Raw genomic sequence first — 115343 nt, 5'->3', positions numbered from 1 at the left:
TGGCAGATGGTTTCCGCTTTCGATGGTGAAGAAGCCCTGCGTCTGGCCCGCGAAACCCGGCCCGCCCTCATTATTCTGGATGGGATGATGCCGGTGATGGACGGCTTTGCGACGCTAAGGGAACTGCGGCAGGATGCCACCTTTGCGGCCACGCCGGTATTAATGCTCTCCGCCAAGAACCGGGATGCCGATGTCGTCGGCGCACTGGATGATGGGGCGAATGACTATCTTACCAAACCCTTCAGCCCCACAGAGCTGCTGGCCCGGGTGGCCAAGCTGGTGCCGGAGGAGGCCGCTGCATGAAGCTGAAACTTGCGCTCCTGGTCGCATGGGTGATGTCCGTCCAGGTTCTCTGGGGGGGCGTCTATGAGGATGGCCTGGAGGCGAAAAAGGCCGGACGTCACGAGGAAGCAGCGCTCCTGCTGGGACAAGCCACGGCCGCAGCTCCGCAGAATGTAGAAGCCTGGTATCACTACGGCACGGTGCTGGGCTGGCTGAAGCGGCATGAGGAGGCCCGGGTGGCCCTGGGGCGGGGATTGAGCCTGGCCCCGCAGGATTTCGATCTGCGCCTGGGTGAGGCCCGGGTGCTGGCCTGGATGGAGGACTATGCCGGGGCGGACGAGCGGCTGGTGAAGCTGGAGGCGGAGTTCCCGGATAATCTCGATGTGGCCGTGATGCGCAGTCGCGTGGCAGGATGGCGCGGTGATCGGGCGGAAGCGAGGCACCGTTATGAGGCCATTTTGCAAACAGACCCACGCCAGATTGATGCGCTGACGGGGCTGGGAGATCTGGAAGCAGAGGCGCAAAAGACCGATGAGGCGCGCTCCCTTTATGAGCGGGCTCTGCAAGTGGAGGTATCCCCGGATGTACAACGCCGCCTGGACGGGCTGAAATCCCAACCGCGGCAGCGGGTGGATATGGGAATGACAGGCAGCACCTTTACCCAGGGTGAAAGGGATGAATGGTGGAGCATCTATGCCTCGTATGGGCAGAAGGTGCTGGGCTGGGATGCCTGGCTCCGCACGGAGGTGGGGGAGCGTTTTGGCCTGCAGGATGAGACCTGGGAAGTGGGCTTGGGCGGGCAGGTGCTGCCCAGTCTGCAGGCCACCCTTTACGGTGGGGTGACACCGGATGCGGACTTCAGCGCGGACTGGTATGCAGATGCCTCCCTGCGCTGGCGTGTGTTTGACGACCTGGGTTTTCTGGATGAGGGCTGGCTGCTGATTGAGGGCCGCTGGGCGGACTACGCCGTCTCCGGTCTTTTGGTCAGCCGTGTTGGCTGGGAGCAGCGCCTCGCACGCCACTGGACCCTGAATGCACGCTGGCTGCACTTCGCCTATGACAGCGGGCTGAGTGCGGACGGCTGGCTGGCCTTTGTGGCGTGGGAACCGCGGGACCGTCTTCAGTTCCGGCTGGGTGCGGGGAGCGCCGTGGAGTCCCTGACGAATCAGACGCTGAATACAGAACGCGCCATCCCCTCCTGGACGGTCTTTGCCGGAGTAACTGTGCCGTTGACGGAGCGCTGGCAGGTGCGCCTGGATTTCGAACGGGAGGATGTCCAGGACCGCCTGGTGCGGTATGGGCTGGCTGTGGGGCTGACCTGCTTTTTCTGAGTCAATTCGGGTGGCCGCTTATGGAATCAGGACTTTTTATTCTCACTTGTGCCGCCCTGGCTCTGCTGGCGCTGGCTTTGGTCTTGTGGATGGTCTTGCTGGGCTACCGGCTGGTGGACAACCGTCAGCGGGCCCGGCGGGTGGTCATGGCGGATGAATGGCTGCTGAAACTGCTGCCGGTGCTGGAGATGGAGACTTCTGTGACCAGCCTTCCAAAGGTGCGCGGCGGCAATGAGATGGAAGCGGTGCTGAGCCTGCTGCGGGATCTGATGGAGCGCTTTCGCGGACAGTACCGGGATCAGTTGCGGGAGATCCTGGTCCATATTGGGGGCGCTGACTTTGGCCTGCGGCTGCTGCGGCAGAGACACGTCACCTCACGCCTGCGCGGCTGTGCGCTACTGGGCTGGACGGGAGAAAGTCCTGCGGTGAATGCAGCACTGCGGCTGGCTCTGCAGGACGAGGCTAAGGAGGTGCGTATGGAGGCCGCTTATGCGCTGGCTTTGCGAGGTCCCACAGGCCTGGGAGTGAGGGAGGTGCTGGAGTCTCTGGAGGAAAAGGACGCCCTGGCCTCAGACCGTCTGCGGGATGTCGTGCGCATGCTTGCCCCAGGGCGCAGCCAGGAACTGGCACGGCTGCTACCGGGGGCCGCCACCCCAAGGCTGCGCGTGCTGTTGCTGGACGGGCTTTCCGCCGCTGGGGATCTGGCACACTCTGACCTCATCGCCACACAGTTGCAGGATGCCGCCCCAGCGGTGCGGGCCGCCGCAGTGCTGGCATTGGAGCGGCTGGGGGACCCGATGCAAATTTCCAGGGTGGGCCTGCTGGCACAAGATCCCAGTCCTAAAGTGCGCCTGGCCGCTGCGCATTATCTGGTGAGCATGGGGCCGGATACAGAAGCCCTGCAATGGCTGGAAAATCTGGTCCTGGATGAAAATTACGAGGTGAAACGCCAGGCCGTGCATGGACTGGCCAAAGTGGGTGGACGGGCCTGGCAAAGGCTGCGGGACCAGCCGCCTGAGGATTCCCTGGTCCAGGCGCTGATCCGGGAGATCACGTCTCCCCTGCTGCCCATCTCAACCCTGGAGGCAACCGCATGACGGACACGGACTGGACACAATCTATCTGGTTCACTGGCTCCATCTGGGTGGCCGCCACTTTCATCCTGCTTTTACAAACGGTACAGAACAGCATCTACCTGCTTCATTTGTGCCGGGCGGTACCGGAGTTCATGCACTCGCGCAGCCGCGCCTCCCGCCTGCGGGAGTGGTGGCTGCTGAATTCCCAGGCCACCCCGCGCGTCTCCCTGCTGGTTCCGGGCTACAATGAGGAGGCCACCATTGTGGAAAGCCTGCGCTCCATGCTGACTCTGAAGTATCCTGAGTATGAAATCATCGTGGTCAATGACGGGTCCAAGGACAGGACCCTGGCGCGGTTGATTGAAGCTTTCTCTCTGCATCCCGTCCAAAAAACCATTCCTGGACGAGTCTCCTACCAGCCCATCCGGGGCATCTATGCCTGCAAGGAAATCCCCAACCTGCTGGTCGTGGACAAGCAAAATGGCGGCAAGGCCGATGCCCTTAACGCGGCCATGGATCTGTCCGACTGCCCCTATGTCTGTTCCGTGGATGCCGATTCGCTGCTGGATTCGGACGCCCTGCTGCGGGCCGTCCGCCCCTTCATTGATGCGCCAGACACAACGATGGCCGTGGGCGGCACCATCCGTGTGGTGAATGGATGCAGTGTCAAAGCCGGTCAGATCACGGAGGTCCGCCCGCCCCGGCACTGGGTGGAACTTTTTCAAACCGTGGAATACCTTCGCGCTTTCCTGCTCACTCGCATGGCGTGGACTCGCTCCCAGTCCGTGACGATCATCTCCGGTGCCTTCGGTATCTTCCGCACGGAGACGCTGCTAGAGCTGGGAGGCTATGAGCACGGCACCGTGGGCGAGGACATGGAACTGGTGGTGCGCATGCACCGCTGGGCAGGAGAAGCGGGCGTGAAACACGCCGTCTGGCACGTACCGGACCCCGTCTGCTGGACGGAGGCCCCATCCACCCTGGACATCCTGTCCCGCCAGCGCACGCGATGGCAGCGTGGCCTGTGCGATACGCTTTGGCGGCACCGCGACATGCTGTTGCGGCCGAAATATGGTTCGGTAGGCATGGTGGCGCTGCCCTCCTTTGTGCTGTTTGACATCATCAGTCCGCTGCTGGAGCTAGTAGGCCTGCTGCTGGTACCGCTGTGTTATCTGGCAGGCATCTTGAGCCTGGAGTTTTTCATTGCCTATTGCGCGGTAGTCTTCGGCTTTGGCCTCTGCCTGAGCCTCAGCTCCATGATCATCGCGGAGCTTTCCCTCCAGCATCACCGCCGGGTGCGAGATCTGATCTGGCTGGGCATGGGAGCCATCGTTGAAAACTTCGGCTACCGCCAGCTCAACAGCTGGTGGCGGGTGAAGGGTATCTGGCAGTTCCTGCGCAAAAAACAGGGCTGGGGAGACATGCCGCGCCGGGGATTCACCAAGGCTGCGTGAGACCGCCAAAGGAGCCCTCATTGCCCCCTCATGGCGTCTTTTCGCCCAGGTAGTTTAACAAAGCCTCTTCCGGCTCATGCAACAGAAATTCCGGCTGCATGGCGGCGGGCAGCTTCATCTGCCGGGCCACGTCCTGCAGGCTGCGCAGCATCTCGGCCACGGCTTCAGGAGGCTGGCCTTTCAAGGTGGTTCGGGCACCTGGGACAAGGCTTTGACGGACTTCCGCCAGCGTCTGTGCATCTTCGCCTGGTGCCACCGCATCGGCATAAAGAATGACCGCAGTGCCCTGCCCCGGCCATGGTGACACCCATAGACGGCCTGAGGGGGCGGTGCGGAAGGTGCGCAGTTGCACATCGGGAATAGGGCCGCACTCGATGGCCAGGGATACGGGCAGGCGATGCTTCGCGCCCCACTCCAGCCAGGCCGTACCCCAGGCGGCGGCTTCCACCACGTCGCTGCGGTAGTTCATGACGACGATACGGTGGCTGGTGCGGGCCAGTTTTTCCAGCAGGGCTGGACCTTCCTTTTGCTGCAGCAGCCAAAACGGCACCACGGCCTCCACAGGGATCTTCCCGAGGGTGGAGATCTGCTGGTAAAGGCCTGCCCACTGGTGATACCAAGCCTCCGGCTGGAGGCGGAAACCAGGCAGCAGGTAGGGCTCCACATCATACTGCACGGCATCCAGCCCCTGTCCTTTCCACCCGGCCAGAGTCTGGTGGCGGGCGAGCACGGCGGGCAGGGCCTCCGGCAGGATCATATAGGGATCTCCCTCCACTGCGGTGAGATGAAATCCGTCGTTCTGCAGTTGCTTCAAGGACTCCAGGCAGCCCTCTGCTTGCCGGGGCAGGGCGAGCTGGAGGACATGGATGCCTGCTTGTTTCCACAGGGGTTGCAGGCGCATCCATCGGGCGGGATCGGCTGACCAATCCCAGATGCCGAGGCGGCAGGCGGCAGCGGTTTCCTGTCTTTTCCCCGGCTGAGGTGTGGCGATGACGGAGGGGATCTGCACTGCTACAGACTGGTCCGAATGAGAGAGCAAACTCAGGCGCAGCGAGCGGGCCTGCAACCACTTTGCCGGGATCTGCCAAGTGTGGGTGCTGCCCTGCGCGGTGAGGGACAGATCGTCCAGGATGAGTGGATCACCATGGCCTTTCCCGATATCGGCACTCAGCCCCACTTGCACGCTCCCCTGGCCGCTGAGGGTGACGGAAATTTTCCAGGCGGCGCCCTCCGGCCAGCGGGGCAGACGCCACAGTGCGGAACTGTACAGGCCGCCAGGTTTCCTACCCACGGCCATGCTCCATCGGGTGTTGTCCGCCTCGTCCTCAGCCCTGACACGCTCTTCCACGCCAAAGGCTGTCCACTGCATCAGGCGGGCGAGGTTCAGACCAGGGGGCACCGTGAGTGATTGGGCATCCTGCTTCAGCGGCGTCAGCTCTTCCACGACGGGGACGGGAGCAGCGATGTCGCCGATGATTTGCAACCCTGATGCCACACTCTCAACGAGGGACTCAGGATACACCCCGGCCCAGAGGATGGTGCCAGCGGGGATGTCCAGACTGCCGGGGGTGCGGCCGTGACTGACCTCCAGCACCCTCCATACTCCGCTGGGGGTGAGCATGCGCTGCCAGGGGGCCAGTGCAGCCGGCGGGCGCTCCCCAAGGGGCAGTTCCCGCAGGCTTAACTCGTGGGGGGAAGTCTGGCCGGTCATGGCGAGTGGCAGCAGGAAGCCCAGAAAAAACAGTGTCCTTCCCGGGATAAAAACAGCCTGGGGATGTGTAAAGAACATTGGAAATCAGGTCTCGGTCAGCGACGGGAGGGTGGCGGTGAAATCCAGTGCGGCCAACCTGGCCACCAGGGCGGGCAGGGCCTCGTGAAGATCTGCCAGCACGCGGTTGCGCGCCTCCTGGCTGGTGGCCTCAAACTCAGCCACCTGAAACAACTCGGCGATGAAAGAGAAACCCATCGTGCCGCAGGAGCCCCGGGCCCGGTGCGCGGCCTGCCGCCAAGCCGCGTCCGATCCTTCCTGGAGGGCAGTTTTCATTTTTACCAGTGTCTCGGCGACCTGGGTGACCGCCATCTGGACGAGGTCTGCATCCAGCTCGGGCTCTCCGGTGAGGCAACCGCGCAGTTGTGCCTCATTGACCGGGACGGGGTCGGCCATGGTTGGGGAGATGGAGGTTTTCAGGCTGCCGGAGCCATTTGCGGAGGCACTGCCGGTGCGGGGCAGCCAGGTGAAAAGCATCTGCTGCAGGCGGTCCAGTTCTACAGGCTTGGACAGGTAGGCGTTCATCCCGGATTGCAGACATTGCTCCGCATCCCCGCTCATGACATGGGCAGTGACGGCGATGATGGGGATGGGCTTGCGCCCCAGGCTGTGCTCCCACTGGCGGATGGTGCGGGTGGCCTCAAAGCCATCCATCTCCGGCATCTGGCAATCCATCAGTACAAGCACGCCAGCCTCTTCCTGCACCCGGGCGACCGCCTCCAGGCCATCGCTGCAGAGGACAACTTCCATGCCGAGGTGTTCCAGCTGATTGCGTATCACGCGCTGATTGACCGGGTTGTCATCAGCCACAATGAGGCGCGCAGGAGCCAGTTCCAGACGGTCTGGCAGGTGGATGGGGGCTTTTGGCTCAGCCACGCCGGCGAGGCGGTCATATAGCTCCGATGGCCGAAACGGGTAGTTCAGCATTCCTGCGATGGATTCTTGCTTCAACTGATCATCATTCAGTTCCTCCTGATCGGTCATGACAAAGACCGGAACGGATGCCAGCCAGTCACGGCTGCGCAGCCGGCGCAAGGAGTCCAACCAATCCCGGGCCACGCTGGAGCCAATGATCACGGCCTGCACAGGTGGTTCAGCCTCCCAAGGTGACTCCGCAGGCACCTCGTCTATCCGGCCGTAGATGCGCGGATTCAGCCCCCAGGCCGTTGCATGAGTCTGCAGCGCATCTGCCGTCATGGGACGGTTTTCTAAAATGAGCAGCGGCCGGGATTCCAGGGTGCGGGCCACGGTCATGTTATCCACCTCCCCAAACACGGCGGTGAACCAAAAAGTGGCACCGTGGCCGAGGGTGCTTTCCACACTCATCACCCCGTTCATCCGCTGTACCAGTTCACGCGAAACGGCCAGGCCAAGTCCGGTTCCGCCATGCCGCTGGGCCAGCTTCACATCCACCTGGGCAAAGGGCTGGAACAAGCGGTTCTGCACTTCCTTGGCGATGCCTGGGCCCGTATCGCTGACATCGAACCGCAGGCAGACCCGGCCATCCGACTCCACCTCCCGCCGCCGGACCACATGGACAGTGACGCCACCGTGCTCAGTAAACTTAACGCTGTTGGACACCAGATTCAGCAGGATCTGCCGCAGCCGCAGGCGGTCGCCACGCATCTGCAGCGGCACATCGGGAGAGAGATGGGAGGTGAGTTCCAGCCCTTTGCGCGCAGTGGTGGAGGCAAAAAGACTGATGACCTCCTCCACCACTGCGGCGGGGGAAAAAGGCTCGTTGATGAAGGCCATCTCTCCGGCCTGCAACTTCGACAGATCCAGGATGTCATTGATAATGGCCAGCAGGGAGCGGCCTGATGTGCGGATGGTGTCCAGCCCATCGCGCTGTTTGGGCGTGAGGGAGACATCCCGCAACAGCAGATCTGCCGTTCCCAGCACGCCATTCATAGGCGTGCGGATCTCATGACTGACGGAGGCCACAAAGGCGGACGTTGTCTTCACCGCATCCAGGGCGGCATCGCGGGCATCGGCCAGTTTTACCTCATACTGGGCCCGCGCGCGGTTTTCCTGGAAAAGCATGGTCCCCACGGCCAAAAGAACAACCAAACCGCCCGCCACCGTCCAGCCCGCGATATTGCGGAAGGACTTGTTCGCTTCTACAAACCGTGCGGTGCGCAGATTCAGCAGGCGCAACTCCTCGCGGTCCATCTTGGCGATTTGCGTCTCCAGCTCGGCTGATTTTTGAGCACCTAACATGAGCCGCTTGAGCAGGCTCTCCTTATCCAAAGTGGTCACATCCCTGGCATTGGCGCTGAGCGACCGCAGGCGATCCTGCAGGATTATGAGGCATTTTCCGAACTGGGCCGTCTGCTCCGCATTGTCCTGAATCAGGTTTTTAAACTCCTGTACTAGACGGGGGCTGGACTGAATGAGGGCACGAAAATCTGTCTCAAAGCCGGCATTCCGGGTCAGCAAAAAAGCGCGCTGCACGCTCTCCGCATCCCGGGCGAGGTCACGGATCGCCTCGAGCTTTTCCCTTACCTCATGGGTGTGCTGCACTTTTTCATAACTGGCCTCCGCCTGCCGGGACTGTTCCAAAAGCAGGAAACCCATGACCAGCGGGATGATGAGAATGACCCCTGCCGCTGTGGCAAGCCCCCACCAGGATCTGGAACGCACTTGATATGTCACAATTGAGTATAATTACCGTAAACTATAAAATCGCATCTGCCCTTTGCACAAGTTTTACCTTTCACGTCCTGGGGCGAGGATTGCGATTTTTCCTTTGAATCCAAGATTGCCAATTGCCAGCCCAGCAGAACAATGCACGACGATGAAGCACCTGCTGTTAGTCTTTGCCAACACCTTGTCCCTGTCCACCCTCGCTGCCGAACCGGGCCTGCCGGTGGGCAAGTTCCAGCAGCTGGACCAGATGCTGCCCTCCCCCTCGCCCCAGCGTATCGCCTCCGGTGCACCGGGCGCGGCTTACTGGCAGAACCGTGCGGACTATGACATTGACGTGGAGCTGGATGACCAGAAGCAGACCCTCAGTGCCGCGGCCACTGTGACCTATCACAATGCCTCCCCGGACACGCTGGACTACCTGTGGGTGCAGCTGGACCAAAACTACCTCTCCCACAATGCCGACTCCCGCAGCGTGCCTAACACCAAGCGTGGCGTGGACCTGACCAAGTTCAGCTACTATGCCCTGGACCGCCTGCTGGCCTATGAAGAATACGACGGCGAGATGAAAATAAGCCAGCTCGCCGACCTGGAGGGAAAAGACCTGCCGCACTCCATCGTCAAGACCATGCTGCGCATTGACCTGCCGGAGCCGCTGCCACCCGGCGGCAAATTTGGCTTCAAGATCGCCTGGAGTTATCCCATCAATGACTGCGAGCGGATTAATGCCCGCACCGGCTATGAGTTCTTCAAGGAGGACGGCAACTACATCTACACCATCGCCCAGTGGTTTCCGCGCATGGCGGCCTATACAGACTACGGCGGCTGGCTGAACAAGCAGTTCCTCGGCACCGGCGAGTTCACCCTGGAATTTGGCGACTACACTGTCCGGCTGACCGTGCCGGATGACCACATCGTCGCCGCCACCGGGTCCCTGCAGAATGCGGATGAAGTCCTCACCGCCACCCAGCGCGAGCGGCTGCAACAGGCGCAGGGTGAAACCAAAAAGCCCGTCTTCATCGTCACGCCGGAGGAGGCCAAGGCCGCCGAGAAAGGCAAACCCAAGGGCAAAAAGACCTGGGTCTTCCAGGCGGAAAATGTGCGCGACTTCGCCTTCGCCTCCTCCCGCAAATTTGCCTGGGATGCCATGGCCGTGGAGGGCGCCACCCATCCGCCCACGCCTGAGCGCCAGGGCGGCATCGCCGACCGCATGTTCCGCCCGCCGGTAATGGCCATGTCCCTGTATCCCAAGGAGGGCATGCCGCTGTGGGACCGGTACTCCACCCACGCCATCGCGCACACCATCCAGGTGTACTCGAAGTACAGCTTTGCCTATCCGTATCCCGTGGCCTGGTCGGTACACGGCCCGGTAGGCGGCATGGAATACCCGATGATCTGCTTCAACGGCCCGCGCCCGGAAAAGGACGGCACCTATACGGAACGCACCAAGTATGCGCTCATCGGCGTGGTCATCCATGAGGTGGGGCACAACTACTTTCCCATGATCGTCAATTCCGACGAACGCCAGTGGACATGGATGGACGAAGGCCTGAACTCCTTCGTCGAATACCTCACCGAGGAGGAATGGGAGAGCGACTGGAACCACCGCCGCAATGAGCGCGGCATGGTGGACTACATGCGGTCCAAGGAGCGCGTGCCGATCATGACCAACTCCGAATCCATCGCCGACCTGGGCCCCAATGCCTATGGCCAGCCGACCGTGGCTCTGAACATCCTGCGCGAGCACGTCCTGGGCCGCGAGGCCTTTGACCACGCCTTCAAAACGTATTCCAAGCGCTGGATGTTCAAGCGGCCCGCCCCTGCGGATTTCTTCCGCACCATGGAGGACGCCAGCGGCGTGGACCTGGACTGGTTCTGGCGCGGCTGGTTTTACAGTGTGGACCATGTGGACGTCGCCATTGATGAAGTGCGCTGGCTGCAACTGGACAGCCGCGATCCCGCCATCGAAAATCCCAAGAAGAAAAAGGAGAAGGAGGAGCTGCCCAAAACGCTGACCAAAGAGCGCAATGAAGCCCTCCCAAAGCGCGTGGACCGCTTCCCGGAGCTGAAGGATTTTTATGACAGCTTTGATGAAGCCACCGTGCTGCCCAGCGAGAAGAAGAAATACGAATCGCTGCTCAAAGACCTCAAGGAAGCCGAGATAGACCCCGCCCTGCTCAAGACGAAGCATAACTTCTATGTCATCGAGATGAGCAACGTCGGCGGCCTTTTGACCCCGGTCATTTTGAAGATCGAATACACCGACGGCAGCAGCGAGATCCTGAACCTCCCGGCAGAGATCTGGCGCTTCAACACGGAGAAGGCTAACAAACTGTTGTTCACCAAAAAAGAGCTCAAGTCCGTCACCTTCGATCCCCGCCAGGAGCTGGTGGACACCGACGTGGAAAACAACTTCTGGCCCCGCCGTCCCGTCAAGAGCCGCTTCCAGCTCTTCAAGGATGACAAGCCGACGAACCCCATGCGCGAGATGACGAAGCCGAAAAAGGATGACGAGGACAAAGAAGCCAAAGAGGACACGAAGAAGAAAGAGCCCCAAGCCAAGAAGTGACCTGCCGCTCCTCCATGCCCGCGCTCATCCTGGGCCTGCTGCTGCTTGCAGGCCCCGGCCTGCAGGCGCATCCCGTTCATCAGTCGCAGGCGCAGGCGGAGTTCAATCTCGAGACCCGAAAGCTGGAGGTCAGCCTGACCGTCTTCATCAACGACCTGGAGCAGGTCCTCACGAATCATAGCGGCCAGAAGCTCTCCTTTGAAAAAACCGAGGCCGCATTGTTCGATGCGCAGGTGCAAATGTATCTCGCGGAGACGTTTGTGCTGAAGGATGGCACAGGCAACGTGGCCACTATGGAGTGGCTGGGCCGGGAGCTTGAACCGGGCAGTGAAAAAAGCGCCGAGCCGGAGGTGACGCTTTTCTTCGAGCTGTCCCTCCCCCACGGTATCCCCGGCAGCACCCTCCGCCACACCCTCTTCTGCGAAGTCTTCGAAGACCAGTCCAACCTCCTCCGCTTTACCACCGGCACGAAGAAGATCGTCTGGTGCTTTCTGAAGGGTGATGGGGAGAAGCCGTTACCTGCGCCTTAAGGGCGGCCGGCGGAGAAGAATCCAGATAAGGTGGCCTGTCCCCCCGAAGCTGGAGGCAGGAGAAAAAAGCCGTAGGCTTCAGATTCGTTTAACCCATTGGCAGGAAGGATCAGGCCGGAGATGGGGGCTTTACGCTTGTCCACTGCAAAACCTCCGGAGACAAGTCCGGTGGCTGGAGCGAAGGTGAGCTTCACTTTGTTGTCGTTGGGAGTGATGGCAGAGACTTTACTGGCAGTGGTGAGGGCCAGATCAGCGGCAATGGTCCCGGCAAGTCCGCCCTGGGTTAAATTCATCTGTACCGATGGATGGTCAGGATCAGAGCCAAGATCAAGCACGCGGCTGCCCTTTGGCGGTGCCAGATAGACACCTCCAGAGGCACTGACGAGGGTGATGAATCCGTCTGCATAAAGCTTTGCGCTGCTCGCAGGCCGGGTCCATTTCAAGTCACCCGTCACTTCGTTGTCCGCGACGATGTCCTCTGCAAAACCCGTCTCCAAAATCAGGGTGCCGACCAGGCTGCCCTGACCTTTATAGAGCGGAATATAAAGAGGCAGCTGTCCGTCCGGCCAGAGAATGGTTGAGGAGGTGAATTTAGTGCCGTCGGCGAGACGGCTTGTCAGTTTCACCTTGCCAAGCCGGTCCACTTTAATGACGGCAAAACTGACCCCCTGCGGGTAGTCTTCATCGGTGAGGTTATCAGGCTCCAGAAAAAGAGCCGTATTGTAGGAACTGCCCTTCCCTTCAGCAAAGAATGCCGCAGGGAGAGTCTTGCTCCAGACCTGGCGGAAGGCCCCCAGGCCAACGGTCACAGAGCCGTCGCTGAGGGTGCCCGCAATGCTGCCCCGGCCGACGGAGGTGGTGGAGAGATCCAAAACCAGGTTCAGCGTCAGACTGGAGTCAGGAGACTTGCGCGTGATGGTCACCGCTTCAGCAACACCCGTCAATGGATTGAAGCTGCCTTTAATTTTATACTTCTTCTGGCCGATGGTGACCGTGCCTGTGAAGGAGCCGGCCGCAGTGGTTTTGATGACCAGTGAGCCGCCCAGATCTTGTGTGATTTCAGAAACGGGAAGGGTGCCTGAAAACAGACCTGCCAGGGAAAATCCATCACTGATTTTTGAAAACGGATTTTCCACATGCACCATGAGGGTCACCGCAGCCGTCTTGCCTGCTGTTGTGGAGGCGCTTATGCTGACTTTGTAAACGCCTTCTTTGGCAGGCGTTCCATAGATGGTGCCAGGATTTCTGGCGTCCTTGTTTACTTTGCTGCTCAGATTGGCCTTGAGCCCCGGCGGCAGACCTTTCACGGAATAGCTCCGGATCACGGATGCACGGCTCAGCAGCACCTCGTAGTCAGGCATCGGGTTGCCGACATGCAGGTACAGCGGGTGGCTGATCAGGACCGCAGGCGGAGCTGTCTGTGCTGCCGTGATGGACAGAATGTTCCCCGTTTCGTCATACTTGAAAGCAGCCTGCTGGCCTTCAGCAAAATCGGCCAGCGTTACGCGATTGTTCAGATCGTAAGTGTAGGAAGAGGCTGCCTGGGACAAGAGGCCTGGAGCAATGACGAGCAGCAACAGGTATAAGGGCTTGGTATTCATGGCTGTGATCCTTGGTGTTAATTATTCGTCCACGCCGTTGTTAGAGCTCTCCTCGCCTGAGGGAGCGTTGGACTGTGATTCCGGGCGTTCGTCATCTTGTGACTCTTTGATCAGGACGGCCGTTGTTTCGCCAAAGGCCTGGCCAATCGCATCAGAGGTGGCGATGTTGTTGAGTGTGTTCAAGACATGGCCGTCTGGCAGGTTCCAGCGGGCGCCATTGGCCGCCATGTCCACGGCGGAACCCAGGCCAGATCCGATTTTCATGTTCCGGTCCAGTTCCTTCGGGTCTATGTGGCCGCCATTGACCATTGATTTCATGCCAGTCGCGATGGCTCCGGCACCGACACCGAGGATTTTCCCAAAACCGTCTATCTGGTCAAAGGTCGCTCCTGCTTTGCTGTCCTTGGGATCCGCAACGGCTATCACCATGTTGCAGACTCCGAAGGTGGTGCTGTAAATGGCGTTGACAGCGGCAATGCTGGCCAGCGTGCCCGCCACTGGCCCCGTGATGGGTCCCGTAACAACAGCAAGGCCAATTCCGACGCCGGCAAAAGCGATCTGCTTGGCACCCTTGGCGAAGCGTGACCAGTTAATGTCCCAAGTGCCTGCCGGATCTACTGAATTCACCGGATTGCCTGCCGCATAAGCATAAAGATTGACGCCGCCTTCAAAACCTGCCGGGTCTTTTTGCAGGAAGCGGCCAGTGGCTGAGTCATAAAAACGATGGCGCATGTAATACAGGCCCCCGCCTTCATCCATCACACCCAACCCCCCGACAAAGGTGAAAGGGTTGTCATCAATAAAGCCTGGCTGACGAGTGGTGCGGGCACAGTTGCCGAGCGGATCATAAGTGTAGGTGGCCAGCATGTCCCCGGCTGCGTTGGTGAGGCCGGCGACACTCATGAGGCGGCCGGTGAGGTAGTGGCGCAGCCCTGAGGATAAAACCGTGCCTTTAACAGCCGCGATGAGCCCACGGTCTCCCCAGATGTAAGTCACCAGCAGATTGCCCGAACCGTCTGTGGTGAAGAGGAGCCGGTTGCCCGGCCCGTAATGGTAGTGGATGACTTCATCGTCTGTTTCCCGGCGCACTCTCATGCCTGCGCCGTCGTGGAGATAGGTGGCAGCCTCGGTCTCATCGCCAATCTGGCGCTGGATGGAGGCGGGACGGTTTTCGGCAGTGTATGCCGCCTGGAAGGCCCCGCCTGAGACAGAGGTCAGATTACCGTCATCATCGTAACCATAGGATGCCCGTGAGCGGGCCTTGATCCTGCCGCCAATGTCATAGGACAGGGTCGCGGGCTCTGGCAGCAGGGGCGGGCTGCCAAAAACACCTTCATGAGTTTCCTGGATGACGTTGCCCACGGCATCGTATTGCAGCTTCCAGTCGAAGGCTGTTCCTGAAGGCAGGTCATGTTTGATGCCTGTTGGACGGCCGTTGGCATCATAAGTGTAGGCCGTCCTGATGGAGGAGGCCGTGGCGGGCAGCAGGCTCCGGTCAACCTCCGTCAGGTGACCCGCTGCATCATATTGGAAATCCATCTGCAGGGTCTGTCCCGCCATGCTCAAGGTCATCCGGGTGATGTTGCTGCCGGCTTCTTTGATGCCAACGGCTTCGTTTCCGCTCCTGAACGGAGTGGGCACTTTTTGTCGGTTGAAGGTATCATAGACATAGCTGACAACGAGACCGTTGGGATAGCTGATGGTGGCGATGCTGCCAGTGGGCGTATAGGTGCAGGAGGCGGCCTTGCCCCCCGGATAGGTGATGCTTGTCGCCCGGTTACAGGCATCATAGGTCCAGTTCGTTGTGCCCCATCCGTCACTCCGTGAGATGACATTGTTGGCAGCATCAAAGGTGCTGCTGGCCACCTGGGCAAATGCCGCCCCGGGGGCGCTCCCTTTATACTCTTTTTTGACAGCACGCCCGTCTTCATCATAACTCACGCGGATCTGCTCCTTGCGGGCGTTGGTGGTGACCGTGACGCGGCCCAAAACGTCGCGCTCATGAAGGACTTGTTTTTTGAGAGGGTCGGTCATCGAAGTTAACCGGCCGTTGTCATCATAACCAAAAGTGGTTGCCGCCTTGCGCGCATCGGTCAGCTTGACCAGGCTGCCTTCAGCATTGTACTCGCGTGACGTGACACGACCCATGGCATCAGTGACGGATATGGGGCGGCCGTCGGCATCATACTGGGTGGAGCTCACACGGCCGAGCGGATCAATGCTCCGTACAGGCAGGTTCTCAGGGTTGTACTCGGTCTGGGCAAGGTTTCCCAACGGGTCGGTCAGACGTGTGACATAACCGAAATCGTTCCGGACCATGGATGTCTGATGCCCCAGCTCATCGGTAAATGAATTCTGGCCGAAGGCGTCATGACCAAAGACCCTTTTCGGAGCACCTGGAGCAGACGGGTAGCTTATTTCGGTGATCCGGTCATTGGCATCATAAGTGATGTTTTTGGTTCTTCCGGCGCGGTCCGTCATGCTGGTGCAGCGGCTCACGCCGTCATAGCTGTAAGTGGCAGGATGAACGCTGGCGTTGGTTTGACTGACGAGGTCACCATTTGCATTGTACAGGTTCACACTTTGGCCGGAGCGCGCATCAGTCGTTTTCCAGAGGCGGCCGTTGCCATGATACGCAAAGCTCGTGACGTAGTTCAGCGGGCTGCGTGTGCTGGTCAGATTATCCTTGGCGTCATAGGTAAACTGCCAGAGCCGGCCGAGAGCATCCGTGCGGGAAAGGAGGTTTCCATGGCTGTCATAAGCAAACTGCGTTTCATGCCCGAGCGCATCTTCCACTCTGGTTGGATAACCCGCGCTGTTGTACGTGATTTCAGATACATTGCCCAGATCATCCGTGAAGGTTGAGGGCAGTTTCTGCTCGTTGAAGGTGATCTTGTTTTTGGATCCTTTTGGCTGAGTGATGCTGGTGGTGCGGCCATCCTGGCTCTCGAAAACCGTCTCCTGTCCAAGGGCGTCCACGCGCTTCACACCGCTGCCGTCCTTTAAGAGTTCATATTTGATGACCGCGCCTGCACTTGTGGTGACGGTGCTGACGATGAGGTCACCTGCATTGTCCTGATCCGATGTTTTGTCCTCGTAACCTGGACGAGGGCTCCAGGAAAACCGGTTCACGCGCCCGGCGGTGGTCATCTTCTTCAGGAAGCCTGATTCGTCATAGACATAGGCAGCCTGATAACCTGCCATGTCCGTGATCGAAACCAGGTTCTGCCGGGCATCATAACCAAAAGTGATATCGCGGCCGTCGGGTGCTTCGATGCGGATGCAACGCCCGTCCACATTGTAGTGGTAGGAGAGTTCACGCCCGGCCGGATCAGTCACTTTGGTCACCCGTCCGCCATTTGCATCGGTCGCGACATTGATGACGGTCTGATTGCCATTCCGGTCCACGATGCGGGAGAGGAACCACAAGGAGTTTCCAGGCCCGCCGGAGACGGAGTAATGATAGGTCATGCGCGTGGAGCGGGTCACCAGCCGGAAGCCTGCAGCAGCGCCGTAGTAGGTCATCTCGTCGTAATTGCCTTCAGGACTCAGCAGTCTGAGGCTGCCCGAGGTGACCGTGCTGAGATCCTGACCGTCCGGAGTCACAAACTGGAGCGAATTTCCCCCGCCCGTGATCACGCGGACCTCCTGGCCAAAGCTGCCCAGCATGGATTCATACGACGAGCGCCAGTTTTTCCCAAAAGGGCCGATGGTGCTGTCACCATCCTCCGTGGGCCGGCTGGTGTAGTTCAGCCTGAAACTGGTGGCGGCTCCTAATGCCGGCATGTGAAACAAGGTCGCCTCCAGGTGCAGATTTAGAGAGGTCGTATTCACCCGGTATTCCGGAAGAGCTATTTTTTTGGGCGGACTGTCTTCGGCATCAAAAGCGGCATAGGGATGGTCCCAAGGGCCGCCGATACGCGCTTTCATCCAGGCCGGAGAGGCCCAGGCCACGCCCTGGTTTAAGTCGAAATCGCCTCCCACAGCAATGAATCCACGCGGTCCCGCTTTCACACTCCAGATGTCCGGATCACCACCCACCGCCTCCCACAGCTTCACCTCACGGGCATTTTCGGAAGTCCAGATTTTCCCATATTCCGTCACAGCGACGAAAAGCCCGTCGGCGTAATCACAGCCATGTACAAAATTAAAGGAGTTCGTATTTCCATGGCCTGGAGCCGTAACGACAGGGGTCCATTCTGTGGCGTTGGCAGACCAGTACATCCTGCTGTTCCAGAAGTCCGTGATGAGCCACCGGTTGTTCCCATAACAGACATCCCGCGCCCCCTTGCTGGTTGAAACATCCGTCCAGGTCGTACCTGCATCGGTCGAGCGCATGATCCTGTTGGAGCCGCCGCTGATCCAGGTGCCTTTGCCATAGCCGACCGCATACAATCCTGGCCAGTACTGGCTGCCTGAAGGCAGGATGCGCTGCCAGGTGTTGCCGTGGTCAAATGAGCGTGTCATCTGGCCGGAAATGCCACCCACAGCGATGACGGTTCCCGAGGCATCTGCTGACACGGCATGAAGTCCCTGTGAGATGGTATCCCCGCCTGTATCGGTATCCTTGGGGCTCCATTTGCCGCCATCTGAAGAGACCCAGATTTTAGCTCCAGATCCTGTGTCCGGGGCTTTGCATACGGCTACAAACTGGGAGCCGGTAAAACAGACGTCATTAAAATCCCGTTTGTGACCGGCCGATTTTCGCGACCATTTAATGCCGTCTGAGGATGTCGTGATATAGCCTGACTGACCGACAACTACCCATTGTCCGTTGCCATAGGCTGCCCCGCTGAGAAAGATTTTGCCAGGCTTGCCAACATTCAGAGCGGGCCACGTACCCAGGGAGGCGGCATTGACCGTGACCGCTAATATCGAGCACCAAAAAACCGCCGCCAGGCGGTAGAAAAATGAGGTCTTCATGGTTGTGTGAGGAGACTGTCCTCAAGGTGAAAACGCCTCTTCATGAATACCTTTAGCCAATCCGCAATGCGCGCGCTATGTCCCCCAATGGAGACTCAGGAGCCTCAGATTTCCATCTTCAAAGGCTTTGTTTAAGTGAGCAAGAAAACGGGCGGTCACGGCTCACCGTGCCCGCCCAAGACAGCCTTCATTTTTCTTCGCATTCCACAAGCAGCCAGACTCACTGGCCACAGGAGATTTTCGCGGGGAGGTAGCGAATCACACCTTCACCCAGCTTTTTTCCCGGCTGCTTTGCAGGATGGCTTCGCACAGCTTCACCTCATGGTGGCCGTCTTCGGCGGTGGCAAAGAGGGCGGGGGTGGTCTTGCCGCTGGCGATGTGCTCATACACGGCGCGGTAGTGCATCTTGTGGGCGTCGCTGAAGCCTTCGGCGTGGCCGCCGGGGTAGTCGGTGAAGTTGGCGACGTCTTCGAGGAATCCCGGGGTGCCGCGTTGCAAGATTTGGTTAGGCTGGTCGCGACGGCCGTGGGTGATTTCGTTGGGCTGCTGGAGGTCCCATTGCAGGCTGCCTTTGGTGCCGTAGATGCCCAGGGCCAGGCTGCACTTCCAGCCGGCGGCCACCTGGGAGATGCTGGCATTGGCATGCACGCCATCGGCATGGCCATGTTTGGATTTGCCAAACTTGAGCAGCACGCTGCCGAAGTCCTCAGTATCCACTTTATAGGGCACCATGGTTTTGGGATCCACTTTGGCAAAGGTCTGCACCTGGCCTTTGGGGCGAAGCCGGGTTTTGTGAAAGGTCTCGATGTGGGCAAAGACGCTCTGCGCTTTGGCCCCCAGGATGAAGCTGACGGCATCAATCCAGTGTGTGCCGATGTCCCCCACGGCACGCAGCTTGCCGCCCTCGCTGGCCAGGACGCGCCAGTTAAAGTCTGTCTGGTGCAGCAGCCAGTCCTGGAAGAAGTGGCCCTGGACGTGGATGATCTCGCCAATGTCCCCGCGCTCCACCATGGCGCGCATCTGGAGGACGGCAGGGAAGAAGCGGCACATGTAATTGACCGCGAAGACGGGACCCTTTTTCCCGCCTTTCTTGACGGCGGCGACGACCTGGGCGGTCTCCTGGGTGTTCATGCCCAACGGTTTTTCGCAGATGACGTGCTTGCCCATGTCCAGGGCGGAGAGACACTGCTCCACATGCGCCTTGTTGGGGGAGGTGATGTGGACCACGTCCACATTTGGGCTGGCGTACATGGCCTCGTGGTCATAATCCCCATAAACTTCCTCAATGCCCCACTGCTCCGCCGTCTGGCGGGCGCTTTTGGAGGAGGCGCAGATGGCGGTGACCTGGATGCCCAGGCGCTTGAGGGCCTCAATGTGGACCGGGCCGATGAAACCGGTACCGATGATGCCGGCGCGGAGGTGATGGAGGGGTGTCATGGCACGCATGTTGCCCCAGAGGTGGCCCGCCCCGCAAGTGCGCCTTTGTCCGGGGGTGGTTTAAATTTCAGGCCCTGCTCCCCCCAGGAGCAGGCCGGTTTCATAAAACATCCCCTAAAACAAAAAGTCCGTGCTGGACGCGCAGGGCAGTTTATTTGTAATCTTCATTTTTCCGGGACATGCGTCTGTTTTCAAAATTCCTCTGGTTACTTGCCTTTTTGGCCGCCACTTTCTGCTGGATGGTGCTCTTTGAGCATGGATTCAGCGCAAAGGGCTTCAGCCAGGGCGTGAAGGAGGAATGGCAGTCGCTGACCGAACTGGTCACTCCAAAGACGGAGAGCCAGGACCCCAAAGACACTCAAGCCAACCCCCCGAAAAGCAAATAGCACCATGATCGTCACCGCGAGCGAACTGCAGCCGAAGCATCAGAATCTTTGGAAAAGAGGCATGCTCTCCATCGAGCAGAAGAACTGGGAGTATGCTGTGAGCCTGCTGCTGCCCATTGTCAAAGAGGTCCCCTATTTCATGGAAGGCCGCAAGGCCCTGCGCGGGGCCGAAGGGGAAGCGGCCGGCGGCGGCGGCAAGAAATTCAGTTTCGGCTTCAAGGGCACCTCCAAGAAAGACCCTCTGGAAGCCATCGCCGAAATCGAGGAAAACGTCCTTCAGAAGGACCCCTACAACGTCGCCGCCAACCAGCAGATGTATGAGATGGCCATGAAGCTGGGCTTTCCGGACCTGGCCGCCTTTGCCCTGGAAACGATCTGCAAAGGCCAGCCGAACAACACCAAGGTGATGCACACCCTGGCGGACCACTTCATGACCCATGACGAGCCCGGCAAGGCCAGCAAGGTCTATGCGGACATCCTCAAAATTGACCCCAAGGACCTCAATGCCTCCAAAGGCGAAAAGGACGCCGCTGCCCGCAACTCCATCAAGACCCAGGGCTGGGGCACCGGCAACATCAAGGACGCCCAGAAGGACAACAAGGAGTCCAACCTGCTGGAAATGCTGAACAAGCAGGGCCGCACCCAGGAGCAAACCGAATCCCTCCTGGCCCACTTCATCGAGGAGTACAACAAGGACCAGACCAATATCAACAACGTCAAGAGCATGGCCCAGCTCTATGAAGAGCTGGACCAGACGGACAATGCCCTGTCCTTCTATGAATACGCCCTTACCCTGAATCCCGGCGACGTGGCGCTGCAGCGCCGCACGGAGCTGATCCGTGAAAAAGCCCAGGACGTGTACATCCAGCAGATGGCCGCCCACATCGAGGCGTATCCGGATGATCCGGAGATCGAGCTGCGCCGCGCCGAGCTGGCCGAGGTGCGCAAGCAGCGCTCCCAGGGTGCCATCAGCGAATCCAAAGCCCGTGTGGAGCGGAACCCGACCGACAAGGCCCTGCGCTTTGACCTCGGCCAGGCCTACTTCAACGCCGGCCTGTTTACCGAGGCCATTCCGGAGCTCCAGCAGGCCAAGAGCAACCCCAACATCCGCATCAAGGCCATCCTCATGCTGGGCCGCTGCTTTGAGAAGAAGAACATGAACGACCTGGCCTTCAGTGCGCTGAGCGAGGCCGCCAAGGAACTCGTGGTCATGGACAACATGAAAAAAGAGATTCTCTATGAGCTGGCCCTGGTCTCTGAAAAGATGGGCAAGCAGGAGCAGTACCTGGATGCCCTGAAGGAAATCTACAACGCCGATTACGGCTACCGCGACGTGGCCACACGCGTGGAGTCCTCCTACACCTGACATCACCTCGGCCGCTGCCATTCATATCCCTGGTCTGCCCGTCAGCGGACCGGGGATTTTTTTGCCTGCGCGGCGTGATTGCAAACCGGCCCAAACCAGGGCACAAAGTCCTGCCACCCTACCGACATGACGCACCCGTCTCCGAACACCGCCGGCAATCCGCTCTTCCGGCTCGCCTTTTACGGCGTCGCCATCGGCATGGCCCTGGTGCATGTGTTCATCACCTTTCGCGGGCTGAACAGTGCCGCAGGCATGGAACAGGCGCAGATGTCACGCGAGATGGCACGCGGGAATTATTTTCAGACCCAGGTCATCCGCCCTTATGCCTGGGCGCTGCTCAGCCAGGCAGGCAAAGACCCGGCCCCGTCCGCCATGCCGGACATCACCCAGCCGCCGCTGCAACCTCTGCTCTGGGCGCCGGTCTTCAAGCTGCTGCACCGTCATCATTTATACGAGCCTGCCAAAAATGGCTCCATCTATTTGCTGGACCGTGTCATCGCCTGCTTCGGCGTCACGGGCATGCTGCTGACGCTGCTGTGGACGCATGGCGCCGCGCGGAAGCTCTTTGATGACACCATCGCCGCCGTGGCGGTGACCGCCCTGCTGGTGTGTGAGCCCCTGTGGGAGCTGGCCGTGAGCGGCAGCCCGGCGGGCCTGCTGCTACCGCTGATGGCCGCCGCCTTCCGCCTCTTCACCGCCGCAGTCACCGGTGCCCATCAGGGGCAGGGCACAGCCCTTCCGGTGGCTGCCCTGGGCCTGGTAGCTGGATTGATGGTGCTGACACACTGGCTGGCATTGTGGCTGGTCCTGGGACTCATCCTGGCGGTAGCCGTGGCCCTGCCCGGGCGGAAAATGGCGGCAGTCTGCGTGGCCGCGTTCCCCGGCCTGGCCCTGGCCGGCTGGGGCTGGTGGCTCTACCAGGCGTCCGGAGACCCTTTGGGCGGTGCCAAGACACTTTTCCAGACACATCTCCTGCCGCTGGATGCCTCCACCCTTCAGCGCCAGTTTTCCCTGGGCATGCCCTCCGTCCAGGTGGCGGATCTGCTGCGCAAGCTCCTGCTGAACTGGCAGACCCAGGTGGGGGATCTTTTTTCCCATTTCGGTCACGGGCTCCCTGCCCTGTTTTTCCTGGTGGCGCTCCTGCACCGCTTCCGGCGGGCGGAGACCGCTGCGGCACGGCTGGGCCTGGGTCTGGTACTGCTGGCCGTCACCATCGGGATGGGCTTCATCGGCCTGCCGGATGGACAGCAGGATGACAACCAGCTTTACCTCGTGCTAGTTCCCGCGATGACCCTCTTTGGCACCGCCATGCTGGCGGTCCTGTGGGCGCGGCTGGCCCCTTCAGGAAACGGCCTTTGGGCCAGGCACGGCTATGTGTTGGTGGCGCTGGCCATCAGCGCCCTGCCCATGATGAACAGCCTGCCCGCCCAGGTGAAGCTGGGCCTGACCCTGCGCAACCGCATCTATCCCCACTGGCCCCCCTACGTCCCGGACCGCGTTTCACTCGTGCGCAGGCTCGTCACGCCGGAGGAGATCATCTTTTCTGACGCGCCCTGGTTTGTGGCCTGGTATGCGGATACTCCCGCCGTCTGGATCCCGGTGAAAAGAGATGAATATGGTCTCATGAAAGAGCGCGCAATGGCCCACGGAAACCCGGTGGCAGGCTTCGTCATGACCCCCCTCAGCGCCCGGCTCAAATACCTGCACGAGGCCTTTACCGGCCCTTATGGCGAATGGCCCGACCTGCTTTTCCGCGGCCCCATGCTCGCCTTCGACCGCGAGTTTCTCCCCATCGCCGACTTCGAATTCAAAGTGCCCCTGCCCCTGGTGGCCCTTCCCGTCGGTGCCAAGGAAAACCTGAGCCTGCAAATGACATTCTACACGGACCGGCCGAGGACACTGCGGGATTGAGGTGGGATGACCCGCAGGTGCTACGCGCCTTCATAAACACACGTTTGGCATAGAGAGGATCTCACAAAGGGGCTCCAAAATCTGCCCCTTCTTCCTGTTCAATCCGGCATCCGCAATTCAGCAGAAGACATTGGCAGCCGGCGGCGGATGATCAATCACGCAGTTCGGGTTCAAGACCTCACCTGGATTATGCGATCAGAAGTGCAGAATGATGACCCATCCAAATGAAACAGCCGCCAGCGGTGGGCTGGCGGCTGTGACGGTTCATTGACTGCCTGGGTGGTCCAGGTCTCAGGGCAAAGCAGGCGCTGACAGGGGCTCCAGGGTGAAGCGGCCGGAGTAAATCGGCGAGGTTTTGTCCGTGGAGCTCGGATTCAGATCGGCATTGGGCAGCTGCGGCAGGAGGAAGAAGCCTACACCCACCTGCTGTGTGCCACCACCAGAGACGGGCTCGTTGATGATGACGCCTTCAAACTTGACCGAACGCTTGACGTAGTAAGGACGCAGCGGATAGCGGGGGTTGAAGTCCGTCACCACGAAGGAGCCGTTGATCCGTCCCGTCTTCGCCACCGCCTTGACCGTGGTCTTGGCATCGGGGGACTGGGTGTCTTTGGGGACTACGATCTTGCTGTTCTTGGTCACCACCACGTTCACACTTGGATCCTGCGAGGTGAATTCAGCATCCAGGATCTCCACCCGGTAGAAGAAGTCGAGGTCTCCACCGTAGAAGAATTCAATCCGTGCGTTGGGACTGTCAGTGACGGCGGCTTCTGTGAGGCCCAGGATCATGCCATCCGCAGGCGGATCATAGCGGCCGCCCACGGCGACGATGTCCAGAGGCTCCTGCAGCGGGGAGAAGCTGAAGCCGAAGCCGGTTTTGAAGGCGCGGTCCTTCACGCTCGGGCTCGGTGGCCGCACCCAGGTGACGTCGCCGCCAACGGTGTTGTTGGAGTTCTGGGCATCCGCATCATCCTTGTCATCAATGACCAGCTTGCCGTGGACGGAGCCGCCGGTGGCCTTCATTTTCGGATCAATGATGAGGTTGCCTTCGGCATCCACATACCTGCCGATAGACTTGATGCGCTTGTAGAGGTGCTGGTAGAGAGCGATCTCACCGTCCGGACCGATGAAGGTCGAGGAGGTCAGCTTTTCTCCGTCCGCCATCTTGCCGGCGATCTTCAGCTTGCCGTCGGCGGCCACGGTGAAGGTGGCATAACCTGCCCCCAGCGGTGCGATGGCGGAGCCGTCATTGGAGAGCGGAGGAGCGTCCGGGATCAGCGGGCTGTCATCTGCCAGGCCCAGGGCCATGGTATAATAACCCGTGTAGGTGCTGGCAGGCTCCAGTTTGCTGTAGGTCATGCGCCAGCCTTCGCTGATGTCCACCGTGCTGGTTCCATCGGTGATGGTGCCGGAGGCGATGGTGTTGTTCACCGGATCCAGGGTGAATTCCAGTTCCAGCGGCGGTGGCAGCGGCTTGCCTTTGCGCTTGATGAAGACCTTGCCCGTGGCGGCGGCAGGCTCGGTGTCAGTCATGTTCAGCAGACCTTTGATCCCGTAGGTGGCGCCGGCAAACATCAGCTTGCCGCTGAAGGTGGCCTTCGTCGTGACGGTCAGGTCCAGGCGCCCGCCCAGGTTGTCTCCCAGCACGGGGTCACGGTCCACCAGGCCCACCCAGGCACCGGTCACCGTCGGCAGGAGGTCATCCACGGTCAGGATGCCCTCACGGGTTACCTTGCCCAGCTTGTTGGCCAGGGTGATCCGCACACGGTAGCCGCCTGCCTTCGTTGCCGAAGGACGGCCGGAGATCAGACCGGAGAAGGGATCAATGCTCAGGCCGGGAGGCAGGCCGGAGGCAGTGATCTTCTCGGGTGTCTTGGAGCGGTCGTCACGCTCCACCGGCACCTGGAAGCTGTAGTCACGGCCGATGAGGCCGTTAGGGAAGGCCAGTTCGGCAGTAAACTCTGGCGCGGCGGTGAAAACGCGCAGGTCGTATTCAGATCCCGTCACGCTGACACCATCCAGCCCCGTGACCACACAGCGATACAGCCCCTCGTCCCCTGGGGGAACGGCGGTGTAAAGTCCCTGCTGCACGTCTTCAATTTCCATCTCGCTCGTATTGGCGCCGGAGATGCGGGGATCTTCCCCTGGAACGATGGGCACCAGATACTCTTCGATCACAATGGTGTCTCCATTGTCATCGCCTTCACCATCGCCTTCTCCATCGTCTTCACCATCACCTTCTCCAGGGATGACGACTTCGCGGGTCAGGACTTTGTTCCACTGGTAGGTGACGCCCTGGGTCTTCCGGCCCATGGCCACCCTGGCGGTGAATTTGGCAGTGCCGAGAGGGGCCACCGGCAGAATCTGGCTGCCGCTGTCCACCACAACGATTTCAGCCGGGATGAAGGGCTCTTTCGCCGTGCTGATCTTGCCTTCGGAGTTGGACACTTCCACCACGTAAGTTCCGCCGTCGGCGAGGGTCGCCGACTCTATCGAAATAACAGGAGTGCCTGCAAAAGGTAGCACACGGTTATCTTTTCTCCAGGTATAGGTCAGGACTGGCAGTCCGGAAGCCTGCACCCGGATCTCAAACGGGGATCCCGTCAGCACGGTCCGGGGCACCGGCGCAGTCTGGATGGCGGGGAATGGCTCGTTCAATACCAGCGGAACCAGGTTGCTGACCACGCTGTTGACTTCGGAGGTGACCACCACGCTGTAGTTCCCGGCAGCCGCCGCCGTCACATTGGAAATGACAAAGGTCGGGCCGGTGGCTCCATTGATGTTGGCCGTGCCCCTCTTCCATTGGTAGGTGAAGGGACCGTCTCCCACGACAGTGGAACTGAAGGTGACGGTCTGCTTCAGATAGACGTTTTGCGGAGTCTTGGTCACCACCACGCTGGAGATCGGATCCAGCACGTTGAGGAGCGCCGCCCCGCTGGTGACGGTGTCCACAGGGTTGGTGACCTCCACCGAATACAGGGCTTCGTCATCCTCAGAGATGTTTTCCAGCACAAGCTGCTTGTTGGTTTCGCCATCCAGCGGCTGGCCGTTTTTCAGCCACTGATACTCAAAGGGCTCCTGACCGCCGACCGCGATGTCAAAGGTATGGCTGCTGCCAGGGGCCTTGTTCACCTGGGTGGTGTCAAAAAGAATGTCTGGCACGTCATTCACCAGCACCTGCACGGCAAACTCATCCGGGGACAGAGTCGTGCCGCCTTCATTGGTGGCCGCGATGGTATAGACGCCCTTGGTATTGAAGTTCACCGGGAAGGTGTAAATCCGGTTGGTGGCGCCAAAGACCGGGATGCCGTTGAGGATCCACTGGTAGCGGAGCTTGGCAGGATCACCCGTGGTCGTGGCCTGGGCGGTGAGGGTCACCATTGTCCCCGGTTCCAGGGGCTCTGTCTGGCTCTGGTTGGACTGGGGCATCTGGGTGATGACCGGTGCCGGGATGGAGGAGACAGCCACATCGGCCTCCACCACCATCAGAATGCCGTGGGAGTTGAAGTAGCTCACATCCCACAGCAGGTTGCCGCCCAGGGCAAAGAGGATGAGGTCCAGGCCCGGAAGGTTCTCCCCACCGCTGCGCAACTCTGGGCCGACGTTGATGTCGCCGACGAAGCTGGTGGCATTGAACATGCGGATGATGTCGCCTGCCTTCGGGGTGTAGCCGTCGCTGGCCAGGGTGATCTTGGAGCCCGGAGCCCAGTTGATGGTGCCTGTGGCCATGACCATGTCATGCTGGGAGGTGGTGACCAGGTCGCTCAGGCCGCCGGAGAAGGCGTCGGTCAGCACCCCGTTGCGCCAGAAGACATACTGGTCATCGGAGGCGGTCAGCGAGCCAGGATTGTTGTAGGATGCGGTGCGCACCTGCATGAGGGCGTTGGAACCGGTGGAGAAGATGACATTGCCATTCACCACCAGGGTGCCCAGATCTGCACCGGCGGAATCCCCGGCCTGCAGTGTGCCGCCAGACAGGATGGTCAGCCGGCCCTGAACCGTACCGGTGCCGGCGATCGTGGCTCCCGCCATGACACGGGTCATCAGCGTGGCGGCATTCGCTGCGGATGGGAGGGCGCCCGTATCACCCAGGCCGTTGCGGCCCACCTGAAGCACGCCCGCCTGGACGACGGTGGCTCCGGTATAGTCATTGTCCAGGGTCAGGGTGGCCCAGCCATTGCCCGCCTTGGTGATGCTGAGGGCGGCGCTCGGCTGCTGTACATTGGCTCCAGGGGCGAAGAACTGGCTGTTCAGCGTGCCATTGCGGAAGTGGGCATCCCAGACAGCCTCATACGTGACCGGGGTGGTCTGGGTAATCGTCAGTGTGGAAGGCGTGGAAGCCGCGTTTTCGATGATCTCAGTGCTGCCGTTGTTGGAAGACATTGTGCCGGCATCGCCGTAGAAGCCGCCTTCACCTCCCAGCGTGCTCAGATTGCCGATGGTGACATTGCGCCCGCCAGCCTGCAGGATGGAGTTATAATTCATCTTCACATCATTGGCCGCCGTCAGGGCCCGGCTGTGGCCCACCCGCAGGATGGCAGTGGTATCCTGGTTGTAGGCCAGATTGTTGCTGATCGTGATGTCACCGGTCCAGCCGCTGTTGTCTGCATTGAGCACGGCGTAACCATAGTTGCGGCCCTGGGTGAGATTGTTTGGCGTGACATCATCCGTTTGCACCAGGAGGTTGCCGCTGGTGACAGCTCCATCGCGGAAGCTGCCGTTGAAGTTGACGTAAGCCTGCTCTCCGCCGATGGCGTTGCTGACATCGCGCATCAGGAGGATGAGGTTGTCGTTGAGGGTGATGTCCCCGTTGTAATTCACCTGGGTGGAATTGGACGTGGCATCAATGCCGAGGCGCTTGGTCTGGGTGGGGTTGTAAACGACTTCGATGTCATTGTTCACCTCAAAGAGCCAGCCCTGGATGCTGGTATCCGCCAACTGGACCAGGAGTTCTGCTGCGTCCTGGCGCTCCGTACTGCCCAGGATGATGGTCTTGCCGGAAACATAGCCGGTCCCCAGAGCATCCGCCTGGTTGCCGACGATGACCGTCCCCTGCTTGATCTCCAGGCCGCCGGTCCAGTCCGGAATGTTGGAGCGGAATTGGAGCTGGCCCTGACCGTCTTTGATGATGTTCCCGCTGCCGGTAATATAACCAGAATTGTTGCCAAACCGGAGAATGCCGTTGGCGGTGACATCAAAGGTGGTGGTGCCGAGGATCTCCAGGATACCGTTGAGGTTCAGCGGACGGCGGCTGCCCAGGTTGTAAACCGGCAGGTCCAGTGCGATGTTTTCAGCCACATCCTGCAGGCCGCCATAGGTGAAGACGTTGTTGCCTTCAAAGGTGATGAATTCGTCCAGGGTCCAGTCTCCGCCGTTGGCACCGTTTCCGAGGAACATCTGCAGGTTGGTGCCGCTGCGCAGAATGGTGCTGTCCGCTTTGGAGCGGGTGGTGCCCAGCGGGGTGATGTCTCCTGCGTTGCTGGTGCCGTTGTCCGCCATGACGATGAGGGTGCCTTCACGCACGTCCAGCATGCCCTGGAAGGTGGCGTTGTTGCCCGTGAGGGTGAGACTGCCGGCACCCATCTTCACCAGGTCACCCTGGAAAAGGGCCTGGGAGGCGATGGAGGCCTGGGCACCGCTGATGCCGTCGCCAATCATGAGGTTGGCCGTGGGTTTCACAATGTCAATCACACCGCCGCTGCCGTGGAAGGTGATGCCACGGTTGCCCAGGTTGGCCACGTCACCGGTCCAGCGCAGGGTGCCACCATTCAGGATGATGTGACCGTTGGCCGCAGAGGTAGGATTGATGCCGAGCGCATTGACATTAGAGATCTCCAGGACACTGCCGGTCACCACGGTGCTGCCGGTATAGGAATTGTTACCCGTCAGCTTCACCACCCCGGTCGTACCAAACTGCTCAGGCAGCGTGGTCATCGGGCCGGCAATGGTCAGGGAGCCGTTGCCAGTGACGGTGCTGCCCACCGTCAGGGTGCCCTGGCCATAATGATGAATCATGATCTCTGGCGTGGACGTGCTGAGCCGCGTGACCGGCACTGTCGCATTCGCGGCGATCGTCATGGTGATGGTGTTGTTGGCTTCGGAGAAGGATTCAATGTAAGCTCCCACCGGAATGCCGGCACCGGAGATGGGCATGTCCACCGCCAGATCAAATCCGGATGGCACGCCGCGGATCACTGTGCTGCCTGCCTGCGTGCCGCCGACCACGTATTTGAGAGGGCTCGTCCCGTTTCCAGGGGAGCTGATGGTGGCCGGAACCGAAAGGGTCACCTCATTCTCATTGATCTCACTGATGGTCGTTCCCACAGGAATACCATTGCCGGTGATGCGCATGCCCGTTTCCAGAGCGCCAACGTTGGTGACATTGGTCACCAGCCGCGAGCCATTGACCAGCCTGCCGGCGAAGTCCAGCTCAATGAAGGAGGTGATGAAATTGGACAAATTCGTGTATTCAAGGGTCTCAATGGCGTTCAGGGAGATTGTAATCGTCCTGGCACCCGGGTTCAGGTCTGTGATTGAGGTCCCATCTGGAATTCCTACACCGGCGATGGGATCGTTAACAGACAGATTGCCAAAGGCCACAAGCGGCACATTACTGATGATGTTGCTGCCTGCGACGATGCTGCCGCCGAAGGCCCCGCTGTTAAAAGCCGTGAGGTAGCCCCCGGTGATGGACTTGTTGGCACTGCCGGTATTGCTGCTGACCAGGATGCCGCCTGCGATGCCATTGCCTTCCAGCGAAAGGACGCTGTTAGTGCCCAGTGTCACTGCGCTGGCGGCAGCCGTGTCAAAACGGAGTGTGTTGAGAATCAGGCTGTCCACCAGGGTGCCGGTGAATCCGCTGCCCAGTTCAGTGATGTTCCGGCGCTCCGTCCAGCTCGCCAGATCATTTTCTTCATCCGCCGCCTGACGGGTGACGGCGGTCACGCGGCCGGTGCCTGTGGGAGACATGGCAAAGTCCAGCGCCTGGCGGGGCGTGTTGCTGTAGGTGGCCCAGGGGATGATGGTGTCCCGCGTCGCACTCGGGGTGAACTCATTGAAGTTCAGATTGATGATACCGCCGGTGGCTTCTACAAAGTTCAACGAGGAGCCTGATAACCGGGTGATGTTGGAGCGGTTGACGCCGCCACTGACGTTGTTGTTAGTGTTGCCCGCATTCACCGTCATCGTGAAGCCGCCGCGGCCTTCGGCAATGATCTCAGTACCGCTGCCCACGCGCAGGTTCAGCACGCTGTTAGTCGTGCTGGTGGATGCCAGGGCAACGACACTGTTGGCCCCCGGATTGCCCACGGCATGGAGCACACCGCCACCCATGAAGGCATTATTGGCCCCTGTGGATCTGACAAGCGCAACGTTCGCCCCCGCATGGTCCAGGACCAGCTTGCCGCCGGCGATCTCCAGGTTGACAGCGGAAACCGCCGTATTGGTGCTGTTCTTCACAATCACCGTTCCGCGACCTGATTTGGTGATCTGCGGATTGTTGGTGGTCGCGCCCACCGTGCCGCTGGTGACCATCCTCTGGTCAAACTCCACCGTGCCGCCGGCAGCGGCATGCAGACGCACGCCCGCGTTCACGATCGTCAGAGTCCCGGTGTCTGCAGAATTGCCGAAATAAACCGTGCCTGTTTCATTGAGACCGCCGATCCATTTGGCCCCGCCGCCGATGGCCGACCAGGTGGCCATGTTAAAATGCTGCCCGGCCTTGGTGAGGAAGAGGGAGCTTACCCCGGCAGCCGCAGCAGCCCCGGTGCCGGTGGCCGCCCCATAGGTGTTGGAATCCATGATGAATCCCTGCATCGTGCTGCCGCCGCTCAAGCCGAAGCTTTCCGCATTGGCCGCTGTGCTGGAAACGCCGCCGCCAATTTTGGAGATGGCGCTGTTGGTCCAGAAGCCGGTGCCTTCAGGGCTGGTGTCATCCGGGTCATAGGTGATGAGCAGATTTCCCTGGAAGAGAGTCAGGCGGCCCACCGCATTGTACTGCTGCTCCATGATGAAGTTCGTCTCAGATGACCCGCCAGCCAGCCTGACCTGCAACACTTCATTTTCATTGGTGCGAGTTCCGGCCAGAGTCTGCAGAGTGGAGATGGAGTCCGCAATCGGAACCGCATTGCCTTCAGCATCACTCTTGTCTCCAAACTGGCCGCGGAAAATAAAGGTGTTGTTGAAGAACTGGGTGGAGGAAGTCGGCGTGGGAGTTTCGAAGGTGATGGTGCGTGAATCCGTGGCCAGGATGTCCTGGGAAACGGCGCTGCTGCCACCATAAAAATTACCGTTAAAAACGGCGGATGCATCATTGTCCAACCGGACGATGGGCGAGAAGAGGACGTGTCCGGCCTTGTCCACATTATCCACGGTCACATGGGAAAACCAGTTGGTCAGGTCACTGTCCGCCCGCATCACATACTGGTCTGCAGCCAGGGCCTTGATCAGCACGTTTTCATAGGCCGCTGCCGAGCCCACCTGGATGCCGCTGCCGGAGCTGAGGCTGCCATTCCCTTCAATGACGACGCCATTGCCTTCACCGCCTGCACCGAGGGCATGCCGGCCATTGCGCAGGAAGAGAGTGCCATTGCTCACGGTGGTGACACCAGAGTAGGTATTGCGTCCGTCCAGGAACACCGGAGACTGGCCGGTCTTCAGCAGGCCGCCGGAGCCGCTGATGATGGAGCGGATCTCCAGGTTCCCCAGTTGCACGGTTCCATCGTTCGCACGGATGACGGCGTTCTGGTTGTTGATGATGGCTTCACGGCTGCCGAAGTTCAGCGTACCACCGGCGATCAGCGTATCAAACGCCCCGGTGTTGTTAGGTGTCACGGCATTGTTGCCGGTGGTGAAATAGGCGCTGCTGATCATGCCGGAGCTGATGGTCAGGGTGCCATCCACCAGGAGCTGGAGCTGGTGCGCATCCACCAGGCTGGTCAGGGTCGTGGCGCTGTGGTAGGGGACGTTTTCACCCACATTGTTGCCCAGGCTGTCAGACAGCGGGCCAAAGCGCAGGGAGTTGATCGTCATGTTCTGCCGGGCGATGGAGACCATCTCCAGCAGATTCACATTCTGCCCGGAAGCACCGCTGGGAAGGTTGTCCAGGAGGCCGTTGGCAGGCACAAAGTATTCCGAATCATCCAGAGGGCGCAGCACTTTGGTGGCCGGATCATAGGTCATGAAATGGCTGGCGGCGATGGCCTGCTGGATGCGCCCCTGCGCCAGGTAGTCGGAGATGTTGGCGTTGTTATAGCCATGCTCGCGAATGTCTGACAGATATTCATGCGGCATGATGCCGCCCAGGAGGCCGATGACCACCTTCTTGTCCGTCAGTCCCGCACCCAGCCCAGACTGCTGAAGGGTGCCGATGTTTTCCAGCAGCACCTGCACGCTGTCCAGACCGGCATCCGCCGAAAGCAGAGAGCCAAATTTGGAAGTGGAATCCAGATTGTTGAACTGCAGGACGGCCCCCGCGCTGCGGGAGATCTCACCGATGCTCAAGATCATGGAGGTGCTGGTCCCGCTGGTGGGCATGAGCTCAATGGTATTGGTGCCGGAAAGAACATTGATCCTGGCCCCGGCTTCCGTGGCCAGGGACTCGGTGTTGGTTTCCGTGCCGCCGATGATGCGCAGCCAGCCGTGGTCAAAATTGATGCTGGCCGCATTGTTGACACGGTTGTTGTTATTCCCACCGGTTACCTGGCTGGTCAGGTCCAGGCGGTTGGTGTTGTCCAGAACCAGCATGCCGCGGCGCTGGAGGTTGATGGCGGTTGTGCCGGAAACCCGGCCGTTGAGGCCGCTCAGCGTCACGCCCCACTCGGCCCAGCCTTCAGCATCTCCCAGGGTGTTGTAGCTGTTGGTGCCGATGACGACCGTGTTATCCTGCCAGGGCACGGAAACCGCGCCGGAACGCAGGATGTTCATCGCACCCGTGAAGGTGTTGTCCGCCGTCAGGCGCAGTTCATTCAGACCGGTTTTGGTGAATCCACCAACGCCGGTGATCTGCCCGTTGACGACCAGCTTGGACTGGATGTGGCCGGTCAGGTTCCCCTGCTCGGTCACCGTCTGGCGCAGCGTCGCCGCATCAATGTTGAAGATGTTGCGGTCGGCAGCCCCCGTCAGGGTGATGAGGCCGCTGAGATAGGTGCGTGGATTCGGGATGGAGGCGTCCGTGCCCAGCTCGATGTAGTTGGCACCGCCGTTCGCGGCGGCGGTGACGCCGTCCATGGTGATGTTCACACTGTGGGTGGTGCCAAAGGTGCGGTGGAAATTCAGCCTGGAACCGACGTTCGGACCGAGGCCCAGGGTGGCGTTGCTCTGGTCCGCCAGGGTAGGTCCCGCATAGGCGATGCGGATGCCATTGGTGACATTCTGCGCGGTCAGCCCCTGGAAGGCGCGGGTGTTGCCGGCCTCCTGCTCAATGCGGAAGGTGCCTTCTGCGATGACGATGGAATTAAGAGCGGAAGCAAAAGTCGGATCACGGAAAGTCACATTGGCACCGGTGGCGTCATTGAAGGTGGAGTTGCCCACAATGGTCAGGGTTCTGTTGTTTCCGTGAATCACCGCATCCACCTGCTCATAATTGCCAGCCAGCAGATCGCTGGCCGCCACCGTGCTGGTGTTGCGGTTGATGTCGTAACCGGCGACCGTCAGACGGGAGGTGGTGTTAAAGAAACCGCCGCCGCTGATGGTGGCATTGCCATCCATGATGATCGTGGAGACACCGCCCTGGCCATTGCTGGTGCGCAACGCACCTGCCCCGTCGGTGCCGCTGCCGCTGATGCGGACGATTTCACGGAAGGGATCTTCATCGTTGCCGTAGTTCAGAGACTGGCCAAAAAGGTTCAGCGTGGCACCGTCCTGGACGATGGTTTCATTGCCCACGCCCGTCGCCCCCAGGGAGCGGCCGATGGTGTTGGCGATGAGGCGCAGTTCCCCCTCCGCCACGACGACCTGGCCGCGCAGAGTGGGATTTGAGTTCGGGGTGACGACACCGGAGGTGGCAGTGACCGCGCCTTCGACAGCCTCTTCAAACTGGTTGGCGGTGACGTTCATCACCCCGTCCCCCAGTTTAGTAAAGCCATTGGCGCTGCGGATGACGCCGCTCACTGTCAGGATGCGGTCTGCGCCGACGTCAAAGCTGACTTTCTTGTTGGCATCTGTGTTTTCGATGGTGATGACGCCGCTGAGAGTGGTGATCGTTCTGGGCGTGGTTGTCGTGACAGTATCTGTGGTGACCGTCACTTTGGCACCGTCCTGCAAGGTCAGCCGTTTGGTGGAACTTAGAGCTGCAGTCCCGACCATATGGAGGTTCAATGTCCCGCCATCACCAATGACGGCGTTGTTGCGAAGGTTGGCCAGGCCGTTTGAGTTGCTGCGCATGCGCAGGATGCCGCCTTCCACCAGGATGTCTCCGACGAAGTTCGTGTTGGTGGAAGCCAGTGTCACCATGGACTGGTTGGTCGCCGCCAGGTGCAGCAGCCCGCCGCCGTTCATCTGACCAAGGACATTTTCCATGTCCGGATTGGCCACATTGAACCGCAGGGTGGTGCCGGCAGACATGGAAATGTTATTGGCTGTGGCCTGGGCACCGAGGGTGGCGTTCGCCGTGGCAAGGGTGCCGTCTCCCACCTGGATGGTGCCTTCATTAAGGGTCACGCGGCCGGTAAAGGTGTTGGTTTTGTTCAGCACCAGCGTGCCGCCGCCGGTTTTGGTCAGGGCCTGGGCATTGGTGAAATTCACCAATGGCACGTCCAGGATGAGCAGACCGGAACCGTAGTGGTGGATGACAGTGTCCAAATTGATCGTGTTCTGGCCGCGCTGCAGGGAGCCTGCAGCTCCTGTGATGATGACATTGTCAGTCATGTTTTTCGTCACCAGGATACCGCCAGTCATCAGATTCAGCGTGCCGTTCAAGGTCAGGGTGGTGGTGCCGCCATTGTTCGTATTGAAGCGGAGGGTGTTGGCGTAGCTGCCCGCAGCAGCGGAGGTCGAACCGGAGATATTTACGTTGCCAGCGGTCGTGGTAGCGCTGAAGGCAGTGACGTAGTTACCTTCGGCGTAGCCGTTGATAAAAAGATTGGAACCGCTGGCGGCTGTCGTCGCCCAGGTGGTCTGCCCGACGGTGGCGTAGGCACTGTTTAAAGTGCCCGTGCTGGTTCCTGCCAGAATTCCTCCCATGCCTCCTGCGGTAGTGGTGCTCAGGGTATTGGTCCTGGCGATCCCGGACTCATTAAAATCAATGGTCCCGTAACTGTTGACGGCATTGCTGACGGTGCGGGTCAGGGTGCCCATCTGAAGAACTGAAGTGCCGCCCTCACGGATGATCCGGTGAGCCCCGGCATTGAGAGTGGAGGCACTGACGACTTCCGTATGGCTGCCGCCTCTCAAGATGATCGTGCCGCCTGAATAGGCCTCAATGGCGGCCAGACCGCCGACTTTCCGGTCAGGATTCAGACTCAAGGCATTGCCAATGGCGGAGACGGCGCTGAAGCCGAGTTCTAGGGCCTGGCTGTTGGCCAGCTTGGAGCCGTTGGTGCCGCCCGTGGCCGTATCATAGTTCAAGACCAGTCCGCCCCCGGCCACACCAGTGATGCCGGTGTAAGTGTTGGTGCCGTTCATGATGAGCGTGCCCTGGCCGTATTTGACAAAACGACCGCTGCTGCCCAGTGCCCCGGTAATGGGGTTATTGATGGTCAGGGTGGAATCATCAAAGATCCCCACGCGGAAGCTGGGGTTGGTGCCCGATACGCTGACGTTCCCGCTCAGCACGCTGTCACCGCCTGTAACGCCGAGCATGCCATTGGCGTTGGAGTTGATAATATTGTTGGGCACATTAAGACTGCCTTTCAGCAGCAAACCGCCGGAAGCGCTGGTGGCAGCCGTTGCGACGGCCAGAGTGACATTGCCGGTTCCAAGGGCATTGGAATGACTGATGGCCAGGATGCCGTTGCCGACCGTGGTGCCGCCGCTGTAGCCGTTGGCGCTTTTCAGCTCCCACTCACCCGCATCCAGTTTGCTGAGGGAAGTCGTGCCGGACCCGTTGTCATTGATCTGGGGGGCAAAGGTGTTGTTGGAGATGTTGACCCCGCGCAGGACCAGAGTGTGATCCGTATTGGGTGCCAGAAACTCGATGGCTCCGGTATTCGTCCAGTTAATGCTGGGAGCAAAATCACCAAACACCTGACCGTCGGCCCAGAGGGCATTGCTGCCTGCGCCGAGTGTGAAGAGACGGTCGGTGGACTGGGTGCTGGTTCCCTGCCAGCGCAGGCCGCCAGCGATGTTGTCGGAATTCAGAATAAGATTGGAAGCCGCACTGGAGGACATGCCGATACCGCTGGCCGCGCCACCATTGGCCAGGGTGCGCACCATGATGCGGGTGGTGCCCGTGCCTGTGGTGGTGACGGTGGTGGAGCCGGTGTAAGTGTTCAGGTTGGTCAGCACCATGTCCCCGGCGGAGCCGGTCCGGACGATGTTGCCCAAACCAGTAATCAGACCGTTGTAAAACTGGGTGCCCGCCTGCACGCTCAAGGTCGCGCCGTCAACAAGCTCCACCGTGGTGCCATAGGCACCGGTGAGACCGCCGATGGTTTCCGAATTCAGGATCCGCAGAGTCGCGGCGCCAACGGCGGAACCGTCAGAGCCTGCATTGGTCAAGTTGATCACGCCGTTATCAAACACGGCAAACCCACCCGCCAGTTCCAGAGTGCCACGGGCCACCTGGGTCACCCCAACGTATTCATTTCCCGATCCGGCAGAATCCCCCACCAGCCTCCAGCGGCCTGTGCCCTCCTTGAGGATCCCCGCGTTGCTGCCGCTGGTTGGATCGCGGATGATGCCGCTGATGGTATTAGCACCGGTGTTAGTGCCGTCGAGAATCCAGTTACGGTTGCCGTTGGCAGCGGTGGTCAGGTCTCCTTCAATGACAATGACTTTGTTCCCGTTATTGATGAATTCCGCACTGCCTGGGTTTGTGGTGCTGTTAAAGGGCTGATTGAAGGTGATATTGCGGCCAAGGACGGCGGTGCCTTCTTCAGGGTCGTTGAAGAGAATCGTGCCAGTATGCAAGGGTACATTGGCGATGGGGATGTAGGTGTCCAGACCGGTGTAGAGGTCATAACGGCGGGCATCATAGCTGTTGAGGCCCATGATGATGGTGCGGACGGAGGTGAGGTCGCCCATCACGCTGGTGGTGCCGGTGCCGTCTCCAAGGCTGCCTTTGAGCTCCAGGGTCCCAAGCTGGATGGTGATATTGCCGCTGAAATCACTGTTGGGGTTGGTGAAAGTCCAGCTGCCAGGGCCATACATATCATTGGCACCAGCGGCGGTGTTGACGCTAAGATTCAGCCTGCCTGCCCCTTCGGTGATGGCACCGTTGATGGTATTGCCAACCGTCTGACCATGCAGGAAGAGGTTGCGGTTGACGTTGCTGGTGATGCCTCCGTTGAGGATCATTCCGGATCTGCCGTTGCCGGCGATGCGGATGGTGGCGGCGGTGCCGAGAAGGTTGATCTGCCGGTCGGTCGCCTGAGAAGGGCCGCCAATACCGATGTATTCCAGACGGGTTTCTCCGCCTGCTGTTCCGAGATTGATGGCATCGCCACGCCCCAGGGAACTGGTCACGCCTGCATTTTGGAGATTGTTAATGCGGACCGTGGTCAGGGCCGCGCTGCCGATGACCATGTTGTTGGCCATTTCATTGTTCCCAAACATTCCCACCCAGGCGGTGCCGGTGGGGGCGATGGTCAGGGTGCCGTCACCGAGGAAATCGCCGTAGTTGGCGTACACGCCATTGTCATCCATGATGAGGTTGGCACCCGAATTTACCAGGATGGAGCCGCCGCGCTGGGTCAGGATCATGCCCACCGTTTCATTGAATTTAAACTGGATCCGGGCTCCCCTGCCCACATGGAGGTCAGCATCATTCTGAAAGGCCTGGCCAATGAAAACACCGACGCTCTCCGGGTCCTCTTCATCGGGTGGTTGAAATTCAAAGTTGTCACCAACGACGAGCCCCCGTTTAAAATAGGTGGCGCCGCTGAAGGTGTTGACGGCTTTCAGATTGATGATGCCGTCGCTGCTGAAGGTGGTGCTGCCACCGCCGGCCACCACTCCCCAGAGGTCCTGGACATTGGAGGCAACGCGGTTGTTAAAGACCAGGAAGCCGCCGTTGGTGATGTTGAGCCGGTTGAATTCACCGTTCTGGATGCGGTTGCTGATGGTGAGCTTGCCGCCTGCATCGGTCTGCAAAAGGGCGCGCTCAGGGCCGGTGGTGGTGGTGCCGACCGTGATGACGCCAGTGAGATTCACCGAACCGATGCCACCGCGCACGAAGGAGGCAGCAAGGCCGGCAACCTCAGAAGTGGAGAAAGTGTTGAGGGTGATGTTGTTGGCCATCACACCGCTTTTCAAAGTCTGATGGCGCACGCTGCTGACCGCGCCGCCTGCCTGGATGACGAGCTCCCCGGTGCCGATGCTGCCGGTGTAGGTGTCATTGCCGATGCGCAACTGCCCGCCCAGCTCGGGCAGATTCAAGCCAGGATTGAGGGCTCCGCCGACGACCGTCCTGCCGGTGTAATCATTGTCTGCGGTGAGGTAAACGATGCTGGCTCCGCGGGTGACGTACAAATTGCCCGCGCCGGTGATTTTAGAACCAAACACCAGATGGGAGTTGTTCGTGTTGACGATGACATTGCTCTGATTGTCCACGGTGGTGATGGTGGAGCGTCCAACCGAGCCGCCGCTGAAGGTGGCCGGGGCAGCCGAGTCCTGGAGACCGATCTGCAAACTGGTCTTCGCCCCCACAGTGATGGCGTCAATCTGGTTGCCGGTATTGGTGAGGATGAATTTGCCGCCTCTGCCTGCCGAGCCAACCACACCTTCCGTGGTGAGATTCAAAGTGCTGCCGGGCAGGTTGCTGATGCGGCCAGTGATGATCAAAGGAGCCGCCTGATCTGAATCCGGAGCCGCCAGAGTGCTGGACTGGGTCAGGGTGAGCGCACCCCGCAACTCTGACGTGCCATTGACCGATGAAAGCTTGCCGCCTTTGAGCTGGACGGCTTCCGGAGTGATGATGCCGCGCAATTCCAAAGTGCCGAGGGCCGAAACACTGGTCTGTCCGGCCGTGGAGCCCAGGGCGCTCTGACTGCCGACGCCGAGCCTGCCACGGGTGACCTGGGTGGCGCCGGTGTAAGTGCTGTCCGAGCCGGACAGGATCACTTCCCCGGTATTCATCTGCCGAATGCTGCCAGAACCTGTGATGCTGTTAGTCAGCGCCAACGAGCCCGCGCTGCGGTTAAAAACAAGGTAACCGTGGTTGATGACCGCACCGGGGGAATTTCCAAGGTTGCCCATGGTCCCGGGACTGACGACAGAATCGGCCAGCTCGAGAACGCCGCCGAGAATGCTGGTCTGGCCGCTGTAGGTATTGCCGTAGGTCAGTACCAGGGTGCCCTGGCCGGCCTTGGTCAGCCGGGTGGCTCCGGTGTTGTCCACAATGGGGGCGTCAATGGTCAGCTTGCCACGCGCATTGTGCTGATGAATAATGAGTTCGTTGCCCACATTGTAATCAGGACCGCCCTGGCCGCCGGTGATGCCTGCGCCGTCAATGCTGGTGATACGGTTATCGCTGGGGCCGACACTGGGTGTGAGCAGGATGCCGCCCGACTGGATGGTAGTCCGAGCATCCAGAGTGAGGTTCACAGCCGCCGCCTGGTTAAAACGCAGGGAGCCCAGCGAGCCTGAGACAGGCAGGCTGCTGCCCTCGGTACCGGCGTTCAGGGTGGTCACATCCGTGTGCACGCCACTGCCAAAGGCGCTGGAGTAATTGGCCAGACTGGTGATCTGTCCCGTCACCGGATCTCGTGTGGCCCAGCTGACGAGAGGTTTATCCGTCAGGGAGTCCACGGTGTGGTGGGTCATGTAACCGCCCATAATGCCGCTGGCCAGGGCGGCAGTGCCCGTGCTCAGGGTGTTTCCGCGCACCTGCAGCACGCCACCGCCAGCCCCATCGCGGGTGATGTTGGTGAAGTGCAGTTTTACGTCAGGGGAATCCAGAGGGGCGGCCAGCGTGGTGGACCCGACGCCGACCGTGACGTTGGCAACGGTCTGGCCGACTTTTCCGCTGAGGAAAAGGCTGCCGCCATTGAGGGCCAGTGAGCCGGGAACCAAAGAAATGGGCGTATCACCGGAGCCGTAATCCAGATAAAGCGCGGAACCCGAGTTTACCCTCGTTGCGCCTGTGTAGTTCTGCGCGGTCGTGAGGCGGATACTGCCGCCCTGGCCCAGAGTCAGGCCGCCGCCGGAGCCGCTGATGACACCGCTCCAGGCATTGGCGAAGGCACCGCCCGCAGGTCCGGAGGAGAGGGTCAATGCCTGCCCGGATGTGATAATGACCCTGCCATTACCGGAAAGGGAACCCACAATATCAGACTGGACGACTCTCAGCTCGCCATCCCCCATGACGGTCACATGCACCTGGTCCCCCAGTGTGCCAGCGCCCCGGGTCAGCGAGACGGTGCCGCCAAGCAAGTTAAAAGCCCCCCTGTGGGTATCATTGCTGGTACCAGACAGAGTCCACCCGGCGGTGGAACCTCCAGTGTTGCGGGTGGCTGTCACATTGATGGTACCGCGCCCGAGGAAGTTGCCGGCAAAGTCGCCCGACAGATCACTGCCAACGGTATTGATCGTGAGAGTGCCGGTGCCCATGATCACTGTGCGGTCACCCACCAAGTTGCTGGACTGCAGAGAAGAAACGGTCTGGGTGGCGCCATTGAGGTCAAATATCGCAGCCCGGCCGATTCCGCTGCCACCCGCCTGAAGACGGAGAGAAGTAGTGGAAGGCAGATGCCCGTGGCCGCCGCTTTCCAGACTGCCGACGCCGGAACTGGTGCCATAAGCCCCCAGACGGATCATGCTGACCGTGTTATCAGTCGGCGAGGCATTGATGGCGGTGAAACCGCCGTAGGTGTTGTCGCCCAGGAGCTCCAGCACATTGCGCCCTTCTTTGATCAAACTGCCGCCGCCGGCGATGGTGCCGCCATAGCTCATGACCGTGTTAATGCCCAGGCTGCTGATGGTGAAATTTCTTCCGGTTGCCACCCGGACTTCTCCGCCGGTACCGCTGATGTAATTGCCACCCAGTGCACCGAGCACTCCGTTGGCAAAGCTGGTGACGGCCCCGCGTCCGCCACCGGTCAGAGAACTGACCGACTGGGGCGCGGTGACATTGATGTCCAGGACCGCACCGGCCTTGTTGCTCACCATCAGGCTGACCGCAGGGTTCAGACCTTCAGCGCCGGTCACCGCCAGAGTCCCGGATTCCACCCGGATGGTGCCGCGCAGGGAATCTGCATTTTCACTCTGCCAGGTCATGGTGCCCGTGCCTTCCTTGATGAGCCAGGCGTTCGAATCCCCCCGGATGTTTCCACGGAAAAGGGTATCGCTGTTATCTCCGCCGACAGCCAGGGCGGTGCTGGTGGTGCCGCCGGTCAGGTTTACTGTAGCGAGGGTGGCGCTGCTGCCCACGGGATTGGTGGTGCCCAGGGATCCGATGCGCTCAAACAGCTTGTAGGGGTTAAACGCGGTGGTTACCAAAGGGTAGTATGACTCATTGCTGGCGAAGTTCAGAATGGTGGTCTGGTTGTTGGCCATTCTCACCGCTGAATTGTCATCAATCAAATCCTGCATCCAGGTGCGTCCATTGGAAGTCACGCCGCCGGCCTGCAGGATGCCCTGGCTCACCAGGATGTTGCCACGGAGGCTGTTCTCGCCAAAAACCAACGAGAGGCCCTGGGTGTTCTTGGTGTAATCGGTCCTGGCTTCCTCCGTGTCTTCCACCTCATCAACCGCGCCGAAGGTCAGCAGAGAGCCTGTAAAACTGCCTGTAAGGGGAGTGTTGACGAGGATCTGGTCACCACTGAGCACCTGGGTGATGTAGGTGCCATCAGAAACCTGGGCACCGCTGACAGACATGCCAGGGCGCAGCGTGGCCGCCCCATTGGGAGTATCCAGCCGGATCACCCGCGTGCGCCCGTCCGCAGTGGCCGGGATCGTCTGGCCAAAGCCCTGGAGGGACCAGGCCAGATTGCAAAAAATCATTACCAGTGTCACTGGCAGACGCAGCCGATAGCGCAAAGTATGCATCATCTGTTGAGACAGAGATTGCGGCGGGGGAAATTTTTTCATATCAGTGACAGGTAAAAGATGAGATCAGTTGCAGCCTTGGACAGCCCTGGAGGGCAATACCGCAAATAATCTGAAATAAATTTGGTCAATTCGTTGATTCACAGGCTTTTGCAAGCCAGCCTGATCTTCAAAACCCATCGTCAGGCTGCCATCCGAATGCCAAAAATGGCGGAAGGATGACCTGCAAAGGGGGGTTGGAGGCAGGAAGTTCACCGATTTATAGATTATTGACCATGTAATCACAAAGTCATGTCAAACACCAAGCACAAAATTTGGAATTGTGACGATTCTGCCGTTCCTCCAAAAAAAATGCTACTGCCAATCCTGAACTGGCCGCGATGGATCGCAGACTCTGTTTGAATCCCGAGAATCCGGCTCAATGGCAGGGCCCGCAGAATTCTTCATTGTTCATGAACAAGAAAAGCGCGATGCTCGTCGAAACCCTGGTCAATCCACTTCCATGAAGACCATCTACACCGCAGGCAGCATCGCCCTGCTTTCCCTGGCACTCGTCAGTTGTGACCGGCCAGCCCCGCAAAACTCTGCTGCGGCAGATGAGGCGCGGCGGCAGCTGGAGGAAACCCAGGCCGCCTACCAGCAGCAGGCAGCCGACATGCAGGCACGGAGCGAGGAGCTGAAAAAGCAGCTCGATGACCTGCAGCGCAGCATCCAGGAAAAGGAAAACGCGGATCTGCAGGCGCGGCTGGAGGCCATGCAGGCAGAAAATGAGCAGCTCATGGCGGAAGCGGAAGCCGCCCGGCTGAAAAGCGAGGAGCTGCGCGACCAGCTGGCAGCGAACCCGTCCTACCCCGCCCCGGCACCTGCGCCCTACCCCGCCCCGGCACCTGCGCCCTACCCTGAGACGGCACCTTACTACCCTGCCCCGGAACCCGGCGGCCAGGCCTGGATGGAGCCGGAGGCAGACTACTCGATGTTTTACGAGGAACTTGCACCGCATGGCCAGTGGCTGGATGTGGAGGGCTACGGGTATGCCTGGAGGCCGGCGCTGGCCTCGCGCTCCACCTGGCGGCCGTACCTGGACGGGCGGTGGGTGTGGAGCGACCACGGCTGGGCCTGGGATTCACCGGAGCCGTTTGGCTGGGCCTGCTACCATTATGGCCGGTGGGTGCGCATCTCCCGCCATGGCTGGGTGTGGGTGCCGGGCCGGGAGTGGGCGCCGGCGTGGGTCTCCTGGCGGTCCGGGGGGGATGCGGTGGGCTGGGCACCGCTGCCGCCAGAGCGCCGGCGCGGCTACACGAGCATCGGTTATGACTGCGATGTGAACTACGGCCTGTCTCCCAGCAGCTACATTTTTATTGAAGCGGAAAACTTTGGCCGCAGCAGCTATGTGAACATCAGCCTCTCCTTCACCAACGTCACCCGCATCTTTGCCCAGACGGTGAATGTGACCAACATCATCCAGATCAACCAGCAGCAGACGAATTTTTTCGTCAATCGCGGCGGGCCGCGGCGGGACTGGGTGGAGCAGCGTGTGGGGCGGCCCATCCCGGTAGCCCCGGTGCGCATCGCGCGGACGCCGGAGCGGCCCCAGATGAACCGCCCGGAACGGGAGGGCGTGCGCCCGCTCATCGCTGCGCAGCTCCCTCCGAGCCGTAAGGACAGGGACCGCAAGCCCCCGAAGATCGCTGAAAAAATCACCCGTCCTGCCCTGGTGGACGGCTGGGAGGACATCCCGAAAGACCGCCGTCAAAACCTACGGGACACCATCACCCGCCAGGCCCGTGAGCCAAAACCCGCACCAACGCAGCCCGCAGTAGCCACACAGCCTCCTCAGCAGACACCTGAACGGGACCGCCCAAGTGAGCGTGACCGTGTCCCCCAGCCAGGCCCGGACCGCCCGGGACCCGTAGCAATGCCTGAGGTGCGCCCCGGCCTGCCACCCGGCGGGCGTCCTTCCACACCGCCAGACCATGTCGCAGACCGTGACGGTGACGGCACACCCGGCCGCCGCCCGGAAACCATGCCCCCCGGCGGGCGCCCTGAGAGTGGGGAAGCTGAGCCAGCCCGCCCAACGGAGCCACCGGGAGGCAGGCCTACCACACCGCCGGACCGCATGGCAGACCGTGACCGCCGTACCGAAGGGATGCGCCCTGGCAGCCGGAATGAAACCGCCGCACCTGATGAAGTGGCACGCCGTGAACGGGAGGCTGCAGAGGCAAAAAAACGCGAAGATACCGCCAAGCAGGGCGACATGACCAAGCGGGACCGCGCTGCCGCCACGGAAGCCGCCAAGCAGGCCGAAATGAGCCGTGCCCGCGAGGCTGCTGCCGCCCAGCAGCAGGAGATGCTCCGCAAACGGGCCGAGGCCGAGGCCATGCAGAAGCAACTTTTGGAACAACAAAAACGGGGTGAAGATCTGCGCCGCCAGCAGGCCGAAGCCATCAAAACCCAAGCGGCCCAGCAGGCTGAAATGGTCAACCGCCAGCGCGAAACCCAGGCCCAGCAGGCGCGTGAAGCCGCTATGCGCCAGCAAGCTGAAGTGGCCAGCCGCCAGCGCGAAACCCAGGCCCAGCAAGCACGCGAGGCTGCCGCGCGCCAGCAGGCGGAGATGGCCAGCCGCCAGCGTGAAACCCAGGCCCAGCAGGCGCGTGAAGCCGCCATGCGCCAGCAGGCGGAGATGGCCAGCCGCCAGCGTGAAACCCAGGCCCAGCAGGCGCGTGAAGCCGCCATGCGCCAGCAAGCGGAGATGGCCAGCCGCCAGCGTGAGGCCCAGGCCCAGCAAGCACGCGAGGCCGCCGCGCGCCAGCAGGCGGAGATGGCTGAGCGCCAGCGCGAGGCCATGCGGCAGCAGCAGGAATCCTCCCGGCGCGCGGCAGAGGAAGCCCAACGACGGACCCCGCCGCCGCAGCGCAGCCCGCGGGAAGAGCGGAGCCGCCAACGCTGAGCGCAATCTGCGGGCGGATAATCCCAGTCAACCTCTGCTGTCAGTATTGACCTTTGACAGCGACCGTGATAGACCGCCCCTATGCACGGTCGCTTTTTCATTTGTGGAGTCGGGTTAGCTCTGCTGGCCCTGGCTGGCTGCCAGGTGCCTGAAGAATCCGAAACACGCCCCACGGGCCGCAATGTGCTGGATGCCCGCACCCTCCGGCAGGCGAAGTCCGGCGAGGTGGATTTCACCACCCACATCAAGCCTGTGCTGGAGGCCAAATGCGCGGCCTGCCACAACCAGGAGGCGCTGCCCGGGCGCATGAGCCTGGCCAGCCAGGAGGAAGCCCGGCGCAGCGGCGCGCTGCGGGGATTTATCATTCCCGGCCAACCCGAGGCCAGCCCGCTGCTGTCCAGGCTGACCAGTGCCCACGCCCAGGTGCAAGCCATGCCGCCCGTTGGCGAGAGCCTGACTGAGGATGAAGTAGCCCTTATCAAACGCTGGATCTCCCAAGGGGCCCCCTGGCCGGACGGTCCGGCAGGTGAGCTGAAGACAAGTCTTAGTGTGCAAGGAGATTGAAAATCCGCCTTGAAGGAAGGGGATACTGCGTGGCATCTTAACTGCTCCGAACCTTCAGGTTCATCCCCATGCTTCACCCTGCCCCCAAGTCCGCCAAAAGGTCTCTTTCACCTGCCCCCAGCGGAGGTGCTCTTCCCGTCATCATCATCCTTGTCGCGGTGGTCATCAGCGTGGTGATTTTCTTTGTCTTCACCCGGCCGGCCATGGAGGAGAAGCTGGCAGAGCAGCCGCCTGTGAAAAGTGCTGAAACTGCGGAAAGAACGGCGGCAGCTGCCAGTGTGGCAGCGGCACCCAAGCCTGCTCCCGCAGCCCCGCCGCCGCCACCGGCCAAACCCAGTTTCGGCTTCGCCCGGCCTCTGGATGTGGGGAAGGACATGGTGCGCAGCCTGAACATGGGGGATTTTACGCGTGCGGGGGACCTGGCTGCGGCGGCCGACCCGGCGCAGGCGGAGACCGCAGCGGGGATTTTTAAACAGATGATCACGGGCCTCAAGGCCAAGGTGGGCCAGGAGGACCAGGTGGAGCTACTGGGCCTCGTGGAAAACAAGACCCGCATCGCCATCCCGCTGACCCTGCCAGGCATGCAGGAAGCGGTGCGCCTGCAACTGGATCTGGAACGGGATGACAAAATGGGCTGGAAGATCACCCACCTGCAGATTCCCAAGGAGCTCAGCAGCGCGATGGCCGCTGCCCCCCCGCCGACAGCCAAGGAAACGGTGCCGGAAATGAAAACGGCAGACGCTCCGCTGGCCCCGGCACCTGAGATGACGCCGCCACAGACCACGACACCGCCTGCCGCGAAATCTGCCCCCAAGGGCAAGCCTGCTGCAAAAACAGCCACAGCTCCCAAACCCCCGCTTTTTACCGTGGAGAATATGCCGGATGCGCTGAGATTTGGCAGTGATTTTGTACGGGCTCTGCTGAAGCATGACTTCGCGGCCGCCCGCGCATTTGTGGATGAGAAGAAAGTTTCCGCTGAGCGGCTGGCCGGTCTCTGCATCGTCTTTGAAGAAGGTGAATATGAGTTTAAACCAACGAAACCGCTGATCATCACGGTGGCCAATCCGGAAGTCTCGTGGGTCATCGCCCAGGTGCAGTCGCAGAAGCTGCAACAGACCACCGAATTTGGTCTGGAAATGCAGCGCAGCGGCCTGGACCAGCCGTGGAAAGTCGTTGGCATGAACCTGTCAGAAATCCTGAGCTCCTTTGCCTCCTCGGCCGCGAAGCTGGGGGTGCCTTATACGCCCATCGTCAGCAATCCCAAGGGCGGTGAATCCCTGGCGCTGTACTTTGAATACGACCGGGATGAGCTGCACCCGCGTGCGCTGAAGCAGTTGAACATCGTGGCCGGCCTGCTGAAGTCTGACCCGGCCAAGAAGCTGCACATCGCGGGCCATACGGATGCCAAGGGTACGGACCGGTACAATCTGGCGCTGTCCCAGGCGCGGGCGGAATCGGTGAAAAAACAGCTGGCGGAACTGGGCGTGGCGGCGGAGCAGGTGGTGACGACCGGCATGGGCAAGGCGCAGCCGCTGGGGCCGAATGAGAAGGCGGACGGCACGGATGATCCGGAAGGACGCTCCAAGAACCGGCGTGCGGAGATCTACCTGGATTTTTAGTACCCGCTGCGGTTCTGCACGCTTATCTTGAGGCGTTTGCGCCTCCTGCTTTCCCAGTTCCATGCCCGCACGTGCTCCCTGCTCAAGCAGGGTGCCGGATCACGCATCGTCTCCGGATTCATGCTGGTGGCGATGCTGACGGTAGGCTCCAAGGCGGTCTCCTTTTTCAAGGATGCCGCTGTCGCGAGGCAGTTTGGCACCGGGGATGTGCTGGATGCCTTCCTGGTATCCTTTGGGCTGCTGACTTTTCTGGCGGCGCTGTTTGGAGGCGGGTTGCCAGAGTCTTTTCTGCCCGTGTACACGGAGGTGGCGCACCGGAAAACACCCCGGCGCGCGCTGCGCCTGGCGGTGCAAAGCACATGGCTGCACGCTGTCAGCCTGCTCGGTCTGGCGCTGCTGTGCTGGTTAATCGCCCCCCATTTCATCAGTTGGGCCACGCGGGGGTTCAATGACGAAAAGCAGGCGCTGGCCGTGGGGCTGCTGCGCCAGCTTTTGCCGTTCATGGTCTGCTTTGGCATGTGCTACCAGCTCTCCGCGTGGCTGCGAGCTGACAAGCACTTCATTGTGGCCACGACTGCGCCGATGCTCATCCCGCTGACCATCATCGGCGTTCTGATTTATCGGGGTGCGGAGGCATCCGTGGGGGATCTCGTCACGGGCACTGTCCTGGGCTCAATCTTTCAATTGCTGGTGCTGCTGGGCGCACTGGTTTTTCATCTCCCTGGCCGGTGGCGTTTCTGGCGTGCGTGCCTGGCTTTGCGGGAGCCGGCCCTGCTGCGCATCAGCCGCCAGTCTGCCCATTATCTTTTCGCAGGCGGGGTCTTCAGCAGCACGGTGGTGGTGGACCAGACCATGGCGGCCTGGCTGGCCCCGGGCAGCGTGGCCGTGCTTGGCTACACGGAAAAGTTATGCGGCATCATCCTGGCGGTGACGGTGGCCCCCTCCTGCGATGTGCTTTTCCCCTATTTTGCCGACAAGGTGGCGCGGCAGGACTGGGCAGGCGTGAGGCGGCAGCTCATCCTCAGTGCGGCTTCCATCCTGGCCCTGGCGATGCCGGCCGTTTTCCTTTTGTGCTGGCTGGCACCGTGGGTCGTCTCGCTGCTGTTTGAGCGGGGCTCTTTCACAGCGGCAGATACCCAGCGGGTGGCGGAGGTGCTGCGCTATGCGGTCTTCCAGATCCCTTTTTACATTGTCGGCAGCCTGGCGTCGCGGGTCATTGTGGCCATGCAGGCCACCCACTTCATCATCTGGGTGTCCTTTGTCGGGCTGATCGGCAATATCGTGCTCAACTGGGTGCTCATGCGCAGCATGGAGACGGCCGGCATCGCCCTGTCCACAGTGCTGGTGCAGATGACCTCCGCCGTGATCGCCTGCCTGTATGTTTTCAAGCAGATCCGCACCCGGCTCTAAACTAGGCGGTAGAAATGAAGAAGCGCAGACCTTGCGGGCTGCGCTTCATCATCAAAAAAAATCCAGTTTCTGATTACCAGCCATTCGTGCGGTTGTAATCCACCTGGGAGGCAAAGCCGAGCTCAGGGGAGAACTCGGTGTAACCCCACCATGGATCAATCTGCGGCTTGCGGTAATAAGGCGGGCGGTAGGTCAGCTTGTAAGTCGGCAGCGGGAAGGTGGCCATTTCATACACGCCGTAGCCAGCACGCACAGCAGTGCGCTTGAAGCCTTCAATAAAAAAGTCGCTGAAAGCGGCATGAGCACCGTCGGTCTTGACGGTGCGGCTCCAGACGTCAAAGGGCTCCGTCCAGCCATAGAGAATATTGCCAACGCCACGGCTGAGCTTGCGGCTCCAGTTATAGTGGTGTCCGGGAGGGGACTGGATGTCAGCATAAGCGACGCCGCAGAGCGTCATGGCTGAGAGAATGGTAAGGGCGATGCGATTTTTCATGCGGTCAGAATACAGTTATCAAATTTCAAAGCCATCTGGCAAGAAGGATTCTCACTTTTTTCCGGCGCTGCCTTTTTCATTCGGCGGCCCGGGGGATCATGCGTTTATAGATTTTAAAAAACGCCCATTCAGACAGGTAGAGGTAATAAAAAGACGCACAATCCCGCCACGGCCAGAGTTACACTGCATCCTAACCATGAAGCCCCTGCTCACCCAAGACGACCTCGAAGACCAGCTCAGCCTGCCCACCCCGGGCGTGCTGGATACCCTGCGCGCCCTGGACGGCGATGTGATGGTGCTGGGGGCCGGTGGCAAGATGGGACCGACCCTGGCGCGCATGCTGCGACGCGGGTTCGATGCGGTGGGGAAAAAAGACCGGACGGTTTATGCCGTCTCGCGGTTTTCCAATCCGGGAGCGGCGGCGGAGCTGGAGGTACACGGGGTGCGGACGCTGGCCTGCGACCTGCTGGACCGGGCCGATGTGCAGGCCCTGCCGGAGGTGGCCAACGTCATTTTTATGGCCGGGCAGAAATTTGGCACGCACGACTCCCCGGAGCTGACCTGGGTGATGAACACGATCGTGCCCGCCATAGTGGCGGACCGATATGTGGGCTCCAGAATCGTTGTTTTTTCCACGGCCTGCGTGTATCCCCTGATGCCGGTGGCAGGTCCGGGCTCGCGTGAGGAAGACGCCCTGGGGCCGCCGGGGGACTATGCCAACTCCTGTGTGGGCCGGGAGCGCATCTTCACCCACTATGCGAAGGAGACGGGAACGCGGGCGCTGATGTTCCGGCTCAGCTACGCCATTGACCTGCGCTACGGGGTCCTGCATGACGTGGCGCAAAGGGTGGCCCAGGGCCAGCCGGTGGATGTCACCATGGGCCATGCCAACATCATCTGGCAGGGGGATGCGAATGCGCGGGCCATCCAGTGCCTGGAGCGCACCGCCTGCCCCCCGCCCGCGCTCAATGTCACGGGGCTGGAGCGGGTGTCCATCCGCGCAGTGGCGGAGCAGTTTGGCAGCCTGCTGGGGAAACCGGCAGTCATCACCGGCAGCGAGGCTCCCACGGCGTGGCTTTTTGATGCCTCCCGGTCTTACGAGTGGTTCGGCCCGCCAACGGTGACGCTGGAGGAGATGATCCATGCGACGGCCCAATGGGTGCGCCAGGGTGGCGCTTCCCTGGGCAAACCCACCCACTTTGAAACCCGCGATGGAAACTTCTGAACTCCGCTCCCTGCTGCACCAGGGCCTGGCCATCCCGGCGCATCCGCTGGCGCTGAATGCGCAACGCCGGCTGGACGAGCGCCGCCAGCGTGCGCTGACCCGCTATTACCTGGCTGCGGGTGTGGGCGGCTTGGCGGTGGGGGTGCACACCACCCAGTTTGCCATTCGCGATCCGCGCATCGGACTTTTTAAACCCGTCCTGTCCCTGGCGGCGGAAGAGATGGACCGCAGCGGCGGCGGGCCGCTGGTCCGCATCGCCGGCATCTGCGGGCAGACGCCACAGGCCGTGGCGGAGGCGGCCCTGGTCCATGACCTGGGCTACCACGCCGGGCTGCTGAGCCTGGGGGCCATGAGCCAGGCCGGGGAGGAGGAGCTCATCTGCCACTGCCGGGCTGTGGCGGAGGTGGTTCCGGTGGTGGGATTTTACCTCCAGCCCAGTGTCGGCGGACGGGTGCTGCCCTATTCCTTCTGGCGGCGGTTTGCGGAGATTGAAAACGTGGTCGCCATCAAAATGGCTCCCTTTAACCGCTATCAGACCCTGGACGTCATCCGCGCCGTCATGGACGCCGGGCGGGAAGACATCGCCCTCTACACGGGCAATGATGACAACATCGTGGCCGACCTGACCACCCCCTTCCGCCTGGGGGGCCGGGAGCGCCGCATCGTGGGCGGCTTGCTGGGCCACTGGTCCGTCTGGACACGGCAGGCGGTGGAGCTTCTGAAGCGCTGCCAGAGGGAACCCGCCTGCCCGGAACTGCTGGCCCTGGGGACGGAGGTGACGGACAGCAACGCCGCCTTCTTTGATGCGGCCAACGGTTTTCATGGCTGCATCGCCGGGCTGCATGAGGTGCTGCGCCGCCAGGGGCTGCTGGAGGGCCTGTGGTGCCTGGATGAGAATGAAGGTCTCAGCGCCGGCCAGATGCAGGAAATTGACCGGGTGTATGCGGCCTATCCCCATCTCCATGATGATGCGTTTGTCGGGGCCAACCGTGACCATTGGCTGGCGGGCTGACGCCCAAACGGCTGACCAAGGCCCATTTGATGGCCAATAAGGAAGAAATGATGCGGATTCACTCTTTACTCGTGAAACGAATCCAGATTTAATCATCTAATTCGGCGGGGATTTCCCGCCCTGCAGTTCATATCCTTACCTCTCTCCATCTGAGCCATGAAATCTAGCCGATCCCGCATTGCCCTGCTGGCATTCTTCTGCGGCACGTCCCTCCTCCAAGCCGACATCTTGATCCTTAAAAATGGCACCAAGTATGAAGGCAATGTCCTCAGCGAAGGGCCGACCTCCATCCGTATGAAATACCGCCTGACTCCCAAGATCTGGGATGAAAAGGACTTTTCGAGGGATGAAATTCAGGAACTGATCAAGCAGACTCCGCAGGAAGTGGAGCTGATCGAGTTGAAAAAGCTGCTGCCGACGGCGGACCTGCTGCCGGCGGACCGTTATGAGCAGATCATCCAGGACCAGCTCCGCCCCTTCATCAACAAATACGAAGGCACCCCGGAAGCCAAGGAGGCTGAAGCCATCGCCGCCACTCTTCAGGAAGAAAAGAAAAGAGTCTCCAACGGGGAAACCAAGCTGGCGGGCAAATGGCTGAACGCCACCGAGACCCAGGCTGAGGCTTATAACATCGAGGCCTACAAGCTGCTGGTCGAGATGCGTGAACAAAAGGCCAAGGGCAACTGGATCGAATCGCTCCAGGTGTATGACAAATTTCTCAAGAGCCGCCCGCCCTACACTGCCTCCACCTACTATCCCGAGGCTGTGACGGAAGCCATGGAAAGCATGGACAAGCTGGGATCCATCCTGACCAAGATGGCCGGGGAGCAGCCCATCCTGAACAAGCAGCGGGAAGAGGGTCTGCGTAAAATGGAAAAGGATGAGCAGTCCCGCACCCGGGCGGCCATTGACGAGGAAAAGAACAAATGGCGCGCCGAGTCCGAAGCCATGAAACGCAACGGTGTGCGCTGGATCGAGCCTTACAAGTATGACATGAGCAGCATCAGCGTCATGCAGAAGGCCGTCATGGCGGAAAAAGCCCGGCTCGCGCTGGTGAACCTGGACGAGCTCAAAACCCGCAATGAAGCATTCGTGGACGTTTACCGCAAAATCGGTGAAGAAGATTACACGGCAGGTGCCGCCGCCTTTGAGCGGATCCAGGGATTCAGCAACGTCCCTGACTACAAGGAAGTTGTTGCCGACCTCAAGGCCAAGCTGCTGAAGCTGTATGCTGACCTGGTCCGCAAGAGCCAGGCATCCCAGGCGGCGATCAGCGGCTCCTCCGCCATCGGCGGTGCAGCCTCCGCCACGGTGGATGACCGCGTGGCCCGCATCCTGGCCCAGGCCAATGGCGGTGCAGCGCCAGCAACCGGCGCACCCGGTGCGACGGCCCCGGCACCCGGTGCAGCACCTGCCCCAGGCACACCCGGCACGGCGGTCCCGGCACCCGGCGCACCCGCGACCGCCCCCGCCCCTGCGGCCAACCCGCCCGTGCAGCAGCAGCCTGCCCCACAGAGCTACCCGCCGCAGGCCCAGGCACCGGTCCCAGCCTACGTCCCCCCTGTTGAAGAATCCAACACGCAGACCTACATCATGATCGGCATGGGGCTTCTCATCGTTCTTTTTGGTGCCATGGCATTTATGAAGAAGAAAGGCTGATGCTCCGGCACTGCCTATGAATTGACAGCCAGCCGGATCTCTTTGCGGAGATCCGGCTTTTTTTGACCCAAGAACCCGCTCCGGTTTTCCGTAATCTTTTCCCGTTATGACACCTGCCTCCCCTGCCCTCACCACCCGCCGCCGTTTTCTGGCCCAGGCCACCGGCACTCTCTTTGCCGCTCCTTTCATCACCACCGGCATGAAGGCCGCCTCGCCTAACGGCAAGTTGCGTCACGCTTCCTTCGGCGCCTCCGGCATGGCCATGGGGGACATGAAGTCCCTCTCCAACCACCCCATGCTGGAACTGGTGGCCGTGTGCGACGTGGACACCCGCAAATTCGACGAGGTGAAGAAGCGCTGGCCGGAAGTGCGTTTCTACCAGGACTGGAAGGAACTGCTGGAAAAGGAGGCAGCGAACATTGATTCCGTGAACGTCTCCACCCCGGACCACATGCACGGACCCATCGGCCTCAAGGCCATGGAACATGGCAAGCATGTCTATGGGCAGAAGCCTTTGGCGCAAAACTTGTATGAATGCCGCAAGCTGATGCTGAAAGCCCGCGAGACCGGTGTGATGACCCAGATGGGCATCCAGGTCTCCTCCTCCTTCACGGAGCGCATGGCGGTGGACATCATCCAGTCAGGTGCCATCGGAAAAGTGAAAGAGGTGCACACCTTTTCCAACAAGTTCTGGGGCGACATGGACCCCGTGCCGCAAAAGACCGACCAGCTGCCTGCCGAGCTGGACTGGCAGAAGTGGCTGGGGACGGCCACCGACCGGCCCTACATTGAGGGCTATTACCACCCCGGCCAGTGGCGCAAGCGCCGTGACTTTGGCACCGGCACCCTGGGTGACATGGGCTGCCACATGTTCAGCGGCTGGTTCCGCGCACTGAATCTGGCGGCCCCAGTCAGCGTCAAATCCACTGGCCCTGCGCCGCTGAATGCCACCAACTGGGCCATCAATGCCGTCGTGGAATACACCTTCAAAGGCACCGCCCACACCGCGGCGGACACGGTGAAGGTCACCTGGTACGACGGGGATGCCCGTCCGCCGGAGGAAGTGATGTCCATGGCCGTGACGGACCTGGCCAAATTCCCCGGCCAGGGCAGCCTTTACATCGGCACAGACGGTGTCCTCCTGGCCCCTCACCTGACCACGCCCACGCTGCACCCACGGGAGAAATTCACCGGTTTCAAATACCCCAAACTGGAGCCCCGCAACCACTACCTGGAGTTTGTGGACTGCTGCCTCAACGGAGGCGAAAAACCCAGCGCCAATTTCGATTACGCCGGTCCGCTGACCGAGGCCGTCCTCCTGGGCTGCCTGGCCAGCGCCTTCCCCGGCCAGGACATCGCCTGGGACGCCCCCGGTCTGCTGATCCCCGGCAATGAAGCTGCCAACGCCCTGGTCAAGCGCCAGTACCGTCCCGGCACTGAGGTTTAATTGACTTTCAGTTCAATCCAGAAACCTTTCCGCCAGGACCAGGTCCGACGGAAAGGTGATCTTGGGATTCGGCGTGGTGTTTTCCACCACGGTGACCGCCTGCCCGATATGCTGGACGGCGGACACCTCATCCGTGACCAGGGCTCCATCCTGGATCACCGCTTCATAGGCCCGGATGAGCAGATCCCGCTGAAAGACCTGCGGGGTCTCCATGACCCACACACCCGAGCGGTCCAGGGACTCCGTGATCCGGCCCTGCGCATCCGCCCGCTTGATCGTCTCCGTCATGGGCCGGGCACAGGCCACCGCCCCTTTTTCACGGGCCGCCGCAATGCACAGGCTGATCTGGCCCGGCTGGATCAAAGGCCGTGCGCCGTCATGCACCGCGATGATTTCCGTATCCGGCGCACAAGCTTGCAGGCCCGCCCACACGGACAGATGCCGCTCAGCCCCTCCGGCGATGACGGCCCCGAGCTTCGGCAGCTCTTGCCGCCAGGACTCCACCGCCTGCCGCACCTCCTCCCCGCCCACGACAATGATCTCCGCTACCTCCGCACAGGCCTGAAACCGGCCTAACGTACGATGCAGTACAGCGATTCCGGCCAGCGGCGCCAGCAGCTTGTTAAAACCCATCCGGCGGCTGCTCCCGGCGGCGACAATGATGGCAGAAGTCATAAGCCTGAGATCATGACGGCGGCCGGCAGCCACCGCAAGCGGTCGCTGAGAAGATCGGAACGTGATCAGCGTCTGCGACGGTTGATGAGGCAGCCAAGGGAGACGAGGAGAAGGAAGACGCGGGAAGGTTCCGGAATGACGTAGATGAGGTGGAGGGAGCCGTTAGTGGTGAACTGGCTGAGGTCCCAGGCGTAGCCGCTGCCGTAGATGTCCGGCAGGTCCAGCCCCGTGGCCTCCTCGCCATTACCGTAAAGGTAGCCGCCGGAACTGTAGTGGCTGGCAAAGGTGGGGGCGGAGATGAGTCCGGTCCAGTCGAGGAGATTGAAAGTCTGTTCAGCGGTGGGAGTAAAGCCAGGGGCGGTGATGGTGAGGCCGCCATTCAAAAGGAGGCTGGTCTCACTGGTGCCTGTGAAACTGAGGAGATCGGAGATGCCCCCCGGATTAAGCCCCAGGATGATGACGCTTCCAGCCTGGAAATCCAAGGTTCCGTTTCCGGAGATGGGGGAGAACTGCAAGGTGCCGAAGCTGGCGGCATCGGTCCCATCCCCCGCATGAATGATGGCTCCGCTGGCGGCGGTGAAGCTGCTGCCACGGACGGTGCCTGTGCCGGAGAGGGTGCTGCCGTTGGCCACGGTAACGGCTCCGGTTCCAGTGCTGCCGATGCCGGTGAGCTGGAGGATGCCTGCACTGATGGTGGTGCTGCCGGTGTAGGTATTGAGGCCGCTGAGAACCTGGGTGCCTGCGCCAGATTTAACCAGGGCCAGGGTGCCATCCGTGCCGCTGCCGTCACCATTGCGGAGGATGCCGCTGAAGGTCTGGATGCCGGAAGCCACCTGGAGGGTGAGGGTGCTGGTGGCGGCGCTGCCGGATTCATTTTCGACAATGCCTGCGCCGCCGCTGCTGCTAAGGCCGCCGATGGTTTCGCTCTGGTTGTTCAGGCGGAAGGTGCCGGCGGCGGCTCCGCTGCCTGTGAAGCTGGCCACGCTGGTATCGGCAATTTGGTTACTATTGGTTAGACGCAGCACGGCGCTGGCACTGCCGTCGCCGATGTGGATGTCTCCGGCCAGGGCGGTGACGCCGGCGGTCTTGGCCAGATGAAGCTCCCCGGCCAGGATCTGTGATGTGCCGGTGAAGGTGTTTTCTGCCGCACCCGAAAGGGTAAGAATGCCGGTGCCGCTTTTGGTGAGTCCGCCGGAAGTATTGGTCAAAGTGGTGACGGTGCCGATGGCCGCTCCAGTACCGCCGCCGCCGATGAGGGTGATGGTGGGCGCGGCGGTGTATCCGATGCCCGGATTGGTGACGGTGATGCTGAGGATCTGGCCGTAGGTGGCGCTGGTGGGATCCTGGTCCACAGTGGCGGAGGCGGTGGCTCCGCTGCCGCCGCCGCCGGTGATCTCAACATACGGCGCGCCGATATAACCGCTGCCGCCGGAGATCAGCGGGATGGCAGAGACGCCGTCCCCGGTGGGGGTCAAAAGAGCAATGGGGATAGTGATGTTAACTCCGTTGGAATCAATCACCGCCCCGCCGTCAAAGGCCCCGAAAGCACCATTGACGTAAGCGGTGAGGGAGCCAGTTCCTGTGGAGCCGGACACAGTCACAAAATTGGCCTGGCTGACACTCGCACGTAGCAGGCCGCCGTTAAAATTCACATGCCCACGGGTTCCCGAATCATTAGAGTTATAGAGGATGATCTGGTTGGTAATCAGGGTGCCTGCATTCAGGTTCAGGTGGATGGTGCCCAGGGCGGAGGCATTGTTTTGCTGCCCCATGGTGACCAAGAAACCGGCATTGTTAACCGTGCCGCCCGCCACAGTCATGGCTCCCTGGTTGGTGGTGGTGGCATTACCCACCGAGCTACCGCTGCGGAAGCCCAGGGCGATGTAATCCCCCGTTCGACGTACCTCCCCGCCCGTCATCGTGAATTCCCAGCGCTCATTGCGCAGCATGATGTAGTTGGCGGTATTGAGTATGCCTCCGCTGATCTGTATGACCGCTGCTGAGGACGCTGCCGAGCCGTCCCAAGTATCCACCCGCTGCGTAGAAATGGTGCCGCCGGAAAGGAATAACCCTCCGTAGCCATTCTCACCAACCCGGATCCCGGATGAGGTGCTGGTAGTGGTGGTAACAAAATCTCCTCCCGTGACGATGAGGGCCCCGCTCTGGTTGCTGATGGTGCCGACGGAGGCAGTGGTCGTCGAGTAGGAACCTCCGGTTAGGCGCAAGGTGCCAGGGAGAATGGAACCGATGACCGTGTTAAAAGTGCTGGTGCTGACGGTGCCGCCAACTTCCAGCACGCCATTGCTGACATTCATGCCCCCGGCCAAAGTCACCCCTCCGGTGAGCCGAAGGGTGCCAGTGCCTGTTTTGAGCAGGCCTCCAGTTGTGGAGGTGATGTTGGAGGTGATGGTAAGGTCCGCCACGGCATTGCTGCTGTCGGCAATGGCAAAGGTACGGGTGGCCCCGCCAAAATCCAGGGTCCCGCCGGTGATGAGGGCACCCAGAGGCTGGTTGTCATTGTTGACCGTCAGGGTGCTGCTCAGTGTCAGCACGCCATCTGTGCCGATGTCAATGACGCCCTGGCTGGTGGCTGTGGAGGTGGCATTGTAAAAGGTGAGGGCGGGGGCCGTCCAGGTATAACCATTGATACTCAGGGTGGCGGGAACGGTGCTTCCTGCCCCGGCGATGATGACGCTGGAGGTACCGGTAAGCGCGCTGTTCACGCCGAACTGGAGGGTGCCATCGTCAATGGTGGTGACGCCCGTATAAGTGGCGATGCTGCTGAGGATCTGTGTGCCTGCGCCTTGTTTGGTCAAAGAGAGTATGCCGGCCAGACTGCCGTTGCGCAGCAAGCCGCTGAAATTATGGCTGCCCACATTGTTCAGTGTGAGCGTGGCGGCGGTGGCGCTTTGGTTTTCCACCATACCCGCACCACCGGTGCTGATGAGTCCGCCAATGGTCTCGCTCATGCCATTGAGCTGGAAGAGGCCTGCATCGGCATCGGTACCGTTCAGGGTGATCACGCTGGTATCGGCGATCTGGCCCGTGGCGAGCAGCTTCAGCAAAACACTGGTGGTGCCATCCCCCAGGGTGATATTTCCCGCGATGGCCATGACGCCCGCGTCCTTGTTGAGATGCAGCTCGCCAGCCTTGAGGGTGGTGACACCGTTGTAGGTATTGGCCTCGGAGCCGCTGAAGGTGAGGATGCCTGTGCCGGTTTTAGTGATGCCGCCATCCACCGCTGCATCGTCTTCGATGTCGGAATGAGTCATGCCTTTGGCGATATTGATATCGAAGCCGTTAGTATCAAGGGTCCCGCCGCCGTCGCGGACATTGACGGTGGTCAGGGAGGAGGCCAGGGTGACGGTAGTTCCATTGGCCTTCAACGTGCCGCCATTGAAGTTAAAATAGGAGGCCCCCGCGGACCCGCCAATGATGGTGCGGTTGGTGGCCAAGGTGCCTCCATCGAGGTGAAAGGTGCCGGTGCTGGCGGTATTGCCGGCCAGATTGGACCCCAGAAGGATGGTTCCAGTCGTTGTCTGTGTTTCCAGAAGACCTGTGCCTGACAGGGTGACCACACTGGCACCGCTATTGTCCGGATTGGAGTAACCTGCCCCCACACGGAAGACGTTGGTATTACTGGCCAGGATCATGGACCCAGCGGAGATGTTGAGAAAGCCGCTGGCGGTCGCCGCCCCCCGCCCTAAAGCCACTCCGGCAGAAGATGTGCCAATGGTCAAAGTGCCACCCACCACATTGACCGTCGCATTGGTCCCCTCTCCGATCCTGAAGGTGGAGGAGCCCCCGGACATGTAGGCGGTGCCGTAGATATTGGTCACGCTGTTTCCAGAAAAGGCCGTCTGCGCCGTCGGAATAGCGGCGGAGGTCCCCAAAGTGCCATAAATATTCAGCACAGCACCGCCGCTGACCGACAATGACCCGGCCGTGGCATAAAGGGTGCGGGTCATGCTGCCAGTGAGATCCAGCACCCCACCCGAGACGGAAAGAGAGCCCGCATCTACGATCTCAGCACCCAAAGTCAGAGTGCCTGCGTTGCCTTTGGAAAGATTAAAACCGGCCCCTGCAATGGTGCTGCCTGTTTCGATGGTCAGGTCTCCCGCACCGACAAAACTTGTATTTGCCGAGAGGGTCATATCCGCCAAAATGGAAGCGGTGTGGGTGGCCGTGACGGTATTGACCGAGCCGCCCAAGGTCAGCATATGAGCTCCACCGACGATGGAATAACCACTGCTGTTAAACGTCATTCCTGTGACTGCGATGGGACTGCCCAAAGTCACGGTGCCAGCAGTACCACCGAAAATGGCGGCGTGGCTGACGGTATTCTGCCAGGCCTGGAGGGTGCCCGCATTGTTCCAATGCAGGGCGGAGAGATCCCAGATTCCAGTGCCGCCGGTAGCGCCACCTGCGGTGCCGTCCGTATCCCAGGTGAGATTGGCAGCCGGGATGGGAAGGCAGGGGTGCAATATCGTGACCAGCAGCACCGCGCGGACAGCAGCACCTAGGGTCCGCAGGCGGACAGGGGGGGGCAAATTCATGACAAAAGGGGGGGACGCCCTTTGTATCAAAGCATGATCGGGACCCAGCCTAACACGGAATGGCTAAAACATCACGAAGGTACACAATATGAACAGGTTGGAGCGGGTTTCACCGCGTCTCCACCCTGGCCCGGAGGCGGTGCAAGAGGCTGAAGAGGCCGAAGAAGGCACGGTTTAAATACACGCTTTCTGAGCGGCCACGGGCACCGCGCAGGGAGCGCAGACTGCGATCCTGGCGGTTGGCATCGCCCATCAAGTAAATAGCCTGCATGAAGGCGGGATCGGCGAAGTCAAAGCTCTCAGTCTGAAAAGGCCGGGTGAGCAGCTCAATGGACTGGCGGGCGAGGTCCAGGATCTTGCTGCGCTGGGCGGGGCCATCGGCCGGCAGGAGTACGTCCATGTCACGGAGGGCGGTTTCCAGAGCGGCCTCAGAATCCAGCAGGGCCGGGTTTAAAAAGGCGAACTGCTTGGCATGAAACTCCGGGGTGATGGCACGGGTACAGCCGAAATCCAGGACGATGAGCTGGCCTTCCGCCACGAGGAAATTCCCTGGATGGGGGTCGGCATGGAAGAGATACAAGACGTGGATCTGATGCTGGTAAAAATCCCACAACGCCTGGCCGATGCGGTTCCGCTCTTCCTGGGTGGCATCGCCGGCGGCAAAGCGGTCCAGGGTGATGCCCTCCATCCAGTCCATGGTGAGCACGCGGGCGGAGCAGCGGTCGGGATAAAAGGCGGGGAAGCGCAAACCCGGCAGCGCGGCGCAGGCGGTGGCGATCTCCTGGCTGCGCCTCAGCTCAGCCACGTAATCCGTCTCCTCCAGCAGGCGGGTTTCCACCTCCTGGAAATAATGGGCGATGTCCTCCTCCCGCAAACCGAGGATTTGTAGCGCCACCGGTTTGACGACACGGAGGTCGCTGCGCATGGAATCGGCCACGCCTGGATACTGGACTTTCACGGCCAGTTTTTTCCCGGCGCGGGTGGCCTGATGCACCTGGCCGATGGAGGCACCGTGAGCGGCCTGCGGAGTAAAGCTGTCGTAAAGGGATTCCACCGGCTGGCCAAACTCGCGTTCCAAGGTGCGGCGGACCAACGGCCAGGACAGGGGCGGAGCAGAATACTGCGCTTGAGAAAACTGCGCGGAATAGGCCGGGGGCAGCAGGTTGTCATCAATGCTGAGCATCTGCGCCAGCTTCAGCGGCCCGCCTTTAAGACGGCTGAAGGAGGCATAGACATCCCGTGCATTCACCTCATCCAGTTCACGGCGCAGGTCCGCCTGCGAAGACGTGGGACTGACGGCGCGCTGGCCGTAGTATTTGAGGTAGTTCATCCCCACGCGCGCGCCCGTTCCCGCCAGGTCCGCCATGCGGGTGAGCGGGGTGCTGCGGATGCTTTCCTGGGCAGGTTGCTCAGCGGCCATGGTCAGGCGCGGTGCAGGCCTCCCGGTAAAAGAAAGCGCACGAGGTCAAAGCCGGAATCCAGCGCCTGGCGGCCCATGAGGTCAAAGAGCACGGTGACGGATTTTTCAATGAAGGCATCCGTGCGCTCGAATTTGTGACTGTCATCCTTCAGATAAAAAGCCATGACGCTGCGCAGCAGGACCCGCAACACTTTTGGATAGGCTGCCGACAGCGGCCCCCGGGCCATGATCTCTCCCTGGGCGCGCCCATGCATGAGAATGCCCCTGGCAAACTCCTCATAGCGCTCCTCAAGCGCGGCCCACTCACGCACGGGCTGGACTGGCAGTGCATGACCCAGCCGTACCAGGAGCAGGCTTCGGAAATCCATGGAAGCCTCCACAAAAGCAAAGAGGAAGGCCAGCAGCCGCTGCCGGGCGGTGAAACCCTGCCACTCCGGGCCGCTTTCCACCGACTGGATGACGTGCTCCAACCTCGCCAGCCACCACTGCCGCTCCACAGCCTCCAGTGAGGAGAATTCGCTGAAAAACTCCCGCTCCGTGATGCCCAGTCCCTGGCACAGGCGGAAGACGGAAACAGGTGCCCGGCCCTCGGAGCGCAGTTCATGCAGATACGCTTCCTCGATGCGCTGGCGGAGGGGCGGGGTTTCGTGAGAAGGATCGTCCATAACGCCAGAAGATACGCCGCACGCAAAAGGGGCGATGCTTTCGCATCGCCCCCAGGATTGAATATCGAAGTCTGATCTCAGATCACGCGCCGGTGTTGTAGGCGCGGATGGCGAGAACTTTCACTTTACGACCGGTGCCGTCGTCAGTTGGGATTTCGACTTCATCACCCACGACCTTGCCGATGAGCACCTTGGCGATCTCGGAGAGGTAGGAGACGATGTTTTTGTCCAGGTCGCCGTCCCAGGCGCCGAGGATGGTGTAAGTTTCCGTTTCGCCGGAGGTGACATCCTGGAAGTCCACCATGGTGCCGATGCCGATCTTGTCGGTCGCGACGTTGGCGAAGTCGGTGCCGCGGGAGAGGCCGACTTCACGCTCAAGCTGGTCCTTCATGCGGTTGAGCACGGCCTGCTGGTCGCGGGCGGCTTTGTAGCCGCCGTTTTCGCGAAGGTCGCCTTCTTCCTTGGCGATCTGGATTTCGCTCTTGTTGTGCGGGATCTTGACGTTAACGAGTTCGTCAAGCTCGGCTTTTTTCTTCTCCAGGCTGTCCCAGGAGACGATGAGGCGGTTGTCCTCGCGGGACTCGGCGTTTTCAGACATCAAGGCTTCCATTTCAGGACGGGCCTTGATGACGCGGGCCAGGAGGGAACGGCGGGTCAGCTCGTCCAGGACGGAGCTGCTCATGAGACGTTTGGCAAAGTTACGCAGGGACTCGGCATCCGTATCCTGCACCATTTCCTGGACGAGGGTTTTGTCATCCGAGAGCTGGTCGGCCAGGCGGCCGGTGCGCTTGGGTCCGCCCTGGACGTGGTCGTCTTCGCAGGCGTCCAGGATAGCGTTGCCAAGGTCAATGCTGAACACGGACTGGGCCAGGCCTTTGCGCTCTTTGCAGATCCAGATGAGCAGATCAGCGCTGAGGGTGCGGTTACGGACGGATTTCTTGAGGAATTCGGTCAGCACTTCCAGCTCGCCATTGGCATCCAGCACGACGGCGATTTCCGCCACGGCACGGCCGCCGGTGCGGGTAAGGTGGTTGAGGATTTCCGGCACCCAGACGCGCTCCGGGAAGGCCTCCGGGAAGGCGCGGTACATGCGGCCAAGCTGGCTGACGGGCAGACCGCCGATGTTTTCGGCCAGGAGAGGCTTGGCTTCGCAGACGAGGTCTGCCACCTTCATGGAGCCCATGGGGGCGGAAGCGTTTTCGATGGATTCGATGAGTTCATCGCGCGCCAGGAGAAGCTGAAGGCTGTCCTTGAGGTGGAGCTTCCAGGCTTTGCGGACGGTATCGGAAATGTCCTGGAAGACGGGGACAAGCTCGGTGCCGGGATCTTCGAAGAGGTCCAGATCTTTCTGGATGAGGGCGAGGACGCCGAGCTTGCCTTTCAGATCGCGCTTGGCCAGAAAGTTCTGCACCATGACGCCGCCGGGTTTTTCAGCGCTGTCACGCAGGACGAGAGGTTCCGTGCGCTTGGAGGGGACGACGATGTGACGGGCGGTCTTGAGGGTCTTTTTGGCGGATTCCCACCACTTTTTGTATTCACCCTCGGTGACGATGCGGGGCTTCAGCAGGCGCTCCAGATCATCCAGGGACATGGAGCTGCCGGAGGATTTGAGGGCCAGCTCGATGAGTTCGGTGACCTTGGTCTTGGCGAGGTTTTTCAGGCCTTCCAGATCGGACAGGCGGCGTGCCAGCAGGTGCTCCCCCGGAAGGATTTCCAGGGAGGTGATGGCAAAGGACAGCTTCAGGCCGTGGCCGGGCTTGTCTTCAAAATCCAGAATGATGCGGTCCCCCATCAGGTCCCATTGCACCACTTTTCCTACGCCCCAGCTTTTGTGCAGGCAGAAGGTGCCGGGTTCGAGTTTCGATAATTTTTCGCCGTCAGCGGAGGCAAGTTTGCCTGCCGCGACCAAGTTTTGGACCTCAGAATTCATGGGAGGGTGATGCTAGCGCGCTGCGAGAGGGTAGCAAAGGAAACATTTTGCTTATCCTGTTAGGTCCTGTTCTCAAAATGACGAAGTTTGACGGGAAACTTGCCTTTTAGGACAAAATCAGGTGTGTTTTGCTGCATGCGCGCCTTTTCCCTGAGTCTGGTCCTTTTCTGGGTGTCCTGGTCCTCTCCTGCGGCCTCGCCAGCCGAAGCGCCCGTGTATTACGATGAAGCGACGAAACGGTATCTGACGCTGGAGGCGGGAGATTTTGGCAAGACTCGCGTCCTCGTCCGCTTCGCAGGTGACCCAGGGTCCATGAATGTGTGGACGGGCCAGGGAAGCCGCAGTGACAAGGAGATGTTTTTTTCCAGAATGGTGAATGAGGGGGAGGATCCGGGTGTGCAGTTTGTGGCAAAGATCAGCGAATCGAAGATCGAGGTGGATTTCAAGCCCCAGCAAAAGGCTCCGGTGGATGCCGGGATCAATGGCAGCTACCGCCGGGTGAATGACAGCAAGCTGCTGCAACTGGCCAAAAAGGAATTCCAGGCGGCGGATGAGCGGCTGCAAAATTCCCTAAAGGCCGGCACAAGAAGCTGGGACCGTAAAGACCGGCCTGCGCTGGACTTGTGGAAGGAGCAATGGCCTGCGCTGCGGCAGAAGTGGGTGGACCTTTTTTCCAGCCAGCCCTCGGGTGCAGGAAGTGAAAAAGCGTCCGTGACAGATAAAACGGCCAAGGACTGGGTGAATGTGGCGCAGGCCACTGCGCGTGGATACTACTTCGTGGAAACGCTGCCGGACCCCAAAACCGGCCTGGGCTGGGAGGGAGATTATTTTGACCTGGGCGGGGCCCATATCAATCTGCGCCTGGGTCAGGATGGCAAGCTGCGTGCCACCCTGGTGAACTACCGGATGCCCGGAGATGAAGCCGCCACCCTGGAGGCCACTTTTCAGCCAGAGGAGATGCGCGAGGAGAAAAATGGGACTCTGGTGGCCGAGGCCGTGGTCAAGGACGCCGAGGTAAAGGAGGAAGCCCAGCAGGCGCGGGTGCGCCTGACGAAAACAGGCCGTTATCTGCAGGTGGAGACGGAAAATACCCGGCGGTATGCCGGGCGCGGGTGGTTTGATGGCATTTACCGGGGCGCGCCGGTGCCGGTGCCCGCGCCGTGATCTTGCGCGGGCCGCATTTCCAGGCGTATGTCTGGCATGTCCCTTTTTCCCACCGAAGCTGACCGCCTGGCTGAATTCCCCATCGCCCAGGAGAGCATTTTCCTGGCGCATGCCGGGGTGACCATCCTGCCACGCCGGGTCACCAAAGTGATGCAGGACTACCTGGAGGAAAGCTGCCGGCGGATGCAGGAATTCCCGGAAGCCTGGCGGGCGGTGAGTGAGTGCCGGGTGGTGGCCGCGCAGATGCTGGGGGCCAAGGCCAGTGAGATCTCCCTCCTGGGCCCCACCTCCCTGGGGCTGAGCCTGGTGGCCAACGGGCTGGACTGGCAGCCAGGGGATGAAGTGGTGTGCTATCAGGATGATTACCCGGCCAATGTCTATCCCTGGACGGATCTGGCCCGCCATGGCGTGGTGGTGAAACTTTTGAAACCGCAGGCCCCCGGGGCCATCACCCCGGAACTTGTGGAAGCCCTGCTGACACCAAAAACGAAGCTGGTGGCCCTGGCTTCCTGCCACTTTCTCAGTGGCTATCGCATCCAGATTGACGCCATCGGCCAGATGCTGCGGGCACGCGGGGTGCTTTTTTGCCTGGATGCCATTCAGACGCTGGGGGCCTTCGAGACGCGGGTGGACTATGTGGATTTCCTTTCTGCAGACTCTCACAAATGGATGCTGGGGCCGATGGCAGCGGGGGTCGTTTATGTGCGCGAAGAAGTGCAGGAACGCCTGCGGCCCACCCTGCTGGGATCGTGGAACGTGCAGAGTCCGAATTTCATCGCCCAGGAGGAGATCGCCTTTGAGAAGGGTGGCCGACGTTATGAACCGGGGGTTTTAAATGTGGCGGGTATTTTAGGCATGAAGGCCGGGCTGGAGCTGCTTTTAGAAAAGGGTATTCCTGCCGTCAGTGAGCAACTCCTGCGGCTGAAAGCGCGGCTTGTAGAGGGATTGGAACCGCTGGGCTTCCGCTTCCTGGGGCCAACGACCGGGCCAAATGCCTCCGGTATCACCACCACCTGGCGGGAGGACGGGCATTATGGAGCCAGCCTGACGCAGATCTTTGACCATCTGACGGCGCAGAAGATCAGTCCCTCCCTGCGCTATGACCGCGCTGGGAAAGCGTATCTGCGCTTCAGCCCGCATTTTTATAACACGGAGGCGGAGATGGACCGCGTGGTGGCCGCCATTGCCTCCACGCCGGCGGCTTGAGCCTCGCCGGCGGCTTGAGCCTCGCCGGGGGAGGAGCACCCGCCGGGGGAGGAGCACCCGCCGGTAAATCCCCGTGACAAGACGGGGCTGGACACTTCTGGCCATATTCGCATAGCCTAACCGGAAATCTGAAAAAATTCCGCGACATGGCCAAAAAACCTATGCCCTCCAAAGCGGCCGCAAAGAAAGCTGCTGCCAGCATCAAGAAACCGGCCCCTGCGGTGAAATCCAAGCCTGTGGCCGCAAAACCAGCGGTCAAAGCAGCAGCCAAAAAGGGTGCAAAACCAGCGCCAGCGCGACCTGCATCAGCGAAGCCCGCCACCAGACCGGCTGCAAAAGCCGTGTCGAAACCGGCTCCCAAGGCACTCCCCAAGCCCGCCCCAAAGGCCGTGGAGCCGGTGAAAGCTGCGCCTGTTCCAGTGCCTGAGCCGGAAATCGTTCCGGAACCGGTGATCGAAGCGGCAGCCCCGCCCCCACCGCTCTCCACCCTGCCCAAGACCGTCCCGCTGACCGTCAATGTGCAGACCTCACAAGGTCTCGCGGCCAATGGCAACCTCCAGCCGGCCAATTTGCTGGTCATCGTCACCTGCGCAGGCTGGCCCGTGACGGAGCTGGACAAAAACCACTTCACGCTCATGGAGCATTTTGAAGTGCCGGGACAGGCCGCCCCCTTCAGCAACAGCATCACCACTTTCCGCAATGCGGGGACTGGTGCCTACCTGCTGCAGACAAAACCCATCAACGGTGCGCCCTGGCGCACGGGGCATCATTTGGGCCAGCTTTTGGTCTCCAATTCCGAAGATCAGCAGGGGCAGGCCGCCTTCAAGATCATCATCCGCTGAGTCCGGTGGCATTTTTGGGGCGATTTTCTCCTGGCATGAAATAGGCCAGAGAAATTCGAAATCGTCCTTGCAATGTGACCGCGAGTTTTTAATCTTCGCCTGCTTGTGAAATTTTTCACAAGCTCTGATCAGGCACTCCCTGCCAGCTCGCTCCATGAAATATTTTTTCCTCAGCTACCTCTTTGTTGCCGCGATCATCATCGCCGCCTTCGGCACTCGTGGCAGCAAGTCCGAATTGCCGCCCCTCGAAATCTTCCAGGACATGGATCACCAAGCCAAGGTGAAGTACCAGGCCCATAGCGATTTCTTTGCCGATGGCCTTGGCGCACGCCGTCCAGTGAAAGGCACCGTGCCAGTGGGCTTCGAGATCCCCGCCAAGCCTGCCTCCGCCCCGGACTTCAAGCCGCCGCAGTATGGCTTCGCCAACGGTCTTGACTACTACAGCACGGGCAAGATCGGTGACTATTACGGTGACGGCCTGCCGAAGGAAGTGACGCTGAACAAGGCACTGCTGGAGCGCGGCGAGCGCCAATATAACATTTATTGCACCGTTTGCCATGGAGCCTCCGGCAACGGCAAGGGCGTGACGTCCAAATACGGCATCATGACCGCCTTTAATTTCCACCAGCCCGGCAGCACTGATCCTTCAAATCCGGGTGCCTACCGTGCAGACGGAGCCATTTATGATGTGATCGCGAACGGCAAAGGACTGATGGGCCCCTACGGCGGCAGCATCACCGTTCAAGATCGCTGGGCCATCGTGGCCTACATCCGCGCCATGCAGGTGGCGGTGAAGGAAAACAACGTGTCCGTCCAGTAACAGCAGGCATTTCAAGGCATGAGTCACCACGTCACATTCAACGATCTGCCTGCGGGCGGTGAGAAATTCGAAACCGCCAAGGGCAGCAAGCTCATCGGAGCCTTCGGGGCCGCCGGTGCGCTGGGCCTTCTTGGCTCCGCCTATCTGTTTTTTGCCCAGACGGACGTCTTTGCTTACAGCTGGCTCTTCGCCTTCTTCTTTGCCTTCACCTTTGTGTGCGGCGGCTGTTTCTGGATCCTGCTGCACAGTGCCTCCAACTCTGGTTGGGGCGTGGCCATCCGCCGCCTATGGGAGCAGATGGCCAGCATGGCTTTGATCGTCGGTCTCCTTGGTATTCCTCTGTTGATTCCCCAGGTGCAGTCCCCTCTCTATGAGTGGATGAACCATCACCGCGAGGCGAAGGAACTCCTCATCGCCCATGAGCAGGGCGCTGCAGCCCACGCCGCCCCCGCCACCGAAGGTGACGACCACCATGAGATGCACTCGGTGAAGGACGCACTCCATCACATGTCTCTGGAAAACCCGCATCTGCACATCCTGGTTTCCAAATACGGTTATTTGAATGTGGATTTCTGGCAGGCACGTTTCGTCATCTATTTCCTGATCCTCGGTTACATTGCCTACAGGCTGCGCAAAAAGTCCACAGACCAGGATAAGGATGGTGACATCAAGCACACCATTTCCGCCCGTTCCTTCTCCTGCCGCTGGCTGCTCTTCTTTGCCCTGACGGTCACCTTCGCCGCCGTGGACTGGCTGATGACGCTGGACTACTCCTGGTTCTCCACCATGTGGGGCGTTTACATCTTCGCCGGCTGCGCCTGGGCTTCCATGGCCCTGACGATCCTGCTTGTCACCTGGCTCAAAGGCCTTGGTTACCTGAAGCAGGTTGTCACCGAAGAACATTACCACCTGATGGGCAAGCTGCTCTTCGCCTTCACGGTGTTTTGGGCATACATCGCCTTCAGCCAGTATTTCCTCATCTGGTACGCGAATATCACCGAAGAAACACGCTTCTACCTGACCCGTAACACGGAAGGCTGGCGCTGGGTGTCCATCTTCATCGTGGTCGGCCACTTCATCGGCCCTTTCGTCCTTCTTCTCTCCCAGCCGCGCAAAAAGAATCCCGCTGTGATCTCCGTGGTCTGTCTTTGGATTCTGTTCATGCATCTGGTGGACATCTACTGGAACGTCATTCCTGAGCGCGGTCCTTCCCTGGGCCTTGGCTACTGGGTCGCCGGAGCCTGGATCGGAGACATCGTCGCCCTGCTTGCGGTGGTGGGCACTTCCGGTTTCTTCTTTCTGCGCAGCCTTTCCAAATACAGCCTGTATCCCTGCCGTGACCCGCGCCTGCTGGAGTCCGCCAACGTCACCAACTGATTTTCCACTTCATGTCATCAACCGCTACACCTTCGAAAGCCGGAGCCACCTTCCTTTGGGTGCTGGCCGCGTTTGCGAGTTTCGCCGTGCTGTTTTATCTGATCCAGTCACTGTTTGCCACCCAAGGGGCGGAAGATCCGCGCATCCCTGAGCGTCTGGCCAACAAAGAGGAAATCACCAAGGCGCAGAATGAGATCATCGCCAAAATGGGCCTCAACGACAGCAGCAAAAAAGCCGCCATCTTTGCCAAAACCCTGGAAGGACTGAAGGCCAGGCCGGAAGGCGTCAGCACCCAGGTGGTTCCCGGTTCTCCGACTCAATTGCGGCTCGCTGCCGAGCCGGCACCTGCTGCCATTGCCCCTGCTCCTGCAGGCACAGCTGCTCCAGCAGCACCCGCTCCAACTCCTGCCGCTCCGGCAGCCATACCTGCTCCAGCGAACTGATTTTTTGCCCACGGACCCTATGCAGACCACCCCAGCATCCACGGACACCCAGGCCGACAACCTTCGCCGCGCGGCGATCGACAAGTCGGTTAAAGGCCCGGTGCTCTTCCTCTTCCTGAACGGCGCTTTCTGGCTGATGGCTTCGACCATCCTGGGCGTCCTTGCCGCCATCAAGCAGTTTGCCCCGGATTTCCTCGGTGCCTGCAGCGTGCTTCAATACGGACGGCTCCAGCCCACACACATCAATGCCCTCGTTTATGGCTGGGGTGTTCAGGCCGGTCTCGGTGCCATGCTCTGGATCATGGCCCGCCGCTCCGGCCAAGTGCTTCGCACTGGCAAAAGCGTCCTATACGTGGCCGCCATCTTCTGGAACATCGCCGTGACCATCGGCCTGGTCTGCATCCTTCTCGGCAAAAGCACCTCCATGCAGTGGATGGAAATGCCCGCCTTCATCTGGCCGGTATTGCTCATCAGTTTCCTCGCCTTCGCCTGGCCTATGGTGTTCATGTTTGGCCGCGCGTTCCGTCCGGAAGGTTTCATGGTCAGCACCTGGTATATCCTGGCCGCCTGCTTCTGGTTCCCCTGGATCTTCGTCACTGCCAATGTGGCCCTTCATTGCCTCCCCGGCTTGGGTGCGCTCGGTGCTGGCATCAATGCCTGGTATGTGCATACGATGATCCTGCTGTTCTTCGCCCCGGTGGCCATTGGTGCAGCTTACTACTTCATCCCGAAAGTGACCGGCCAGCCTGTCGCGAGCTACCAGCTCTCGCAGATCGGTTTCTGGCTCCTGGCAGTTCTCGGCGGCTGGACGGGCATGCAACATTACATGGGCGGCCCCCTTCCGGCCTGGATGCCTGCGGTTGGCGCTGCTACGGGCGTGCTGCTTCTGATTCCTGTCGGCGTGGTGGGTCTAAACCATCACCTGACCACGCTGGGCAAGCATAACATGGTGGCCTCCAGCCCGACGCTGCGTTTCGTCTTCTTCGGAGCGCTGTTTTATCCTGTCAGCGGTGCCATCCTGGCCCTGATCTCCAATTTCTCCACGGGTGCCACCCTTCAGTTCACTCAGGCCTGGTATGGCTTCCAGATCGTGGCCGTCTATGGTTTCTTTAGCATGACCATCTTTGGGGCCATCTACTACATCGTCCCCCGCCTGACCGGCTGTGAATGGCTTTCCGTCCGCCTCATCCGCAACCACTTCTGGTTCTCCGTCTATGGCATCGGTGCCATTGTCGTGACCAGCCTCGTCGCCGGTATCCAGCAGGGCGGTGACCTTAACTCCCCTGAAATGTGGGACCAGGACTTCATGCAGCTCGCGCTGAACCTCCGCCCTTACATCATCGCCCGCGCCATCGCCTGGGCACTGATCACTTGGTCCAATGTTTGGTTCCTGATCCATCTCATGCTCATGGTGGCCGGACTTGGTCGCCGCAGTTCCGCCCCGACGCTGCTTGAGCATGATCACGAAGAAGCCCTTCCCCACGCCGCCCACGCATGAGCCAGTTCCGCACGTTTATCCTCGCCCTGATTGCCAGCTTCGGTCTTCCCTGGCTCTTCCTCATCATTGTTCCGACGATCCAGTATCAGGCGCTGTCCCCTGTCCCCTATGACAAAGACCGCGATGGTCTGGAAGGCCAGTATCCGCCTGCACCCATCAACCGTCAGGGCCAGCTCGTCTATGCCCGTGAAGGTTGCGTCCAGTGCCACACGCAGATGATCCGCCCCACCCAGCTTGCCCTGGACGGCTGGCGCAGAGGCTGGGGCATGGACCAAGATGCCCGCCCGCCTGCACCCGTCCGCTCCAATACGCTTCTGGATTATCTGGATGAGCCGTATGCTTTCCTCGGCGTGCAGCGCAACGGTCCCGACCTGACCAACTACGGCTGGCGTGCCCCTGAGCGTGCGCGCATCCACCAGATGCTGTATGCTCCCAAGAGCCTGCATGACTGGTCCAACATGCCTTCCTTTGCCCACCTCTACACGGAGCGTCTGGCTCAGGGGCAGACTTCGGAAAAGGCACTGAAGCTGCACAAGAAATTCGCCGTGAAAGAAGGCTACGAAGTGGTGCCTACCCCAGAAGCGGAAGCCCTGGTGGACTACCTGCTCTCCCTGAAAAAAGACTATCCTGTCCCTGGTGATCCAGCCGCCGTCGCTGCCGCCCCTGCCGCAGCTAAACAGTAACCCCGGAACACTCGAGACCCCCGCCCATGAGCGCTCCTTCCTCCTTCCCCAATCCTGACAGCAATGATCTGGACCGCCTGCACGCAGCGGTGAAGCGTGAAAAATCTGACCAGGAACCCGGTCACGAACCTGCTCCCGTCTGGGTCATCTTCCTGTTCATGATCGTCGCCATCATCGCCGGCGGCCAGCTTGGTCCTATGACGGGCGGTTTCAGTTTCAATGTCAGCAATCCTTTCTCCACCGGCAAGCTCGGCGGTGGCGACCCGCGCCCCGGACAAAACGATGGCGGTGCTGAAGCCGATCCCTTCCAGGTGGCCATGAAAAAGGGTGCTAGCGGTTATGCCGTCTGCGGTGGCTGCCATCAGGGTAGCGGCCTGGGTCTTGCTGGCCAGTATCCGCCGCTAGCAGATTCTGAATGGGTCACCGGAGGCACGGAGCGTCTGATCCGCGTGGTGCAGCACGGTCTGGTCGGCCAGGTCACGGTCAAAGGCCAGAACTACAACTTCCCCGGAGGCATGCAGGGCTTCGGTGCCGCGATGTCTGCAGGCGACCTCGCCAACGTGCTGACCTACATCCGCAATACCTGGGGCAACGAAGGCACGATGATCACCAAAGAAATGGTGGAAAAAGTCCGTGCTGACGAGAAACGTGCCACCCAGTGGACGCAGGCCGAGCTTGAGCCTTTCAAGGACAAAAACGTCCCCGGTGACATTCCTGCCGGCCCCGGTGCAACGGCAGCAGCCGCTCCGGCTGCAGCTCCAGCTCCGTAATTGCGATTTTATCTTTCATGTTCTGCAAATGGCAATCTGATTTCAGCAAGGCTCCCCCGGCAGCCTCTGAAGCCACATTGCCCTCTTTTCAGGATTCTCCCACGGTGAGGGTCCGGTCCCGTCTGGAGCCTCGCTTTTTGTCCTCCATTTTGATCGTCACTCCAACGACTTTCACCGTTTCTGACACGTAGTCTTCCCGGTCCCTTTTCATTCAATCTATGAGCGCCGCCGCCACCACCCACGATCACTCCCATGGAGCCGATCATGCGCATGATCACCACGACGAGCCGGGATTCCTCGGCAAGTATATCTTCTCCTGTGACCACAAGGTCATCGGCATCCAGTATGGCCTGAGCGGCCTGCTGTTCCTTCTGCTGGGTTTCTTCCTCATGCTCCTCATGCGCTGGAGCATCGCCTTCCCCGGCGAGACCGTGCCAGGGCTGCTGTTTGTGGAGAGCCTGCCGGTCATCGGACCTTTCTTTCATGACGCCATCGGCCGTTGGGCACCGGGCGGCATCGTGAACGGCGAGTTATACAACATGCTCGGTGCCATGCACGGTACCATCATGGTTTTCCTGGGCATTGTGCCCCTGGGTTTTGCCGGGTTTGTGAACTTCGTCATGCCGCTGCAGATCGGCACGATTGATATGGCCTTCCCGAAACTGAACATGTGGAGCTTCTGGCTCTTCTTCATCAGCGGCGTGATGATGATTGCCAGCTTCTTTGTCGGCACGGGTTCGGTGCAGACAGGCTGGACGATGTATTCCCCCCTGGCCTCCACGACGACTCTCGCAGTGACCAATGTCTGGATGCACGGCCACACCTGGTGGCTCCTGGCCATGGTGTTTAACATTTCCGCATCCCTGCTTGGTTCCGTCAACGTCATCACGACGGTGATCAACCTGCGCGCCAAAGGCATGACCTGGATGCGCATGCCGTTCTTCTGCTGGGCCATGTTCGTGACCAGCTTCCTGCTTCTTCTGGCCTTCCCTCCTCTGGAAGTCGCCGCCCTGCTTCAGCTTGTGGACCGTGTCTTCGGTGCCAGCTTCTTCCTCCCGACCGGCCTCATGGAAGGCGGCCAGCACTTGGACATCTCCGGTGGCGGCTCTCCTTTGCTTTACCAGCACCTTTTCTGGTTCCTGGCCCACCCTGAGGTGTACGTGCTTATTCTTCCGGCCTTCGCCATCCTGGCGGAAGTCATCCCGGCGAACACCCGCCGCCCTCTCTGGGGCTACAAGTCCATGGTGTATGCCGCGCTGACCCTCGGTTTCCTCAGCTTCCTGGTCTGGGCCCACCACATGTATCTGACCGGCATGGGCACGATGATGTCCACCTACTTCCAGATCACCACGGTGCTCATTTCCGTCCCTTCCGTCATCCTTCTGACCGGTCTAATGATCTCCCTTTGGGGCGGCTCCATCCGCTTCACCCCGCAGATGCTTTTCGCATCTGCTTTCCTGCCCATGTTCGGCATCGGCGGTCTGACCGGTCTGCCTCTGGCTTTCACCTTCATTGATCTGGCCCTGCACGATACGTATTACGTCATCGGTCACTTCCATTATGTGGTGGCTCCCGGCACCATCTTTGCCCTCTTTGCCGGCATTTATCACTGGTATCCAAAGATCACCGGCCGCTTCATGAGCGACTTCCTGGGCAAGCTGCACTTCTGGCCTTCCCTGCTCGGCATGAACCTCATCTTTGCCCCGATGTTCATCCAGGGCATGGGCGGCTTCCACCGCCGCTGGTATGACGGTGGCAAATACTTCGAGCAGACCAGCAGTGCCTCCAACTGGGTGACAGAACTCACTTCCTGGACCTTCGGCCTCGTTGGCATGGATGTGCCTAACAACCTCCTGGGCCTGAACGTCCTCATGTCTGTCGGCGCTTTCATCCTCGCCCTCGGCCAGGTGCCATTCATCCTGAACGTCTTCCTCAGCATCAAGGGCGGCCGTAAAGCCAACAGCGACAACCCATGGCACTGCACGACGCTGGAGTGGGCCACGCCAACACCGCCTCCGCACGGCAACTTCACCTTTGAGCCGGTCGTCGTCCGCGGTCCTTATGAATACAGCGTTCCCGCCTGCTCCCAGGACTACCTGCCGCAGTGGGAAACCGAGCCCGGCAAAGCTGCTGTGGCCGCTGCCTCCCCGACTCCTGCCCCGGTTGCTCATCATTGATCCGAGCCCAGCCCTGAGACCCGAAACCTGAGCACCTCCCTTTCGCAATGGACATCCCCTATACCGTCACCGCCCGCCCCGATACGGGCCTCTACAATGCCAAGGTCGGCATCTGGCTCTTCCTCGCCTCCGAGGTGATGCTCTTCGGCGGCCTTTTTTCCTCCTACATCTTCCTGCGTGTGGGGGCGGACTACCACTGGCCGGTTCATGAGCTGGCTGTCGCACCGGGATTCATCAACACCCTGGTGCTCATCTTCTCCTCCGTGACGGTGCTTCTCGCGTGGGCCAACCTGAAACTGCGCAACATCGCCAAGTTCAGGGCTTATCTGGCCATTACCATCCTCTGCGCCCTGGCTTTCATGGGCATCAAGAGCTACGAGTATTACGGCAAGTTCACTCACTACGCAGTCAAGCTGACCGACGGCACCTTCCTCACCGGCCACCTTCCGCAAGGTTATGAAATCACCTTTGGCGAAGCCACTGAGTTCACCCTGACCATCGCTGGCGAAAACAAGGCGATTGATGCCGATCCTGAAGACTACGTCCTCCCTTACATCCAGGGCGAGGCCCCCACCTTCAAACTGGCCTCCGGTGAAGAGCTTTCCCTGAGCGACTTCGGTGCTTTCCGCAAAAAGACAGTGAAAGCTGCTGAAGAAGCCCTTGAGAAAAGGAAACAGGCTCTCCGCGACCAGGGCAAGGACCGGGAAGCCCAGAAGATGAACATCGTGGCTGACACTACGGTCAAGCTCACCGCCAGCCAGCCGGTCACTTTCAAGGTCAAACCATCCAAGCTTCTCGGTTACTCCGCCAGCTCCATCACCTTTGCCGATGGCACCACCGCCACGGGAAAGCTGCTGGATGACAAAATGGTCATTGATGTGGACGGAGTGGACCTCCGCTCCGTGCCCGATGCGGAAAACTCCCTCGCCTGGAGCAGCCAGTATCTGGGTGAAGGCTGGAAACAGGAATTCATCTCCACCCGCGACCACGCCAAGGCTACGTTCAAGAAGGACTATCCGAACCGTGACCCGCTGAAGAGTGCTACCCACCAGAAGGAATCCTTTTTCCTGCATATCAAATCCGCCACACCGCCAGCCGCCCACGCTGAGGGGGAACACAAAGCGGAAGCGGCTGCCGGTCACGCCGAAGATCATGGTGACCATGGCCACCATCCGCAGGTGACCCTTGAGAAAAAAGACATCGCCTTCTTCTCCAACTATACACCGAAACTGAATACCTACTACGCCATCTACTTCACCCTCACGGGTCTGCACGGCCTGCACGTGGTGGCGGGTGCCCTGGTTCTGACCTATTTCCTCCTGTTTGATGGCAAGATGCTCCGCAACGACCCTGAGCGCTTGGCCAACCGTGTCGAAGTCGGCGGCCTCTTCTGGCACTTTGTGGACTTGGTCTGGATCTTCCTGTTCCCGCTGCTTTATCTCCTCTAACCGCCGGTTGTTCCCCTCTCACCTTTTTTCCCTCACCGCATATGGCAGACAGTCACGAAGAAATTCACAAGTCAATTAAGAGGATCAAGATCATCGGCTTGGTGCTGGCCTTTTTCACGATCGTCACGGTATGGCTTTCCACGGTGGAACTGCCCACGCACAGCCTGAACATCCTGGTGGGCATGATCGTGGCCACCTTCAAGGCGGGCTTGGTGGCGCTGATCTTCATGCACTTGAATCACGAGGCCAAGCTGATTTACAAGATCCTCGCTTTCACCGCTGCATTTGCCATCGCGCTGTTCTTTCTGTTCGTATTCTCTGCCAGTGATCCGCTGGTCTTCCCCGGATTTTACGAAAGCAACCAGTAACCCCTTCCCCCCACCGGCCATGTCTCTCAAGCACTTCCACATCGTCTTCCTTTTCTTCGCCATTCTGAGCGATCTTGGGTTCTGGCTGTGGACGCGCATGCTGCCTGAGCAGGCGGCTGCTCTGGGAGTCGCCGGTCTGGGATCCTTCGCCGGCTGGCTGAGCATCGTCATGACGGCCTACCTTGTCTGGTATATCGTAAAAAAGAGCCGCACCATTATTGTTTGACTTCCTTTCCCTTTCCACCGCCATGAACGCCCATCTTTTCCAGCTCGCCTGCGCCACCTGCCGTCCGGACCCGGGCAGTGTCATGGCCCAGGCTCAGGATCTGGCGGTGCTGGTGATGCTAGGCTTTCTGGTCATTGGCATGGGTGCCGTGGGCCTCATTTTCTTTAACTTCGCGCGCAAACAAAGCCGTCTTCCCGCAGACGTGCCTCTTCAATAATCTCCCCCGAATCACTCATGAGCGTCTCTGACATCAATACCTGGATTGGCATCACCGAAAACGCCTCCGAACACGGCGGTCTCCTGGACCACATGCTCGGCTTTGTGCACTGGTTCATGCTGGCCCTCTTCATCGGCTGGTCCATTTTCCTGATCATCGCCTTCACGCGTTTCCGTCAGAGCAAGAACCCCAAAGCCGATTACCATGGCGTGCGCGGCCATGCCTCCACCCACATTGAGATCGGCGTGGTCGTCGTGGAAGCCATCCTCCTCCTCGGTTTCGCCTTCCCCCTCTGGTCCCATCAGGCCGATGACTTCCCGACCAGCCCGGACACCATCAAAATCCGCGCCATGGGCGAAAAATTCCTCTGGAACTTCCAGTATCCCGGCGACGACCTCATGCTCAGCACCTGGGACATGCGCAGCATCGCCCCCACCAACGTCACTGGTCGTGATCTGCTGGACCCGAACGGCAAGGATGACTTCATCAACCCTGGCACCATGAAGCTCCCCCTTGGTCGTCCTGTGATCGTGGACGTGGCCAGCAAGGACGTCATTCACAACCTGGCCATTGTTCCCATGCGTGCCGCTCAGGACGCTATCCCTGGCGTGAAGGCCCACATGTGGTTCAAGCCTGTCAAGGAAGGTACCTGGGACATCATCTGCGGCCAGCTCTGCGGCCCAGGCCATGCCCAGATGAAGGCCAACCTGGAAGTCGTTCCTGGCCCCGAGTTTGATGAGTGGGCAAAGGAACAATCCGCCGCCGCCGCCGCGAAATCTGCCGCCACCCTGAACGCCCCGGTCGCCGCCAATTAAATTGATTTCCCTGTTCAGCTTTTAACCGGGATGTCCCGCTTCTGAACAGGGAGCGGGACATTTTTTTGGTCTCGCTAATCCCAATTCCAACCATTTTTTGAACCGCTATTGCCCAGAAATACGCACTAATATATTTCTGAACTCTCACATTAGTGGCCATTGCCGGGCATTAGTGGTTCAAAAATTTCTTCGCACCGAAGACTGAAAACTGCACACCGAAGACTGCTCCCCGCTCCATGATCTGGACCCGCTTCCAACGCCTTGCCCTCATCGCCTTCATCACCGTGGAGGTGCTGATCTTTGTGGGTGCCGTGGTGCGGGCGACTGGATCTGGGCTGGGCTGCCCGGACTGGCCGTTCTGCTACGGCTGCCTGGTGCCGCCGACGAATGCGGCGGACATTGATTTTGACAAGATTGACCTGGAAAAGTTCCGTACCAAAGCTGCCCGTTTTGGGCGGGATCCCGCCAGCATCACTCCGGAGACTTTGCGGGCGGAGTTTGATCCAGTCGCCACCTGGATTGAATACATTAACCGCCTGACCAGCCTGCCGGTGGGCCTGGCCATGCTGCTGCTCTTTTTCGCGTCCTTTGGCCAGATCCGCCTGCGGCGAAAACGGGTCTTCGTCGCTTCCGTCGCCGCATTCATCCTGGTATTGGTGAATGCCTGGCTGGGCGCGCGGGTCGTCTTCAGCGGGCTTAAACCAGGCATCATCACCCTGCACATGGCCCTGGCCATTCTGCTGCAGTGCGTGCTCGTTTACACCGCCTGGCGGGCCAATGACCGGCCCTGGCGGCTGGTCTGGAAAACTGGCCCGGTTCCCGTCCTGCGCGGGCTGGCCTGGGTGCTGTTTTCCCTCATCGTCATTGAGGGTGTCATGGGCTCCCAAGTGCGCGAGCTGACGGATCACCTGGCGCACACGCATGCCGGCGAGCCGCGCTCCCAATGGGTGGTGGAGCTGGAGCAAAGCTGGGTGTACCTCGTCCACCGCAGTTTCTCCTGGCTCATCCTCGGCGCAGGCATCCTTTTCCTGCATCTCAGCCGCCGTCACCTCGTCCGCGCCGCCTGGCTGGAGTGGAGCATCTTCGGTCTCATCTTCAGCCAGATGGTGCTCGGCATCGTCCTGGCGCATGTCGGCATTGTCGGCATCGCTCAGGTGCTGCATATCGGGCTCTCCTCGCTCCTAGTCAGCGCCCTTTACCTCTGGTTGCTTGGTGCGTCAGGAAAGACCGCACCTGCCCCTGGCGAAATGCTGCCAGCGCGTTAATCTATGCTCCCCATGTCCGAAAGCTCCAGCCCCGCCGCAGATCCCGTCTCCAAAACCTGGAGCATGAACGATCTGCTGGTGCTGACGAAGTTCCGCCTCAGCGCCCTGGTCGTCGTCACCACCTTTGTCGGCTTCTGGCTGCGCGCCGGTGCGGGCCTGGATGGCTGGCTGCTTTTCCACACCATCCTGGGCAGCAGCCTGGCCGCCTTTGGGGCTGCGGTTTTTAACCAGCTCATGGAGATCGAGCCCGATTCCCGCATGCTGCGCACGGCGGACCGCCCCCTGCCCTCCGGCCGCATCAGCCCCAGCGCCGCCTTTGCCATCGGCTGGCTGCTCAGCGCCTTTGCCCTGATCCACCTCGTTGCCAAGGTGAACTTCGAAGCCGCCGCCCTCACCGCCCTGACCCTGGCCACCTATCTTTTCATCTACACCCCGCTGAAAAAACAGTCGCCCACGAACACCCTCGTCGGTGCCGTCTCGGGTGCGCTGCCACCGCTCATCGGCTGGGCCGGAGCCGCAGGCCAGCTTCCGCGTAACGAAGCCTACGTCCGGCTGGAACTTCTGCTGGAGCCAGGAGCCATCTACCTTTTTGCCCTGCTCTTCCTCTGGCAGCTCCCGCACTTCTTGGCCATCAACTGGATGTATCGCGACGAATACCGCCGGGGCGGATTTGTCATGCTGGCCAATGACGATGAAGCCGGCGTGCGCACTTCCAAGCATGCCCTGGCCTACGCCATCGCCACCCTGCTGCTGATGTTTTACCCCGTCATCATGGGCCTCGTCGTCACCTGGATCTTCCTGCCGCTGGCGCTGGCCCTGGCCGGCTGGCTGTGCAAGCTGGCACTGGATTTCCAAAAAGCACCGGAGCGCGCCACCGCCCGCAAACTCTTCTTCTGCACCCTGATGTACCTCCCGGGCATCCTGCTCGTATCCAGTCTGGCGTGGAAACGCGCCTAGCCATTTATTTTCCACCCAACCATGTCCGACCAGCCTGCTCCTGACCCCAAACCCAATCTGACCCCCTGGGCCATCTGGATTCCTATCATCGTTGCCGTACTCGGCATTGTGGTGTTTTATAATTACCTGCTGGCCATGAAACAGCAGGCCGCCAGCGAGGAAAAGGACCGCCCGGCCATCCTGGGACGCCTGGAGGACGATTTGACGCTGACGGAACGCACGGGCAAAACCGTGCATCTGAATGATCTGCGTGGAAAGATCATCCTGGCCTCCTGGGTCTATACCCGCTGCCCGCGCGGGTGTGCAGGCGTCATCGCCAAGCTGAAAAAGCTTCAGGAGGAATATCGGGGTAATCCGAACATCCATTTTGTCTCCTTCACCCTGGACCCGGATGACACGCCGGAAATGATGGCCCAATTTGCCAGCGGCATTGATGTGAAGGAAACCGACCCCTGGTGGTTTGTGCAGGGGGACAAGGAAGAGGTCCGCAGCTACCTGACCCAGTTCCTGAAATTCCGTCCGGTGCAGGATCTGCCGGAAAAGGACCGCCTTTCTCCGGATGACAAATACATCCACGACCTCCGCGTGGCCCTGGTGGATCACCAAGGCCACCTGCGCGGCACGCTGTATGACCTCATGAATGCGGACCCGCAGTTCGCCGAGCATTTTGATGAACAGCTCCGCAAGGACCTGAACTTCATCCTCAAGGAGAAGCAGAAGGACAACGAACAGGCCCCTTAACCCCCGCTTTGCCGCTCCCCCAATGACTGTTTACGACCTGCCCAAGCTTTACACGATTTTTAATGCCTGTGCCCTGCTGCACATCATCATCGGCCTGGTGCTGATCAAGATGAACCGGCAGAAGGGGCACATCGTCTGCATGACGATTGCGCTGCTGTTTTCCACTGCCTTCCTGGGCTGCTACCTGTATTACCATTACAATGCCGGGCATGTGCAGTTTGCCGGCACGGGGCTCTCCCGTCCGATTTATTTCACCATTCTGCTGACCCACATCCCGCTCGCGGTGGTGAACGTGGTGCTGATCATCATGACGGTCATCCCGGCCCTGCGCCGCCGCTATGACAAGCACAAGCGCATGGCCAAATGGAGCGTGCCCATCTGGCTTTATGTCTCTTTCACCGGCATCATCATCTACCTGATGTGCTACGAGTGGTATGGCCCACCGATCCGGCCCTGAAGTTCCGCGACATCCCTCACTTCAGAGAGTCAAGCCCCACCCGGCGGATGCGCAGGCGGTTCAGGCCGCCGATCTTGGAATCCCCGGCGCAGTAGGCCAGAAGGACCGCGTCTTTGACGTAATGGATGGCCGTGTAGCAATACCAGCCATCCGGGTCGGATTCGAGAAGCTTTTGGTTAGACCATGTCTTGCCACCGTCGCTTGAAAGCGCCAACACCAGGGGCGTGCGTTTCTTTTCCACCATGGGGTGGTCGCCGCTGTGATCGTTCCACACGCACAGCAGGTCATCGCTGCCGGGCAGCCGCTCGATGCTGGCCGGGGAGGTGGGGGACTTCAGCGGCCCGGCCACTACAGGAGTCCAGGTCTGGCCACGGTCCGTGGAGCGGCTTTCATACTGCACGCCCTGGTCTGTGCGGAAGAAGCTCAGCAGGGATGCGTCCGCCAGTTCCACGATGCCCGGCTCCTGAAGCCCGGTGCGCGTGGCAGGCACCGGCAGCGCCAGCCATTGCGGCGCTTCTTTCCAGGTGGCCCCGTCATCGTCAGAAACCACCCACAGCGCGATGGCGCGTCCGTCGAAAGACTTGCTGGTATCCGGGTCTGTATTGCGTGCGCGATGTGAGGCGACGGGAGCGATGAGCCGCCCGCTGCTGTGCTGGATCACGCGGTCGTTGTTCAGGACAAAGTAACCCGGTGCCTCCAGCATGCGCACGGGCTCGCTCCAGGTCTGCGCTTCATCATCGCTGAAACGCACATGCGGGCGGCAGTCCAGCCAGGTGTTTTTCAAAAGATAAAACAGCGCGATGCGGCCGCTTTTCAGCCGCAGCAGGGAGACGCTCATCACATTGGCCCCGCCTGCATTTTCCAGGATGGTGCGCGCCTGGGTATCCCAGGTGCGGCCTTCATCATCGCTCTGGATGGAGACGAGCCGCGCTGCGCTGTGGTCGGATGCGCCGCCATAAAATTGCGTGTAGATATAAAGGATCCGCCCCGACTTCAGGGTGATGAAAGAGCCTTCCGAATTGCGCGGAAACTCCGGGCTGGGCTCGATGTTCAAGACAACATCATTTGCGGCGGCTTGAAACTGAAACAGCAGGAGCAGGGCGAAGATAAAACGCATGGGCTACCTACGCAGGAAAAAGCCGCGCCCCTTCATGCGATTGAGGTGATAAAATCCCTTGCGCCGACCTGTCTCGCACGCTGGGTTCACTGGCATGGCCCAAAACCTTGATGCCCTCCGTCTGGCACTGCAACATTCCCCCGATAATGTGCCGCTGCTGCTCCTGTATGCAGCGGGCTGCATGGAAGAAATGATGCATGACGAGGCGGAACAGGCCTACACGACCGCGCTGAAAAGCGATGCCTCACATCCGGAGGCACGCGCGGGTCTGGCCCAGGTGGCGTTTCTTCAAGGCCGCCTGTCTGAGGCCGCTGTGCGGGCCGAGCAGCTCATCGCTGAAAAGCCTGACTATGCCCCCGGTTACCTGCTGCTGGCACGCATCTTCGTCACCGAAGGGGAGATGCCACGCGCCCGCAGCTTGTATGACAAAGCGCTGTCCTTGAACAAATCCCTCTCCGATCCCGGCCTGGAAAAATCCCTTCAAAACATCAAACCCGGCGGCGATGAAACCGGCGGCCGCAAGCGCGCAGGTGTCACCTCAAGCGGCAGCTTTTTGGAAGCCTCCGACGATGACGAGGATGATGACGACGACGGCCATCCGCTCGGCGGCGCCGCCTTTGACCTGGGCCTGGCGGACTTTGAAAAACCCAAGCTGAACTTCTCTCACGTCGGCGGCATGGACGCGCTGAAGGAGGAGATCCGCATGAAGATCATCTATCCGCTTCAACATGCGGAACTGTTCAAAGCCTACGATAAAAAAGTGGGTGGCGGCGTCCTTCTCTACGGCCCTCCCGGTGTGGGCAAGACGCTCATCAGCAAGGCTACCGCCGGGGAGATCCAGGCCAACTTTATCGCCCTGGGTCTGCACCAGATCCTGGACATGTGGATCGGCAATTCCGAGAAGCACATGCACGAGGTCTTTGAACTCGCCCGCAAAAACGCGCCCTGCGTTTTGTTTTTCGATGAAGTGGATGCCCTGGCCGCCGACCGGCGGGATCTGCGGCAGAGTGCGGGGCGGAATTTGATCAACCAGTTCCTCTCCGAAATGGATGGCGCGGATTCCCAAAACGACGGCGTGCTGATTCTCGGGGCGACCAATGCTCCCTGGCACATTGACCCCGCCTTCCGCCGCCCAGGCCGGTTTGACCGCACGCTGTTTGTGCCGCCGCCGGATGAGGCCGGCCGCTCCGCCATCATCGAGGTGATGGCGCAGAAGAAACCCATCGGCGAGCTGGACCCGCGTGCGCTGGCCCGGAAGACCCCGGACTTTTCAGGCGCAGATTTGAAGGCCGTTTTTGACATCGCTACCGAGGATGTCCTGACCGGTGCCATGCGCACCGGCAAGGTGGTGCCGCTGACGACCAAGGACCTCATCAAGGCCGCAGGCAATCATAAACCGACCACCAAGGCCTGGTTCGAAAGCGCGAAAAACTACGCCATGTATTCCAACCAGAGCGGCTTCTATGATGACGTGCTGAAGTACCTGGGCCTCATCAAACGCTGAAGCGCCATGTCTGATCTCGATTACACCAGCGCCAGCGCCCACTTCGCCCGAGGGCGTCTCTTGCAGACGCAGCACCGGCTGAAGGATGCCATCCAGTGTTATAAACAGGCGCTGGAGCTGGATCCTGAACACACTCCCAGTTATGTCATGCTGGCGCTCTGCTGGCTGAATGAGGAAAGCACAGCCGCCAGTGCCGTGGATTCCGCCCAGCGCGCCGTGGCCCTGGAGCCGGAGGATGCCTTCGCACGCGGTGTCCTGGCGCTGGCCATGAACGCCCGCGCCAAGGACGGCCAGAAGGCCGAGATCCAGGCCGCTCTGAAACAGGCCGAGGAGGCCGTGGGCCTGGACCCGGACAGCGAATTCGCCCATGCAGTGACAGGCAGCCTGCACCTGCGCCTGCGGGATTATCCGAAAGCCGAGGCTTCTGCGCGCAAAGCTCTGGAACTGGACACCGAAAGCACCATGGCAGCTGAAGTCCTCTCCGCCGCGCTACTGATGCAGAAGAAAGATGGCGACCACAAGAGCCTCATTGATTACCAGCTCCAGCGCAACCCGGACGACGACAGCGCCCACACCAGCGCCGGCTGGCAGGCCCTCATGGAAGGCGACCACAAGCGCGCCAACCAGCATTTCATGGAGGCACTGCGCCTCAGCCCCAACAGTGAAAATGCCCGTATGGGCCTGGTGGAATCCTTCCGCGCCCGCTCCTCCATCTACCGCCTGCAACTGCGCTTCACCCACTGGATGAACCAGTTTACTGAAGGGCGGCAGACCATGATCATGGTGGGCGGTTTTGTGGCCTATCGTGTGCTCAGCACCTTGCTGCAGGATGTGTCCCCTATCCTCAGCTCGCTGCTTATCGGAGCCTGGCTCATCTTTGCCCTGTGGTCGCACCTGGTGCGCGGGTTCAGCTCCTTTTTCATCGTTATGGACCGCTTCGCCAGACAGGCATTGCGTCCCCGTGAATACTGGGAAGGCGTGGTCGTCGGCGGTCTCATCTTTGCCTCCTTGGGCTGTGTCGTTCTAGGTTATATATGGGACGTTGAGGAGAGCGGTTACGCTGCGCTGGTCATGCTGCTGGCCGCCGTGGCCAATGCTGCCGCCTTCACGAATGACCATCACCTGGGCCGTCATCTGTATGCCATCGCCGCCGGCATTGCCGGTTTCGGCGCCGTGTATGTCACCACCGCCATCTTCAGCGACCTGGCCCTACCCTCCGCGTCTCTTCTCGGCCTCATCGCCCTGTTAACCGGCGTCATCATTAGCTGGCTGCGCCCATTGAGGGTGCTGTATGCCTGAATAGCGCAATGGAAATGTGCCGTCTTGTCTGTCTAGGAGCGATGGACTAGAATACCAGACTAACTAACTTTAACGTTATGACCGGAATTGCACTGACTGTCCTTGTCTCCCTGGCCATCCTGGCATTGGTTGTTTATCAGCTCGTCTCGCGCGGCCTGCAGATGCGCGAGCTGTGTGACCACGGCATCGAAACCACCGGCATTGTCACGAGCAAGCGGCGGACCAGCGTCCGCCAGGGCCGGACGGAAAAGCTGGCGTATGAATACCTGGACCAAGCCGGCCAGCCCCACAGCCACACCTCCGTCGTGTCCATATCGGTGTACCAGGACCATCCAGAGGGACAGCCCATCCAGGTGGTCTATTCGTCCAGGCAGCCGCAAATCAGCGCGCCGCTCTATCTGGTGGAACTGTCCCGCAAGGCTTTAAACCGCGCTTGAATCACTGCACCCGCATCAGGTAGGCAAAGAAATCCTTCAAATCGGCATCGCTCATGCCGGTGGTGAGTGCCTCAGGCATCAAGGAGACGGGAGAGGCCTCGAGCTTCTCAATCTCAGGCTGTTTCACGGGGATCTTGTTCCCGGCGATGTCCTTCAGCACAATGCCGCTGGCGTCCTGGGCATCCATGATGCCGGTGAGCATCTGGCCGTTCTTGAGCTTCACAATGTAATTGCCGAATCCCTCGCGGATCTCCAGGCTGGGGTTGAAGATGTTGTCCAGCCAGAAGTCCACATTGCCCCGGTCATAACCGGTGAGGTCGGGGCCGATGATGTTGCCTTCCCCGAACAGCTTGTGGCAGATGGCGCAGCGCGCGGCGAACTGGAGCTTGCCCTTTTCAGCATCGCCGAGGCCGGTTTTCAGCACGGCTTTGATGCGCTCCATTTCCTTTGTCTTGGCCTCGGTGGGACCGGTGGCCAGCAGGCCTTTCCAATGACGGTCAATGCTGGCATCCAGCTCCGGGTCTTTGTAGAGGCTAAGCTGGCGCACGGTATCAATGTTGAAGTGCTTGGCGGGCACCTTCCATTCGTTGACAAAAAAGGCCAGCAGCAGCGCCCACTCTTTACGGCTGGCCAGCACGCGCAGCGCGTCTTCACGCAACGCCACATCGCCGGCGATGCGCGCCTCCCACCCCTCGAGGATGACCTGAGGGATGCGTTTGTCTTCAAACTTGGCTGCCGCCTGCAGGATGCCGCGCTTCAGGCTGGGCGCGGTGGCGCTGTTTTTCAGGATGGCCACCATGGGCTCCACAGCCTCCTGTTTACCCAGCTCCGCCAGAGTCTTCGCGATGGCGATGCGCTGCGCATTCGTGGCCTTACTGTCGGCCAGCAGCTTGAGGCCCTGTTTCAAAGCATCCTCACTGCCGGTGCGCAGCGCCAGGGTCAGGTCACCGCCGGACTGCTTCATCAAATAATCCTTCAGAGCATTGGACAGCGCATCCGGCAGAGGCGGCATTTCAGCCCCTTCAAAAGCGGTGGCGATCCCGGCAATCACTTGCGCCCGCGTCTTTGCATCCGTGGCCAGGGCCAGCAAGTCCGCACAGGATTCAAAGTTCTCCGTGCCACCAGCCATGGCGTAACGGCGGGCCAGTTTCTCAGCAAGGTGATCGCGGAAAACGGATGTCTTCAGAAAAGCAGGATCGGATTTAAAGAAAGCGAAGACAGCGTCGCGCTGCTTTTCTGCCTTGGACTCCAGCGCCCACCAGGCCAGCAACGGGATGTGGCCACTGATGTCTTCCTCCCCATGCGCGCTCCACAGGAGAGGCAGGCCGGCGGCCGGAAGCCTCTTCGCTGAAGCGAGGATCTGCGCACGGACTTCCAGATGCTGCTCAGTCTTGGCAAGCCGGACCAGCGCTTCAGAGGCACGGCGTTGTTCGCCGATGATCTTCACCGCCCAGCGACGGATGTAAGGGTCGCCATGACCTAACAAGGAATCCACCAATTCATCATCCGCAGCGCCCAGCATGTCCAGGGTCCAGAGAGCATCCAGGGCGTGCGCATCCGTCCCTTTGGCCAGGGCGACGAGAGGTTCTTTGAGTTCGATCAGCCCCCGCCACCCGATCTCCAAAGCCGCCTGCTTGCGGAACCACTCATTGGCATGGCTCAGATAACCAAACAATTCGTTAGGCGCAGCTTTACCCAGATCAAACGGCTTCAGCTCAGGCACGCCTGCCGCCGGGCGCACACGGTAGATGCGGCCGCTGGTCTTATGCCAGTCGTCAACCGGGCTCACGTGACTGAGGCGGGTGTCATACCAATCGGCCATGTAGAAACCACCATCCGGGCCGACGCCTGCCCACACCGGGCGGAACCAGCGGTCCGGGGAGCTCATCAGGTTTTCCTCATCCTTGGTGCGGAAGGTTGATCCATCAGGAAAAAGCTCGCTCACATAAACAACATTCGCCAAGGAGTTTGGCGCGATGATCTTGCCCTCGTAGGCGGAACCGAGAAGACCACCTTCATAGATGGTGAAGGCCTGGGGGAAGCGCTTGTTATCGCCTTCATGCTGCATGTGGACGAACCAGCCAAAGGCATAGGGATTGGTCAGCGGGCCGTGTTTGCCCCAGCCTTTGATGCCATAGCTTCCCTGCTCATAATGCATACCGCGCGTGTTGCCGTTGTTGGTGCCGGAGAACACGCGGCCTTTGCTGTCCATGTCCAGGCTGAAGGTGTTGCCACCGCCTTCGGCATAAATTTCAAAGGTCTTGTTCTTCGGGTGATAACGCCAGATGCACTGCCCCTCCCACTTCACATCTTTGGTATTGGCGCTGCTCACCTTGCCCGTCGTGGTGCTGCCGTTGGCCCCGTAAAGCCAGCCGTCCATGCCCCACATGAGGCTGGTGGCCACGCTGTGAGTATCTTCCAAACCAAAGCCGCTCAGCTCCACCACCGGGCCCCCTTCCGGGATGCCATCCTGGTCTGCATCGGCATAGCTCAGCAGGTAAGGCGGATTCAGCACCCAGATGCGGCTCATGCCGTGCAGCGCTGCGCTGGCGATGTTCAGGCCCGTGATCACATCCGTATGCTTGTCAAAAGCACCGTCGCCGTCCGTGTCTTCAAACACGGTGATCTTGTCCGCCCCCTTTTCACCACGCGGCGGCGGCAGCGGCACCTTGTCAAATTTCGCGCGCAGGTGCTGGTCGTAGCTGACGATTTTCAGCCCCGCCGGAAACTGATACTGGATGTATTGCGTCACCCACATGCGCCCCTTGGAATCCCAGCTCGCATACAGCGGCTGCTGCACCGCCGGCTCCGCCGCCATGAGATCCACTGCGACATCGTTGCGCTTGATAAAACCCTTCACTGCTTCCAGGGGCGGTGTGGGCGGCGTGTCATCCGCCATCACGCCCCGGCCCTGGCGTGTCTCGATGATTTTTTGCACCGCCTCATTGCCAGCAACTGCCGGAGGCGTCTGCGCATGAAGCGGCAGCGTCAGGCCGAGTAAAACAGGGAGAAGGGAGCGGTCGAATGTCATCGGAGATAAAACAGGTTAACGAAGCAGGTTTCCAGCAAGCTTGTGGCGCATAGGCGTATTCCTGTGACTTTGGACGTAGAGACGGGATGGGGGTGCAAGGGGCTGCGAACGATGGAGATGCCGCACTCGGAGAGTGCAGACTACTTTACTCCCGCGAGCCAGGCGTGATTTTCAGCTCCAGCTCTTTGCCCTCGCGGATCACCGTCATGGTGGTCTCCGCACCGATCTTCAACTCGCCCATGAGGGAGGTATAGTCATAAATGTTCAGCACATCTTTGCCGGACAGCTTGATGATGATGTCGCCGCCCTTCACGCCCGCCTTTCCCGCCGGGCCGATGGGGGAGACGCCGCTGAGCTTCACGCCTTTAGTATCCCCCTGCGCATAGTCCGGAATGGTGCCCAGATACGCGCGCAGGCCGCCACGGCTGTCCTTGTTCTTCGGCGCTTCCATCGCCACAAAATCCGGGTTCGTATCCGCAATGGCGATGCCACGGGCGATCAATCCCATGAGGCGAGTGATCTTGGCAGCGTTTTCGTAGTCAATCTTGTCCGCCGTATCGCTGGGCTTGTGGTAGTCCTCATGGCTGCCGGTGAAGGCGTTCAAAGTGGGAATGCCACGCTGATAAAAGATGGTGCTGTCCGTGGGCAGGTAGGCGTCATTTTGCGTGGTGATGGGCAGGCCGATGGGCGCATTCCGGCGCTCGATCTCCTTGGGCCACCAGGTGCTGGAGCCGACGCCTTGCAGCACCAGCGTTTTTTGAAACCGGCCGATCATGTCCATGTTCAGACAGGCGGCAAACATGCCCGTCAGCTTGCCGTTCGGATCTCCGCGAAACATCTTGGCCAGGCCTTCCACATAGTGCCCGCTGCCTAACAAACCGAGTTCTTCACCAGACCACGCGGCGAAGATGACATCGCGGGTCAGCTTGATCTTGCCCTGCTTTTTCATATCCGCCAGCCATTGGGCGATCTCGATGACACCGGCCACGCCGCTGGCGTTGTCGTCCGCACCATGGTGGATCATGCTGGTCTCGTCCCCCTTGGCTCGGGAGTTGCTGCCCGCCTTGCTGCCCAGGTGGTCAATGTGCGCACACACGATGAGCGGTGCCACATGCGGGTCCGGCTGGTCGCGAGCAGGCAATACCGCGATGACATTGCGACCGATCTTTTTCTCCTGCCGAATGTCAATCTGCGCACTGAACTTCAGCCCTTCGCAGTTGATGCCGCCCATCAGGTCACCAGTATCCAGCTTGTCCTGAAGTTCCTTCAGCGTCTTGCCCGCAGGCTTCAGCAGATCATTGGCCACGGCATCCGTGATGCTGATGGCCGCCAGGCCGGAGCTGGCCAGTGACGCATCAAAGGACATGGGCACCAGTTGCCCGACCACCTTGCTGTTAGGCCCGCTGGCAATAATGAGCCCGCGCGCGCCCTTCTGCCTGGCCACCAGCGCCTTGTGCCTCAGGCTGGCATAGCGGGTCAGCTCGTTGCGCCGCTCCTGGGTGATGCCCTCCGGCAGGTAGCGCAGCACCAGCACCCACTTGTCCTTCACATCCAGGTGCGCGTAGCTGCTGTACGTTTCCATTTTCTTGCCATCCTCACCCACCGCCTCATCCGGCGTCTCGATGCCGTATCCGGCGAAGACGATGTCGCTGGGCTTCACCTCGCCTAACTCAGAGAATGACAAAGGCCGCCAGTCCTTGTCCGTCACCAGGCTGCGCTTCTCCGGCAGCAGCGTCAGGCGGTTTCCCTCGCCCAGTGCCACACCGGCGGTGAATTCAAAAGGGTCAAACCACTCCTCATCGCCATACGACACCAGACCGATGCCCTTGAAAACATCCGCCACATACTGAGTCGCCAGCTTTTCACCGGGTGTGCCCGTCAGGCGCCCATCCATGGCATCGCTGGCCAGATACGTCACATGCTGGCGCAGATCCGCCGGCGTGATGTCCGCCTGCGTGGTCGTGAAATCAGGCGCATCCACCGGCTTCGTCGCCGCCGCTGTTTCCGTCGTGCCTTTGGCTGAGCCCAGAGCTTTCATAGCAGCCTCGTGATTCCAGTCTGCCATGTAAATCTGGCTCTGGCCATTGCTCGTGCGTCCGCTGGTCCAGGACAGTTTTTTACCATCCGGCGTGAAGACCGGCAAGCCATCAAACCCGTCCGTGGTTGTAATGCGCACCGGCTCCTGCTTGCCTGCGGCATCCACGATGTAGAGCTCAAAATTGGCGAAGCCGTTCAGGTTCGTCGTGAAGATGAGATACTCACCGCTGGAGTGGAAATACGGAGCCCAGCTCATGGCCCCCAGCTTGGTGAGCTGGCGGGCATCGCTGCCGTCTGTGTTCATCGTCCAGACTTCGGCCACATCGCCCTTCGGCGTGAATCGCCGCCAGCAGATGCGCTTGCCATCCGCGCTGAAAAAACAGCCACCGTCGTACCCAGGCGCATCCGTGAGCTGCTTCACATTCTGGCCATCCGCATCCGCGATGTAAATATCCATGAAGTACTGCTTGTCCACCTTCAGGCGCTCCGCGTCCTCCTTGGACAGCTCTTTGGCATAGGCCGCGCGGTTGCTGGCGAAGATCATTTTTGTACCATCCGGGGAGTAGGCACCCTCCGCATCGTAGCCCAGCGTCTGCGTCAGGTTCTTCAGGCTCTTGTCCGCCAGCGTGTATTCCCAGATGTCGTAGTGCTCATCGTAATCCCAGGAATACTTGCGCACGCGGCTGGTGGCGCGGTCCTTGAGCTCCGCCTCCTGCAGCTCCTTGGACTTCGGGTCCGAGTGCGTACTGGCAAACTGGATGCGCTTGCCATCCGGATGAATCCACGCGCAAGTCGTCTTCCCCATGCCCGGAGAAATGCGCTCCTGGTCCCCGGTCTCCAGGTCCATGAGGTAGATCTGATAAAACGGATTTCCTTCCTCCCGCTCCGACTGGAACACCATCTTCGTCCCGTCCGCGCTGAAATATCCTTCGCCGGCCCGGCGGCCTTCAAAGGTGAGCTGGCGGATGTTGGTCAAATAATCCGCCTCCGTCTGGGCGAAGGAGAAGGCAGTGGTGAGGATCAGGCAAAGGAAAACGGGCAGGCGCATGGTACAGGAGTGAGAACATACGCACGCAGGAGCGTCTTGCAGTCAAGCGATGGCAAGGTTCTCACCTCCAAACCGCCCTTTTTCCAGCCTCAGCGCAGATTCACCGCCCCACCGTCAATGGGATACGCACTGCCGGTGACAAAACCGGCCTCGTCGCTGCACAGGTACAGCGCCAGCGCGGCGATCTCCTCCGGCTTCGCCATGCGGCCAATGGGCTGCGCGGCGCTCAGCTTGGCAAACATCTCCGCCTCCTGCCCCGGATACGTGCGGGCCAGATAGCCGTCCACAAACGGTGTGTGTACCCGCGCCGGGTTGATGCAGTTGCAGCGGATGCCCTGGCCGATGAAATCCTTGGCGATGGAATACGTCATCGTCTGCACCGCACCCTTCGTCATCGAGTAGGCAAAGCGGTCCGCCAGCCCCATGTCCGCCGCGATGGAGCACAGGTTCAGCACCACGCCTCCGCCCTGCTCCACCATGCGCGCTACGGCGGCCTGGGAGCAATTGAACAGCCCTTTGACATTGATCTGGTAAAGCCGGTCCAGGTCCGCCTCCTCCGTGGTCAAAAGCGTGCCGATATGAGCGATGCCCGCATTGTTCACCAAGATGTCCAGGCGCGGACGCCGGATGCCGATCTCCGCAAACACCTTTTTCACTCCCACGTGATCCCCCACATCACAGGCCACCGCCCGCGCACTACCGCCCTCTTCCAAAATCAGGTCCACCGTGCCCTGCGCCGCCTCCTGCTGGAGATCCACCACCTCCACATGCGCACCCTGGCGGGCAAAAAGAACCGCAATCGCCCGGCCAATGCCCGAGCCTGCACCCGTGATGACCGCCGTTTTATGAGAAAGAGAAAACATGAGATAGAAAAAGAAAAAGGAGTGTCGAGTTAGCAGAATACCTCCATGAGGATCAAGTTCTAACAGCCGAGTGCTCCTGTCTTGTTCGGAGTTCCGCATTCATGCGGTGCTAGAAAAGTTGGCCGCACCCACGATCCGCTTCCCGCGTGCGGGGCGGCACTCCGAACTTCTGAACACCGAATACCGAAAACTGGAAACTGTCCACCCCGTCGCTTGACTCTGCAGGCTTCACCGCCACCCTTGCGCACCATGTCAAAAGTTCTCATCATCGGTGCAGGCGGCGTCGGCCGCGTCGTCACCCACAAATGCGCACAGCTCCCGGAAGTGTTCAGTGAAATCATGCTCGCCTCCCGGACCAAGTCCAAGTGCGACAGCATCGCCGCCGAGCTTCCCCACCCCATCCAGACCGCCTCCGTGGATGCGGACAACGTGCCGGAGCTAGTGAAGCTGCTGAAGGAATTCCAGCCCAAGGTCGTCATCAACGTCGCCCTGCCCTACCAGGACCTCACCATCATGGATGCCTGCCTGGAGGCCGGTGTGCATTACATTGACACCGCCAACTACGAGCCGCGCGACGTCGCCAAATTTGAATACCACTGGCAGTGGGCGTATCAGGAAAAGTTCAAAGCCGCCGGTCTCACCGCCCTCCTCGGCTGCGGCTTCGATCCCGGCGTGACCAATGTCTATACCGCCTATGCCCTGAAGCACCACTTCAGCAAGATTGACACCCTGGACATCCTCGACTGCAACGCGGGAGATCACGGCAAGGCCTTCGCCACCAACTTCAATCCTGAGATTAACCTGCGCGAAGTCACCGCCAACGGCCGCTACTGGGAAAACGGCCAGTGGGTAGAGACCAAGCCGTTGGAGATCAAGCGCAGCTTCGACTTCCCGGATGGCATCGGCCCCAAGAACATCTACTGCCTCTATCACGAAGAGCTGGAGTCACTGACCAAGCACTTCGACATCCGCCGCGCCCGTTTCTGGATGACCTTTGGCGATGCCTACATCAAGCACATGGAAGTGCTGGTGAATGTCGGCATGACCCGCATTGATCCGGTCATGCACAAAGGCGTGCCCATCATTCCCATTGAGTTCCTCAAGACCCTCCTGCCTGAGCCCGGCACCCTGGGTGCAGACACCAAAGGCAAGACCTGCATTGGCAACTGGATCGAAGGCACAGGCAAAGACGGCGAGTTCAAGCGCTACTACGTCTATAACATCAAGGACCACGAAGACTGCTACGCGGAGACCAACAGCCAGGGTGTCAGCTACACCACCGGTGTGCCCGCCATGATCGCCGCCAAGCAGCTCCTCACCAACGACGAATACCGCCAGCCCGGCGTCTGGAACGTCGAGCAGCTCAACCCCGATCCCTTCATGGCCGACCTCAACGCATACGGCCTGCCGTGGATCGAGACCTGGCCCACCGAGCCGCTGCCAGGGGAGTAAGCGACCTCAATCATGCAAAGAAGCCACACTTGCGAGAGTGTGGTTTTTTTGTGACCAGGAAGCTCAGACTAACTCCGCCCCCGGCGGACTGGAACCCTCATCGGGCCACCTCTTAACATATATCCGGTTAGGCTCGGGAAATGGCGCCCCGAAATTTCACTTTGCTGAGATCCAGGCTTCAGACCCAGAGGCGACGATTGCGGGAAATGAGGATGACACCCGCGGCAGCAACGAGGAAAATGACACTGCCAGGCTCTGGCACGGGGGCAAGATAACCTTCGAAGGCATAGCCGGTGAGGCTGTTGCTGTCCGGGAGATGCACCTCAGCTGTGGTCGTGAGGTTGTTGGCCACAACGAGGCCGTCAATATTGCCTGAAGTGGTAATGGAGGCGAAAGGAGCCAGTATGGCGCCTTTGAAATTGAAGGAGCCCAGGTTGATGCTGGTGGCCTCGGTAAAGTTCCACATCAGGCGGCCCTGCCAGTAGTTGCTGTCAAACTGGCCGACCATGTTCCCCTGTGTCCAGTTCACGGAAGTGCCGGAGACATTGATGACGATGTTCTGCGTATGCGAATCCGGCAGAAGTTCAAACTGCTGGCCAAGCGGATTGGAGAAAATGTCCGCCGCATTCACATGGAAGACGGCCAGACCATCAAGCCCGGCCGTGGCAAAAAACTTCGTTGGTCCCGGCTGGCCACCACCTGGCAGGGTGACGCTGCTGTCAGATGCCAGGTTTTGCAGCGCCATGGACTGGGCGATGGAGTAATCCTGAATGGCGGAGAGCTGGTCGCCGATGCTGCCGTCTGAGACGACAGAGCCGCCTCCATTAAAATTGATGATCCGGCCGTTGGTGCTGCCGCCGATATAGAGGCTGCCGCGCTGGAGGTTCAGCGGATTGCCACTCACCAGGTCGCCACCGATGACCAGGCTGCGGTCGCTGGAGGCAGTGGTATTTTTGAGGTGGTTGCCAAAATTGGCTGAATTGGTCCCGGTAAAGTCATTGCCGACAAAGGTGCGCCCCTCAACGTCCGAAGTGGTTTTGAGGTCGTTAAAGATGATCGCGTTGTAATTCTGGTAATCCAGCGACTGCGCCAGGGAAGCAGACATTCCTCCCATGAGGAGGATAGCCATGGCGGTGCCCATGACCTTGATCAGTGATGGAGTCTTCATAATCCTTTTCCTTTTATGATTCTCATATTAGAGAATTATATTGTTAATGATAGGATAGTCCGACAAGAAGGAGACTCGTCAATCTGAATTTTGATAATTATCTCGCCTGTAAATATCAAATATAATATTCAACATGCAAAGATATTTATTATAAATTAACTAAACACTGCACGTTTCAGGAAAGGAGTTAGCTTGGAGAGGGCGGTGTCATGACCGTCTGGCAAAGCCCCATCCCCCGCCGTCACGACCGGGAAGGGAATGAATTTTTTGACGAAAAAAAATGCCCGCAGACTTCTAGACTTCTATGTCCACCGGGTTCCTCAGGGTTCCTGATACCCAGTGGCTCGCACCGTCACTCCATCGGGGGCAGGCTGACGCCGGAAGAAGAGTCCGCCACCTTTCTCCGAGCCTGCGGGCAGGAAGTCCACCACCGCCTGACTTTCCTCCTTGTCTGGCCCCTGCCCATGCTCACCGTGAATGTTCACGTCATTGGCGGCCTGCCCGCCATGGTTGATGGCGCGGAACTGGGCCAGGTAGCCATCACGCAGCGACAGCACAGAGACGATTTCCACCTGGATATCCGGCGGGCTGTCTTCCAGCGTCAGGGCTGCATACCCCATGTAACCCACTGTGGCAGCCACTAGCAGCAGGCCGAAGGCACTGACGATCCACTCGGCCAGCGGGATCTGTGACGTGTCCGTCCTTGCTTTTGAGGGTGATTTTTGATGTGCAGCCATAGGAGTTTAAATCACAAGACGCGCGGCTGCCGCACCAATGGCAGCAGGAAAACCCAGCACCACGGTAGTGGCAGCGGCCGCCTGCAAACTGAGCCCGTCCAGCCGCCCGAAGGTCCACAGAATGTACAAGCTCATCAGCAGGGCAATGGCATAACCGGGAATGCTGAAACGCAGAAAGAGGCTCCAGCGGGGCGTGCCCTCCGCCGTTTCCGGCGTGCCGGAAAACTGTACGGCATAGACAAAGGCATGCATCACCACCAGGGAAAGCAGGGCCAGGCCCACGGCCTGAACATCGCTCATCTGCTGGGCGATGACGACCATCTCATCCGTCGGGGCCAGATTAAAGGCAAAGAAGATGGCACCCGCCGCCATGAGGAAAAGCTCACCGTCATAGCGCGTGAAGCGGTTTTGCTCCTCCTCTTCCTCCTCTGCCGTGCCAAACTGGCTGGCGGCCAGCAGCGCGCCGATGCTGCCGGGCACTGCCTGGATGGACACTTTAGTAATGATAACATCCCAGGATGTTTCCGGGCCGATGACGCCAAAGAGCCACAGGATGCCCGCGCTGGTCACAAACCCTATCGCAAGCGCCACAAAGGCATCCACCACGTCATCCAGCATACCAAAGGTCTCCTCAAAACCCGCGTAGTGGGACAGTCCCACCAGCAGCGGGATGCTGAGGATGAACAGCAGCGCCAAACGCTCCCGCTCTGCCGCACCGCCCAGCTCCCACATCTCCATCGTCATCAGCAGCGGCAGGCCAAAAACAAGAGCCCCGCCAAAGGCCCGGCACAGACCCACCCAAAACGCCCGGCTCGTCCGCCGGACTGACTTGCTGGCGATGGTTTGGGCAGAAGAGTCACTCATGCGTTGGCGGGGATGTTTGAAAAGGCGCAGATCCAAAGTGAGCATCGCCTTTGTCCGATGATTTGGACGCCACGCTGAAAAATTCCATGATCAAGTCGCGCTCGCATCGCCCTTCATTGCATCTAAACTCTGCCCCAAGCATGACCACCTATAGTGAAATCTTTGAGAACAACCTCGCCTGGATTGACGCCAAAAAGGCAGCTGAGCCAGATTTTTTTGAAAACCTGTCTCTCGATCAAAAGCCGGACTACCTCTACATCGGCTGCAGCGACAGCCGCGTGACAGCCGAGGAAATGATGGGCCTGCAACCGGGCGAGGCCTTTGTGCATCGCAATGTGGCCAACCTTGTCGTCAGCACGGACCTGAATGTCATGAGCGTCATCAACTATGCGGTCCGGTTTCTCGGCGTGAAGCACATCATCGTCTGCGGCCACTACAATTGCGGTGGCGTGAAGGCCGCCATGATCCCCAAGGACATGGGCCTGCTGAATCCCTGGCTGCGCACCATCCGCGATGTGTACCGTCTGCACCAGGAGGAGCTGGATGACATCCGCGATGAAGCCGCGCGCTACAACCGGCTGGTGGAGCTGAACGTCCAGGAGCAGTGCCTGAGCGTTATCAAGACCGCCTCCGTCCAGCTCAGCCACACGCAGTCCGGCTGCCCCACCGTGCACGGCTGGGTCTTCGACATCAAAAGCGGCCGCCTGAAGGACCTTCAGATTGATTTTGAAGCCAAGCTGAAGGACATCAAAAAGATCTACAATTTGTTTGAGTAGGGAATAGGTGAGGGAGGCAGTGGACGGTGGGGGTAACCTGCCCTTCAGTCCTCATCCAAAAATACCGTTAATCGTGCCGGTGCTGACGTTATTAAAGCTGTCCATCTCGGCGCCGAACTGTTGGGCGAGAGTGAGGTGCAGATTGGCCAGGGGGGTCCCGGGGGGGCAGGCGATGTGCTGGCCGCTTTGCAGGCGGCCCTGGCCACGGCCCAGGAGGACGAGGGGGAGGTCGGCTTTGATGTGGCCGTTGCCGTCTTTCATCTCGCTGCGGTAGAGAACCACGCTGTTGTCCAGCAGGCTGCCGTTGCCTTCCTCGATGGCGCGCATCTTGGTGAGCATGTAGTTCACCTGCTGCGCATACCAGCGGCTGACGGTGGTGTATTCCTTCACCAGCGCGGCCTGGTTTTTGTGATGGCTCATGCCGTGGTGGTCGTTCTTCACGCCGTCCAGGAAGGTGAAATTCTGCCGGTTGAATCCGTGCGCGCTCATGAAGGTGGCCACGCGGGTGGTATCCGTCTGCAGGTCCAGCATAAGGCGCATGTGCTCATCCTTGCTCTGCGGAATGCCCGCAGGCTGACGCTGCAGCACCGGCTGGCTGAGCGGGGTCCATTCCGGCACTGGCGGATTCAGGGTGCGTTCGATCTGCTACTCCACGCCGCGCACGCCATCCAGGTATTCATCAATCTTCTGGCGGTCACGGCCGCTGGCATGCGTTGCAGGCTTTTGGCATCTTGTAAAACAAGGTCCACCACGCTGCGACGGTTGCGCGCGGCATGCTGCGCTCAGCGCACTGTCACCCACAACGGTGAAGACCAAGCCATATTACCATCGCTTTGCTCGATGCGCAGGTAATAGCGGTTTTCACCATCCACTGGTGCAGGATCTGTCCAGGTGGCGGACACCTCCTTGGTACCTGGCTCCATGACATGCAGGTCCTGCTCATTGCGGACAATGGTGATGCGTTTGACCGGCGCAGTGCCGCCGACGAGAAAGTTGAGCTCCGGTTTGCCCGCCGTTTCAAAGACCTCGCCCATCAGGTGATCGCCGCTGCTGAACTGCACAAAAATCTTGTCCGTGGCCGCGCAGGTGCGCCGGGCATTGAACCCGGCGATGATGCCCTCACGGGTGAAGTCCTCCACATACACGCCGCCAAAGGACGTGTGCGTGGCGATGTGGTCGCTGGAGGCAAAGACGCCCAGCTTATGGCCCACCTCCAGCGCCTTTTGATACACTCCATTGTTATACCCCGGCTTCCGGGGAAACCCCGCATCAAAGTCCGTGATGACCCCAGGTGGCTTCGGATGCTCATCGCCCGCCGCCTTGTGAGGGGTGTAGGGCTCGCTCTTGCGCAGGCCCACGGTCGGCTGCGGCAGGCCCAGGCCTTCATAGCTCACGCGTGCGCCCTGGAAGATCTCCACCGTGTTTTCATAGGTGTTGTCAATGCCGCCCTCATACTGCGTCCAGTCCGTGCCCATGCCGGTGGCCCCGGTGTGGCTGACGATGGCACAGGGCTGGTCATATCGTTTGAGGATATCCCACAATTCCTTCGGTTGAATGGGCTGGATGCCTGCTGCGACGGGCAGTTCTTCCTGCCAGGGCGAGGCGCGGTAGTAGGCCCGGTTGATGTACACCAGCGGCCCGCCACGCTTGGTAAAAAGGATGTTCCGATGCCCCCACGGGAAAGGCTGCTCACGCTCGTAGGCATACAGCGAGGCGAACTGCCCCGGCGCATAAAACACATCCACCTGCCGCTGCGTATGCCACCATTCATAGGGGTGGTAAATCTTGCCCACATCCGTGTGGTCCGACGTGCCCATGAAGTCCAGCCCGGCCAGGTCATAGGCATAACGATAAGCTTCAACAATGCAGCCATCGAACCCTGTTCGGCAGTTGGAGATATCTGTATGCCGATGCACATCCCCCCACACAAGGCGGTAGGTTTTGCCGCCGATGGTCCAGGTATGAAGCTCGCTCAACGGGCGCGGCGGAGTCGGCTCATTCAAATACGGCTCCTGCTCCGGCGCGCGGGTGACGGTGGCCTCCGGCTCCTCCGGCAGCAGCGGCCAGGGCGCGTCCGTTTTGATCATCCCCGTGTGGATCTGGGCGATGTTGCTGAGTTTGGTGGTGCGGTTATCCGTCGGCCAGGTCACCCACAGCGCGCCCTTCGGCCCCACAGTCAGCTCCTGGTGGCGGTCCTGGCCCATGGTGCTTTCCGGCAACGCGGCAGGCTCCGCCCAGCGCTTTGCTACCGGATCATAACGCGTCACAGCCACCCGCCAGAAGGCATTGGAAAAATACCGGTAGCTCAACCACACCTGCCCGTCACGAAAGGCCACGGACGGCACATTCACCGCGAAGCCGGGGCTGGGGTCCGGCACAGGTGTGGGCCTGCCATTGTGCGGCACCGGCACCTCGGTGAACTCACCGCTGGCAATGTCATAGCGACCTAACAAAAGGCGTTTCTGTGCATTGAAACCCGTCACCCCCTCATGCCCACGTGCATCCAGCCCCCACTGCTGGCGGCCCCGCTCTGCCGCGATCCACAGCCCGCCAGCACCATCCGCCGTGATGCTGGCACGGGCTTCGTAATCCGGCGTTTGCACCAGCAGCGTGTCCTTCACGTGTCCGTCTGGCTTCACCTTCGCCAATCGCAGATTGAACTCGCTGCCTGCCGATGAATCGTACACGATCCAAGCTGATTCCGCATCGCTGAAGGCCAGGCGTGGCTCCCAGTTGCCGCCCTCAGCTAAGGCCGAGACGCTTACCGCCGCTGACCACTCCTTATTGTTAGGCGACCAATACCGCGTCCAGATTTGTGAGGCACCCGGCTTTACCTCCTGCCATGTCACCCACACCCGCCCGGCGGCATCCGTGGCCGCATCCGCAAAGGAGCTTCCCGCATCCTCCTCCGCCGCCAGCTCCACCTCGGCCTCCATTTTTCCACCCGCAAACCGGCGCCCCCGCAGCGTCATCACGTCCTGCTCATTGGCCTGCGCCCAGACACACCACACCCCGCCGTCACCATCCGCTGCGATGGCAGGCTGGTGGATCACGCCCGGCTGGGAAAGGCGGGCCACCTGCGCCAGCTCCCGGCCCTGCCTTTTGGCCAGGCACAGCACATCCCCCTGGCCGTCATGCTCAATGTAAACCGTCCAGATATTGGACCCTTCAATGCACAGGTCCGGGAAATCCCGGTGCAAAGCGGCGTCTTTAGAAGAATACCGCTGCCCCAGCGGCACCAGGAATGCCGGAGCCGCCACCTGCGGCCCCGCCTTGGCTTTCGCTTTGGTTTTCGCCTTGGCTGTGGCCTTCCCTGCCCCCTGTTTTTTAGCCCGTGGGGCCGCCGGATCCGCCACTGGTTCCTTTTCCTGGGCAACCACCAGGGTGAGCATAGCCAGGGCTGGGAGAAGGAAAAAGAGGCGCATTTTCATGGGCCTGAAAACGCTGGTGAAGGGCCGTTCTTGTGACGAATGCAGCTTTCCACCCGTTGCAGGTGCAACCGGCATCCTCGACCATGAGGAGATAGCCCAAACCTGTAAAAAAGCTTAATGCAGGCTGACAGCCACAGTCTTAATGCTTAGATTGAATTACCTTTATGAGCGTTCCGGCACCGATCCATCATGTGTTCATTGATTTTGAGAACGTGCGGGAAATTGACCTTTCATTGATTGGCTGTCCGAATTTTCAATTTGTGCTCTTGTTAGGGGCGCAGCAGACCAAGCTGAATGTGGATGTGGTGGTGAAGCTGCTGGAACATGCGGGATCAGTGCAGATGATCCGGCTGACCGCGATGGGAAAAAATGCCCTGGACTTTGCCCTGGTTTATTATGCCGGGCGGGCGGTGGCTGCTGCGCCGAAGGACCATTTTCACATCATTTCCAAGGACACCGGTTATGATCCGCTGCTGCTGCATCTGCGCAGCACCCACGTGCGCATCCGGCGGCATGAGGATTTTGCATCGCTGCAGCTGCTTGCCAGTGGCAGAGAATCTCCTGCCCCTGTTCAAAATCAGGAAGTGGCAGTCCCCAAACCCAAACCGGCTGCTAAAAAAGTGGTCCAGGTCATCGCCGCTAAAAAGACTCCTGCAAAAACACCGGCGGTGAAAAAAGCACTTCCCATCAATGCGCTGGAGAAAAGCCTGGTCTATTTGAGAAAGAAGAAGGCGGAAAACCGTCCAAAGAATGAAAAGGCGCTCATGAATGAACTGGCCAGCCATTTGCAAAAGCAGGCCGGGAGCGCGGAAATGCACGAGCTCATCCGCAAACTGGCGGAGGCAGGGCATTTGAGCATGAATGACAAGAAAAAGGTGGACTATCACCTGGAAGCAGCCTGATGGCGTATGAACCCGGATTCCGAGATTGACGCTGCGTGCTGTCCTTCTTTGCGTGCTGACTGATCCGGCCTTATGCTAGTGCTCAAGCCCCCTTCCCTTCCTTTTCATGAACACTGCCCCCTCTGCCCCCATTCGGCGTCGCGGACTGCCCTGGTTTCCCATTGTCGTTTGCCTTTTGGGACTTGGAGCACTGGCGTATGTGCGATCCCTGCCGGAATTTGAGCGGAATTTAAAAGGCTGGGTCTCGGCGGCGATCCCGCTGCTGGTGGTGATCTTAAATCTGCTTTGGTTTCTGGTCACTCCGCGTTTCTCCTGGCGGACGCGCCTGACGGGGCTGGGAGTGCTCATCGTTTTAGCCATCGGGCTTAGGCTGGCGATCCGGGTGGATGGCACCGTGGACGGCACTGGCCTGCCCAACCTGGTCTGGAAATGGAGCGAGGGCGGATTGCGCGCGCAGAAGATCACCCCGGTGCTGGCGGCGGAAAGGGATACCGCCCCGGCGCAGGATCCACGGCTGGCCGAGGCAGCAGATGTGACGCAATTTTTCGGGCCCAATCGCGACGGCGTGGTCACCGGTGCCGGGCTGGCGCGTGACTGGAAAACCACGCCGCCGAAGGAACTGTGGCGGCAGCCCATCGGCCTGGGCTGGTCTGCCTATGCCGTGGTGAAGGGGCGAGCTTATACCCAGGAGCAGCGGGAGGATGAAGAGATGGTGACCTGCTATGATCTTTTCACCGGCAAGCTGATCTGGGCGCATGCAGACAAGACGCGCTTTTCCCAATGGCAAAGCGGAGACGGGCCGCACGCGACGCCGACGGTGCATGAAGGCCGGGTCTATGCCTATGGCGGAACGGGCCTGCTGAACTGCCTGGAGGCCGCCACCGGCAGGCAGCTCTGGCAGCGCTCCGTGCTGAAGGAAAACAACCTGCAAAACAACGAGTGGGGGACCAGTTCCTCCCCCCTGGTGGTGGATGACCAAGTGGTGGTGACAGGTGGCAGTACAAAAGGTCCTGTGCTCTTTGCCTATGCCCTGGCCACTGGCGAGCCGGTGTGGAAAGCCGGGGATGACAAGGCCAGTTATGCATCCCCACAACTCGCCACCCTGGCAGGCAAGCGGGTCATTTTAAGCAACAATGCCCGCGCGCTGACCGCCTATGACCCGGCCACGGGCAAGGTGCTGATGGACCATGCCTGGGGTGGAGAAAACTGGCCCAAGGCTTCCCAGGCGCTGGTGCTGGGTCCGGACCGGATTTTCCTTTCTGCCGGATACGGCATGGGCTGCCAGATGCTGAAGATCGAAGCCGCGCCCAACGGCCTCCTGACCGCCAGCGAGCTGTGGACAGGACTGAAGATGAAAACGCAGTTTAACAGCCCCACCGCCCGTGACGGACATGCCTACGGCCTGGATGACGGCCGCCTGGCCTGCCTGGACCTCGCCACCGGGGAGCGGCTGTGGAAAGAAGGCCGCTACGCCTCCGGCCAGACGCTGATGGTGGATGATCTGGTCATCATCCAGAGCGAAAGCGGCCCTGTGCATCTGGCTGCGGCCAAGCCCGATGGTTATGAAGAGCTGGGCAAGATCGACGCGCTGAGCAGCAAGACCTGGAACCACCCGACGCTGGCCGGGCGCTATCTCCTGGTCAGGAATGACCGCGAGGCGGTCTGTTATGAACTGCCGAAGGAGTGACGGGGCTGGATGGAGGGGTTCCTTTATCCCAGCATGCGCCAATGCAGGCGTGCCGCTCTGTGTTGACGTGAGAATCTCCATGCCCTAGCAGTACCCGGAACGCGTGCCGTGCGTATCGTATTTAAATGGCCTTAACGCCAGGAATCCTACCTTTATGAAATGTGACGTTTGCGAAAGTGAAGCCACCGTGTTTCTGACCCAAATCATCAATGGGCAGATGACGACGGTGAACCTTTGCGATGCCTGCTCGAAAGCGAAGGGCGTCACGGATGAAACCGGCTTTGGCCTGGCGGAGGCTTTTATGAGCCAGACTCCACCGCCGATCAGCGCGGAAACGGCCTGCCCGGACTGCGGTTTCACAGCGGCCCAGTTGAAAAAGATCGGCCGGATGGGCTGCCCGGAATGCTACAACACTTTCCGTGAAGGGCTGGAAGGCCTGCTGAAGTCCATGCACAAAGGCACCCGCCATGTGGGCAAGGTGCCGCACCAGATCGTCACCCAAAACGCCATCGCCGGCAACCTGGGCCACCTGCGCGAGGAACTGGCCAGCGCAGTGCGGGATGAGCGGTATGAGGACGCCGCACGCCTGAAGTCTGAAATCGAGTCCCTGCAATCCAGCCCGCCCAGTCCGCCGGAGCTCAAATCACTGTAAATCTCATCGAACAAGTACGACCGTTTTCCACTCTATAGAATCATCCCCCCATGCGATTCACGACCCTCATCAAACACCCGGCTGACTGGATGAAAGGCAGCGGGTTGCACTCGGATGTCGTCATGACCTCCCGCGTGCGGCTGGCGCGGAATCTGCGTGGCTACAGCTTTCCCGGTTATTCGGCGGAAAGGCAGCGCGTGGAGTTGCTGGAACTGGCGCGTCCCTGCGTGGAATCCCTGCCGGAAATGGCAGATGGCTACAGCGAGGAATACGCCGGGCTGAGCAAGATCCGCAAGCAGGTGCTGGTGGAGCGCCACTTGGTCAGCCGGGAACACGCCGCCCGCTCCGCCGGTTGCGCCGTGGTGGTGGACCGTAAGCAGAGCCTCTCCATCATGATCAATGAGGAGGACCATTTTCGCATCCAGGGCATCCGCGCCGGACTGAACCTGCGCAGCGCCTATGCGCTGGTGGACAAGGCGGATACCGCCCTGGAATCCATGCTGCCCTATGCCTATGACGACCGCCTAGGCTACCTGACCGCCTGCCCCACGAATCTGGGCACCGGAATGCGCGCCTCGGTGATGCTGCATCTGCCCGCCCTGGTACTGTCTGACCAGATCAACCCCGTCATCAAGGCGGTGGGCAAGATCGGCCTGGCCGTGCGCGGCCTGTATGGCGAGGGCACGGAGGCCCTGGGCAATCTTTTCCAGATCTCCAACCAGCACACGCTGGGTGAAAAGGAGGGGGAAATCATCGCCCAGATCGAAAAAGTGATCGAGCGGGTGGTCAGCTCCGAGGTGAATGCCCGCCAAAAGCTGCTGGAGGACAATCCCACCATGCTGCATGACCAGGTGGGCCGTGCGTTTGCCATTTTGCGCTATGCGCATGTTTTGACATCGAAGGAGGCACTCAACCTGCTTTCCCTGCTGCGACTGGGGGCGGATATGGATCTCATCCCCAACTGCGACCGGAGTCTGCTCGACATGCTTTTGCTCGAAATCCAGCCAGCCCACCTCCAGCTCAGTGCCGAGCGCGAACTGTCGCCGGAAGAGCGGGATGCGCGGCGTGCGGAAATTACCCGGGCGCGGTTGCAATCCCTCGCAGGACCTTCTAACGTTTCGACAATCAACCAACCCTCGGAGGATAAACCCTCTGATTCCAATGATGAATAACTTTACCCCACGCGCCCAACAGGTCCTGGCCCTCGCCCGCAAGGAGGCCGACCGCTTTAATCACAACTACGTCGGCACGGAGCATCTGCTCCTGGGCCTGATCAAACTCGGCCAGGGGGTGGCGGTGAACGTCCTCACCAAGCTCGGCCTGGATCTGGAAACCGTCCGCCTCCAGGTGGAGCAGCAGGTCGGCTCCGGCCCGGAGACCAAGATGGTCGGCAACATCCCCTACACGCCCCGCGTGAAGAAGGTGCTCGCCCTGGCCAGCAAGGAGGCCAAAGCCCTGAACCACAGCTACGTCGGCACGGAGCACATCCTGCTCGGTCTGCTGCGCGAAGGCGAAGGCGTGGCCGCGCAGGTGCTGCGGAATCTGGACATCAATCTGGACAAGGCCCGCAACGAGATCCTGAAAGAACTGGACCCCAACTTCACCAGCAGCGGTGAGGAGGAAGAAGAAGATTCCGAGCCTGTGTCCCCCTCCGGTAACACGGACGATGACAAGAAGAAGAAAAAGAACGAGAAGATGCCCGCTCTGCGCGCCTTCGGCCGTGACCTGACCGAGATCGCCCAGAAGGGCGAGATGGACCCGGTCATCGGACGCACGGAAGAGATAGCCCGCGTCATCCAGATCCTTTGCCGCCGCACGAAGAACAATCCCGTCCTCATCGGTGAAGCCGGTGTGGGCAAGACCGCCATCGTCGAAGGCCTGGCCCAGGAGATCGCTGCCGGTAACGTGCCGGAGATCCTGCGCGACAAAAAAGTCGTCATCCTCGACCTCGCCCTCATGGTGGCGGGGACGAAGTATCGCGGCCAGTTTGAGGAACGCATCAAGGCCGTGATGGACGAGATCCGCCGCAACAAAAACATCATCCTTTTCATTGATGAGATGCACACCATCGTCGGGGCCGGTTCGGCCGAAGGCACGATGGATGCCAGCAACATCATCAAGCCCGCACTGAGCCGCAGCGAACTGCAGGTCATCGGCGCGACAACCCTGAACGAGTACCGCAAATACATTGAGAAGGACTCTGCCCTGGAGCGCCGCTTCCAGCAGGTGAAGGTGGAAGAACCTTCTGTGGAAGACGCCATCCAGATCCTCATGGGCCTGAAGGGCAAGTATGAGATGCACCACAAGGCCAAGTATTCTGACCAGGCCATCACCTCATCTGTGAAGCTGAGCTCACGCTACCTGACCTCCCGCTTCCTGCCGGACAAGGCGATTGACATCATGGACGAGGCCGGCTCCAAGGCCCGCATCGCCGCGATGACGCGCCCGCCTGAACTGAAGACCATCGAGGCCGAGATCGAGGCGATACGCATCGAGAAGGAAACTGCTATCAAGGACCAGGACTTCGAAAAAGCCGCCCGTCTCCGCGACAGCGAGAAGAATACCAAGAAGCGCTACGACGACATCCTGGAAACCTGGAGGCAGAACAACACCGAGCGCATCGTGGATGTGTCCGAGGATGACATCATGTCCGTCGTTTCCAAATGGACCGGCGTGCCGCTCCAGCGCATGGAATCTGCTGAAGCCCAGAAGCTGCTGAAGATGGAAGCCGAGCTGAAAGGCAAGGTCATCGGCCAGGACGAAGCCGTCATCGCCATCAGCAAAGCGCTGCGCCGCTCCCGTGCCGACCTCAAGGATCCCCGCCGCCCCATCGGCTCCTTCCTGTTCCTCGGCCCGACCGGCGTTGGCAAGACCTTCCTCGCCAAGAACCTGGCCGAATTCATGTTCGGCAGTTCAGAAGCGCTCATCCAGCTGGACATGTCCGAGTACATGGAGAAGCACACGGCCAGCCGCCTCATCGGTGCGCCTCCCGGATACGTCGGTTATGAAGAGGGCGGCCAGCTCTCTGAGGCCGTGCGCCGCCGTCCGTATAGCGTCGTGCTGTTTGACGAAATCGAAAAAGCCCACCCCGATGTCATGAACCTCCTTCTCCAGATCCTGGAAGAAGGCCAGGTGACGGACAACTTCGGCCGCAAGATTGATTTCCGGAACACCATCGTCATCCTCACCTCCAACGTCGGGGCCGAGACCATCAAGAAACAGTCCAGCCTCGGCTTTGCCGCCATGGCCCAGGGCGAGGCGGACAACGCCAGCATCAAGGACAAGCTGTCCGAGATGGCCAAGAAATTCTTCAAGCCGGAGTTCCTCAACCGTCTGGATGACCTCATCGTCTTCCGCATGCTGGAAAAGACCCAGCTCGTCAAAATCGTGGACCTCGAGGTCAACAAGGTCGTCGCCCGCCTGCGCAACCGGAACATCCACATCGTGCTCGACGAGAGCGCCACGGAGTTCCTCATGAAAGAAGGTTTCGATCCTCAATACGGCGCCCGTCCAATGCGTCGTGCGGTGGAGAAGAACATCGAAGATCCTCTCGCCGAGCACCTGCTGGGCGGCACGATCAACGAAGGCGACCACGTCAAAGTCACCTTCGATGCCGAGACCAAGCGCCTCAAATTCTCCGCCGAAACCCCGGTGGAAGCCGAAGCCGAAGTGGTGGAGACCACCAGCGTCTAAGGTCATTCAAGTCTAACTCACATTGCATCAAAGGCGGGCCCGCAAGGCCCGCCTTTTTTGTACAGTATTCATCACTCTCCGAGTGATGGGCTTCCGGCTGTAACCTTGAGTCCGCTTACATCCTCTTCCACGAGAAGAAGATCAGCAGCCTGAAAGACATGCTGCCTCTGCTCAGTTGCGCCGCAACTGAGGATTGGGCTAGATGCACTGCCATCCAGTGCGCCCCGATGAGGAACAAAAGTCCTCTTATAACCCTGCCATCATCATTCTGTCCTTCACGGATGCAGTTGCACCGTCCCGCAACCTCAGCCAGCAGTGGGCACGCCTTTCCCCTTACTGATTCCCGTGCCTGCCGCGCTTCCGCATTCTTTTTTGCTTTTGCCAGCCCCAGATGACCCAGCCCTGCTGGCCATTTCAGGAGGGCAGGATTCCGTCGCGCTGCTGCACATGCTGGTCACAGCCAGGCATCAGAATCTCATTTTGGCCCACCTGAACCACGGCCTGCGCGGACGCGAATCCGGCCAGGATGCGGCCTTTATCCGCCGCCTGGCCAGGACGTATGATCTGCCCTGCGAGATCGAGAAAGCGGACGTGGCGGCGCTGGCGAAGAAGGACCGGGTCTCGATCGAGACGGCCGCCCGCCATGCCCGTTATGATTTCCTCCGGCGCATGGCGAAAAAACATGGGGCGGAGCGGATTTACCTCGCGCATCATGCCGATGACCAGGCGGAGACCATCCTGGCCAACCTCTGCCGTGGCACCGGCATCGGCGGGCTGAAGGGGATGCTGGCGGAGACCCCTGCGCAGCCCGCACTGTGCCGCCCGCTGCTGGGAATGCGGCGCGCGGAGATCGAGGCGTATGTGGCCGAGCATGGGCTGGCGTATCGGGAGGATTCCAGCAACAGCAGTCCCGCCCACCGCCGCAACCGCCTGCGCCGTGAGGTGATGCCGCTGCTTAACCGGGTGTATGCGCGGGAGGTGGCGCCGCTCATTGTCCGCCTGGGCCGCCAGGCGGGACGGGACGATGAGTGCCTGTGGCAGCAGGCGCTCGCCTTTATGAACGCGGTCGGGACTATCCTGCCCGATGGCGCACTGCGCGCAGGCAGGGAGCTGCGAGCACTGCATCCGGCAGTGCTCAGTCGCGTATTGCATCATTGGTTAGGCAACATCCTCGGCCAGCCCGGCCTGGATGCCCAGATCCTGGATGCCGCCATGACCATGCTGAACCCCGGCGGCCCCGCTAAGGTCAATCTGCCCGGCGGCCGACATCTGCGTCGCAAGGCGGGACGAATGTGGGTGGAGGGGGGTGAACTTGCGTGAAGCTCTGATAACGATATCGTTCTGCCAGCAAACCCATCCACGAACCGATGATCCCACTGCCACTCGCCGCTGGATTCACCTCTGCAAAAGGGCCTTCAAATGATTGAACAGAAGACCAGCTCCAGCGAAATGACCGCCCAGTTGCTCGATAATCTGGAGTTCCTTCGCCGCATCCGCGGCCGGTTTCGCAATCCAATGAAAGATCGTATCGCATGCCACTTTATTGTATCATTCTTCGGCATTGCAGCGGTGGTGTTTTTTTATCTTCTGCTTCTCCGGACCCGTTCACAGTTGCCATTTACAAACGACGATTGGGCCGGCGTGTTGATCGTGTTTTCTTCCATTGGCTTGGCATCTTTCTTTTGGGTGAACACCGACCAGGAATGGCACTTTACTGGCCTTGAGATTATAGCTTACAGGGGAGGCAAATTGATCTGGCGCATTCCGATTGACTCGATCACGGAAGCCGGTGCCAAACGCGGTTCACACAATGTCCTTTGGATGCACTTGCATGCCAATGGCCGTAAATACTCGATGCCTGTAGTTCCCGAGCTTTCTCAAGAATGTCAGAGAGTGTTAGACCCGACCGGGGCTTCCGAAGATTGAAGGGTTCATTCATCACATCCTGTCTGGGGCGAGAAAGAGGAAAGCCCCAGGCGTGGGAGCTTTCCTCTCTTTCTATATCCTGGATGGGATAACCGGCCACGCACTCAAGGTCTCAGCACCACCTTGATGCAGCCGTCGTCCTTGTCCCGGAAAGTCTTGTAGGCATCTGGGGCTTCTTCCAAAGTCCGGCGATGGGTGATGACGAAGGAGGGATCAATCTCGCCTGCCTCAATCTTGGCGAGCAGCGGCTGCGTGTACCTTTGCACATGCGTCTGGCCCATTTTGATAGTGAGGCCTTTGTTCATGGCTCCACCGAAAGGGAGATTATCCACCATGCCCACATAGACTCCGGGCACGGAGACGGTGCCCCCTTTGCGGCAGCAGAAAAGGGCCTGGCGCAGCGCATGGGCGCGATCGGTGCCCAGCATGACGGCGACTTTGACCTTGTCCACCACGGCATCAAAACTGCCTGCGCCATGGGCCTCACAACCCACGGCGTCAATGCACCGGTCTGGCCCGCGCCCGCCGGTCATTTCCTGGAGCCGCTCATAGACGTCCTCCTCGTCAAAATTGATCGTCTCAGCGCGGCCCATGCTCCGCGCCATGGCCAGGCGCTCATGCACGCGGTCAATGGCGATGACGCGCCCGGCCCCGAACATCCAGCAGCTCTGGATGCACATCTGAGCCACGGGACCGCAGCCCCACACGGCCACTGTATCCCCAGGCTCGATGTCGGCATTCTCCGCTGCCATGTAGCCGGTTGGAAAGATGTCAGAGAGAAACAGCACCTGCTCATCGGGGAGGCCGGACTCGATCTGGATGGGGCCCACATCGGCATGCGGCACGCGCAGGTACTCCGCCTGGCCGCCCGCATAGCCGCCCGTCATGTGAGAATAACCAAACAGGCCCGCCGGGGCATGGCCCATGGCTTTTTCCCCCAGCTCCGGTTTGGGATTGGTGGCATCGCAGCAGGCGTAGAGGGTTTTGGAGCAGAAGTAACAGCAGCCGCAGGCGATTACAAAAGGCACGACGACGCGGTCGCCTTTCTTGAGTTTTTTCACCGACTTTCCTACTTCCACCACAAAGCCCATGGGTTCATGACCCAGGATGTCGCCGCTCTCCATTGTCGGCATGAAGCCGTCGTAGAGATGAAGGTCCGAACCGCAAATGGCGGTGGAGGTGATTTTGATAATCGCATCCGTGGGTTCCAGGATTGTAGGATCCGGGACTGTATCCACACGAACATCAGATTTTCCATGCCAGCAAAGTGCTCTCATAAGGGTAGTTGAATAAAGGTTCAAAAAGTCTAACCACCCCTCATTCGCAGCCCTTGGGCCGACTGGTTGTGTGCGCAGTGAGGGGCGATCAGCTGCGAGCTTTTCGGGCCTGACAAAAGGGTGGGACTGAACTGCTGACCGGATGCGAATGGCAATTTTGGGTGGAAGCCGCCAGAAACAGACGCAAGGGTGGCCTACCTCACAAGAGCCATTCCCTAACCATGAGCCACACCCTGCATCCTGAAGTTAAAAAGTCACGGATCCGCCCATTGCCCAGAGTGCTGCAGGAGCCTGAGTGCCGCGCCTTGCTAGCGGAGCAGGGTCCGGTTTCAGGGGCTGGCGCGGCAGGATGACGGGTGAGGTTGCCGGAATTGCTGGCTAACCAAGTATTGTTTTAGAGGGTTCTTGACATCCACGGCTTTTTTGCATCTCATCACGAAACAAATCTGGGTGCAGCCATGCACCTGGACAAGACAGTTCAAAAGTGAGTCAATCCATCTATCCACAGGAAAAAGCCCATGAAACCGTCCTTGTTTTGGATTTACATGTCACTTTTGTTGACCCCCGTCCTTCCGCTTCCCGCCGGACAGGCCCATCCTGCCGAGAAAAAGGGTATTAAGTCCGAAAACAGCGACACGACAGCCCTGATCACGTTTCACAATCGCAGCAGCGAAACGGTGAAGGTTTACTGGCTGGATTTTTCCGGCAAGCGGGTGCTTTATCTAACCCTCCCAAGTCAGGAAAAAGTGGACCAGTCCACCTACCTGACGCATCCCTGGCTGATCACAGACAGCGATGGCAATGCCTGGCATGTCGTTTACCCCGATGCCCAGCCACGAACGGTCGAAATCTTTGCTCCTGCCGAGGACTGACTTGCACAATCTAATCACCGGCCACAATCCGTCGAAGCATCATTAGTTAGGCCACACCAGGACCCGGTGTAAATTTTGCTCAGGTCACAGGCCGCCGGTGATCTGCTTGAGGAGTTGAAAGAAGCCGCGTTTGCGGTCGCTGCTGAGCGTCCAGTTGACAGGCACGCTCTGGTAGCCCTGCTCGAAGGACTCGCCTTTCATGCGGTAGTCAAAGTAGCCCCAGGAGATGCGCTGTTTGACGGCGGCGATGAAGTTGTTGTCCTTTTCGGCGAAGTCGAAGTGGTCGTCTTCATTGATGACGATGGGGTAGGAGTGGCCGTGGGCGGCTTCTTTCACACGGGTGATGAACTGGCGCATGGCGGCGGGGCCTTTGACGCCGTTGCCATGAATGAGGAGAAAGTCGGCATTTTTGATGACGCCGGGGCTGGGGACTTTGCCGCCGCCAAATGAAGTGCTGACGAGGAGGCGGTGGTCATCCTGGCTCATGGCCTTGACGCGGAGAATGAGCTCATGGACGCGGTCCGGCTGCAGGATGGGGTGGTCGTATTTGACATTGGCCTCGTTGTTGATCTCCACCAGGACGTTGCGCCAGCCTTTCTTCAGGATCCAGCGGGTGATGCCATCCACAGCGCGGAGGACTGCGGCTTCATCCTTGAGACGCTGGTCCTGGCCAAAGTAGAAGTAGCCGAGGATGACGGCCATGCCGAGTTCATCGGCCTTTTGGATCACCAGCTCCATCCGGGCGAGGTAGGCGGGATCCAGGCTGCCGTCGTCGTTGATGGCGGAGTTATGCCAGGGCTGGTCTTTGGAGTAACCCTGCGGGGAGCCGCCTTGGAGGTTGAGGGTGATGGCCAGGAGACCGTGGGCGCGCCATTCCGGCATAGCGGCGATGAATTCGCGGGTGTTGCGGTCCGGATCCCACGTCTGGGTATCGGGATAAGCCCACTGGGCAGCAGTGTCCGGGTTTCGGTCGTCAAAGGTGGCCTGGACCATGCGGGAATTCATGAGCAGGCCCTCGATGCGGGTCCCCTGCCAGATGCGGCCGGGGTAGGTGGGCTTGCCGTTGATGTAAAAATCCTGGCCGGAGATGCTGACGGTGGTGGCTGCGCCCAGAGGGGTGACGGCCAGGAGCAAAAGGGTGAGGAGGTGGCGCATGGGTGGTTGGGCTGGTGGCTGCATGCTACTGAAGTCGTGACATGAATTGCAAGACGGAATGCAAATGCGGCGTTCCCAGCGGCCTTATGCGTCTGCGACTGATATTCTTTTCCCTTTTCCTGCTGGCGGCGGCGACAGTCTCTGCAGCTAAGCCGAATGTGATAATGATCTGCGTGGACGATCTGAAGCCGACGATCAGCAGCTATGGGGACACCGTGGCCATAACGCCGAACATTGACCGGCTGGCAAAACGCGGGGTGCTTTTTGAAAAGGCGTATTGCAACCAGGCGGTGTGCTCCCCTTCCCGCAATGCGCTGATGACGGGCCTGAGGCCGCAGACGCTGGGCATCTATGAACTGAGCACGAACTTCCGCAAAGGCGCTCCGGACGCGGTGACGATATCGCAGCACTTCATGAAGCAGGGGTATACAGCGGAGGCGATGGGGAAGATTTTTCACGTGGGCCATGGCAACACGGAGGATGCGGCGTCGTGGTCGGTACCGGCTTGGAAGCCGAAAGGCAAGGCGTATGCGAATGCAGAAAGCACGTCGGTGACGCGGCCCTCGCGCACGGGCAGTGACCGGGGCTGGGCGACGGAAAGCGCGGACGTGGGAGACACGACTTATGCGGACGGGCTGATCGCCCAGGAGGCGGTGAAGCGGCTGAAGCTGGCGGCGAAAAATCCTGGTCAGCCGTTTTTCATGGCGGTGGGGTTTATGAAACCGCACCTGCCGTTTGTGGCCCCGAAGAAATATTGGGATCTGTATGATCCGGCGAAACTGCCCATGCCGGAAGTGACCACCGCTCCTGCGGGTGCGCCGGAGTATGCGGGCAAGGCGGGGGGCGAGCTGCGGCAGTATTCAGACATGCCGACGAAGGGGCCTATTGATGAGGCGATGACGCGCCGGCTGATCCATGGTTATTATGCGGCCACCAGTTATATGGACCGGCAGCTTGGCCGGGTGCTGGATACGCTGGAGGCCACGGGACTGGCGGAAAATACGATCATTGTCTTTTGGGGCGACCATGGCTGGCACCTGGGGGACCACAGCATGTGGTGCAAACACACGAACTATGAGCAGGCGGCGCGCATCCCGGTGATCGTGGCCGCACCCGGAGCCTCGCAGGGGGTGAAGACGTCATCGCTCATCGAGACGGTGGACATTTACCCGACGCTGAGCGAGCTGGCTGGCCTGCCTGCGCCGGATAGGCTGGATGGAAAGAGCTTTGCAGCGGTGGTGAAGGACCCGGCTCAGAAGACGCGGGAAAGCATCATCCATGTGTATCCACGCAATGATTTGTTAGGCCGTGCCATCCGGACGGACCACTACCGCCTGGTGGAATGGAAGAAGGCGGGCAGCCAGGAGGCACCGGATGCGCTGGAACTCTATGATTACCAGGAGGACCCGCTGGAGACGAAGAACCTGGCGGCGGAGCGCCCGGAGGTGGTGAAGGAGCTGGCGGCCATCTTGGCCACCCACCCGGAGGCGAAGCCGCAGATCCAGGTCGCGGCGGCAAAGGGGGACGGGAAGGGCAAGAAGAAGGCGAAGAAGTAGGGGTATCGGGCTGTTGACAAGCCAACATTCCAATCTGCCATTGGAGACCTTGAGATTTCCGGCCTCTTTGACCTTTCGTTCCGCACTGGGACAGTGCGGGCTACTTTATCGGACCATGGTGCCGGGTTCGGGGGCAGGGTCGAGGTCGAATTCTTTGCGCTTGAGGTAGGCGATGAGGAGGAAGCAGAGGCCGAAGGGGAGCATGTAGGAGATGCACATGGCGGCTCCGTAGATGCAGAGGAACCAGAAGAACCACTGGGCGCGGTAGCGGTAATAAGTGGCGGCGATGATGACCAGGATCATGCCGATGACAGCGATGCCGGTGCCGAGGAAGAGGTAC

The 115343-nt window shown here is 60.2% G+C and carries 74 protein-coding genes (2 of these 74 only partly in view); 50 read left to right on the top strand and 24 right to left on the bottom strand.

The annotated features are described in order from the left end of the window. The 4 genes in view from WJU23_RS04040 to WJU23_RS04025 are tightly spaced (at most 20 nt apart) and all read left to right on the top strand, a layout consistent with a single transcriptional unit that may run on beyond the window. A protein-coding gene (locus tag WJU23_RS04040) for a response regulator (protein WP_346331254.1) crosses the window boundary here: on the top strand, positions 1-303 show its 3' portion. Its footprint begins 75 nt before the window's first position; 303 of the gene's 378 nt are visible here — the last part of the coding sequence; its start codon lies off the left edge, out of view; it ends in the stop codon at positions 301-303. Then, positions 300-1613 (top strand): tetratricopeptide repeat protein, encoded by a 1314-nt coding sequence (locus WJU23_RS04035; protein WP_346331253.1) that lies wholly within the window; start codon positions 300-302, stop codon positions 1611-1613. The genes WJU23_RS04040 and WJU23_RS04035 overlap by 4 nt, the downstream gene beginning before the upstream one ends. Positions 1614-1633: 20 nt before the next feature. After that, positions 1634-2710 (top strand): HEAT repeat domain-containing protein, encoded by a 1077-nt coding sequence (locus WJU23_RS04030; RefSeq protein WP_346331252.1) that lies wholly within the window; start codon positions 1634-1636, stop codon positions 2708-2710. Continuing rightward, on the top strand, positions 2707-4143 hold the full coding sequence (locus WJU23_RS04025) for a glycosyltransferase (RefSeq protein WP_346331251.1): 1437 nt from the start codon (positions 2707-2709) through the stop codon (positions 4141-4143). The genes WJU23_RS04030 and WJU23_RS04025 overlap by 4 nt, the downstream gene beginning before the upstream one ends. A 28-nt stretch (positions 4144-4171) precedes the next feature. On the opposite strand, the gene WJU23_RS04020 is transcribed toward WJU23_RS04025, so the two are convergent. Next, positions 4172-5854, bottom strand: coding sequence for a hypothetical protein (locus WJU23_RS04020; protein WP_346331250.1), 1683 nt, complete (start codon positions 5852-5854; stop codon positions 4172-4174). A gap of 84 nt (positions 5855-5938) precedes the next feature. Next, entirely contained in the window at positions 5939-8554 is a 2616-nt protein-coding gene (locus tag WJU23_RS04015) for a response regulator (RefSeq protein WP_346331249.1), read from the bottom strand. Positions 8555-8708: 154 nt separating this feature from the next. On the opposite strand from WJU23_RS04015, the gene WJU23_RS04010 reads away from it, so the two are divergent. Both WJU23_RS04010 and WJU23_RS04005 read left to right on the top strand, forming a co-directional pair. After that, positions 8709-11126 (top strand): M1 family metallopeptidase, encoded by a 2418-nt coding sequence (locus WJU23_RS04010; protein ID WP_346331248.1) that lies wholly within the window; start codon positions 8709-8711, stop codon positions 11124-11126. A 14-nt stretch (positions 11127-11140) separates the two neighbouring features. Then, a complete protein-coding gene (locus WJU23_RS04005; RefSeq protein WP_346331247.1) occupies positions 11141-11656 on the top strand; it encodes a DUF6702 family protein in 516 nt (171 codons plus the stop codon). On the opposite strand, the gene WJU23_RS04000 is transcribed toward WJU23_RS04005, so the two are convergent. The 3 genes from WJU23_RS04000 to WJU23_RS03990 all read right to left on the bottom strand — a co-directional run bounded on the left by WJU23_RS04000 (position 11653) and on the right by WJU23_RS03990 (position 19617). Continuing rightward, positions 11653-13257, bottom strand: coding sequence for a hypothetical protein (locus tag WJU23_RS04000; RefSeq protein ID WP_346331246.1), 1605 nt, complete (start codon positions 13255-13257; stop codon positions 11653-11655). The two genes, WJU23_RS04005 and WJU23_RS04000, sit on opposite strands and share 4 nt — an antisense overlap. A gap of 21 nt (positions 13258-13278) precedes the next feature. Continuing rightward, positions 13279-18180 (bottom strand): RHS repeat-associated core domain-containing protein, encoded by a 4902-nt coding sequence (locus tag WJU23_RS03995; RefSeq protein WP_346331245.1) that lies wholly within the window; start codon positions 18178-18180, stop codon positions 13279-13281. 258 nt (positions 18181-18438) lie between these two features. Next, positions 18439-19617, bottom strand: coding sequence for a Gfo/Idh/MocA family oxidoreductase (locus WJU23_RS03990; RefSeq protein WP_346331244.1), 1179 nt, complete (start codon positions 19615-19617; stop codon positions 18439-18441). Positions 19618-19796: 179 nt separating this feature from the next. Here WJU23_RS03990 and WJU23_RS03985 point away from each other — a divergent pair, with 179 nt between their 5' ends. The 3 genes from WJU23_RS03985 to WJU23_RS03975 all read left to right on the top strand — a co-directional run bounded on the left by WJU23_RS03985 (position 19797) and on the right by WJU23_RS03975 (position 23280). Next, a complete protein-coding gene (locus WJU23_RS03985) occupies positions 19797-20003 on the top strand; it encodes a hypothetical protein (RefSeq protein ID WP_346331243.1) in 207 nt (68 codons plus the stop codon). A 4-nt stretch (positions 20004-20007) separates the two neighbouring features. Then, the gene (locus tag WJU23_RS03980; RefSeq protein ID WP_346331242.1) at positions 20008-21369 is read left to right on the top strand and encodes a hypothetical protein; all 1362 of its coding nucleotides are present in this window, start codon (positions 20008-20010) and stop codon (positions 21367-21369) included. Positions 21370-21495: 126 nt separating this feature from the next. Beyond that, positions 21496-23280 (top strand): hypothetical protein, encoded by a 1785-nt coding sequence (locus WJU23_RS03975; protein ID WP_346331241.1) that lies wholly within the window; start codon positions 21496-21498, stop codon positions 23278-23280. Positions 23281-23571: 291 nt separating this feature from the next. Here WJU23_RS03975 and WJU23_RS03970 read toward each other — a convergent pair whose 3' ends face one another. Then, complete coding sequence (locus WJU23_RS03970; RefSeq protein ID WP_346331240.1) at positions 23572-42465, bottom strand: autotransporter-associated beta strand repeat-containing protein; 18894 nt, start codon at positions 42463-42465, stop codon at positions 23572-23574. Positions 42466-42925: 460 nt separating this feature from the next. Here WJU23_RS03970 and WJU23_RS03965 point away from each other — a divergent pair, with 460 nt between their 5' ends. The 4 genes from WJU23_RS03965 (at position 42926) to WJU23_RS03950 (ending at position 48963) form a co-directional block, all read left to right on the top strand. Then, a complete protein-coding gene (locus WJU23_RS03965; RefSeq protein ID WP_346331239.1) occupies positions 42926-45370 on the top strand; it encodes a DUF6600 domain-containing protein in 2445 nt (814 codons plus the stop codon). An 81-nt stretch (positions 45371-45451) separates the two neighbouring features. Further along, a complete protein-coding gene (locus WJU23_RS03960) occupies positions 45452-45934 on the top strand; it encodes a c-type cytochrome domain-containing protein (protein ID WP_346331238.1) in 483 nt (160 codons plus the stop codon). 68 nt (positions 45935-46002) lie between these two features. Further along, positions 46003-47553 carry an OmpA family protein gene (locus WJU23_RS03955; RefSeq protein WP_346331237.1) on the top strand — a complete coding sequence of 517 codons (1551 nt, stop codon included), beginning with the start codon at positions 46003-46005 and terminating at the stop codon, positions 47551-47553. A gap of 27 nt (positions 47554-47580) precedes the next feature. Further along, positions 47581-48963, top strand: coding sequence for a lipid II flippase MurJ (locus WJU23_RS03950; protein WP_346331236.1), 1383 nt, complete (start codon positions 47581-47583; stop codon positions 48961-48963). Between the two features lie 73 nt (positions 48964-49036). On the opposite strand, the gene WJU23_RS03945 is transcribed toward WJU23_RS03950, so the two are convergent. Next, positions 49037-49456, bottom strand: a complete 420-nt coding sequence (locus tag WJU23_RS03945) for an exosortase system-associated protein, TIGR04073 family (RefSeq protein WP_346331235.1) — start codon at positions 49454-49456, stop codon at positions 49037-49039. A 196-nt stretch (positions 49457-49652) separates the two neighbouring features. On the opposite strand from WJU23_RS03945, the gene WJU23_RS03940 reads away from it, so the two are divergent. From WJU23_RS03940 to WJU23_RS03925, 4 genes are all read left to right on the top strand, one after another. Beyond that, the gene (locus WJU23_RS03940) at positions 49653-50681 is read left to right on the top strand and encodes an NAD-dependent epimerase/dehydratase family protein (RefSeq protein ID WP_346331234.1); all 1029 of its coding nucleotides are present in this window, start codon (positions 49653-49655) and stop codon (positions 50679-50681) included. Further along, positions 50668-51693: a dihydrodipicolinate synthase family protein gene (locus WJU23_RS03935; protein ID WP_346331233.1), complete on the top strand. Its 1026-nt coding sequence runs from the start codon at positions 50668-50670 to the stop codon at positions 51691-51693. The genes WJU23_RS03940 and WJU23_RS03935 overlap by 14 nt, the downstream gene beginning before the upstream one ends. Before the next feature lie 156 nt (positions 51694-51849). Next, positions 51850-53352 (top strand): PTPDL family protein, encoded by a 1503-nt coding sequence (locus WJU23_RS03930; protein ID WP_346331232.1) that lies wholly within the window; start codon positions 51850-51852, stop codon positions 53350-53352. 106 nt (positions 53353-53458) lie between these two features. Continuing rightward, positions 53459-54799 (top strand): Gfo/Idh/MocA family oxidoreductase, encoded by a 1341-nt coding sequence (locus WJU23_RS03925; RefSeq protein ID WP_346331231.1) that lies wholly within the window; start codon positions 53459-53461, stop codon positions 54797-54799. A 12-nt stretch (positions 54800-54811) separates the two neighbouring features. Here the strand turns inward: WJU23_RS03925 and ispD are convergent, their stop codons facing one another. The 5 genes from ispD to WJU23_RS03900 form a co-directional block, all read right to left on the bottom strand. Then, a complete protein-coding gene (ispD, locus tag WJU23_RS03920) occupies positions 54812-55474 on the bottom strand; it encodes a 2-C-methyl-D-erythritol 4-phosphate cytidylyltransferase (protein ID WP_346331230.1) in 663 nt (220 codons plus the stop codon). A gap of 65 nt (positions 55475-55539) precedes the next feature. Next, complete coding sequence (locus WJU23_RS03915; protein WP_346331229.1) at positions 55540-60030, bottom strand: autotransporter-associated beta strand repeat-containing protein; 4491 nt, start codon at positions 60028-60030, stop codon at positions 55540-55542. 109 nt (positions 60031-60139) lie between these two features. Then, the gene (locus tag WJU23_RS03910) at positions 60140-61450 is read right to left on the bottom strand and encodes an AarF/ABC1/UbiB kinase family protein (RefSeq protein WP_346331228.1); all 1311 of its coding nucleotides are present in this window, start codon (positions 61448-61450) and stop codon (positions 60140-60142) included. Positions 61451-61452: 2 nt separating this feature from the next. Continuing rightward, a complete protein-coding gene (locus WJU23_RS03905) occupies positions 61453-62115 on the bottom strand; it encodes a hypothetical protein (RefSeq protein ID WP_346331227.1) in 663 nt (220 codons plus the stop codon). Between the two features lie 82 nt (positions 62116-62197). Then, positions 62198-64045, bottom strand: a complete 1848-nt coding sequence (locus tag WJU23_RS03900) for a GreA/GreB family elongation factor (RefSeq protein ID WP_346331226.1) — start codon at positions 64043-64045, stop codon at positions 62198-62200. 135 nt (positions 64046-64180) lie between these two features. Here WJU23_RS03900 and WJU23_RS03895 point away from each other — a divergent pair, with 135 nt between their 5' ends. From WJU23_RS03895 to WJU23_RS03805, 19 genes are all read left to right on the top strand, one after another. Continuing rightward, a complete protein-coding gene (locus tag WJU23_RS03895) occupies positions 64181-65209 on the top strand; it encodes a hypothetical protein (RefSeq protein WP_346331225.1) in 1029 nt (342 codons plus the stop codon). A gap of 36 nt (positions 65210-65245) precedes the next feature. Next, entirely contained in the window at positions 65246-66415 is a 1170-nt protein-coding gene (locus tag WJU23_RS03890) for an aminotransferase class V-fold PLP-dependent enzyme (RefSeq protein ID WP_346331224.1), read from the top strand. Positions 66416-66561: 146 nt separating this feature from the next. After that, the gene (locus WJU23_RS03885; protein WP_346331223.1) at positions 66562-67257 is read left to right on the top strand and encodes a hypothetical protein; all 696 of its coding nucleotides are present in this window, start codon (positions 66562-66564) and stop codon (positions 67255-67257) included. Positions 67258-67411: 154 nt separating this feature from the next. Beyond that, positions 67412-68077 carry a cytochrome c gene (locus tag WJU23_RS03880; RefSeq protein ID WP_346331222.1) on the top strand — a complete coding sequence of 222 codons (666 nt, stop codon included), beginning with the start codon at positions 67412-67414 and terminating at the stop codon, positions 68075-68077. Positions 68078-68095: 18 nt separating this feature from the next. After that, complete coding sequence (locus WJU23_RS03875; protein WP_346331221.1) at positions 68096-69454, top strand: hypothetical protein; 1359 nt, start codon at positions 68096-68098, stop codon at positions 69452-69454. An 11-nt stretch (positions 69455-69465) separates the two neighbouring features. Next, on the top strand, positions 69466-69897 hold the full coding sequence (locus tag WJU23_RS03870; RefSeq protein WP_346331220.1) for a hypothetical protein: 432 nt from the start codon (positions 69466-69468) through the stop codon (positions 69895-69897). Between the two features lie 19 nt (positions 69898-69916). Continuing rightward, entirely contained in the window at positions 69917-71395 is a 1479-nt protein-coding gene (locus WJU23_RS03865; RefSeq protein WP_346331219.1) for a cbb3-type cytochrome c oxidase subunit I, read from the top strand. Continuing rightward, a complete protein-coding gene (locus tag WJU23_RS03860; protein WP_346331218.1) occupies positions 71392-72078 on the top strand; it encodes a cbb3-type cytochrome c oxidase subunit II in 687 nt (228 codons plus the stop codon). The genes WJU23_RS03865 and WJU23_RS03860 overlap by 4 nt, the downstream gene beginning before the upstream one ends. A 26-nt stretch (positions 72079-72104) precedes the next feature. Further along, positions 72105-72848: a c-type cytochrome gene (locus tag WJU23_RS03855; protein WP_346331217.1), complete on the top strand. Its 744-nt coding sequence runs from the start codon at positions 72105-72107 to the stop codon at positions 72846-72848. Positions 72849-73066: 218 nt separating this feature from the next. After that, the gene (locus WJU23_RS03850) at positions 73067-75025 is read left to right on the top strand and encodes a cbb3-type cytochrome c oxidase subunit I (protein ID WP_346331216.1); all 1959 of its coding nucleotides are present in this window, start codon (positions 73067-73069) and stop codon (positions 75023-75025) included. Positions 75026-75072: 47 nt separating this feature from the next. Beyond that, positions 75073-76473 carry a cytochrome c oxidase subunit 3 gene (locus WJU23_RS03845; protein ID WP_346331215.1) on the top strand — a complete coding sequence of 467 codons (1401 nt, stop codon included), beginning with the start codon at positions 75073-75075 and terminating at the stop codon, positions 76471-76473. 41 nt (positions 76474-76514) lie between these two features. Next, positions 76515-76841 (top strand): cytochrome C oxidase subunit IV family protein, encoded by a 327-nt coding sequence (locus WJU23_RS03840; protein WP_346331214.1) that lies wholly within the window; start codon positions 76515-76517, stop codon positions 76839-76841. 19 nt (positions 76842-76860) lie between these two features. Continuing rightward, positions 76861-77067, top strand: a complete 207-nt coding sequence (locus WJU23_RS03835; protein ID WP_346331213.1) for a hypothetical protein — start codon at positions 76861-76863, stop codon at positions 77065-77067. 22 nt (positions 77068-77089) lie between these two features. Then, positions 77090-77284 (top strand): hypothetical protein, encoded by a 195-nt coding sequence (locus tag WJU23_RS03830; RefSeq protein WP_346331212.1) that lies wholly within the window; start codon positions 77090-77092, stop codon positions 77282-77284. 17 nt (positions 77285-77301) lie between these two features. Further along, entirely contained in the window at positions 77302-78099 is a 798-nt protein-coding gene (locus tag WJU23_RS03825) for a cytochrome c oxidase subunit II (RefSeq protein ID WP_346331211.1), read from the top strand. A gap of 236 nt (positions 78100-78335) precedes the next feature. Then, complete coding sequence (locus WJU23_RS03820) at positions 78336-79364, top strand: COX15/CtaA family protein (RefSeq protein WP_346331210.1); 1029 nt, start codon at positions 78336-78338, stop codon at positions 79362-79364. 12 nt (positions 79365-79376) lie between these two features. Beyond that, the gene (cyoE, locus tag WJU23_RS03815; protein WP_346331209.1) at positions 79377-80321 is read left to right on the top strand and encodes a heme o synthase; all 945 of its coding nucleotides are present in this window, start codon (positions 79377-79379) and stop codon (positions 80319-80321) included. A 21-nt stretch (positions 80322-80342) separates the two neighbouring features. After that, complete coding sequence (locus WJU23_RS03810) at positions 80343-81062, top strand: SCO family protein (protein WP_346331208.1); 720 nt, start codon at positions 80343-80345, stop codon at positions 81060-81062. Between the two features lie 22 nt (positions 81063-81084). Further along, positions 81085-81519, top strand: a complete 435-nt coding sequence (locus tag WJU23_RS03805; protein ID WP_346331207.1) for a DUF420 domain-containing protein — start codon at positions 81085-81087, stop codon at positions 81517-81519. A gap of 16 nt (positions 81520-81535) precedes the next feature. On the opposite strand, the gene WJU23_RS03800 is transcribed toward WJU23_RS03805, so the two are convergent. Then, the gene (locus WJU23_RS03800; protein ID WP_346331206.1) at positions 81536-82636 is read right to left on the bottom strand and encodes a sialidase family protein; all 1101 of its coding nucleotides are present in this window, start codon (positions 82634-82636) and stop codon (positions 81536-81538) included. Between the two features lie 94 nt (positions 82637-82730). Between WJU23_RS03800 and WJU23_RS03795 the strand changes: the two genes are divergently transcribed. The 3 genes from WJU23_RS03795 to WJU23_RS03785 all read left to right on the top strand — a co-directional run bounded on the left by WJU23_RS03795 (position 82731) and on the right by WJU23_RS03785 (position 85876). Further along, the gene (locus WJU23_RS03795) at positions 82731-84140 is read left to right on the top strand and encodes an AAA family ATPase (RefSeq protein WP_346331205.1); all 1410 of its coding nucleotides are present in this window, start codon (positions 82731-82733) and stop codon (positions 84138-84140) included. A 6-nt stretch (positions 84141-84146) separates the two neighbouring features. Beyond that, a complete protein-coding gene (locus tag WJU23_RS03790) occupies positions 84147-85439 on the top strand; it encodes a tetratricopeptide repeat protein (RefSeq protein WP_346331204.1) in 1293 nt (430 codons plus the stop codon). 77 nt (positions 85440-85516) lie between these two features. Then, the gene (locus tag WJU23_RS03785; RefSeq protein WP_346331203.1) at positions 85517-85876 is read left to right on the top strand and encodes a DUF3592 domain-containing protein; all 360 of its coding nucleotides are present in this window, start codon (positions 85517-85519) and stop codon (positions 85874-85876) included. Between the two features lies 1 nt (position 85877). Here WJU23_RS03785 and WJU23_RS03780 read toward each other — a convergent pair whose 3' ends face one another. From WJU23_RS03780 to WJU23_RS03770, 3 genes are all read right to left on the bottom strand, one after another. After that, a complete protein-coding gene (locus tag WJU23_RS03780; RefSeq protein WP_346331202.1) occupies positions 85878-88907 on the bottom strand; it encodes a c-type cytochrome in 3030 nt (1009 codons plus the stop codon). 145 nt (positions 88908-89052) lie between these two features. Continuing rightward, positions 89053-91992 (bottom strand): M28 family peptidase, encoded by a 2940-nt coding sequence (locus tag WJU23_RS03775; protein WP_346331201.1) that lies wholly within the window; start codon positions 91990-91992, stop codon positions 89053-89055. A gap of 89 nt (positions 91993-92081) precedes the next feature. Further along, positions 92082-92855, bottom strand: a complete 774-nt coding sequence (locus tag WJU23_RS03770; RefSeq protein ID WP_346331200.1) for an SDR family oxidoreductase — start codon at positions 92853-92855, stop codon at positions 92082-92084. A 249-nt stretch (positions 92856-93104) separates the two neighbouring features. Here WJU23_RS03770 and WJU23_RS03765 point away from each other — a divergent pair, with 249 nt between their 5' ends. Beyond that, complete coding sequence (locus WJU23_RS03765) at positions 93105-94307, top strand: saccharopine dehydrogenase family protein (RefSeq protein ID WP_346331199.1); 1203 nt, start codon at positions 93105-93107, stop codon at positions 94305-94307. Positions 94308-94485: 178 nt separating this feature from the next. Here WJU23_RS03765 and WJU23_RS03760 read toward each other — a convergent pair whose 3' ends face one another. The 3 genes from WJU23_RS03760 to WJU23_RS03750 all read right to left on the bottom strand — a co-directional run bounded on the left by WJU23_RS03760 (position 94486) and on the right by WJU23_RS03750 (position 97076). Continuing rightward, positions 94486-95475: a choice-of-anchor A family protein gene (locus tag WJU23_RS03760; protein ID WP_346331198.1), complete on the bottom strand. Its 990-nt coding sequence runs from the start codon at positions 95473-95475 to the stop codon at positions 94486-94488. 320 nt (positions 95476-95795) lie between these two features. Further along, a complete protein-coding gene (locus tag WJU23_RS03755) occupies positions 95796-96212 on the bottom strand; it encodes a hypothetical protein (RefSeq protein ID WP_346331197.1) in 417 nt (138 codons plus the stop codon). A 6-nt stretch (positions 96213-96218) separates the two neighbouring features. Next, positions 96219-97076, bottom strand: a complete 858-nt coding sequence (locus WJU23_RS03750) for a TIGR02587 family membrane protein (protein ID WP_346331196.1) — start codon at positions 97074-97076, stop codon at positions 96219-96221. A gap of 140 nt (positions 97077-97216) precedes the next feature. Here WJU23_RS03750 and WJU23_RS03745 point away from each other — a divergent pair, with 140 nt between their 5' ends. Continuing rightward, a complete protein-coding gene (locus WJU23_RS03745; RefSeq protein ID WP_346331195.1) occupies positions 97217-97852 on the top strand; it encodes a carbonic anhydrase in 636 nt (211 codons plus the stop codon). 51 nt (positions 97853-97903) lie between these two features. Here WJU23_RS03745 and WJU23_RS03740 read toward each other — a convergent pair whose 3' ends face one another. Together WJU23_RS03740 and WJU23_RS03735 are read right to left on the bottom strand one after the other, a co-directional pair. Next, positions 97904-98470, bottom strand: a complete 567-nt coding sequence (locus WJU23_RS03740; RefSeq protein WP_346331194.1) for a DUF1552 domain-containing protein — start codon at positions 98468-98470, stop codon at positions 97904-97906. A gap of 164 nt (positions 98471-98634) precedes the next feature. Continuing rightward, positions 98635-101283, bottom strand: a complete 2649-nt coding sequence (locus WJU23_RS03735) for a hypothetical protein (protein ID WP_346331193.1) — start codon at positions 101281-101283, stop codon at positions 98635-98637. A 164-nt stretch (positions 101284-101447) separates the two neighbouring features. Between WJU23_RS03735 and WJU23_RS03730 the strand changes: the two genes are divergently transcribed. From WJU23_RS03730 to WJU23_RS03700, 7 genes are all read left to right on the top strand, one after another. After that, complete coding sequence (locus WJU23_RS03730; protein ID WP_346331192.1) at positions 101448-102185, top strand: PIN domain-containing protein; 738 nt, start codon at positions 101448-101450, stop codon at positions 102183-102185. 106 nt (positions 102186-102291) lie between these two features. After that, entirely contained in the window at positions 102292-103872 is a 1581-nt protein-coding gene (locus tag WJU23_RS03725) for a PQQ-binding-like beta-propeller repeat protein (RefSeq protein WP_346331191.1), read from the top strand. A 154-nt stretch (positions 103873-104026) separates the two neighbouring features. Then, positions 104027-104524 carry a UvrB/UvrC motif-containing protein gene (locus WJU23_RS03720; protein WP_346331190.1) on the top strand — a complete coding sequence of 166 codons (498 nt, stop codon included), beginning with the start codon at positions 104027-104029 and terminating at the stop codon, positions 104522-104524. Positions 104525-104574: 50 nt separating this feature from the next. Next, positions 104575-105696 (top strand): protein arginine kinase, encoded by a 1122-nt coding sequence (locus WJU23_RS03715; protein ID WP_346331189.1) that lies wholly within the window; start codon positions 104575-104577, stop codon positions 105694-105696. Continuing rightward, complete coding sequence (locus WJU23_RS03710; protein WP_346331427.1) at positions 105689-108217, top strand: ATP-dependent Clp protease ATP-binding subunit; 2529 nt, start codon at positions 105689-105691, stop codon at positions 108215-108217. Before WJU23_RS03715 ends, WJU23_RS03710 begins: the two co-directional genes overlap by 8 nt. A gap of 345 nt (positions 108218-108562) precedes the next feature. Continuing rightward, positions 108563-109537, top strand: coding sequence for a tRNA lysidine(34) synthetase TilS (gene tilS / locus WJU23_RS03705; RefSeq protein WP_346331188.1), 975 nt, complete (start codon positions 108563-108565; stop codon positions 109535-109537). A 99-nt stretch (positions 109538-109636) separates the two neighbouring features. Next, a complete protein-coding gene (locus WJU23_RS03700) occupies positions 109637-110143 on the top strand; it encodes a hypothetical protein (RefSeq protein WP_346331187.1) in 507 nt (168 codons plus the stop codon). Positions 110144-110247: 104 nt separating this feature from the next. Here the strand turns inward: WJU23_RS03700 and WJU23_RS03695 are convergent, their stop codons facing one another. Next, entirely contained in the window at positions 110248-111420 is a 1173-nt protein-coding gene (locus WJU23_RS03695) for a zinc-dependent alcohol dehydrogenase (RefSeq protein ID WP_346331186.1), read from the bottom strand. 545 nt (positions 111421-111965) lie between these two features. On the opposite strand from WJU23_RS03695, the gene WJU23_RS03690 reads away from it, so the two are divergent. Next, entirely contained in the window at positions 111966-112292 is a 327-nt protein-coding gene (locus WJU23_RS03690; RefSeq protein WP_346331185.1) for a hypothetical protein, read from the top strand. A gap of 84 nt (positions 112293-112376) precedes the next feature. On the opposite strand, the gene WJU23_RS03685 is transcribed toward WJU23_RS03690, so the two are convergent. Next, positions 112377-113447 (bottom strand): hypothetical protein, encoded by a 1071-nt coding sequence (locus WJU23_RS03685; protein WP_346331184.1) that lies wholly within the window; start codon positions 113445-113447, stop codon positions 112377-112379. Between the two features lie 86 nt (positions 113448-113533). Between WJU23_RS03685 and WJU23_RS03680 the strand changes: the two genes are divergently transcribed. Next, positions 113534-115003: a sulfatase gene (locus tag WJU23_RS03680; protein WP_346331183.1), complete on the top strand. Its 1470-nt coding sequence runs from the start codon at positions 113534-113536 to the stop codon at positions 115001-115003. 105 nt (positions 115004-115108) lie between these two features. Here WJU23_RS03680 and WJU23_RS03675 read toward each other — a convergent pair whose 3' ends face one another. Continuing rightward, on the bottom strand, positions 115109-115343 hold the 3' portion of the coding sequence (locus WJU23_RS03675; protein WP_346331182.1) for a hypothetical protein. Its footprint extends 197 nt past the window's final position; the window shows 235 of its 432 coding nt (coding positions 198-432); its start codon lies beyond the right edge, outside the window; it ends in the stop codon at positions 115109-115111.

Origin of the sequence: Prosthecobacter sp. SYSU 5D2 (genome assembly GCF_039655865.1) — a bacterium.
Taxonomy (GTDB): domain Bacteria; phylum Verrucomicrobiota; class Verrucomicrobiia; order Verrucomicrobiales; family Verrucomicrobiaceae; genus Prosthecobacter.
Note: the sequence above shows the minus strand (reverse complement) of the source record. Positions and strands in the feature narration are given on the sequence as shown.

Bases quoted from the DNA above. Each gene is read 5' to 3' on its own strand.
- WJU23_RS04035 (WP_346331253.1), top strand. From the start codon at position 300: ATGAAGCTGAAACTTGCGCTCCTGGTCGCATGGGTGATGTCCGTCCAG.
- WJU23_RS04030 (WP_346331252.1), top strand. From the start codon at position 1,634: ATGGAATCAGGACTTTTTATTCTCACTTGTGCCGCCCTGGCTCTGCTG.
- WJU23_RS04025 (WP_346331251.1), top strand. From the start codon at position 2,707: ATGACGGACACGGACTGGACACAATCTATCTGGTTCACTGGCTCCATC.
- WJU23_RS04020 (WP_346331250.1), bottom strand. From the start codon at position 5,854: ATGACCGGCCAGACTTCCCCCCACGAGTTAAGCCTGCGGGAACTGCCC.
- WJU23_RS04010 (WP_346331248.1), top strand. From the start codon at position 8,709: ATGAAGCACCTGCTGTTAGTCTTTGCCAACACCTTGTCCCTGTCCACC.
- WJU23_RS04005 (WP_346331247.1), top strand. From the start codon at position 11,141: ATGCCCGCGCTCATCCTGGGCCTGCTGCTGCTTGCAGGCCCCGGCCTG.
- WJU23_RS04000 (WP_346331246.1), bottom strand. From the start codon at position 13,257: ATGAATACCAAGCCCTTATACCTGTTGCTGCTCGTCATTGCTCCAGGC.
- WJU23_RS03995 (WP_346331245.1), bottom strand. From the start codon at position 18,180: ATGAAGACCTCATTTTTCTACCGCCTGGCGGCGGTTTTTTGGTGCTCG.
- WJU23_RS03990 (WP_346331244.1), bottom strand. From the start codon at position 19,617: ATGACACCCCTCCATCACCTCCGCGCCGGCATCATCGGTACCGGTTTC.
- WJU23_RS03985 (WP_346331243.1), top strand. From the start codon at position 19,797: ATGCGTCTGTTTTCAAAATTCCTCTGGTTACTTGCCTTTTTGGCCGCC.
- WJU23_RS03980 (WP_346331242.1), top strand. From the start codon at position 20,008: ATGATCGTCACCGCGAGCGAACTGCAGCCGAAGCATCAGAATCTTTGG.
- WJU23_RS03975 (WP_346331241.1), top strand. From the start codon at position 21,496: ATGACGCACCCGTCTCCGAACACCGCCGGCAATCCGCTCTTCCGGCTC.
- WJU23_RS03970 (WP_346331240.1), bottom strand. From the start codon at position 42,465: ATGAAAAAATTTCCCCCGCCGCAATCTCTGTCTCAACAGATGATGCAT.
- WJU23_RS03965 (WP_346331239.1), top strand. From the start codon at position 42,926: ATGAAGACCATCTACACCGCAGGCAGCATCGCCCTGCTTTCCCTGGCA.
- WJU23_RS03960 (WP_346331238.1), top strand. From the start codon at position 45,452: ATGCACGGTCGCTTTTTCATTTGTGGAGTCGGGTTAGCTCTGCTGGCC.
- WJU23_RS03955 (WP_346331237.1), top strand. From the start codon at position 46,003: ATGCTTCACCCTGCCCCCAAGTCCGCCAAAAGGTCTCTTTCACCTGCC.
- WJU23_RS03945 (WP_346331235.1), bottom strand. From the start codon at position 49,456: ATGAAAAATCGCATCGCCCTTACCATTCTCTCAGCCATGACGCTCTGC.
- WJU23_RS03940 (WP_346331234.1), top strand. From the start codon at position 49,653: ATGAAGCCCCTGCTCACCCAAGACGACCTCGAAGACCAGCTCAGCCTG.
- WJU23_RS03935 (WP_346331233.1), top strand. From the start codon at position 50,668: ATGGAAACTTCTGAACTCCGCTCCCTGCTGCACCAGGGCCTGGCCATC.
- WJU23_RS03930 (WP_346331232.1), top strand. From the start codon at position 51,850: ATGAAATCTAGCCGATCCCGCATTGCCCTGCTGGCATTCTTCTGCGGC.
- WJU23_RS03925 (WP_346331231.1), top strand. From the start codon at position 53,459: ATGACACCTGCCTCCCCTGCCCTCACCACCCGCCGCCGTTTTCTGGCC.
- ispD (WP_346331230.1), bottom strand. From the start codon at position 55,474: ATGACTTCTGCCATCATTGTCGCCGCCGGGAGCAGCCGCCGGATGGGT.
- WJU23_RS03915 (WP_346331229.1), bottom strand. From the start codon at position 60,030: ATGAATTTGCCCCCCCCTGTCCGCCTGCGGACCCTAGGTGCTGCTGTC.
- WJU23_RS03910 (WP_346331228.1), bottom strand. From the start codon at position 61,450: ATGGCCGCTGAGCAACCTGCCCAGGAAAGCATCCGCAGCACCCCGCTC.
- WJU23_RS03905 (WP_346331227.1), bottom strand. From the start codon at position 62,115: ATGGACGATCCTTCTCACGAAACCCCGCCCCTCCGCCAGCGCATCGAG.
- WJU23_RS03900 (WP_346331226.1), bottom strand. From the start codon at position 64,045: ATGAATTCTGAGGTCCAAAACTTGGTCGCGGCAGGCAAACTTGCCTCC.
- WJU23_RS03895 (WP_346331225.1), top strand. From the start codon at position 64,181: ATGCGCGCCTTTTCCCTGAGTCTGGTCCTTTTCTGGGTGTCCTGGTCC.
- WJU23_RS03890 (WP_346331224.1), top strand. From the start codon at position 65,246: ATGTCCCTTTTTCCCACCGAAGCTGACCGCCTGGCTGAATTCCCCATC.
- WJU23_RS03885 (WP_346331223.1), top strand. From the start codon at position 66,562: ATGGCCAAAAAACCTATGCCCTCCAAAGCGGCCGCAAAGAAAGCTGCT.
- WJU23_RS03880 (WP_346331222.1), top strand. From the start codon at position 67,412: ATGAAATATTTTTTCCTCAGCTACCTCTTTGTTGCCGCGATCATCATC.
- WJU23_RS03875 (WP_346331221.1), top strand. From the start codon at position 68,096: ATGAGTCACCACGTCACATTCAACGATCTGCCTGCGGGCGGTGAGAAA.
- WJU23_RS03870 (WP_346331220.1), top strand. From the start codon at position 69,466: ATGTCATCAACCGCTACACCTTCGAAAGCCGGAGCCACCTTCCTTTGG.
- WJU23_RS03865 (WP_346331219.1), top strand. From the start codon at position 69,917: ATGCAGACCACCCCAGCATCCACGGACACCCAGGCCGACAACCTTCGC.
- WJU23_RS03860 (WP_346331218.1), top strand. From the start codon at position 71,392: ATGAGCCAGTTCCGCACGTTTATCCTCGCCCTGATTGCCAGCTTCGGT.
- WJU23_RS03855 (WP_346331217.1), top strand. From the start codon at position 72,105: ATGAGCGCTCCTTCCTCCTTCCCCAATCCTGACAGCAATGATCTGGAC.
- WJU23_RS03850 (WP_346331216.1), top strand. From the start codon at position 73,067: ATGAGCGCCGCCGCCACCACCCACGATCACTCCCATGGAGCCGATCAT.
- WJU23_RS03845 (WP_346331215.1), top strand. From the start codon at position 75,073: ATGGACATCCCCTATACCGTCACCGCCCGCCCCGATACGGGCCTCTAC.
- WJU23_RS03840 (WP_346331214.1), top strand. From the start codon at position 76,515: ATGGCAGACAGTCACGAAGAAATTCACAAGTCAATTAAGAGGATCAAG.
- WJU23_RS03835 (WP_346331213.1), top strand. From the start codon at position 76,861: ATGTCTCTCAAGCACTTCCACATCGTCTTCCTTTTCTTCGCCATTCTG.
- WJU23_RS03830 (WP_346331212.1), top strand. From the start codon at position 77,090: ATGAACGCCCATCTTTTCCAGCTCGCCTGCGCCACCTGCCGTCCGGAC.
- WJU23_RS03825 (WP_346331211.1), top strand. From the start codon at position 77,302: ATGAGCGTCTCTGACATCAATACCTGGATTGGCATCACCGAAAACGCC.
- WJU23_RS03820 (WP_346331210.1), top strand. From the start codon at position 78,336: ATGATCTGGACCCGCTTCCAACGCCTTGCCCTCATCGCCTTCATCACC.
- cyoE (WP_346331209.1), top strand. From the start codon at position 79,377: ATGTCCGAAAGCTCCAGCCCCGCCGCAGATCCCGTCTCCAAAACCTGG.
- WJU23_RS03810 (WP_346331208.1), top strand. From the start codon at position 80,343: ATGTCCGACCAGCCTGCTCCTGACCCCAAACCCAATCTGACCCCCTGG.
- WJU23_RS03805 (WP_346331207.1), top strand. From the start codon at position 81,085: ATGACTGTTTACGACCTGCCCAAGCTTTACACGATTTTTAATGCCTGT.
- WJU23_RS03800 (WP_346331206.1), bottom strand. From the start codon at position 82,636: ATGCGTTTTATCTTCGCCCTGCTCCTGCTGTTTCAGTTTCAAGCCGCC.
- WJU23_RS03795 (WP_346331205.1), top strand. From the start codon at position 82,731: ATGGCCCAAAACCTTGATGCCCTCCGTCTGGCACTGCAACATTCCCCC.
- WJU23_RS03790 (WP_346331204.1), top strand. From the start codon at position 84,147: ATGTCTGATCTCGATTACACCAGCGCCAGCGCCCACTTCGCCCGAGGG.
- WJU23_RS03785 (WP_346331203.1), top strand. From the start codon at position 85,517: ATGACCGGAATTGCACTGACTGTCCTTGTCTCCCTGGCCATCCTGGCA.
- WJU23_RS03780 (WP_346331202.1), bottom strand. From the start codon at position 88,907: ATGACATTCGACCGCTCCCTTCTCCCTGTTTTACTCGGCCTGACGCTG.
- WJU23_RS03775 (WP_346331201.1), bottom strand. From the start codon at position 91,992: ATGCGCCTGCCCGTTTTCCTTTGCCTGATCCTCACCACTGCCTTCTCC.
- WJU23_RS03770 (WP_346331200.1), bottom strand. From the start codon at position 92,855: ATGTTTTCTCTTTCTCATAAAACGGCGGTCATCACGGGTGCAGGCTCG.
- WJU23_RS03765 (WP_346331199.1), top strand. From the start codon at position 93,105: ATGTCAAAAGTTCTCATCATCGGTGCAGGCGGCGTCGGCCGCGTCGTC.
- WJU23_RS03760 (WP_346331198.1), bottom strand. From the start codon at position 95,475: ATGAAGACTCCATCACTGATCAAGGTCATGGGCACCGCCATGGCTATC.
- WJU23_RS03755 (WP_346331197.1), bottom strand. From the start codon at position 96,212: ATGGCTGCACATCAAAAATCACCCTCAAAAGCAAGGACGGACACGTCA.
- WJU23_RS03750 (WP_346331196.1), bottom strand. From the start codon at position 97,076: ATGAGTGACTCTTCTGCCCAAACCATCGCCAGCAAGTCAGTCCGGCGG.
- WJU23_RS03745 (WP_346331195.1), top strand. From the start codon at position 97,217: ATGACCACCTATAGTGAAATCTTTGAGAACAACCTCGCCTGGATTGAC.
- WJU23_RS03735 (WP_346331193.1), bottom strand. From the start codon at position 101,283: ATGAAAATGCGCCTCTTTTTCCTTCTCCCAGCCCTGGCTATGCTCACC.
- WJU23_RS03730 (WP_346331192.1), top strand. From the start codon at position 101,448: ATGAGCGTTCCGGCACCGATCCATCATGTGTTCATTGATTTTGAGAAC.
- WJU23_RS03725 (WP_346331191.1), top strand. From the start codon at position 102,292: ATGAACACTGCCCCCTCTGCCCCCATTCGGCGTCGCGGACTGCCCTGG.
- WJU23_RS03720 (WP_346331190.1), top strand. From the start codon at position 104,027: ATGAAATGTGACGTTTGCGAAAGTGAAGCCACCGTGTTTCTGACCCAA.
- WJU23_RS03715 (WP_346331189.1), top strand. From the start codon at position 104,575: ATGCGATTCACGACCCTCATCAAACACCCGGCTGACTGGATGAAAGGC.
- WJU23_RS03710 (WP_346331427.1), top strand. From the start codon at position 105,689: ATGAATAACTTTACCCCACGCGCCCAACAGGTCCTGGCCCTCGCCCGC.
- WJU23_RS03700 (WP_346331187.1), top strand. From the start codon at position 109,637: ATGATTGAACAGAAGACCAGCTCCAGCGAAATGACCGCCCAGTTGCTC.
- WJU23_RS03695 (WP_346331186.1), bottom strand. From the start codon at position 111,420: ATGAGAGCACTTTGCTGGCATGGAAAATCTGATGTTCGTGTGGATACA.
- WJU23_RS03690 (WP_346331185.1), top strand. From the start codon at position 111,966: ATGTCACTTTTGTTGACCCCCGTCCTTCCGCTTCCCGCCGGACAGGCC.
- WJU23_RS03685 (WP_346331184.1), bottom strand. From the start codon at position 113,447: ATGCGCCACCTCCTCACCCTTTTGCTCCTGGCCGTCACCCCTCTGGGC.
- WJU23_RS03680 (WP_346331183.1), top strand. From the start codon at position 113,534: ATGCGTCTGCGACTGATATTCTTTTCCCTTTTCCTGCTGGCGGCGGCG.